The sequence below is a fragment of the Streptomyces rimosus genome, from assembly GCF_008704655.1.
Classification (GTDB): Bacteria; Actinomycetota; Actinomycetes; order Streptomycetales; family Streptomycetaceae; genus Streptomyces; species Streptomyces rimosus.
This window is the reverse complement of the sequence record NZ_CP023688.1, coordinates 914,930-1,030,272: the sequence shown is the minus strand read 5'-3', so window position 1 is coordinate 1,030,272 and position 115,343 is coordinate 914,930. Positions and strand designations below refer to the sequence as shown.

Below are 115,343 nucleotides of genomic sequence, written 5' to 3'. Positions count from 1 at the left end.
CGGGGGCACGACAGCATCTCGGTCCTCGCCATCGACCCGTCGGCGGAGGGGATCTCCCTGGTCACCACCGTCCCGTGCGGCGGCCACTGGCCCCGCGACCTGGCGCTGCACCCCGGAGGACGGCACCTGTACGCCGCCAACGAGCGCTCCGGGGACGTGACCTGGTTCGCCATCGACACCCGCACCGGCGTGCCGGAACGCCGCGGCTCGATCGAGGTGCCGGCCGCTTCCTGCGTGGTGTTCGTCTGAGGCGGATGGCGCGGCCCGGTAAGCCGGAGGGCCCTGGTAAGCCGAAGGACCTTGGTAAGCCGAAGGGCCGCTCCCCGCACCGGGAAGCGGCCCTGTGTCATACGGCGGTCACCGTACCGGCGTGCCCTGGCCCGCCGACTGCAGCTTGATGCCCAGCGCCGACGCGTAGTTCGACAGCACCAGGCGGCCGACCGTGCCGTACGCGCCCAGCGGCTCCGCCGCCGAGCAGCCCGCTTCCGCTGCCGCCGCCCCCACCAGGCCGTCGGCGATCTCGGGACCGATCAGATACGGGGCCAGGGCCAGCTGCTGCGAGCCCGAGGAGCGCAGTTCATCGGCCGTACGCGCGATGGCGCCCTCCTCGTCCAGCGCGGCGGCCAGCACCGGCACGGCCAGGCGCGCGGACAGCAGCATGCCGGTGATCCCGGCGGCCTGCACCGCCTCGTCGCCGCCGACGGTGGCGAGGACGATGCCGTCCGCGGCCGTCGCGACCGTGAACAGCCGCGCCCGGTCGGCACGGGCCAGACCGGCCTCGGAGAGGCGTACGTGCAGGGCCTCGGCGAGCAGCGGGTGCGGGCCGAGCACATCGGTCAGCTCGGCGGCCGAACCGCTGTTCATGATCGCCTGGCGTATGCGGCGGAGCAGCGCGCTGTCCGGCCCGGCAAGCAGCGGGACGACCACCGCGGGCGGGCCCTGCTGCTCGGGCTGCGCACCGTCGCCGGCACGGGCCTTGTGCTCGGCGGCGGCCTGCGCGAGCACGGCCTCCAGCGAGGGGTACTCCTCGTCGCCGCCGTCCACGTAGCCGATCCGGGCGTCGAGGCCGGGCAGCTCGGAACGCGCGATGCTGGTCACCTCGGCGGCCAGGCCGCGCGCGGCGGCCGAGGGGGTGCCGGGTACGGCGAGAACCAGGGCGGGCGCGCCCTCGGGCGCGACGACGGGCTCCGGCCGGCGGTGCCGACCGGACTGCCGGGGACGCGGCATTCGTACAGGCAGGCCGGGTGCGGCGCCCGAGCTCGGAGAAACTTCGTCAAAGCGGGACGAGCCGGGTGCGGGCCCAGTGGGGGAACTCATGGCGTCGCATGCTAACGCCTCATAGGTCCCCCGCGCGGCGGGAGGGTTCGGTCGGGAGGTATCCGTCCCGAATTGTCCCGCGCGGCGTATGGCCAGGTCAGAGCCCGGATCGGCGGACGGGCGGTGACAGGCCGGACGGCTCGGTACGGGGTGTTCGACAGCGCCCGCACGCCTGTCCGCGCGCCCGCGCCTTCCGTGGTGCTCCGCGCCCCTTGAATGCGCCTTGTGTGTGCCCGGGTAGGTGTGCTGCCGACGTTGCTGAGGAGTCGGAGAGGTGCGCCGAGGTATCAGGCGAACCGTGACGACTTCGGGATTTATGGGGCTCGCTGGGCGTGGCTACCGATATGCGTCGGGTGTCGCCGGCCTCGGGTTTCGCCGTGCTGGTCTCGCTGAGTGGTCGCTCTGTCCACGTACTGGACCGAGCTGGGTCCCGCGGGCGTCGGCCGTCCCAGACCGAGCGCCGTCCGGCACAGGGGCCGCGTCCGCACCTACCGCGTAACCCGCAGCAGCTTCTCATCCAGGGGCAGCCGCAACTCGTCCGTCGCCAGCGCCGCGGCGACGCGCAGCGCTCCGTCCAAGGGATCGCCCGCTGCCCGGACGCGCCGGGCGTGCGGCAGCAGCTCGGCGAACGCGGTACGAAGGGGCGCCAGCAGTGGTTCGCCCAGGTGCAGCAGGCCGCCGGTGAAGGCCACCGCGCTGTCCGCCGCCGGGGGACAGGCCGCCGCTGCCGCTTCCACGAGGTGGCGCGCCGCCTCGTTCATGATCGCCGACGCCACGGTGTCGTCCCCGGCGCAGGCGGCCACCTCGGGCGCGAAGGACGCCAGGACGGCGGGCCGGTCGGTGCGCGGATACAGCGCCCCGGGCAGTTCCGCCGCCGGACCGAACACCGCCTCCATACGGGCCAGCAGCGCGGCCGAGCCGCCGGCCCGCCCGTCGTGGGCGCGCAGCGCGGCCTCCAGCCCGGCCCGGCCGATCCAGGCGCCGCTGCCGCAGTCGCCCAGCAGATGACCCCAGCCGTCGGCACGGCGCCAGCCGCGCTCCGGCGTGAGGTCGGTGCCCATCGCTATGACGCCGGTGCCCGCGGCGACGACGGCGCCCGGTGTCTGGCCGAGCGCCCCGGCGTACGCGGTCACCGCGTCGGCGGCCAGCGCCACGCGCCGTACGCCGAACGTCTCGGCCAGCGCCGCGGGCAGCTCGGCGCGCAGGTCGTCGCCGAGCGTCGCCATGCCGGCCGCCCCGACGCACACCGCGTCCAGCTGCCGGGCGCCGGTGTCCCGCATCAGGTCCTGGGCCGCGGGCACCAGCTGTTTGAGCAGCTGGTGGGCGTCCATGCCCTTCGGCCCGGTGCCGATGGGCTCCTGGGAGGTGTACGAGGCGAGCGGCCGCGCGTCCCTCCCGTCCGCGCGGGCCACGGCGATCCGCAGGCCGGAGCCGCCGGAGTCCACGCCGAGGACATGGCCGGACTCCGGGCCTGCCGCACCGCCCCGGGGCTCAGCCAAGCCCGCGCGCGTCCTGTTTGAGGGCGGTGTCCACGGTCAGGGCCGTGGCGACGACCAGACTCCGCAGCGGTTCGGGGAGCTGCACGTGGATCTGCAGGACGTAGTTGTCCGCGGTGGTGAACATCGTCTTGGCCAGGCCCTCCCAGGTCTTGGTGATCCGGGCGACCTCGGTGTCGGTGTGGTCGACGATCGCGAAGTTCCAGGCGCGCCAGTTCTCCGCCCTGATGGCGCCGATCTGCTGCCCGCCCGCCATCATCGCGAAGTTGATCTTCCCGATGGCGTTCTGCTGCACGATCTCGCCGACCGGCTGCCCGTCGGGCCGCTCCACCAGCACCTTGGACTTGATGAACTTCGCGGGGCGGGTGAGCACCAGCTGCGGCTGCCCGTAGGCGTCCCGGATCTCCAGCCGGTGGGTCATGTACTGGTCGAGGCTGGAGACGATCCGCAGCACCTTCTTCGCGGTGCTCTGGCCGACCTGGACGACCGTGCCGAGAGTGTTGCCGTGCTGGTCGAAGACGCTGTACTCGTTCGTCACCTCGATCAGCTTGGCCTTCTGGTTCACCACCAGGACCGGTTCGGTGAACAGCGTCCCGCCGCCCTGCGCGGTGGGCGCGACACCGGCCTGCTGCTGGACCTGGTGCTGGACCCTGCCGGGGTCACCGCCCGGCTGCCCGTACCCGGGCTGCGCACCCGCCATCGGCTGCCCGCCGGGCATCTGCTGTCCCACTGCCACCGGCTGTGCCGCCTGCGGTGCGTACTGCTGCGGCATCGGCTGCCCGGGGCCCTGGCCGTATCCCTGCTGCCCGTACCGCTGCCCGCCCTGCTGCGGCGCGTGCTGGGCCTGAGCCGCGTGCGCCGGTACGGGGCCCTGGGCCGGGGTCTGGTGGGCGGCCTGCCCCTGGTGGTGAGCCTGGGCCTGCTGTCCCGGGTGGGTGTGCTCGGTCCACCGGGAGCCGTCCCACCAGCGCAGCTGGTCGGGCGTGCCCTGCGGGTCGGCGTACCAGCCCGCAGGGATGTTCGCGTTCGTCATGCGGGCACACTATCCCGCAGCCTCAGGGCAGTCTCCAGTCCACCGGCTGTGCCCCCTGCCGCACCAGCAGGTCGTTGGTCCGGCTGAACGGGCGCGAGCCGAAGAAGCCCCGGTCGGCCGACATGGGGGAGGGGTGCGAGGACTCCACCGCCGGCAGGTCGCCGAGCAGCGGGCGCAGGTTGCGCGCGTCGCGGCCCCACAGCACGGACACCATCGGGCGGCCGCGCGCGACCAGGGCCCGGATGGCCTGCTCCGTGACCTCCTCCCAGCCCTTGCCCCGGTGCGCCGCCGGCTTGCGCGGCGCCGTCGTCAGCGCTCTGTTGAGCAACAGCACCCCCTGCTGCGTCCACGGGGTGAGGTCGCCGTTGGACGGCCGCGGCAGCCCCAGGTCCGAGGCCATCTCGCGGTAGATGTTCTCCAGGCTTCCGGGCAGCGGGCGGACGTCCGGCGCGACGGAGAAGCTCAGCCCCACCGCGTGTCCGGGGGTCGGGTACGGGTCCTGCCCGACGATGAGCACCCGTACGTCGTCGAAGGGCTGTTGGAAGGCGCGCAGCACATTGCTGCCCGCCGGGAGGTAGGTACGTCCCGCGGCGATCTCCGCCCGCAGGAACTCGCCCATCTTGGCGATCTGCCCGGCGACCGGCTCAAGTGCCTTGGCCCAGCCGGGTTCGACGATTTCATGAAGAGGTCGTGCAGCCACGCTGTCACCCTACTGGCCGCAAGGTGATCCACTTCAACCGATGGCCCGATCCCGGCTCGGTGTTCGCGCCGCTCACCTCCCTTCGTACGGTCCGGTCCGTCAGCCCCCGAGCGGTCATCCGACGGCGGCTGCCCGTACGCACAGCACGTCCGGCAGATGCGAGGCGAGTTGCCGCCAGCTGTCGCCGTCGTCGGCGCTGGCGAAGACCTCTCCGTTGCGGTTGCCGAAATAGACGCCCGCGGGGTCGGAGCCGTCGACGCACAGCGCGTCCCTGAGCACCGTGCCGTAGTGATCCTCGCGGGGCAGGCCGTCGGTGAGGGGTTCCCAGGTCGCGCCGGCGTCCTCGGTGCGGAACACCCGGCACCGGTGTTCCGCCGGGACCCGGTCGATGTCGGCGGTGATGGGGAAGACGTACGCGACGTCCGCCCGGCACGGGTGGGCCGCCGTCGCGAACCCGAAGTCGGAGGGCAGTCCCCCGCCGATGTCCGTCCACTTCGCGCCCGCGTCGTCGCTTCGGTACACGCCCCAGTGGTTCTGGAGATAGAGCCGGTCACGGTTGACCGGATCCTGCGCGATCTTGTGGACGCACTGCCCGAACTCCGGGTGCGGGTCCGGCAGGAACACGGCCTTCACCCCGCTGTTCGACGGGGTCCAGCTCTCACCGCCGTCCGTCGTGCGGAACACCCCCGCGGCCGACACCGCGACGGTCACCGCGTCCGCGTCGCGCGGGTCGGTGATCACCGTGTGGACCGCGAGGCCGCCGCCCCCGGGCACCCACTGCTCGCGGGTCGGATGGTCCCAGAGGGACCGTACGAGCTCGAACGTCTCGCCCCCGTCGGCCGAGCGGAACAGCCCGCCGGGCTCCGTCCCGGCGTACACCACGTCGGGGGCGGCCGGGCCGGCCGGGTGGAGCTGCCACACCCGCTCCAGCGAAGTGCCCGTGTCCTGCGGGTATGTGACGGCCGGGCGGGAGGGTTCCTGCCAGGTCTCGCCGAGGTCGTCGGAATGGAAGACGGAAGGACCCCAGTGCGCGCTGTCCGCGCCGGCCAGCAGCCGGGGAGTCGGGCGCCGGGTGTCGATGCCGATCGAATAGACCGCTTGCGCGGCGAAGTGCGGTCCGCCCAGCTCCCAGCGGCCGTGCCGTCGCCGGCCGATGAAGAGCCCTTTGCGCGTGCCCACCGCGAGGAGCACGTCTGCGGTGTCGGATGCCATGTCGGAACACCTCCGGGACGCCGTTGTCTCCGATACCGCTCAGTCTGCACCCGACCACTGACAACGGCCCTCCGGTGCGCTGTCCGCGCAGGTCAGGGCCCCTTTCGGCGCGTATGGGAAAGGCGGAGGCCCCCTGCCGCCAGAGGGCCTCCGCCGTTGCCGCCGTTCCGGCTCAGCGCTGTTGGTTGCGCCCGATGGTCACCCGGTAGATCACCAGGACGATCACCGAGCCGATGATGGCCGCGATCCATGTGGAGAGGTGGAAGAAGCCGTTGATCGACTCCACCCCGAAGATCACCTTGCCGAGCCAGCCGCCCAGCAGACCACCGACGATGCCGATCAGCATGGTGACGAGGCACCCGCCCGGGTCCTTACCGGGCATCAGCGCCTTCGCAATCGCACCTGCCAGCAACCCGATCAGAATCCACGCGATGATTCCCATGGCAGCTCACCTCGTTCACAAATAAGATCAAAACGCTTCGACACTGGTGTTTCCCGGTTTTGCGGATCGAAACACCGCAACCGGTCGGAGTCGTCACCGGTGCCTGTGAACGGCTCGGTCCGGGCGGCCCGTGCCGCGCCCCGCCCGCCCCTTCTCCCGCAGCGTCAAAAATCGCTCGAACGGGCGGCGCCGGGCGCCCTATCGTGAGCCGATCGGCCCGGGGCGACGCCCGAGGGCCGGACTGTCGGCCGCGGCGGTACGGGGGTACGTCGCGGGCCGGACGGTACGACGTGCGGGGCCGGACCCATGGCGGACGCTGTTGGTTTATTCGGTCCCTCGCGTGACGTCGGTCTCCACGATCCGGTTGTGGTCGTGGAGACCGACGTTGTTGTGTGGGGTGGGTGTCGATGTCGATGCGTCCGAGTGGGCCGGGGGAGATTCCGGCGGAGACGGTGCGGGTGGCCCGGGCGGCGTTTGCGAAGGGAAGCCTGGCGATCCGGGTCCGGGACGAGCTGGGGCCGATGTTCCGGGACGAGGACTTCGCGGATCTGTTCGCCTCACGAGGCCGGCCTGCCTGGTCTCCGGCCGGTCTGGCGCTGGTGTCGGTGCTCCAGTTCGTGGACGGGCTGACCGACCGCCAGGCCGCGGAAGCGGTGCGGGCGCGGATCGACTTCAAGTACGCCCTCGGGCTGGAACTGGGCGATCCCGGCTTCGACTTCTCGGTGCTGTCGGAGTTCAGGGACCGGCTGGCCGGGGCCGATGGAGGGCGCCGGGTCATGGACGGTGTGCTGGTGGCAGCCCGCGAGAAGGGGCTGCTCAAGAGCGCGGGCCGGGCCCGCACCGACTCCACGCACATCTTGTCCTCGGCACGGCAGCTGAACTGGCTGGAGCTGGTCGCGGAGACGCTGCGATCGGCTCTGAACGCACTGGCCCAGGCTGCCCCCGGCTGGCTGGCCGAAGCCGCCGAGCCGGACTGGTTCCGGCACTACGCGACCCGGGCCGAGGAGTCCCGGTTCCCCAAGGGCCGTGCCAGGCGGGACGAGGTGGGCCTGCGGATCGGCAGGGACGGGATGCGGCTGCTGGAGGAGGTCTTCGCCACCGTTGCACCGCACCGGCTTCGCGCACTCGATGAGGTGGAGATCCTGCGGCAGGTCTGGGTCCAGCACTTCCACATGGTGGAGGGCGAGGTGGCCAGGCGGGACCCAAAAGACCGTCCGCCGGGCATGATGCGCCTGGTCACCCCGTATGACCGCGAGGCCCGTGGCAGCGTGAAGCGGGACATCATGTGGGACGGCTACAAGGTCCATCTCACCGAGATCTGCGAGGCGGACGCCCCGAACCTGATCACGAACGTGGCCACCACCGTCGCCACCGTCTCGGACAGCGTGATGAGCCAGTCGATCCACGCGGGCCTCGCCGACCGCGACTGCCTGCCCGGCGAACACTGGGTCGATGCCGGTTATCCCACCGCCACTCAAGTCCTGGCCGCCCGCACCGAGCATGGCGTCGCGCTGCACGGGCCCATGGCTGCCAACACGTCCGCCCAGTCCGCGGGCCCCTACGGCCTGGACGCATTCACCGTCGACTGGGACCAGCAGCAGGTGGCCTGCCCCGGCGGCGTCACCACGACCCAGTGGTATCCGCGCACGGACTCCAAGGGCCTCGCGGTCATCCGCGTGCGGTTCCGCCACAGCGAGTGTCGCCCCTGTCCCCACCGGCACGAGTGCGTGGGCTCGGCTACCGGCCAGCGCCGGGAGATCATGCTGCGTCACCGGGAGGAACACGAGATCATCCGACACAGCCGCGCCGAGCAGCAAACCGATGCCTGGAAGGACCGTTACAAGATCCGTGCCGGGGTCGAGGGCAGCATCTCCCAAGCAGTCGGGCGCTGCGGCCTGCGCAGATCCCGCTACCGGGGCCTGACAAAGACCAGCCTCCAGCACCAGCTCACCGGAGCCGCGATCAACCTTGCCCGCATCGACGCCCACCTCACCGGCACACCCCGAGCCCGCACCCGCACCAGCCACTTCGCAGCACTGTGCCCCGCCGAGATGACGCTCGACGGGGCACAAGCAGGGACCGAATAAACCAACAGCGTCCCATGGCGGGCCGGCCCCGTTTCCGTACCCGCAGGCGGCCGCCTCCGTTCCTCCCGCTTCCCCGCGCCGTGCGCGATCGCTCCGCCGTGCCCGGCCGCCGCCCGCCATGTACGAGATCCATCGTAGTTTGACAGCCTCCGTACTACGAGAGTTATCGTACGAGGCGTCAAGCTGAAGCAACCCCAAACGCGGGAGTCCGTCGTGAGCGCACTGTTCGAGCCCCTCACCCTCCGGTCGCTGACCATCCCCAACCGCATATGGATGGCTCCCATGTGCATGTACTCGGCGGCGCCGGACGGCCCGGAGCAGGGCGCGCCCAACGACTGGCACTTCCAGCACCTGGCCTCCCGGGCCGCCGGCGGTACGGGGCTGATCCTGACCGAGGCGACGGCGGTGAGCCCCGAGGGGCGGATCAGCCCGTACGACCTGGGGCTGTGGAACGACACGCAGACCGCCGCCTTCCGGCGCATCACCGACTTCCTGAAGGCCCACGGTTCCGTTCCGGGCATCCAGATCGCGCACGCGGGCCGCAAGGCGTCGACCGAGCGCACCTGGGTGGACCGCGGCGCCCCGATCGCCCCGGGCGAGGGCTACGGCTGGCAGCCGGTGGCCCCGAGCCCGCTGGCGTTCGACGACGCGTCCGTCGCGCCGGAGGAGCTGACGGCCGAACAGATCCAGGAGATCGTCGGACAGTTCGCGGCGACCGCGCGGCGGGCGCTGGAGGCGGGCTTCCAGGTGGCGGAGATCCACGGCGCGCACGGCTACCTGATCAACGAGTTCCTCTCGCCGCACACCAACCGGCGCACGGACGAGTACGGCGGCTCCTATGAGAACCGCACCCGCTTCGCGCTGGAGGTCGTGGACGCCGTACGGGCCGTGTGGCCCGAGGAGCTGCCGCTGCTCTTCCGTATCTCGGCGACCGACTGGCTGTCGGAGAACGCGGAGGACGAGCGCGAGGGCTGGACCGCCGACGACACCGTGCGCTTCGCCGCCGACCTGAAGGCCCACGGGGTGGATCTGCTGGACACCTCCACCGGCGGCAACGCTCCCGGCGCGAAGATCACCGTGGAGCCCGGCTACCAGGTGCCGTTCGCCGAGCGGGTCAAGAAGGAGACCGGGCTGCCGGTCGGCGCGGTCGGTCTGATCACCGAGGCGCAGCAGGCCGAGAAGATCGTCGCGGACGGTCAGGCGGATGTCACCCTCATCGGCCGCGAGCTGCTGCGCGACCCGTACTTCGCCCGTAACGCCGCCCGCGAGCTGGGCGCCGACATCCAGATCCCCAACCCGTACCACCGCTCCTGACCTGCGAGAACGCGCCGCGCCGGACCGCCCGGCGCGGCGCGTCCGTACGCCCCGCGCGGAACCGGCCGGTGATCAGCCCGCCGCCTTGCCGCCCTGCCTGCGCACCATCTCGCTGATCCAGGTGGGCGCGAACGGGGACGTGCAGCCCGGGGAAGTCGGGTAGTCCTTGAGCACTCCCAGGCGCTCGCCGATGCCGATCGCGCGGGCGCGGTGCTCCGGGTGCTCGATCCCGATCTGCGCCAGGCAGTGGTTCATCGCCCACTGGAGGCGGTCCGGGGCGTCCCGCATCTCCGCCTCGATGGTGTCGAGCAGCCCCGCGAGGTCCAGGCCCGCAGGCTTTTTGGCCACGCGCTCGGTGGTCAGCGCCCAGCCCGCACTGGCGACCACCGGGTCCGGGTCGGCGGACCAGGCCACGCGCAGCTCTTCCGCGTGCGGGTTCTTCTTCACCACGTAGTTCACGAGCCAGTCGTGCACCTTGGGTGTGCGCGCCTCGCGCAGCATGCCGTCCAGCTCGTCGCGCCCGAACGCCTTGGGGCGGCAGATCAGGAGCGCCAGCAGCCGCGCCGCGCTGTCGCCCGTCGCCCAGAGCCCGCGCGCGAGTTCCTGCTGCGTCTTCAGCCGCTTCGCGAGCGCGCGCAGCTTGCCGAGGTTCACACCGTGGTCGTCACCGTGCTTCTCGTTCACTTCGCGTGTCCTGGGGTCCGCCAGCCCGGCCAGCTCGGCCATCACCTCGGACACCGCCGTCTCGGCCACCGCAGCCTCCTGCCTCTCCTGTCCGGAATTCAGCCTACGACGGACGTCGGCCTCCTGGCGTGCGCGCCGGTTCGATGGCAGCTACCGGTCCGAAATCCCGCATATCGGGCCCGCATATCCGGCAAAGCGCCCCATCGACCCACCCCCTGAGCAACGAAAGAGCGGTGGGGTTAGCATCTGAGCACCGCCTAGCTCGAAAGATGGACCTGTGACTGTCAACGAGGACTCGTTCACAAACTGGAAGAACCGCGAGGAGATCGCGGAGTCGATGATCCCGATCATCGGGAAGCTGCACCGGGAGCGGGACGTCACGGTCCTCCTCCACAGCCGCTCCCTGGTGAACAAGTCGGTGGTCAGCATCCTGAAGGCGCACCGCTTCGCGCGGCAGATCGCCGGCGAGGAGCTCTCGGTCACCGAGACGCTGCCGTTCCTCCAGGCGCTCGCCGCGCTGGACCTCGGCCCCTCCCAGATCGACATCGGCATGCTCGCGGCGACGTACCGGAGCGACGACCGCGGGCTGTCGGTGGCGGAGTTCACCGCCGAGGCCGTCGCCGGCGCCACGGGCGAGAACAAGATCGAGTGCCGTGAGGGACGCGATGTCGTCCTCTACGGGTTCGGCCGCATCGGCCGCCTCGTGGCCCGTCTGCTCATCGAGAAGGCCGGTTCCGGCAATGGACTGCGGCTGCGCGCCATCGTCGTGCGGGGCGGCGGCGACCAGGACATCATCAAGCGTGCCTCGCTGCTGCGCCGGGACTCGATCCACGGCCAGTTCCAGGGCACGATCACCGTCGACGAGGCGAACAACAAGATCATCGCCAATGGCAACGAGATCCAGATGATCTACGCCGACGACCCGACGGCGGTGGACTACACGGCGTACGGCATCAAGGACGCCATCCTCATCGACAACACCGGCAAGTGGCGCGACCGCGAGGGCCTGTCGAAGCATCTGCGCCCCGGCATCGCCAAGGTGGTGCTGACCGCGCCGGGCAAGGGCGATGTGCCCAACGTCGTGCACGGCGTCAACCACGACATGATCAAGCCGGACGAAACGATTCTGTCCTGCGCGTCCTGCACCACCAACGCGATCGTGCCGCCGCTGAAGGCGATGGCGGACGAGTACGGCGTACGGCGCGGTCACGTGGAGACCGTCCACTCGTTCACCAACGACCAGAACCTGCTGGATAACTACCACAAGGCGGAGCGCCGCGGCCGTTCCGCGCCGCTCAACATGGTCATCACCGAGACCGGCGCCGCCTCCGCCGTCGCCAAGGCGCTGCCCGACCTCGACGCGAAGATCACCGGCAGCTCGATCCGCGTCCCGGTACCGGACGTCTCGATCGCGATCCTCAGCCTCCAGCTGGAGCGCGAGACCACCCGCGAGGAGGTCCTGGACTACCTCCGCAACGTGTCGCTGACCTCGCCGCTCAAGCGCCAGATCGACTTCATCAGCGCCCCCGACGCGGTGTCGAGCGACTTCATCGGCTCGCGCCACGCCTCGATCGTCGACGCCGGCGCCACCAAGGTCGACGGCGACAACGCCATCCTCTACCTCTGGTACGACAACGAGTTCGGCTACTCGTGCCAGGTCATCCGCGTCGTGCAGTACGTCTCCGGCGTGGAGTACCCGACCTACCCGGCCCCGGTGGCCTGACGGTCCGGCACCGTCCCCTGCCCGCCGTCCTCCGGCGGGCAGGGAGGCCGCCGGCGCCGGTCCGTCACCACCGTCCCTCCCCGTAGCGCCGGCGCAACTCGTCGACCTCCCGCTCGTCGCGGGCGGCCAGGGATCGCGTGCGCCGGACACCGGCCTCTATGAGGAACACCACCAGCCCGCCGATCAGTACGGAGGCGAGCAACAGCACCACCACATACTCCACCTCTGCGTTCTACCCGCTGCGCGGGAATCCAACGAAGAGCCGCGGTATGCGGTGGTACGCGCCCTCCGGTCCGTCAGGCCGAAGGGTGGAAGGAATACGCATGGCCGCAGGCGTCGCACGCGAAGCGGCCGTTGAGTCCGTCGTTGGCGGTCTGGCAGCGCGGGCACGGGGCTGTGGTGAAGTACTCCGGCCGCCGTACGGCCGGTTCCCCGATGCCCGCGCTGCCGGGCCTTGGTTCAGCCTCTGTCATCCAGACGCTCCACAGTTGCACGACCATCCGCCGTCCGGCCCTTGAATGACCTGGGCACCACACCGGTTGCAATACATAGCAGCTCCTCGAACCCACACCACCCCGCGTGCAGCCCGAGTACACCCATCACAACATCAGCACGCCGTTATTCAGAGAATGTCCGGAAAAGGCGCGCCGTTCCGGAGGACGGATGCCGCACGGTCATCCGATGTCCGTCATGACGCCAATTGCCCCACCAGTAGCCGCACGATAATCGACTTGGCCTGAACTGGGGATCACTTTCGGCCAGTACCTCCCGCGTCGTGCGTCCCGGACGGGTCTACAGCCAGACGATGCGCGTAGCCGGATCCGGTGCATACGAGCAATAGGCCCCGGTTCGTACGCTGCGCTGGAGGTGCAGTCCGAGCACCGGGTCGTGCACGGCGACGCGTTTCACCGCGGCCTTCAGGGCTTTGGTGACGCTCAGACGGGCCCGCTCGCTGTCGGAGTCCGCCCGGCGGTCGCGGCCACCGAGGCCGACCGCGCCGGCGAGCTGCTCGGTCACCGCGTCGAGTTCGACGCGGACCCGTTCGGCGCGTCCGGTGTCGTGGAAGCGCTCGGCCTCCTCCAGATCCTCGGCCAGCTCGCGCAGGCGCCTGCGGTAGGCCGCCTTCGCGCGGGCGTCGAGGGCCGGACCGGCGTCGCCGGGGCCGGGGGAGGCGGGCCATTCCCGTAGGACCGGGGCCCCGATGGTGGCCATGCCGCGCTCGGCCGCCGCCAGTTCGCGGGCCAGGAACTCCCGGTCGGGTTCGGCGAGCAGCCGGGCCAGATAGCCGAGGCCGACCGTGTGCTTGAGGTGCACGACCAGGCCGTCGTGGCTGAGGGTCCAGTAATCCCCTTTCCGGCGCAGCGCGGCCTGGTGGGGCACTGCCACCGCGCGGGTATCGGTGGCGGCCGCGCTCCTACGAGGCGCCTCCGTACGAGACGCCTCCCTACGGGCTGCTCCCGTACGCGGTGTCTCTCCACGGGCCGGCGGGAGCGGCGGCGGTGCCGTACCGAGTTCCGCGGCGGCGGCCAGCACGGCGGCTTCGAGCGGCCACCGCAGCCCGTGCTCCCGCGCCGTGCCGAAGCGCTGCTCGCCCAGTTCCGCCCGCACCTTGCGGATACCGGCCGCCCGCCACCCCTTGAGGAAGGCCGGGAGTGCGGCACCGGACTTCTTCCGCGCCGTGTCCGCGGCTCCGAACAGGGCGGCGGCCCGCTCCCAGTGCTGATGCGACATGGCCAGCATGGCCGCGACCTGGAAGACCTCGGCGAGGCCCCACGGGGCGTCGAGTTGGTGGAACAGGCGCAGCGCCTCTCCCGTACGGGCACGGGCGTCGCGGACGTCCCCCAGGCCCCACGAAGCGGTGGCGAGGGTGAGATGGGCCCACGCGATGCTCTTCGGCTCACCCGCCTCGTACAGCAGGTGGAACGCGGTCCTGCCGTGCTGGGAGGCCCGCGCGAAGTCGCTGCGCACGACCTCCACCATGGCCAGGAACAGGTAGGACCAGCCCGCCAGCCACGGTTCACCGGTCTTCAGGGCGGTCTCCAGCGACTGGTCCAGCATCTCCACCGCGTGGTCCGGATTGCCCACGAGCAGTGCGGCGAACCCGAGGCACTGGAGGGCGCACACGAGGCCGGGCAGGTCGCCGTTGCGGCGCGACAGCAGTTCGGCTTCGGAGCAGGACACCCGGGCGCGTTCCACGTCCCCCTGGATCACGGCGAGGAGGCCCAGTCCGTTCAGGGCCCGTACGCGGCCTTTGGCGGCGGCGTCGCGGTTCGCGCCCAGCGCCCGTTCGAGCCAGACGCGTCCCTCGGTGTAGTGGCCCTGCACGTCCCAGAACGAGGCGAGGGCGCCGGCCAGGCACACCGCGTTGTCGATGTCGTGGGAGGTCAGCAGGTATTCGAGGGCGACCCGGAGGTCGTCGTGCTCGGCCCGCAGGCGCTCCAGCCACAGTGCCTGGTGCGGCCCCCGGAACCGTTCCCACGCCTGTTCGGCGAGGTCGTGGAAGTACGCGGCGTGCTGCGCCGTCAGCGTCGCCAGGCCGCCGTGCTCCCGTAATCGCGCCAGCCCGTACGCGCGCAGGGTCTCCAGCATCCGGTAGCGGGCCGGCGTGTGCTGCGGCACGACCGTCACCAGCGACTTGTCGACCAGCCGCAGGAGCAGTTCCCCGAGGTCGGCGGTGTCGGCCCCCTCGGCGGTCACGGCCTCGGCGGCGTCCAGTGTGAAGGCGCCCGCGAACACCGCCAGCCGCTCGAACAGCGTCCGTTCGGGCTCGCTCAGCAGGTCGTAACTCCACTCCACGACGCTGTCCAGCGTCCGGTGACGGGGGGAGGACGCCCGGGTCTCCCACGCCAGGAACCGGAAGCGGCCGTCCAGCCACCCGCTGAGCTGCGCCGCGTCGAGCGCGTTCGTGCGCGCCGCGGCCAGTTCGATGGCCAGCGGCAGTCCGTCCAGCTTGCGGCAGATCTCCGCCACCGCCGCCGCGTTCGCGTCGGTGACCGCGAACCCCGGCTCGACCGCGGCGGCCCGGTCGGCGAACAGGCGTACCGCGTCGTACTCCAGGATCTCGGCCCCGCCGACGTGTGCCGGGGGAGTGGCGAGGCCCGTCACCGGCCAGAGGACTTCGCCGGGGACGCCCAGGCGCTCCCGGCTCGTGGCCAGGACGCGCAGGTCCGGGCAGGCGGACAGCAGGGTGAGGACGAACTGCGCGACGGCTTCCACGAGATGCTCGCAGCAGTCCAGGACGAGCAGCATGTCCGCGTCGCGCAGCCGCTCGGCCAGGACCTCCGGCAGCGTCCGGCCCGCCTGTTCCTGTATGCCGAGACCGGCCGCCACGGCGTGGGCCAGCAGGAGCGGATCGGCGAGGACCGCCAGTTCGACGAAGCGCACGCCGTCCCGGTGGCGGTGGGCGCGGCCGGTGGCCACCTCGATGGCGAGCCGGCTCTTTCCCGCGCCGCCGGCTCCGGTCAGGGTGACCAGGCGGCTGCGCTCCAGACGCGCTCCGACTCCAGCGGCTTCCTGCCGACGGCCCACGAAGGTCGTCAGTGAGGCGGGGAAGCCTGCGGGTCCTGCGGCTGACACCATCTTCGACGCTCCAACCGAGTGGCGCATCGTGGTGCACCCCCCGCCGCGAGAATAGGTTCGCATCCGGCGCCGGAACAACCGAAAGCAGGCTGATTCCCCGCAGCTCGCCCGTACCGACCAGGCGGTTGTATACGACAGTGACGCAGCTGCCGGTGGCGGGTGGGACATGCGGCGTCACTGGTGAAGGGGCGCCGGCGGCAGCCCGCCGCGGTGGTCGGCGAGCGGTGCCGGGGCGGGCACCCGGAGCGGGTGAACACGACGGTGCCGCGGCCGCCTTGGACGTACCGGCTCTACGGATTACGCACCCCTGCGCGCTGCCCGGCCGATCGTGGTCTTCCCAGTGTTACTTGAATTTTCACGGTGTTCCGTTGCGGTTCACGCCTATGGCGGCAAGAGACCCGAGCCGCCGGCGCACCGGGGACGGCTCCGCCGACATCAAGGACCGCCCCGTCGGCAGCCGGACGCCCGGTGCACCCCAACTCTTCCGTACCTCCGAAGGAGCTCACGTGGTGGGAAAATCCGTCGAGGCACCAGTAGCCGGCCCGGCCGGCGCGTCCCCCGCCCCGGCAGCCGCACCGCCGACCGGCCCGTCCACCGTCCCGCACGGCGATCCCGGTGAGCCGGCCGACACCGAAACCGTGCTCGCCGCGACATTGGCCGCCGTCCTGCGCGTCGAGCACGTGCGCACCGATGCCCACTTCTTCACCGACCTGGGCGCCGACTCGCTGCTCATGGCCCACTTCTGCGCCCGTGTCAGGAAGCGCGCCGACCTCCCGTCGGTGTCGATGAAGGACATCTACCGGTACCCGACGATCAGCGGCCTGGCGACGGCGCTCGCCGGGGAGGCGCCGGGAACGGCCGCCCGGACGCCGGTGCCGCCGCCGGACCCCGAGCCGTCCGAGGCGGCGCCTCCCGTCGGCACCCCCGCGTATCTGCTGTGCGGAACGCTCCAGCTCCTGACGCTCCTCGGCTGCTCCTTCCTTGTTGCGGTCGTCACCTCCTCCGGTTACGAATGGATGTCCGCCGCGCCGGGCCCGGGCGGCGTCTACCTGCGGGCGGTCCTCTTCGGCGCCGTGGTCTTCCTCGGCCTGTGCGGCCTCCCGGTGCTCGCCAAGTGGGTGCTCATCGGGCGCTGGAAGCCCCGGGAGATACGCGTCTGGAGCCTGACGTACTTCCGGTTCTGGGCCGTCCGGACGCTGATGCACGTCAGCCCGCTGGTCCTCTTCGTGGGATCACCGCTCTACATCGGCTACCTCAGGGCGCTGGGCGCCAAGATCGGACGGGACGTCACGATCCTGTCCAAGCACGTGCCGGTCTGCACCGACCTGCTGACCGTCGGAGCGGGCACGGTCATCCGCAAGGACGCGTACTTCACCTGCTACCGGGCCCGCGCCGGAGTGATCCGGACCGGACCGGTCACCCTCGGACAGAATGTGCTCGTCAGCGAGGCGACGGTGCTCGACATCGGAACCTCGCTCGGCGACGGAGCCCAACTGGGCCACGCGTCCTCCCTCCACCCGGGCCAGACTGTCCCCGCCGGCGAACACTGGCACGGCTCTCCCGCGCAACGTACGGAAGTGGACTACCAAAGGCTCGACGCGACCGGCCGCGTCGGCCCGCGCACCGCCTACGGGGCGCTGCAACTGCTCAGCGCGCTGCTCGTGTACCTGCCGCTGAGCATCGGCGGGGTGAGCATCCTGCTCGCCGAGGTCCCGCGGCTGGCCACGCTCCTGGACGAGGGCCCGCTCGCCTTCACGACCTGGTCCTTCTACGGCGATGCGCTGGTCACCTCGCTCGCCCTGTTCTTCGGCGGCACGCTCGCCGGTCTGATCGTGGTGGTCACGGTGCCCCGGCTGCTCAACCTGCTCATCGTGCCCGGCAAGGTCTATCCGCTCTACGGCCTGCACTATTCGCTGCACCGGACCATCGCCCGGATGACCAACATCAAGTTCTTCATGCGGCTCTTCGGCGACAGCTCCTACGTCGTCCCCTACCTCGGCCGCCTCGGCTACGGCCTGCTCCCCGTCGAGCAGACCGGCTCGAACTTCGGCACCGAGGTACGGCAGGAATCCCCGCACCTGAGCACGGTCGGCAGCGGCACGATGGTCGCCGACGGCCTGTCGATCATGAACGCGGAGTACTCCCGTACCTCCTTCCGCCTCTCGCGCGTCGCCATCGGACCGCACAACTTCCTCGGCAACGCCGTCCACTACCCGCCCGGCGGCCGGACGGGCGACAACTGCCTCCTCGCCACGAAGGTCGCGGTCCCCCTGGACGGGCCCGTACGGGAAGGCGTCGGCCTGCTGGGCTCGCCCTGCTTCGAGATCCCCCGGTCCGTCGAGCGCGACGCCGCCTTCGACCACCTGCGCAGCGGCGAGGCACTGCGGCGCCGGCTCGCCGCCAAGAACGCCTACAACCTGCGCACGATGGGACTGTTCCTGCTGGTCCGCTGGTCACAGGTGTTCGTGGTGACGCTGATCGTCTGGGCCGCCGCCGACCTCTACCCGGTGTGGGGCGCCCCGGCGGTCGCCCTGGGATCGGTCCTCGCGCTGCTCTTCTCCGTCGGCCATTCCGTGTGCGCCGAACGCGCCGTCAACGGCTTCCGGCGCCAGGTCCCGCGCTACTGCTCGATCTACACGCCGTACTTCTGGCGGCACGAACGGTTCTGGAAGCTCCACGCGATGCCCCTGCGCTTCCTGAACGGCACCCCGTTCAAGAGCTTGTTCTGGCGGGCGCTGGGCGCCCGGGTCGGGCGGCGGCTCTTCGACGACGGCTGCTTCCTGCCCGAACGTTCCCTCGTCACGTTCGGCGACCACTGCACGCTCAACGCGGGCAGCGTCATCCAGTGCCATTCCCAGGAGGACGGCACCTTCAAGTCCGACCGCACCACCCTCGGCGACGGCTGCACCCTCGGCACCGGAGCCTTCGTCCACTACGGCGCCACGGTGGGCGACGGCGCGGCGCTCGCGCCCGACACCTTCCTCATGAAGGGCGAGGACGTGCCCCGCCACGCGCGGTGGGGCGGCAACCCCGCCCGGGAGATGACCGACACCATGACCGAGAAGTGAGGACCCCACGATGGCCAGGTCAGCAGCAGAAGCCGGTCGCGAGTTCTGGCGCGGCGTGCTCGACGGCGGTGGCTTCACCGCCCTCCCGCGGTGGACCCGCGACCCCGTACCGGGCCTGGCCGCGCACGAAGCCGCGATTCCCGACGACCTCCTGGCGGCCCTGCGGCGCGTCGCGGCCGAACTGGCGGTACCGCTGCGCTCCGTACTGCTGGCCGCACACGTCAAGGTGCTCGCCGCACTGACCGGCGAACGCGAGGTCACCACCGGCTACGCCGCGACGGCGGGCGGCCGGCCGCTCCCGTGCCGCCTGACGGCCGTCCCCGGCACCTGGCGGGCGCTGGTGCTGCACACCCGCCGGGCCGAATCCCGGCTGCTGGCCCACCAGGACGCGCCGGTCGAGGACCTGGAACGGGACCTGGGCATCGAAGGCCCGCTCTACGAGACGGTCTTCGACCCGCACTGCCCGAATGGCGACCTCGTTCCGCCCACCGGCCTTGCTTCGCCCATCGACCTTGCTCCGTCCACCGGCCTCGCTCCGTCCACCGACCTCGCCCCATCCACCGACCTCGCTCCATCCACCGTTCTCGCGACGGGCGTCACCCTGCAAGATGGCCGCCTGGCCTTACGGCTGCGCCACCGCACCGACGCGCTCGACGCGGAGTGCGCCGCCCGGATCGCCGGATACCACCTGACCGCCCTCGTCCTCATCGCCGCCGATCCGTACGCCGAACACGACCGGCAGAGCCTGCTCTCCGCCGGCGAACTCGCCCTCCAGCTCGAAGGGCTCGCCGGGCCCCGCAGGGAACTCCCGGACCGCCGCGTGCACGAGATCTTCGAACAGCAGGTGGCGGCGCACCCCGACGCCGTCGCGGCCGTCCACGGCGACCGGCACTGGACGTACGCGGAGCTCAACGCCCGCGCCAACCAGCTCGGCCGGGCCCTGCTGGCGCGGGGCCTGCGCCGCGAGGGAGTCGTCGCGGTGGTCACCGAACGCACCCTGGACTGGATGGCCGCCGTCCTCGCCATCTTCAAGGCCGGCGGCGCCTACCTGCCCATCGAGCCGCACTTCCCCGCCGACCGCATCGCGACCACCCTCACCCGGGCGGGCTGCGGCCTCGTCCTCACCGAACGCGGCAGCACGGCCACCCTCGACGCGGCCGTGAAGACCCTGCCCGGGGTCCGGTGCCTGTCCGTGGAGACGGCCTACGCGGAAGACCACCCCGCCCACGACCTCGGCCTCCGCGTCACGCCCGGCCAACTCGCCTACATCTACTTCACCTCCGGCTCCACCGGCGAGCCCAAGGGCGCGATGTGCGAGCACGCGGGCCTGGTCAACCACCTCTACGCCAAGATCGACGATTTGGAGATCGGCCCGGGCCAGGTGGTCGCCCAGACCGCGCCCCAGTGCTTCGACATCTCGCTGTGGCAGCTGATCGCCGCGCTCCTCGTCGGCGGCTGCACCCTCTTGATCGAGCAGGAGGCCGTGCTGGACGTCCCGCGCTTCGTCGACCGGCTCGCCGACGGCCGGGTCCGCGTCCTCCAGGTCGTACCGTCGTACCTGGAAGCCGTCCTGTCCTACCTGGAGCAGCACCCCCGCGAGCTGCCCGACCTGGCGTACGTGTCCGCGACCGGCGAGGCGCTGAAACCCGAGCTGGCGCAGCGCTGGTTCGCCGCCCGGCCCGGCGTCGCCCTGGTCAACGCATACGGGCTGACCGAGACCTCGGACGACACCAACCACGAGGTCATGCGCCGCGCACCGGAGGGGCCGCGGGTCCCGCTCGGCCCGCCGGTCGGCAATGTGCGCCAGTACGTCGTCGACGAGCACCTGGCGCCGGTCCCGCTCGGCGCGCCCGGCGCGATCGTCTTCTCCGGCGTGTGCGTGGGCCGCGGCTACGTCAACGACCCCGAGCGCACCCGTGCCTGCTTCGGCGCCGACCCCTACAGGCCGGGCCAACGGCTCTACCAGGGCGGCGACTTCGGCCGCTGGCGGCCCGACGGGAAGCTGGAGTTCCTGGGCCGCCGCGACACCCAGGTCAAGGTCCGCGGCTTCCGCGTCGAGACCGGCGAGGTCGAGAACGCGCTGCTCCAGGCGCCCGGTGTCCGCGACGCCGCCGTGGTCGTCAGCGAACGGGCCGGGCAGGCCGCGCGCCTGGTGGCCTTCTACAGCGGCCGGCGGCCGGTCGGCGCCGACACTCTGCGCGGCCGCCTGGAGCGGTCACTGCCCGCGTACATGGTCCCGTCGGCCTTCCACTGGCGCGGCGACGGACTGCCGCTGACCGCCAACAGTAAGACCGACCGCAAGGCCCTGACCGCGCTCGCCGCCGAACTGGACGCCACGGACGACCACCGCGGCACCCTGCGTACCCCCACGGAACAGCGGCTCGCCGCCGCGTGGGCCACGGTGCTCGGCATGCCCCAGAACCGCGTCGGCCGCCGGGACCACTTCTTCGACCGGGGCGGCACCTCGCTCGCGGCGGTGAAACTGGCGATCCTCCTGGACCGCGCGGTCTCCCTCAAGGACGTCACCCGGCATCCGGTCCTCGCCGACCTGGCGGGACTGCTGGACAGCAGGTCAGGGGCGGCTACGACGACAGGCACGCAACTGCTGCGCCCACTGTCCGCACCGGACGCCGCCCACGGAGGCGCCCTGGTGTGCTTCCCCTGGACGGGGGGTGAGGCGGCGGCCTTCCAGCCGCTGGCCGAGGCGCTGCGGGAGAGCGGGCGGGCGGTGTACGCGGCCGAGCTGCCGGGGCGGGAGCCGTCCGCATCCGGACCGGCGGTCGGCATGGAACGCGTCGAGCATCTCGTCGCCGAGCTGGCCCGGCTCGCCCCGGCCGGGCTCCTGCTGTGGGGGCAGGGCTCGGGAGCCGCGTACGCCGTGGAAGCGGCCCGGAAACTGGAGGAGCGCGGCAAAAGCGCCCGACGGCTGTTCATCGGAGCGCACCTGCCCGATGACGTCCACGCACCTTCCGTACCGCCCGCGGCGCAGCTGACCACACCGGTCACCGTCGTCGTCGCGGCCGACGACCCGCGCACGGCCCGGTTCCGGCGCCACTACCGGGCCTGGGAGCTGCTGGCCGAGCAGGTCGAGCTGTACGAGCTGCCGGCGGGCGGCCACGGCTTCCCGCTCACCAGGCCGGACGACACGGCGCGGGCGGTGCTGCGCGCTGTCGAACTACGAGCGCCCTCCTGAGGACAACACCGAAGACACGGCCGAACCATCCGTAAGTACCGCCCCGCACGACCGAAAGGACCACCCCATGCCACCCTCACCCGCCACACCGCCCGTCGACGTCAACCTCGTCCCCGGCACGCCCCCGGTCCTCCTGGCCGAGCCCACCGGCGACGCGGCGAGCTGGGCCGCCGGCTACCGGGACACCCTGCGGGCCCTCGCCACCGAACACGGCTCCGTCCTGGTCCGCGGCCTCGGACTGCGGGACGCCGACCAGACCGCCGCCGTCTTCCGGCACCTGGGCACCGGCCTGCTGACCGAGCGGGAAGCCTTCGCGCCGCGCCGCGAGTACGCCGACGGCGTGTACTCCTCCGCCCAATGGCCGTCCTACCAGCCGATGTGCATGCACCACGAGCTGAGCTACACCCTCGCGGCCCCCGGTCTGCTGCTCTTCGCGTGCCTCGGCGCGCCGGACAGCGGCGGCGCGACCGCGGTCGCCGACGCGTCGGCCGTCCTGGACGCGCTGCCCGCCGAGCTGACCGCGCGCTTCGAGGCCGAGGGCTGGCTGCTCACCCGTACCTACAACGACGAGATCGGCGCCACCCTCACCGAGGCGTTCGGCACCGACGACCGCCGCGCCGTCGAACGCTACTGCCGCGGCCACGCCATCGACTACGCCTGGCAGCCGGACGGCGCCCTGCGCACCCGGCAGCGGCGCGGCGCCGTGCTGCGCCACCCGGTCACCGGCCGCCGCTGCTGGTTCAACCAGATCGCCTTCCTCAGCGAATGGACGATGGACCCCGAGGTGCGCGAGTACCTGATGGACGTGTACGGGGCCGACGCGCTCCCGTTCAACACCCGCTACGGCGGCGGCGACCCGATCGGCGAGGACGTCGTACAGCTGCTCAACTCCGTCTACGAGGCCCACACCACGCGCGAACCGTGGCAGGCGGGCGATCTGATGCTCGTCGACAACGTCCGTACGGCCCACAGCAGGGAGCCGTACGAGGGGCCGCGCGAGGTGCTCGTCGGCATGACCGACGCGGTGCACCTGACCGCCGGCGCGCCCACGGGGGAGGCGATGGCCTGATGACCGGCACACCTTCCACCGGGACGCGGAACGCTCCCGCCGCACCGGACGGGCCGCGCACGGTGCCGCCCTTCGCGGCCATCTCCGGGGCCCAGGTGCAGCGGGTCCTGCGGGGCCGCGAGCGGCAGCTCGTCCGCCTGGTCGAGGACACCTACCGGCTGCACAGCGATGGGCACACGCTCAACCCGCCGTCCTACTTCCTGCGCTTCCCCGACCGCCCGGACTCCCGGATCATCGCCCTGCCCGCCTCACTCGGCGGACCGCGCCCGGTGGACGGCCTGAAGTGGATCTCCAGCTTCCCGCGGAACGTGGCGGAAGGCATCCCGCGGGCCTCGGCCGTGCTGATCCTCAACGATCCTGCCACCGGCTATCCGTACGCCTGCCTGGAGAGTTCGATCATCAGCGCCACCAGGACGGCGGCCTCGGCGGCTTCGGCGGCCGACCGGCTCAGCAGCGGCCGGCCGCGCCCGCGGCGCGTCGGATTCCTCGGCACCGGCCTGATCGCCCGCTACATCCACACTTTCCTGGCCGCCACCGGCCAGCGGTTCGAGGCCACTGGGGTGTACGACGTGTCCGCCGACAGCGCGGCCGGCTTCCGCACCTACCTCGAACAGCACGCGGAAGCACACCCGGCGTCACCCGCCGGCCACATCACCCTCCACACCGACCCCGAGCGGCTGATCCGCACCAGCGACCTCGTCGTCTTCGCCACCGTCGCCGCCCGGCCGCACATCACCGACCCGGCCTGGTTCGCGCACCACCCGCTGGTGCTGCACATCTCGCTGCGCGACCTGACGCCCGAGATCGTGCTCGACTCGGCCAACTTCGTCGACGACGTGGACCACTGCCTGAAGGCCGACACGTCACCGCACCTGGCCGAACAGCGCAGGGGTAACCGGGACTTCATCGACGGGACACTCGCCGACGTGCTGGCCGGGCGGGTGCGCGTACCGGACGACCGTACGGTGATCTTCTCGCCCTTCGGGCTCGGCGTACTCGACCTCGCCGTCGGCGACTTCGTCCACGGCGAAGTGGCCCGCTCCGGCGAACTGCACGTCATCGACGACTTCTTCCACGAACTGCGCCGGCACGGATGACCACGCTGCCGGTGACGAAGGGGCCGACCGCGTCGGCCCCGGTGAACGACTGAGTGCACTGCGGAACCAGGGGGGAACACGTGCCGGTCATATCCATGCCGCTCGACTTCAACGAGGAGGACCTCTACGTCGACCTGCGGGCGACGTTCGGGCATCCGCTCTTCCTGAAATGCGAGGGCTTCAATTTCGCGGGCTCGATCAAACTGAAGGCGGCGACGGAAATGGTCGCGGCCGCGGAACGCGACGGGGTGCTCACGCCCGGAGCCACCCTGGTGGAATCCTCGTCCGGGAACCTGGGGGTGGCGCTGAGCATCATCGCGGCCAGCAAGGGCTACGGATTCCTGTGCGTCACGGACGCCCGCTGCAACCTGGCGGCCCGGCGGACGATGGAGGCGCTGGGCAGCCGGGTGCACGTGATCACCGAACCGGACGCCCAGGCCGGCTTCCTCGGCGCGCGCATCGACTACGTACGCAGCCTGACCGCCTCGGACAGCCGCTATGTCTGGCTCAACCAGTTCGCCAACCAGGACAACTGGAAGGCGCACTACCGCCGGACCGCGCCCGCCATCGCCCGGCAGTTCCCACACCTGGACGTGCTGTTCGTCGGCGCGGGCACCACCGGCACCCTCATGGGCTGCGCCCGGTACTTCCGTACCTGGCACCGGCCGGTGCGGGTCATCGCGGTGGACAGCGTCGGCTCCGTCTCCTTCGGCGGCGCCCCGGGCCGCCGGATGATCCCGGGCCTGGGCACCAGCGTCCCGCCCCAGCTGCTCGACGCGTCGTACGTGGACGAGGTGATCCGCGTGGAGGAGGCGGACACCATCCGCACCTGCCACCGCCTGGCCGGCCGCGGCTTCCTCTTCGGCGGCTCCACCGGCACCGTCGTCAGCGGCGCCGCGCACTGGCTCGACCGGCACCGCCCGCACCGCCTGACCGCCGTGGCGATCGCCCCCGACCTCGGTGAGCGCTACCTCGACACGATCTACCGGCCCACCTGGCTGCAGGACTGCTACGGCGACGACCTGCACGGCGAGGGCCTGCTCGCCCCCGACCGGCTGACCGGCATGCGCTCGGCGTGATCCGCGTACGCCGTGGCCGCCCACACCCCGGCCGGAGGCCCGTCCACCGGCCGGGCACTGCTGTCACGCGATGCACGCAAGCGGTCGAATGCAAGCGTGAGCCGCCCGGGCGGGGGTACGTGAGCCGTTCCGAAGGCCAGATGCCGAGAAAGGGTGGACGACGTGCGCAGTGTGGGTGTGGAGGAGGAACTGCTGCTGGTGGACGCCCGGACGGGACTACCGCGCGCCCTGTCGGCGGCGGTCCTCGCGGCGGCCTCGCGGGACCAGCAGGGCAACGAGGAGGTCTTCGAGAGCGAGCTGCACCGCCAGCAGCTGGAATTCGCCACCCGGCCCCGGACGGACATGGGCGACCTGGACAAGGAGATCCGGCGGTGGCGGGCGGAGGCGGCCCGCCACGCCGAAGGACTGGACGCGGCGGCCGTGGCCCTGGCCACCTCGCCGCTGGAGGTGAGCCCGTCCATCGGCACCGGCGAGCGCCACCAGTGGCTCGCGGAGCACTTCGGCCTCACCGCCCAGGAGCAGCTGACCTGCGGCTGCCACATCCACGTGGCCGTCGACTCGGACGAGGAGGGCGTCGCCGTACTCGACCGGATACGCCCTTGGCTGTCCGTACTCCTGGCGATGAGCGCCAACTCTCCCTTCTGGCAGGGCGGGGACACCACATACAGCAGCTACCGCAACCGGGTCTGGGGGCGGTGGCCGTCGGCCGGGCCGGTCGAGGTGTTCGGGTCGGCCGACCGGTACCACGAGCAGGTACGCGACATGACGGCCAGCGGCGTACTGAAGGACGCGGGCATGGTCTACTTCGACGCCCGCCTGTCCCGGACATACCCCACCGTGGAGGTACGGGTCGCCGACGTGTGCCTGGACCCGTCCACCACCGTGCTGCTGGCGACCCTGATCCGCGGCCTGGTGGAGACGGCGGTACGCCAGTGGCGCGACGGCGAACCGCCCGCCCGGCACACGGTGGCACTGCTGCGCCTGGCGACATGGCGAGCCGCCCGCTCCGGCCTCGACGGCGAACTGATCCACCCCGCCACAATGCGCCCCGCCCCGGCCGAAGCCGTAGTACGGGCCCTGTTCGACCACGTACGCGACGCCCTGGAAGACACCGGCGACATCCTGCCCGCCCAAGAATCCCTGACCACCCTCCTCAAGACAGGCAACGGCGCCCACATCCAACGACAACTGCTGCAGCGCACGGGCAGCCTCCAGGGGGTGGTGACGGAGTGTGTGCGGCGCACGCTCGACTGATCGGTGACGCCCCCGACCAAGCAAACGATGCGGGGCAGCCGTCAGGCCGCCCCGCACCGGGGATCACGCGTCGCGCCGTGGGGGGCGCGTCAGGAAGTCGGCGTCAGTCGTTGACGCAGGTGTTGCCGAACGTCGGGTTGAGCAGGCCGACGACGTTGATGCTGTTACCGCAGACGTTGACCGGTACGTGGACCGGGACCTGAACGACGTTGCCGGACACGACGCCCGGTGAGTTGAGCGCCGCGCCCTGGGCACCGGAGTCGGCAGCCGCGAGGCCCGCTCCGCCCAGGAGGATGGCGCAGGTTCCCACGGCGGCAGCGGCAGTCTTCTTGACACGCGACATGGATCGTTGCTCCTCGGAATTGAGATATCTGGACAGGCGGCCTGACAGGGGTCACGGGGTGCCCGCTGTCCCGGCTGGTGTGCCGCCGTGACCAATCAACCCGATGACGGTGTGATCTGTTGTGGGCAACGGAAGGTGTTCACTCTATTTAGGGTGTATCGAATCAGCGTATTAATTGCCCTGGGTTGGGGCGGCCGACTGGTGCCGGCCGCCCGCCCCGTGCTCAGCCGCAGCGTCCAGCGGGCCGCGTCCGTGTGACCAGGTCGGTGTAGCCGGTCGTGCCGTCCACCCACACCACCTGCCGGCCGCCGGGCATCGCGGGCCAGCCCTGCTGGCCGCGGTTGCAGGAGACCCGGCCGCGCTGTTTGCCGTCGGCCGAGAACTGCCAGAGCTTGAACAGTGACTCGTTGGTGTACACGACGGTCGGCGACCAGGTGGCGACGGTCACCGCCTCGTCCGTGGCCACGATGTCGTAGCCGTTGAGCGCGTCCGGACCCTCGGCGGGGCTGAGGTCGGTCACCCCCGTACCGTCCAGGTTGGCGCGGCGCAGCGCCGCGCGGTCCGATTCGCCGCCCGCGGGCACCAGCCAGAAGACGTGCTGCCCGGTGATCGCGGTCGCGCTGATGTCCGCGGGGGTTCCGAGCTGGCCCATCTGCGTGCGCTGCCCCGTCTTGAGGTCGAGGGTCTCGACGCCGTACGTACGGGAGTTGCCGATGCCGCGGACGGTGCTGTAGGCGATCCGGCCGTGGCTGATGGACGGGTTGCCGGTCCGTACGCCGCTCTCGTCGGTGACGTTCACCACCGTCGGGTCGCTCAGCCGCACGTACCGCACCTTCCGGGCGCTCGGCCGGGACTGCGCCTCGAACACCACCACGTCGCCCTCGACCCGTACGTTCACGGCGCCGCGCCGGCCCGACCACAGTTTCTTGATCGGCCCGCCCGCGATCGGCCGCGCGAGGATGTCCGTGCTCCTGCGGTTGTACGCCTGCCAGACCACCGTCTTGCCGTCGGTCGCCGGGTGCACGTGGTAGCGGCCGTCGTTGGGGCTCATCAGCTTGAGCGCGCCGGTGCCGTCCGCGCGCCCGGCCCAGATCGAGTACGGCTCGGTGCCGTCGTCGTTGGACTTGGCCGCGGCCCACCAGCCGCCGCCCGCGCCGGTGGCCGAGCCGTCCGTGTTGACCCGGCCCAGGAGGGGGTCGGAGTCGACGCCCATTGCCAGTTCCCAGCCGGGCACGATGCCGTGGGCGTTGAACGCCCGCTCGGCGGTGCGTATTTGGGTGTCGGTGGCGTGCAGGTCGCGGGCGGCGGCGAGGACGGCTGCGCGGCCCTCGGTGAAGCCGTCCAGCGGGGTCAGGTACTCGGTCAGTGCCTTGTACACGATCTTGTCGGCGAGCGTCTTGCCGAGGTCTTCGCGCAGATCCCACAGGGCGCCGGCGAAGATCGTGGAGTTGAGGTGGACGCCGCCGTTGTCCTCGGAGAACGACACGCCGAGGAAGGACTTGGCGGTGGTCCGCCCGTCGTTGAGGTCGCGGATCGCGCACTCGCGCGCGGGCTTGGTGCGGCACAGCGTCTCGCCCAGCAGCCCGGAGTCGGGGCTGTCCATGGGGATGCCGTAGGTGTCGTTCTCGATGGCGTTGCCGAAGTAGTCGGCGATGCCCTCGTTGAGGGCACCGGACTGGCCCGCGTAGACGAGGTTGGCGGAGTTCTCCACGACGCCGTGGGTCATCTCGTGCCCGACCACGTCCAGGCCGGCGGAGAGCGTGCGGTATTCCGCGTCGCCGGCGCCGTAGACCATCTTGGAGCCGTCCCAGAAGGCGTTGATGTACGGCTGCCCGAACTGGGTGACGCCCACGAGCGAGTTGACGGCCATGCCGCGGCCGTCCAGGCTGTCGCGGCCGTGCTGTTGGCGGTAGTAGTCGTAGACCTTGCCGGACGCCCAGTGCGCGTCGACCGCGCCCGCCTCGGTGGCCTCCGGGCCGAAGGCCGGGGTGGGCGAGCCGAACTCCTGGATGTCGTACGGCCAGGAGGGAGTGACCTCGCTGACGTCCTTGCCGCGCGCGTCCCATGTGGACAGGGTGTTCTTGCTGGTGTTCGCCATCCGGGTTTCGTCGCGCAGCACGTACGCCTTGCGCGACTCCTCGTACACCACGGGAAGTTCGACGGTCTTGCCGTCGTACTTGACGCCGGAGCCCTGGATGCCCTTCACCCCGGCCGCCGTACGGGCGGCCTTCGGTGCACCGGCCGCCGTAGCGCCTCCCGGGGCCCGGAACGTCTTGATCCCGCTGTACTGGAGCACCGGGTACCCGGCCTGCGCGTCCACGTAGACCTCGTGCAGCACCGGCTCGCCGGTGACCGGATGCGTGCCCCGGACGGTGATGTGACGGGTGAGTACGCCCGCGCCCCGCGGGATGACGACCAGCCCGCGCGCGGTGCCGGTCAGCGTCGGCGTGTCCGTGCGGGGGAGGCGCTTGTTCAGGAGCCGCTCGGTGGTCGCGTCGACCGCCCGCTCGACCGCGAGCGCCTCGTCCACCTCGGGTTCCACGTCGGTCTTCAGCCCGGTGAAGTACTTGCCGGAGGTGCCGGTGACGACCCGTTCGCCGCCCTTGTGCTCCATCCGCACCACGTACTGTCCGCCCAGGACGTCCACGCCCCGGTGTTTCTGCTGGAGCCGGACGACCTCGTGGGTGCCCGAGTCCACCGTCTGTACGGGCCGCAGATCGCGTGCCGGATCGGCGATGTGGTAGCGGCTCTCTTTCGCCGCGAGATGGCCGCGCGCCGCTTCCGCCGGGCTGCCCGTGGCCTTGGCCGGTTCCCGGATGCCTTCCACCAGGGCCGGGGTGGCGGTGCGCTGCCCCGGTACCACTTGGCCGGGCCCGGGCGGCGGGCCGGCGGGTGCCGCGCCGGCCGGTACCGCCGAAGCCAGCAGTGCGGCGACGCCCACCAGCGCCGCCGCACCCGTCAGACTTCCCCGCGCCCCGGCCGCCGCACGCGGCCCGAACAACCCGCCCGGCCCGCCGGGTCTTTCAACTCTCGCTCTCCCGCCCCGTGCTCTTCGCTCCCGCAAGGTGACCCCTTCCGCCTGCTGCCACATGCCTGGCAGCCGTCACTGACACGGACAGGCATATGCAAGCGGCACCGGTTCACCACCACAACGAATCCGGCAAGTCGATGGACGACTTCCGGACGGTGGCAGGTGACGGATGGTCAGCTGGAGAGGATGGTCTCCGTGACATGCCGGCCCAGGAGGTCGTGCAGCAGGGTGGTCGCGGGCAGGGCGGGGTGGAGGTAGACGAGTTCACGGCGGTGTTCGATGACGGCGAGCATCTTGCGGAGGGTGGCCGTGGCGTCGTCGCGGCGGCCGGCGTGGTGCTGGGCCTGGGCGAGCAGGCCCAGGTGGAGGGGCAGGCGCAAGTGGGAGCGGGAGGGCCGGAGTTCGGCGATCGAGGTGTGCATCAGGCCGAGGCCCGCCTCGTCCTGGCCCAGGTGGGTCAGGGACCAGCCCTCGGTCAGGCGCAGCATCGCCTTCCAGTACAGGAGCCCGTGTTCCTCCGCCACCCGCGCGCCCTCGGCGCCGGAGGCCCGCGCCGTGTCGGGGTCGCCTTCCCACGCCGCCAGCACCGCGTCCACGTACAGGGCGAAGCACCGGTCGGAGGGCCTGCTCTCGTACGCGGTCAGGGCCTGCAGCTGGCAGCGGCGTCCGAGGGCGGTGTCGCGGTCGCCCAGGATCCAGTGGGTGAAGGCGTCGTAGGAACGGCAGGAGACGCGCGGGTCGTGCTGGAAGGTACGGGCCAGGCTGCGGCCCTCCCGGGCGAAACGGTCCGCCAGCCCGACGCTGCGCTCCAGCTCCGCTAGCGCCTCCGGCAGCCGGCCGCGTACGTGCAGCGCGACGCCCTTGCCGTACGCCGCGCCGAGCTGGGCCACCGGGTGGCGGGTACGGGACCCGATGTCCCGCAGCAGCCGGGAGAACCGCCCGGACTCGTCGTACCGGCCGGTGACCAGGAACGCCGCGCACAGCGCCCACAGCACCGACGGGTCCTCGGGCGCGTGGGTGACCGCCCCGAGCGCGCGGCCCCGGCTGAGCGCCGCCTCCGCCTCCGCGTCCCCGTAGCCGCGCACGGTGGCCAGCAGCTGGCCGAGCTGGACGTACAGGCGCTGCTCCAGGGAGCGGGCCGACGCGTCGTCGCGCGGCAGCAGCCCGGCCAGATGGACGGCCCGGCGCAGCCACGTCTCGACCTTCTCGTACGCCAGCTGCTGTTCGGCCTGCTCGGCGGCGCGCAGCAGCCGGGGGAGGGCCCGCCGGGCCGGCAGCGCGTCCTGGGCGTGCCACGTGTGGTGGGCCAGCCGCTCGTACTCGTCGTCGCCCACCTGCCCGCCGCGCTCGCACAGGGCCCCGGCCACCCGCGCGTGCAACTGCTGGCGTTCGTTGCGCGCGAGGACGTCGACGAGCGTCTCGCGGACCAGGGCGTGTACGAAGTGCAGCCGCCCGGGATGGTGCGGGTCCTCGCCCAGCAGGCCCGCCCGGATCGCGGTCTCCAGGGCCGGGGCGACCGGTTCGTCCTCGGCGGCGGTGCGGTGCAGCAGGTCCGTGTCGATCTCGGTGCCGATGACCGCGCACAGCCGCAGCACCCGCAGGGCCGGTTCCGGCAGTCCGGCGAAGCGCTGGCGCAGCGCCTCGCGCACACCGGTCGGGATCTGCGCCAGCAGGACGTCGGTGGCGTCCGCGTCGTGCAGGCGCCGCACGTCGCCGAGGAGGGAGAGGAGCTGCATGACGAAGTACGGGTTGCCCTTGCTGCGCTCGTGCAGCACCTCGATCACGTCATCGCCCACCCCGTACCCGGCCCTGGCTTCCACGAGAGCGGCAACGGCGCTGCGGGGCAGGCCGCCCAGGCGCAGCGATTCGGTGCGGGGGCTGCGCAGGACCTCGGCCAGCATGCGGCGGATGCCGGCGTCGGAGTCGCCCTCGGGGTCCCGGGCGGTCAGCACGATGCTGATCCGCTGCCCCTGGCGGCGGGTGCCCAGCAGCCGCAGCAGGTCGAGAGAGGCGGCGTCGGCCCAGTGCAGGTCCTCCAGGAGCAGCACCAGCGGGCGCTCGGCGGCGAGGGTGAGCAGCACCTCGCAGACCGCGTCGTGGGTGAGGAACCGCGCCTGCGCCCAGTCGTCGTCGTGGTCCTGCCCTCCGGAGCCGGCCGACTGCTCCGGCATCAGCGGGGCGAGCAGTGCGCCGAAGGGTGCGGTCGCACTGCGGAACGCGTCCGGCCGGGTGGAGGACAGGCGGCGCAGCACCTGCGTCCACAGCCAGTACGGCGGTACGCCCTCGCCCGGGAAGCAGTGGCTCCAGACCACCTCGGGCGCGTCGCCGCCGCCCTCCAGAGCCGGGGCCAGCTCCATCAGCAGACGCGTCTTGCCGACCCCGGCGGGGCCCAGCACGCAGGCCACGTGGCCTTCACCGGTGGCGGCACTGGCCGCCGCGATGACCAGACGGTGCAGCTCCTGGTCGCGCCCGATGAACGGCCAGGGCGCCGACGTGTCCTCGGCGCCCTGGCCGTCGTCCGGGAGGGATGCCGCCCGGACCGGCGCGTCCCGGTCGGCCCCGCGTACCCGCCGCGAACCCGCCGCCCGGGTGCGCCGGGCCGGTCCCGTCACCGCCGTATCCCGGTCCGCGGGTTCCGCGCCGGTGACCTGGACCGGCGGTGCCACGACTTCCTGCACACGCGGGGGCTGACCGGCTTGGGCGGGAGCGGTTTGGGGAGTGGCAGGAGGAGCCGCTAAGGCGGCGCCGCTCACCGGGCCGCAGTCGTCCAACTCCTGGCGGAGAATGGCGGTGTGCACCCGCTGGAGTTCGGCGGCGGTGTCCACGCCGAACTCCTCCACCAGGTGGGACCGCGTCCGCTCGTACACCTCCAGCGCCTCGGCCTGCCGTCCGAGGCGGGACAGCGCCGTCATCAGGTGGCCGACCAGGCGTTCGCGGGTCGGGTGGTGGCGTACCTCCAGGCCCAGTTCGGCCGCCACCTCCTCGAAGGCGCCGAGCGTGAGCCGGGCCTCCGCGCCGGCTTCCAGCGCGGAGAGCCGGACCTGTTCCAGGCGGGCGGTCTCGTCGGAGAGCGGCGGCCGGGCGCCGAACTCCGTGTACGGCGAGCCCTGCCACAGCTCCAGCGCCTCGGTGAGCCGGTCGCGGGCGCCGCGCGGGTCACGCCGGTCCAGTGACTGCCGTCCCTCGGTGACCATCTGCTCGAAGCGGTACGCGTCGACCTGCTCCGGGGCGAGCTGGAGCACGTAACCGGGCGCCTGGTAGCGCAGGACGGACGAGGCGCCCTGGCCCGCCGCGGGGGCGAGCACCCGGCGCAGGTGGGACAGGTGGCTCTGCAAGGTGGCGACGGGGTGCCGCGGAGGGTCTTCCTGCCACAGCTCCTCGATGAGCAGTTCGGTGGGGACGACTCTGCCAAGTCGTATGAGCAGCAGGGCGAGCAGCGCCCGTCGTCTGGGCGGGCCGAGGGGCAGGTCCGCACCGTCGAGCCGTGCCGACATCGGGCCGAGGACGCGCAGTACGGGTCCGGGGGGACCGTCGTGCCGCGGCGGGGAGGCGGGGGGCGGGGTGTGGGGAGTGCGCATACGGGTCCCAATCGTTCTCACGCCGGCGGCTGTGACAGGGGGACGTGCCGGGCTGTAACGGGGTCCATCCGGAAAGTGATCATGGCATATGTGGCGAGTCGTTCAAAGATCGGCAACCAGCCATCGGCAAGCGATCGGCAAGCGGAACGACAAGGAAGCGGCAAGCCGCGGCCCGATGGCCGGCAAGCGTCCGCCAGCGTCCGGACAAGGGGGCCGCAAGGGGGCTGACGCACCATGGCCGCCGGCCGCCCGCCGGCCCGGCCGACCACCGTCGACGGGCCCGGGCGCCCACGTCGCACGACCGGCAACCACCTCGCGAACAAGGACGACATGCACAAGGAAAGCCACTCGAACGCGCCCGGCGGGAGGGCCGGAAGGCCGGCCGACGCCCCGGACGCGGCCTCGGCGAACCCACGGCCCCGGCGCCCCGCGGCGCCCTAGCGCGCCGCCGGACCGAGGACGATCCGCTTCGCGCCGTCGCCTCCCCGTACCGCTTTGTCCCACGCCGAACCAGGGAAGTTTTTACGGAATCCAGCCGCGCGGCCCCGGGCCCCGCGGCCGCCTCCGACACCCCCACGCCGAACGTGCGACCGGCCACCGCCCTGCCTTCTCCCCACGGAACCAGGACCCGAGACATGAACCGGACCCAGAAGATCCAGCAGTTCATCGAAGAGCGCTTCCTCGTCCAATTCGGCGGCGAGGTGACGGCCGACACCGACCTCTTCCAAGCCGGCGTCATCGACTCGTTCGGCTACATCCAGCTCATGTCCTTCATCGAGAACGACTTCGCGGTGCGCGACACGGACGACGAACTGCTCTCCAACATTTTCGTTTCCCTGACGGACATCGACGCGTTCGTCGCCGGGCTGGCCGAAAAGCGCGCCCCGGCGGGTGACGGGTGGTGAGGCCCGGTGGACGCACCGTGCTCTACGCGCGTTCCAGCGCGGCCAGCACCCCGTCCGCGGCGAAGAACGCGCCGGGCAGCGCCACCCGCCGTACGACCGAGCAGGACACGTCCCCCTCGTTCCACTGCTCGCCGGTTACCTCCGCCGCCATGGCCGTGTAGCCGCGCAGCAGTACCGCCAGTTGGCGGATTTCGCACCAGGGTCCGCCCCGTCGGTTCCATCCCGTCGTGGGCAGGTCCGTCAGGCCGGTCAGGGCCGTCAGTACCTCGTAGTCGAGGGAGCGCGGGTAGACCTGTCCGACACAGTCGAGGACCCGGGTGAAGCCGAGGTGGCGCGCGACGCGCCGCTCGACGCGGGCCAGCGCCGCCCGGTCGCCGCCGAACAGGCCCAGCAGATCCTGGGCGGTTCCGACCGGGCCCTTGAGGCCGCGCAGTGGGTACCGGGCGGCCACGGTGCGCAGCCGTGCGGCGGACCGGCGCAGGGACTCCGAGGCCCCGGCGGTGCGTTTTCGCCGGTCCAGCCGGTCCGCGACGCGGTCGGCCCGGCCGTACAGGTGCTCCAGCGAGCGCCGGACCCGCACCTGCGTGATGTTGTCGGTGATGTCGCAGGAGGTCAGGCCCTTGTGGATGTGCTGGTGGCCGGCGAGTGCGTTGAACTCCTCGATACGGGCCTTGAGATCGTGCCGTGTCCGGCGCTCCCGCGCGGCGATGGACGCCAGGTCCACGCGGTGCGCGGTCTCCTCGTACGCGGCTGTCGCGGCCGGCGGCACCGGCACCCCCTCCGCGGCCTGCGCCCGCAGCACCGCCAGCCACAGGTCCCGCTCCAGCAGCACCTTGCGCTCCGGGGACCAGAGGTCCGCCAGCACCGCCGACGCCCGCTCGCGGGCCAGGACGTCCTCAGGCGCCGTCGCGGGGGAGCGGCGGCGGCAGGAAGCCGCTGGAGCGGAAGAAGGCGAGGTAGCGGTCGAGGAGGGCGGCGTCGGTGGGCGGGCAGCGCAGTCCGCTGCCCGCGAGGCCCCGTTCGGTGTTGGCGCGCCCGAGCCGTGGGAAGACGTCATCGAGGTACATCTCCTTCACGCTGATGTCGGACTTGTTGCTGCGGTCCACGCACAGCGAGACGAACGGTGTCGTGGGGCTGCTGGGATGCCGCGCCACATGCCGTACCAGCTCCGCCACCCAGGCGTCGTAGGGCAGTTCGCGGATGCGGTAGCCCGCCGCCCGCATCCGGGCCAGCATGTCGGCGAGGCGCGCCGGCCGGGGGTTGGTGAGGTGGTAGGTGCGGCCGTCGGCCGGCTCGTGGGTCGCCAGGTGCACCACGGCGGCGGCCAGGTGGTCGACCGGCACGAAGTCCAGCGGCAGCGGCACATCGGGCGCGACACCGGTCTCCGCGATCACCCGGAACAGGGAGCTGATCGCCGTCTCGGTGTTGCAGATCCCGGTCCGCTCCTCGCCGGTGACCTCGTACGGACGGTGCACCGCCACCGGCAGCCCCGCCCGGGCCGCGTCCTTGAGCATCCGCTCGGCCACCCACTTGCTCTCCGCGTACCCCATGGTCAGATGGTCGGCATGGGCCAGCGGCGCGTCCTCGGCCACCCGCCGCACCCCCGCGGTGCCGAAGCCGGCCAGGACGGCGATGGTGGACAGGAAGTGCAGGGGTATACGCCGCCCGGCGGCGAGCCGCACCAGTTCCCGCGTGCCGTCGACATTGGCCGGGCGCAGCGCGGCGTACGGATAGAGGAAGTTGACGCGCGCCCCGGCGTGCAGGATCAGGTCGGCCGTCTCGCCCAGCCGCGCGAACCGCTCCTCGGACAGACCCAGGCGCGGGGCGGCCAGGTCGGCGGGGAAGCAGGTCAGGCGCTGTTCGTACGGTTCGGTGTCGAGGCCGTAGCGGGCCGCGTTGGAGCACACCCGGCGCCGCGCGTGCGCCGCGTCCCGCGCCCGTACCGGGCACAGCAGCTCGGCGCCGGTGGCGTGGGCGAGCCGGTCGATGAGGAAGGCGCCCACGAAGCCGGTGGCCCCGGTGACCAGGACGCGCGCCGGGTCGCGCCAGCGGGGGACGGGGCCGCCGACGGGCGGCAGCCGCAACCCCAGGCGCGCCTCGCGCAGGAAGTCCGCCTCCGAGGCGGGCGCGGAACCGGTCCGGCGCCCGGCGCGGTCGGCCCGCAGCGCCCGGACCACCGCCGCCGTGTACGCGCCGAGCGTCGGCTCCCGCAGCAGACTGCGGACGAGGAAGGTGCCGTGCGCCGCGTCCATGCCCAGCGCGGTCATCGTCCTGGTGGTCACCTCGGCGATGAGCAGCGAGTCGCCGCCGAGGTCGAAGAAGCTGTCGGCGGGCGTGGGGCGGACGCGCAGGATGTGCTCCCACACGTCGGCGAGCACGCCCAGCAGACCGGAACCGTCCCCCGTCGCACCGCCTCCGGCCCCCGAACGGGCCGCGCGTGCCCGGCGTTGCCCGTTTGCGTTCGCGTCGCCGTTCCCGGTTGCATCCGTTTGCCCGGTCGACCCGTCCGCGCCCGGCCCGGTGCCGGTCGGCCCGGAACCGGCGCGTACGGCGGCGTCCGGGCGGGCCCCGCCGCGGGCCGCCGGCACCGTCGTCCGCGCGAGCAGAGCGCGCCGGTCGACCTTGCCGGCGCTGGTGACGGGGAACCGGTCCAGGACGTGGATGCGCGCCGGTACGGCGGGCGCGGGCAGCCAGGACGCCACGTACGCGCGCACCTGGTCGACCTCGACCGCACCACCGGGGCGCGCCGGCGTCACGAAGGCCACCGGCCGGGCGGCGGCGCCCTCCCCGTCGATCTCCACGACCGCCTCCCCGACGGCCTCGTGCGAGCGCAGCCGCGTCTCGATCTCGTCCAGCTCCACCCGGAAGCCGCGCAGTTTGACCTGCCGGTCGCGGCGCCCCCGGTACTCCAGGGCGCCGTCCGGCCGCCACCGCGCCCGGTCGCCCGTGCGGTATAGGCGCCCGCCGGGGCGGGGGCCGAAAGGATCGTCGCGGAAGCGCTCGGCGGTCAGGGCCGGGTCGTTGAGGTAGCCGATGGCGATGCCGTCGCCCCCGACGAACAGATCACCCTCCTCGCCGGGCCCGGCGGGCGTGCCGTCGTCCCGAAGCACATAGCAGGCGGAGTTGGGGAAGGGGCGCCCGATGGGCACGGTGTCCGCGTCGGCGGGCAGGTCGCGGACGACATACGCGCTGGAGACGACGCTGTTCTCGGTGGGCCCGTAGAAGTTGACCAGGGTGGTCCCCGGGCAGGCCGCCAGCACGCGGCGGCACAGCCGGGCGTCGAGCGCCTCGCCGCCCGCCGAGACGAACCGCAGGCTGCGCAGTGCCTCGGGCCGGCTGCGGGCCACGTGGTGCAGTACCCCCGCGGTCAGGAAGGCGACCGCCACGTCCTCCGCGCGCAGCAGCCGCTCCAGCGCGTCCACCGACAGCAACTGCTCCCGCTCCGCGACGACGAGGCAGGCCCCGGACAGCAGCGCCGTCCAGATCTCGATCGTCGAGGCGTCGGAGGAGCAGCTGTACGCGTGCAGCACCCGCTCCCCGGGGGCGGGCGGCGAGAGCCAGGGGCCGGAGGAGGCCAGGCGCACCACACCGCGGTGCGGGATCGCGACGGGCTTCGGGCGGCCGGTGGAGCCGGAGGTGAACATGACGTACGCGCAGTCCTCCGGGGCGACAGCGACGGCCCGCGGCGCAGGGGGCCCGGGCGGGTCGCCCGCGCCCGCCTCCGGTGGCGGCGCGGTGAGATCGCCCTCGATACAGGCCCGCAGCCTGCGCACCCGGCGGGCGCTGCCCGGCAGTGCCACGGCGACCCGTACATCGGCCTCCTCGGCCATCGCGCGCAACCGGGCGGGCGGGTACGCGTCGTCCAACGGCACATACGACGCGCCGCACTTCAGGGCGGCCAGGAAGGCCACCAGCGCTTCGGGGCAGCGGCCGCCCATCACCCCCACGGCGCTGCCGGGGCGGACACCCGCGGTCAGCAGCCGCCCGGCGAGGGCGTCGGAGTACCGGCTGAGTTCGCCGTAGGTCAGGGTGCGGTCGCCGTGCCGGACGGCGGGCGCGCCGGGCGCGGCCTGCGCCCGTTTCTCGAACAGCTCGTGCAGGCAGTGGTCGCGTGGATATGGCGTCACCGTGTCGTTCCACGGCGCGGGCCGGCCCGGCCGGCCGGACGTCTGGGAGGGTCGCGGCATGATCAGTACCTCGGAACGGTCGATGGCCCGGGACTGCCGGGGCGGGAGGGGTGAAAGGGGGATCGGCGGAAGAGAAAACGGCGGGTCCTGGCGGCCCTGGTCAGCTGAACGCGGTGGCGAAGGAGGCGAAGTCGGCGGTGCGCCACCGCTCGGGGCGCATCCGTACGGTCACGTCGGTGGTGAGCTGGTCCGCCGTCGCGGCCAGGTAGGCGCGGGCGGTCTCCGGCGGCAGATAGCGGTGGGCCAGCGCCGCCCGCTCGGCCGCGTCCACCCGGTCCTCGAAGGCGGTCACCGGGCCCTCGACGCTGACGTACTTGTAGGGCGCGGTCTCCCGCTGTACGCAGAGGCCGAGCCGGCCCGCCGCGCGGATGCGCCGGGCCTTCACGGACTTCCGGCCGGTCAGGACGACGATCTCGCCGCCCGGCCGGTAGGCGTACCAGACGGGCACGAGCAGCGGTGGCCCGTCCGGGGCGCCGATGCCCAGCACGGCCACGTGGGCACCGGCGAGGAACGCCTCCCGGTCGGCCGTATTCATCGCAAGGGACATGTCAGACACACCTCTTCGTGTGCGGGGGGAACGGAGAGGGGAACGCGGGGAGGGCCGGGCGGGAAAAGCCGGCCGGCGCGTTCGGCGGGGTGGCCGGCCGGGCGCCGCCGCGTACCGCGTCCGGCGCGGCGGGGCCGGCCGGGCGTGTCGCCCTGACCTCCACATCACCCGGGAAAACGGGTGCACTAGGCAGTTACCCAGCTATGCGCTGTCGGTGTTCACTCATGCGGATGATGCGGAACGTTCCGATGAGCAAACACGAGCCTGCCGGGAGCGGTGTACCACCGTCCACGCCGCCGTGCGCCCCGCGGTGCGGGTGACGCTGCCCGGCAAGGGGTTTGCGGAGGGGCGCGGTTGCGCAGAAATCGTGGCGAACGTGTCCACACTGCGGAGGCGAAGCGGCACCGGGTCTCCCGGAGTTGCCCGGCGGCGCTCCGTGGCTGCCCGGCCGCCGGGCCGCACCCGCCGTCGGCCGATCACCTCAGGTTCTTCACGTCCGTGGCCGGCCCGGCGTCGGCACGGCACCCGCGACAGCACCGGCCCCGCGTACGGAATCGGCCCCCGCGTACGGAACCGGAGCCGCCGCGCTGCCCGCACCCGTGCGCCGGTCCTGGCTCCGGCCCCGGCCTCGGCCCCGGCTCCCGGCTTTCGGCCATGGACCTCCGGCCCCTGGTCCCCGTCCCCGGACCCCCGGCCCCGGTCCCCACCAGCCCCCGGGCCCTTGCCTTGGTCCCCAGCCCCCGGGCCACGGTCCCTGACCGCGTTCCCGGAACCGGCTCCGCCGGGCCCGGCGAACCCTTTCCCCCACACCCGCACCGCCCCGTGGAGGCTCGCATGCCCGACCCAGACCCCGCCCGCGCCCAGGAGACGACGGTCCCCGGCCCGTCGCCGGTCGTCCCCCCGGCCCGGCCGCCCGACGCCCCGCGCGACCGCGTGCCGCCCTGCGACCCGCGCGCCCTGTGGCCCGCACTCGGCGCGTCACGCCAGGCACGGCGCAGCGCGCTGCTGGCCCCGTTGACGCGGACGTCGGGCCCGCCGCCGGAGCAGCAGCACCTCACCTGGGTGGGAGACCTCCAGCAGGGCGATGGCGGCAAGGGCGCCATGACCGACCGGCTGGCGCCCGCGCACCAGATCGCCGCCCGGGTACAGGGCGGGGACAACGCCGGGCACACCACGGTCTTCCAGGGCGCGGAGGGCGGGGAACACACCCTCAAGAACCATCTGCTGCCGTCCGGTCTGCGCCACCCCGGCGTGCTCGGCGTCATCGCCAACGGGGTGCTGGTCAACCCGCAGACCCTCGCCGAGGAGATCGCGTCGTTCGCCCCGCACGTACCGGCGCTGCGCCGGCGGCTGGTGATCAGCGACCGGGCCCATCTCGTACTGCCGCTGCACCGGCTCGTCGACGGCCGCCAGGAGAGCGGCGGCGGACGCTGCTCGGACGTGATCGGCACCACCCGGCGCGGCATCGGCCCGGCCAACGTCAGCAAGGCCAACCGCATCGGCATCCGGGTGCGCGACCTGCGGGACCCCGATCTGCTGCGGCGCCGGATCGAGCAGAACGTCCGCTTCTTCGGCCTGCCGTCCGGCCACGCCGACAGCGATCTGAAGTGGCTGGAGACCTACCGCGACCTGCTGCTGTCCCTGGCGGCGGACACGGTCGCGCTGCTCGGCGCCGCGGTCGAGGCGGGGTATTCGGTCCTGCTGGAGGGCGCCCAGGGCCCGGTGCTCGACGTGGAGCACGGCACGTACCCGTACGTGACGACCTCGCCCACCGCCTTCTACTCCGTCACCAGCGGCACCGGCCTGGACGGCTCGCTGGTCGGCCACCGGGTCGGCGTGCTGAAGGCGTACCAGACCATGGTCGGCAACGGCCCCTTCGTCACCGAGGACGCCGGCGAACTCGGCGACCGCCTGCGCCGGTCAGGGGAGGAGTTCGGCACCACCACGGGCCGCTCCCGGCGCTGCGGCTGGCTGGACCTCGCGCACGCGCGGTGGGCCGCCGGCTTCAACCGCTACACGAGCGTGGTGGTGACCAAGCTCGACATCCTGGACGGGTTCGACCGTATCGGCGTGTGCGTCGGGTACCAGCTGCCGAACGGCGAGTACGGCGAATTCGTACCGGACCACGAGTACCTGGAACGCTGCCGCCCGCTGTACTGCTGGCTGCCCGGCTGGCGCCACCGCACCCGCGGCCTGACCCGCTACGACCAGCTCCCGCCCGAGGCGCGGTCCTTCCTGCGCTATATCGCCGACTTCCTGGGCGTCGAAGTGGCCGCGGCCGGCACGGGCCCGGCGGACCGGGATCTGCTCGTCGACCCCGCCGCACGCCTGGCCGGCCTGCTGCCCGCGCCCGCGGCGGCGGGACTGCTGCGGGCGGTCCGCAATGGACGAGAGAAGAGGACGATGCCATGAACCCGAACCGGCACACCGGCTTCACCGGGGACGCGGCCGACGGCACGCTCAAGAGCCTGTGTGTGTTCTGCGGCGCCAGTGCGGGCGTGCGGCCCACACACGTCCAACTCGCCGCACGGCTGGGGCAGACGTGCGCCCGGCGCGGCATCCGCGTCGTCTACGGTGCGGGCGGCGTCGGCGTGATGGGCGCCCTCTCCGACGCGGTGCTCGCCGAGGGCGGCAGCATCACCGGGGTGATCCCGCAGGCGCTGATGGACCGGGAGTACGGGCGGCGCGACCTGACCGAGCTGCGGATCGTCGGCTCGATGCACGAGCGCAAGGCCCTGATGCACTCTCTGAGCGACGCCTTCCTCGCCCTCCCCGGCGGCTACGGCACGCTGGAGGAACTCTTCGAGATCACCGCCTGGGCCCAACTGGGCCTGCACCACAAGCGCATCGTGCTCCTGGACGACGGCGGATTCTTCAGCCCCCTCGGCCGGATGCTGGACCACGCCCGCGACGAAGGGTTCCTGTCCGACGCCGACCGGCAGCTCGTCCAGCACGCCAAGTCCGTGGACGACGCCCTGCGCCTGGCCGCCCGGCCGCCCGCCCCGCCCACGGAGGCACCGATGATCGGCCCGTCGCAGACCTGACGCGCGGAAAGAGCGGTACGTGCCCAGGGGCACCGCCGCCCCTCGAAACAGCCCTGCCTTCCGCCCCTCCCTCCAGGCCGAGACAAGGAGCACCAGCCCATGCCGGACGCCGGACGTCTCCCTCGATACCCTTTCGCCTTCCGGGGCGACCAGCTCGCGCCCGAGCTGGCCGCATCGGTGGTCCACCGCCCGATCCAGCGCGTACGGACCAACACCGGTACCGACGCCTGGCTGGTGACCGGCCACGAGCTGGTGCGCTCGGTGCTCCGGGACCGCCGCTTCAGCCTCACCCTCACCTCCGACCCCTGGATGCCCCGGCAGGACCCCCTCATCCCACCGCTCTCGGTCACCGACATCCGCACCCAGTGCGAGAACGCGGGCCTCCTCCAGGACCTCTTCCAAGGCGTGGGACCGCACCAGCGGTACCTGACACCGGGCCGCGTCCGGGAGATCGCCGACGGGCTGCTGGACACCTTCCTGGCCGGAGAGCAACCCGGCGACCTGATGGACGGGTTCATCATGCCGCTCTCCCGCGCGCTCACCATGGAACTGCTGGGCCTGGACCCGGAAGGCTGCCCGGACAACGCCGAAATCTTCAACATCTTCCGTACCGGCCCGGAAAGCATGCAGGGCGTGCCGGAGAGCTGGAACCTGGCCCTTACGTGGATGCTCGGACGGCTTCCCGGGCTGCGCGCGTCCGGCGCAGGGCTGCTGGGCCGCCTCATCACCCTCAGCGACGCGTCCGGCGTACTGAGCGAGGAGGAGGTCGCCGACCTCTTCGTCTTCCTCCTCATCTCCCAGTTCGGCAACCCCGCCACCTTCCTCGGCGCGGCGACCGTGGGGCTGATGCAGCACCCGGAGGTGACGGCCCGGCTGCGGAAGGACCCCGGGCTGCTGCCACGGGCCGTCGACGAGCTGCTGCGCTGGACGGTCTTCCTGGGCGACGCACTGCCCCGCAACGCGCGCGAGGACGTGCTGCTGGACGGCGTTCTCGTACGGGAGGGCGACCTCGTGCTGGTGTCCACCGACGCGGCCAACCGCGACCCGCGGGTCTTCCCCGACCCGCACCGCCTCGACATCGACCGGGAGCCCGGCCCGCACCTGCGGTTCAGCGACGGGCGGCACCGCTGTCCGGGCGGCCCGGTCTCCCGCATGCAGGCCGCGGAGACGCTGCGCGTACTGCTGGGGCGGACCGCCGATCTGCGCCTGGCCGTGCCCGCCGACGAGATCGAATGGCACCGCTACTACGCGGTCACACTGCCGGTGGCGGTGCCGGTCAACTGGACGCTCCCCGGAGCGGCCACTCCCGGGACCGGCGACGGTAAGCCCCGCGGAGCGGCCGTTCCCAGGCCCGATGGCGGGACGCTCACTCCGTGAACCCCTGATCGCGCAGGATCGTGTCGATACGGGCCCGGTGGGCCGCCTCCCAGGCGTCGAGGGTCTCGTCCGCCTCCTTGGCCAGCTTCTTCCGGGCGTCGGCGAGCACCTGTTCCTGGCGGTCCCCGGGCCCGGGGGTGACCACGACGCCCTCTTCGTCGGCCACCACGATGTCACCGGCGCGTACGGTCACGCCGCCGCAGCGCACCGGGTCGTTGAGCGGGGCGACGGCCGCCTTCGACCCGGGGACGGGGATGACCCCGCGTGCGAACACGGGGAAACCGGCCTCGCGTACCTCGCCTAGGTCACGGATCAGCCCGTCCGCCACGATCGCCGCGACCCCGCGCCGCCGGGCGACGGCACACACGTTTCCTCCGGCCAGCGCGTAGTCCATGTCCCCCGACTCGACGACGATGACCGCACCCGGCTCCGCCCGGTGCACGGCCGCGTGCAGCATCAGGTTGTCACCCGGCGGACACCGCACGGTGAACGCGGGACCGGCCACGCGCGGGACGGGGGACCACAGGGGACGGATGCCGACGTCCATGACCTGCGTGCGGCCCAGGAGATCGGCGAGGGTGGTCGTCGGGATGCTTCGGAAGCCGGAGAAGTCGTTCATGAAACCCCCTTCTACCGGCTCGGGCGGACCACCGTCAGGGTTTCTTGATGGCCTTTACACTTTTTGACGTCGGGCCGCGGTACGGCCCTCGCCCCGCGCCCGTAGTGTGATCACCGTGCCGCGTGGCCCCGGCGGGCCGGGCACCCGACCACCCACCGCACCCACGGAGACACCCGCCATGCACCTGCGCTGCGCCGTGCTCGACGACTACCAGGACATCGCCACGACCGTCGCCGACTGGAGCTCCGTCCAGGACCGGGTGGAGGTCACCGGGTTCACCCGGCACTTCGCCACCGGGGACGAACTGGCCGAGGCGCTGGCCGGCTTCGACATCGTCGTCACGCTGCGCGAGCGGGTGCCGTTCCCGGCGGAGCTGTTCGCCCGGCTGCCCCGGCTCAAGCTCCTCGTCGCCTCGGGCATGCGCAACTCCGTGATCGACTTCGCGGCCGCGGCGGAGCACGGCGTGACCGTATGCGGTACGGCCAGCTCGTCCACCCCGCCCGTCGAACTCACCTGGGCCCTGCTCCTCGGCCTCGCCCGGGGTGTGGTCACCGAGCACAACGCGCTCCGCGCGGGCGGCCCCTGGCAGTCCACGGTCGGCGCCGACCTGCACGGCAAGCGGCTCGGCCTGCTCGGACTCGGCAAGATCGGCAGCCGGGTCGCCCAGGTCGGCGCGGCGTTCGGCATGGACGTGGTGGCATGGAGCCAAAACCTCACCGAGGAACGGACCGACGAGGTCGGCACCGGCCTCGCGGCGAACCTGGAGGAGTTGCTCCGTACCAGCGACTTCGTCTCGGTCCACCTGGCCCTGAGCGACCGCACCCGCGGCCTGCTCGGCGCCCCCGAACTGGCCCTGCTCAAACCGACCGCGTACCTGGTGAACACCTCACGCGCGGCCATCGTCGACCAGGACGCCCTGCTCGCCGCGCTGCACGAGGGCCGGATCGCCGGCGCGGGCATCGACGTCTTCGACACCGAGCCGCTGCCCGCCGGCCACCCGATGCGCACGGCACCGCGGCTGCTGGCCACGCCGCATCTCGGTTATGTGTCCCGGGACAACTACCGTACGTATTACGGCCAGGCTGTCGAGGACATCGAGGCGTTCCTTCAAGGGGCGCCGATACGTCGGCTGGGGTGACCCGGACCCGGCCGGAACCCGGGCGGTGGCCACCGGACCGGTCAGCACCGGGCTGCCCGGCGACGGCACCTTCGTAACACCGCCTCGTGCACCGGCGATCGGGCGGCACGCCGATGACAGCGCGCCGCCCGACGCGGTTCGCCGGTCAGTCGTCGGTCAGCCGCCGGTCAGCGACCGTGCGAGGACACGAGGTGCCGATGGGACATCGGGCGCCGCAGGGGCATCTGGTGTCGGCGGGATACTAGATGCCGTTGGCGAACCGCCTGAACGCGGCCTTGGTCCCCTTGCCGGCCTCACCGTCGATCTGGCCGGTGTAGCCCCAGCTGTGCTTCAGCAGACGCTGCAGCGTCTTGACGGTGCCGGACCCGACCTTCCCGTCGATCGCTCCGGTGTAGCCCCAGTTCGCCTTGAGGCAGCGCTGGAACGCCTTCCAGCTGCCCGTCCCAGCCGGCCGTCGATCGCTCCGGTGTACCCCCAGTACGTCTTGAGCCACCGCTGGACCTTCTTGGCCTCCGCGACGGACAGACCGAAGTTGTTCACCGCGAGCACGGTGACGGCCTCGGCGCTCATCACCGGCTGGGCCGTCGGCGCGGACGCCGCGAAGCTGGCGCCCGCCCCCGCCAGGCCCCCGGCGGCGATTCCGGCGGCGGCGGTGACACTGACGAGAATCCTCGTCACGGCATTCGGTCGCATTGCGTTCCCCCTTCGGGGCATGGGGCGCCACCGGTACGGCCGACGCGTACGTCATCGGCCGTACCGATACACCCACTGATGGCCGTACGGCGCTGCGGCGACTCTGGCGGTGACGCTCCCCGTTCGCCTCAGCGCGGCACGGGGGAGAAGCTATCCGTGCGGCGTGGTGCCCTTCGTCAACCCACGCATGGAGATCGGGGCAACCAGGAGTTGATGTCCGGGCTCCGCCAACGGCGGTAGCGGCAGAGGTTGTACAACTTCCGCGGTACCTGCCCCGGAAGGGGCCGGTGACGGCCTTCGGTGCCGACCGCGGTCAGCTGGGGGCCAACCGGGCCCGCCGATAGCCTGTCGATCGCCTGTCGGGGGTCAGCGATCCGCCGACCGCTGCGCCCGCCACTCCGGCGCCAGTACCGACCAGATCTCCATGTCGTGCCGCTTGCCCCGGTACGGATAGCTTTGGCGCGCGACCCCGTCCCGCGTCATCCCCAGCCGCCGGGCCACCGCGATGCTGGGCAGGTTCTCCGCCGCGGCCCACCACTCCACGCGGTGGATGCCCCGCACTTCCACGGCCCAGTCGATGAGCACCCGTACGGCCCGGGTCACCAGCCCCTTGCCCGCGGCCGCCGGCTCCAGCCAGCAGCCCACCTCGGCGGTGCCCTGCGCGATGTCCATCGTCCGGAAGAAGACCGCGCCGACCAGCGTGCCGTCGGTCCGGATGCCGTACAGGTGCCCGGTGTCGGAGGCGACCTTCTCCGCGTACGTACGGAGGAACGCGCGGCACGCGTCCAAGTCCCCCAGCACCTCCGGCAGACCGTTGTACTGCCCGATGAACTCCCGCCCCCGGTCGATATGGGCCAGCAACTCCTCGGCCTGCCAGGGTTCGAGGGGGCACAGCACCGCACCGTCGTCACCCAGGGATATCGCGAACATCGTCGTCCTCCGTCACCGAAACCGTGCGTGGGTAATGGCGTGATCTTTCCACGGGGATTCCGCCCGGTGACCCGGACACCTACTGACCCGCCCCGGGCGGCTGTGGCAGTGCCCGCAGCAGGACGGACACCGCGACGGCCAGTGCCAGACAGAAGGCCAGCGCGGCGGCCAGGGCGGGCCCGTACGCGGCCGGGTCGTGGTGTGTGGCGTCGCCCAGCGTGCCGTAGAAGATGACGCCGATGGCGGCGACGCCGACCGAGCCGCCCACCTGCTGGCTGGTGGAGAGGATGCCGGAGGCCATGCCGATCTCCGCGGGACGTACGCGGGCGAGTACGGCATTGAGCAGCGGCGTGACCAGCACGCCGGTGCCCGCGCCGATCACCAGCAGCGGTACGGCGAGATGCCAGGCGGTCAGCGCGGCCCCGGCCTGGAGGACGACGGCGATGGCGGCCGCGTGACCGAGGCCGAGGACGAGCGCCCCGGCCTGCAACAGGCGCCGCCCGTAACGGGCCAGGCGCCCGGCGGCGAGGCTGCCGGCGAAGAAGGCCGCCGCGAACGGCAGATAGAAGGCTCCGGCGGCGAGAGTGCCCAGGCCGAGGCCGTCCTGAAGGGTGACGGACAGGACCAGGAAGAAGGAGTTGATCCCGAAGTACGTGAGCAGGACCAGCACCATTCCGACCGCGAAGGCGCGCGACCGCAGCAGACGCAGCCGTACGAGAGGGGAACCGCCGCGTGCCTCCACCCGGCGTTCCACGCGCGCGAAGGCGACGAGGGCCAGTGCCCCCAGGGCCAGGCTGAGCCACGTCCACAGCGGCCAGCCGGCCTCCCGGCCCTCGACCAGCGGTACGACGAGGAGAAAGAGCGCGGGCGTCAGGACGGCCGCGCCCGCCAGGTCGAGGCGGCGCGCCTCCGGGGCCCGCGACTCGGGGACGAGGACGGCCGCCAGCGCCAGCGTGAGCAGGCCGACGGGTACGTTCACCCAGAAGATCGGGCGCCAGGACGTACCGAAGAGATCGGCGGAGACCAGCACGCCGCCGAGGAGCTGTCCGGCGACCCCGGCCGTACCGATGACCGCGCCGAGCACACCGAACGCCCGTGCGCGCCGCTCCGGCGGCAGCAGCACCTGGATCGTCGAGAAGACCTGCGGGGACATCACGGCGGCGCCGAGTCCCTGGACGAGGCGTGCGCCGATCAGTGCTCCGGCGCCGGGTGCGGCAGCACAGGCCACCGAAGCGAGCGTGAAGAGAGCCATACCGATCAGGAAGCACCGTTTGCGGCCGAACAGGTCGCCGAGACGGGCGCCGGTGATCAGGGCGACGGCGTAGGCGAGCTGATAGCCGGCGAGGACGAGCTGCACATCCGCGTCCGAGGCATGCAGGTCCCGCTGGATGGCCGGAGTGGCCACGAGGACGATGAAGGTGTCCAGTACGGCCACGAAGATGCCGATGAGGACGACGGAGAGGGCGCGCCAGGGGGATGGCGCGGCGTGGGCACGATCCGCGTCCGCCCTAAGGACGTCGTATCCGGAGTCGGCCGGTGGTCTGGTGTACGTCATGATCCCGACCCTCGTCCGGGCCCGGGCGAGGGAACAGAGGCCATTTATGCTGGTGGTGGCGGTACCCCCATGAGGTCGGAAGCACTGGGAGCGATGACGGGGGCACGCGTCCTGAACGGGTGAACGGGCGGGGGAAGAAGCGCGATGAGCAGGCGCGAAGCCGGGACGGACGGGCGGCGCGAGGCCGTGCCGAGCGGGGCGGGAACGGCATCCGGCCCCGAACGGCGCCGGGTGCTGGCCGCCTTCCTCCGCTCCCGCCGGGAACGCATCGCCCCCGGTGACGCGGGCCTCCCGGCGGGCCCGCGCCGCCGTACGCCCGGACTGCGCCGCGAGGAGGTCGCGACCCTGTCGGGTGTCAGCGTCACGTGGTACACGTGGCTCGAACAGGCCAGGGACATCACCGTGAGCCGTCAGGTACTGCACAGTCTGGCCCGGGTCCTGTACCTGTCCCCGGCCGAGACCCGCCACCTGTTCGCCCTGGCCGGACAGCCGTTGCCGGCGCCCGACGCGGTACGGGCCGGAGGCCGGCCGTTGCAGCGGCTCGTGGACGCGCTCGACCCGCACCCGGCGTACGTGGTCGCCGCCAACTGGGACCTGCTGGCCTGGAACCGCGCCGAAGCGGGCCTCATCGGGGACCCGGCCCACTGGGACGATCCCGAACGCAATCTGCTCCGCCTGGTATTCACCGACCCCCGCATCCGTACGCTCCTGGCCGACTGGCCCGACCAGGCCCGTACGCTGCTGGAGCAGTACCGAGCCAGCGCAGACCGGCACACCGGCGACCCGGCGTTCACCCGCCTGACCGCCGAACTCCGCGAACGCAGCGAGGAATTCCGCACCTGGTGGGACACCCACGACATCGCCGAATTCCGCCCCACCCGCCGCGTCTTCGACCACCCGCACCTGGGCCGCCTGACGTTCGACTACGTCAAACTCACACCGGTCGACACGCCAGGGGTCACGCTGGTCTCCTGCCTGCCGTCGGACGACGGGACGGCCGGGAAATTGGGGGCGCTGAGCGAATGCGCGGCGGGTGATCGGGGTGTGACTTCGGAGCCGGGCGCCGAGGGCGCGTTGAATCCCGAATAATCCCTTTCACCTGCGGATACCTCAACCGGATACTGCCGATATGGCTCTCACGCAACAACTCGCGCGCGTTTCCGAGGCGTACGAGGACGGACTGGGCCTCGACTGAGCCGTGTGGGGCCTGCGCCATCAGCCAGAGCTGGCGCGCGGCGTTCGTGAGGAGCGGCCAGGAGGCTCGTGGTGCGGGCTCCTGTGGGGAGGAGTCCGGTCGCGTGCCGGAGGAGTGTGAAGGCGTCGTTCATGTGCGGCATTTCCCCCGGGGCGCACCGTTGTCCGCGGCTCGCCCCCGTAACCCGCACCCCGCCCCCCTCAGGCCGCGGTACGCCGCACGCACTCCCCGACGACCGACCGCAGGTCCCCCGTACGCGCCAGCAGTTCCCGCTGTACCTGGGCCCCGTTGCCGCGGCCCATCAGGGTGTCGAGGCCCTCCTTGGCGAGGGCGAGGTCGCCGATGTCCTCCAGGGCCTCGCTGACGTGGTCGAGGAGGGCGCGGACCACGGCTTCGGCGGGGGCCGGGGTCCAGGTGAGCGGGTGGACGAGCCGGCCGGAGAGGCCCGACCGGCCGGCCCGCCAGGTGGCGAGCCGCAGCAGGCCGATGCCGGCGGAGTCCGGCGGCTCGCCCGCGCGCCACGCGCGGGCGGCGGTCTCGACCAGTCCGCGGGTCAGCGCGGCGAGCAGCACCGTGTCGTCGGACTGCAAGCACACGTCGGCGACTCTGATCTCGACGGTGGGGTAGTGGCGCGACAGCCGGGCGTCGAAGTAGATCATGCCCTCGTCGAGCAGGGTGCCGGTCGCCAGCATCTCCTGTACCCGCCGGTGATAGTTCTCCGCGCTCCCGAACGGCTCCATCGGTCCGGAGGACGGCCAACGGCCCCATACCCGGCTCCGGTAGCTGCTGTACCGGGTGTCCTTGCCCTGCCAGAAGGGCGAGTTGGCGCTCAGGGCCAGGAGAGTCGGGAGCCAGGGGCGGATGCGGTCCAGTACGGCCACGCCCTCGTCGTCGGACTCCACGGCCACGTGGATGTGGCAGCCGCAGGCCAGCTGCTCCTGTGCGGTACGGCCGAACTCCTCCTCCAGCCGCTGGTAGCGCTCGTCCACACTGAGGGACGGCGTCACGGGCAGGGGAGAGGTGGCCAGGGCCGCCAGCTCCGTACCGGCCCGGCGCGCCCGGTGCGCCGCCTCGCCGCGCCAGCGTCCGACCTCCTCGGCCAGGTCCTCGATCAGCGTCCTGGGGCGGGTGGCGATCTCCAGCTGCTCGCGGTGCAGTTCCTTGTCCAACGTGGAATCGTGCGGAGTCGAGGCCAGCACGGTCCCGGCGACGGCTCGCGGCTCTCCCGAGTACGGATCCACCAGGAGCAGTTCTTCTTCCACACCCACGCTCCGCATACGACAGCCTCTCTCGACCGGCGACGGCCGGCAGGACGGGTTTTCGGGCCTGCTGTCATAGGAAACGCTCGCGCGGCACGGCACAAGGGGTCGGGCGGCCACCGAGTGGCGTGATGAGAGCGGGGGCTGCCGCATCGCCCCGGGCTGTTTCCGTTCCGCCGGGAACTCGCCGTGGTCCGCACCGCCTCCGCGGGAGATCGGTCGGTTGGACACCGGTGCGCGGACGGTCGGATCTGCTGTGATGGTGTGCATGTCCGGGTTGTTCCGTGGGCGGGGGAGGGAACGGGCCGATGCCGGTGCTGAGGACGAACGGAATGCGTCTCGCGTACCAGGAGTACGGGTCCGGGGAACCGGTCGTGATGGTCACCGGGACCGGCGCGCCCGGACGGGTGTGGCGCGCGCACCAGGTGCCCGCCCTGACCGCGGCCGGATACCGGGTGATCACCTTCGACCACCGGGGCGTCGCGCCGAACGGTCACCCCGAGCGTCCTTTCACGCTCGACGACATGGCGGCCGACCTCGCCGCTCTCATCGCCCATGTGAGCCCGGGGCCATGCCGCGTCGTGGGTTTCTCGCTGGGGTCGATCGTCGTACAGGAATTGCTCGTCGCCCGGCCCGGACTCGTCGGCCAGGCCGTGCTGATGGCGACCATCGGCCGGGCGGACACGCTGGTCGGTGTGATGGCGTCGGCCGAGATCGCCCTGTGCGACAGCGGGGCCGTGCTCCCGCCCCGGTACGCCGCCTACGTCCAGGCCCTGCAGTACCTGTCGGGGGAGACGCTCGCCGACGAGGAGCGGCTGCGGGGCTGGTTGGACATCTTCGAGATGACGGCGGCGACGGATTTCACCGGTGTCCGCGGCCAGTTGGGCCTTCAGGTGATCCGGGACCGGCGGCCCGCGTACCGGGCCATTCGCTGCCCGTGTCTGGTCATCGGGTTCGGGGACGACCGGATCGTCCGTCCGCAGTTGGTGCGCGAGGTCGCCGAGTGCATTCCCGGCGCCGCGTACACCGAGCTGGCCGGGTGCGGTCATTACGGGTATCTGGAAAAGCCGGAGCTGGTGAATTCCGCCATCGTGGAATTCTTCGCGGGGTGGCGGAAAGTCTGATTCACCGCTCCTGGCCCCGATCCTCCTTCACTCATCCAGCATCTCCCGAATCCGCTTCTTGTCGGGCTTGCCCACCGGCGTCAGCGGGATCTCCGTGACCAGGTGCATTCCGGAGGGCGCGTACATCGCGCCTTTGTGCCGGGTGACGTACTCCCGTACCTGGTCCAGGTCGAGCGGGCGCTCCGGTACGGGGACGACCGCGATGTGCACCTCCTCGCCGGCATCCGGGCCGCGCACGCCGAACGCCGCGCAGTGGGCGATGTCCGGGTGGGTGAGCAGCAGGTCCTCCAGCTCGCTGGTGTAGACGTGGCCGCCCACCACGATGATCATGTCCTTGAGCCGGTCGACGATGTAGAGGTAGCCCTCGTGGTCGAGGTGGCCGAGGTCACCGGTGTGCATCCATCCGTCGCGCAGCACCTGTGCGGTCAGTTCGGGCTGCTTCCAGTAGCCGGTCATGGCCTGGCCGGAGCGGACCCGGATCTCGCCCACCGCGCCGACGGGTACGGGGGCGCCGTGCTCGTCGTGGATCGCGACCTCGACGCCGGGGATCACGCGGCCGACCGTGGCCTGCCCGTCCGCGGGCATCTTCGCGTGCTCGTCAGGGCCGATGACGGTGACATGGCCCGCCTCGGACTGGCCGTAACCGCCGAACAGGACCGCGCCGAAGGTCTCGTGGGCCTGCCGCAGCCGTGTCGGCGACGCGGCGCAGCCGCCGTAGGAGATCCGCCGGACGCTGGACAGATCGGTGCCGACCAGGGCGGGGTGGTCGAGCAGGCGGTAGATCAGCGGGGGCAGCAGCCACAGGTGGCTGATCCGCTCGCGTTCGACCGCGGCGAGCACCCGGCCGGGGTCGAAGGACTCCTGGAGGACCACGGAGCCGCCGGCCAGGAGGGTGGCGTCGGCGATGTTGCCGGCCACGTGGGCGAGGGTGGTGCAGGCCAGGAAGCGGGGCGGTTCGCCGGCGCCGAGGGAGCCGAAGGCGAGCATGGCCTCGTAGGGGCCGTGCGGCATCCGGACGCCCTTGGGGACGCCGGTGGTGCCGCCGGTGTGGCGGATGCACCAGTCGTCCTCGGCGCGTGCCGCGCTCCGTACGGGGCGGGGCTCGTGCCGCGCGGCGCGCGCCAGCAGGTCCTGGCCGTGCGCACCGGGGCCGAAGGACAGGACGTACGGGGGCCGCGCGTGGGCCAGCAGGCTTTCGGTGGCCTCCGGCAGCTCCGGGTCGACGAGCAGCAGCGCGGTGTCCACGCTCCGGGCGATGTGCGCCAGCGTCTCGGGGGCCATGCCCTGGTACAGGAAGACGGCGCGGGCGCCGAGCAGATTGGCCGCGTACCGGGCGGTGAGGGCTTCGGGCCGGTTACCGGAGAGCAGGGACACGGTGCTGCCGCGCCCGATACCCCAGCCGCGCAATTCGCGCGCGATGCGGTAGACGTCGTCGCGGAATTCACCGGCGGTGACCTGGCGGCCGTCCGCCGTGGTGACGACGGGGCGGTCCGGTGCGGCGGACAGCACGTGGAGAATCGATTCGACATAGGTGCGGAATGCGGTCGTGGGGGAATTCACCTTTACGGCGGCGATGTCGGCCTCGGTGGTCATGAAGTATTTCTCCCTACGGATGTAGGCGATTACTACTTCTCGGTAAGCTAACAACCGGTTGCCGTATGAAGGTGTCGCGCCGATGAACAGCGCGTGATGTCTGAAAAGTGGCTGGCGCGTCGCGCTCGCCCGTGCTGTACGGGGCCGCCCGGAGCGTGGGACGGGGCGGCCCCGCCCCTTACGGCCGTTCCGGGCCGCCCCTCAGCCGTATGTCGACCTCGACCACCCCTTCGACCGCGCGGGCCAGCCGCGCGGCCACCGGTATGAGCGAGGTGTCGGCCAGGGTGCCGGAGAGCGTGACGATGCCCTCGGACACCTCGACGGTCAGGTCGTGCACACGGTGGGTGAAGAGCTGGCCGACGACCGTGCGGCGGACCTCCTCGGCGATGTCCTCGTCCTCGCGGAGGAAGACCTTGAGCAGGTCACTGCGGCTGACCACCCCTTCGAGCCGCCCCACGGCGTCCACCACCGGCATCCGCTTGATGCGGTACCAGGCCATGGTGCGCGCCGCCTGGGCCAGGGTGGCGTCCGCGTGCACGGTCACGGCGGGCGCGGTCATCAGCTCGTCGGCGGTCACCCCACCGGACTTGATCAGGGCGTCCAGGACCCGCAGCTGCTCGATGCGGGAGGGCGTGTGGTCGCGGAACTCCTCCTTGGGCAGCAGATCCGCCTCGGACACCACGCCGACCACCCGCCCCTCGCCCTCGACGACGGGCAGGGCGCTGACCTTCCACTGTTCCATCGTGCGGACGATTTCCTTGAACGGGGCGGCGCGGCCGATGCTGATCACGGTGCGGGTCATCACGTCGCCGACAGTGCGGAGGCTGTTCCCTTGCGTCTCGGGCTCCTGCATCACGGACTCCTTCAGCGCGGGCTCTTCCCCCAGGGTTGTGCCTCGCGGGCCCGTGCACCACACACCGTCCCGGCCGGGGGCCGGCGGTGGGAACCTGTGCCCGGGCCCCGGGCGCCCGGCCGGGGCCCGGACACAGGTGGTCGTCAGCGCACTCCGCTGCCGTACGGTCCGTACAGGTCCAGCAGCCGGGTACGCGCGCACCGCAGCCGGTCGCCGATCACCTCGGCGTACATGAGCACGAGCGCGTGGCCGAGCACCGGGTCCTCCTGGCACAGCGCCCGGACCTCCTGCGCGTCGAACTCCCAGGCCCGTACCGGGCTCAGCGTCTCCGCGCCCAGCTGCCAGCTGTACGGCGGGAAGAGCCAGGACCAGCCCAGCGGGTCGCCCGGGTGCAGCGTCTCGACCACCGCGGCGCGGCGGCCCGGCACCCGGATGTCGAGCTGGACCGCTCCGGTCCGGACGATCCAGAAGCGGTCGGCCCTACGGTCCTCCTCGAAGATGCGCACGCCGGCCGGGAAGGAGACCTCCCGCGCCCGTGCCATCAGCCGCTCGCGGTGTTCCGCCGGCAGCGCACCGAGCCGTCCGGTCATCGTCCTCACCGCTCCACCTCCGCTTCCTCCGCGGCGCCGGCGCCCGCGGCCCTCGGGGGCGGGCCGTCGGGCACCGGCGGTTCCCATACCATCAGCGTCCGCCGCCTGCGGATGCCCGGGCAGGGGCCGATCAGCCCTGCGGCCCGGCCGAACAGCCCTCACGGGCCGACAGAATTGGCCACGGGCTCGGATTCCGCGACTGCGCTATGCCGACGCGGCGTCCTCACACGGCGCCGCGGGCCGGACTACGCGCCCGCCCCGCAGCAGATGCACGGTGTCCGTGTAACCGCCGATCAGGTCGGTCTCGTGGCTGACGAGGACGAGGGTCAACTGCCGCGTGGCGCGCAGGTGGGCGAGGAGGTCCAGGACCGCGGTGGCGGTGGCCGGGTCGAGGGCGGAGGTGACCTCGTCGCACAGGAGGAGGTCCGGTTCGGTGGCCAGGGCGCGGGCGATGGAGGCGCGTTGACGCTGTCCGCCGGAGAGTTCGTGGGGATAGCGGTGGGCGAAGTCGCCGGGCAGGCCGACGGCGTCGAGGAGGCCGCCGACCCTGGCGGGCATCTCCCGTACGCCGACGATGCGGTGGAGCCGGAGCGGGCGGGCGAGGGTGGCGCCGATCGTGCGGGCCGGGTTGAGGGCGCCGAGTGGGTTCTGTGGGACGAACTGGATGCGCCGCTGCATGTCGCGGCTGCGTTTGCGTACGGGCGCGGGCAGGGGCCGGCCGTCCCAGGTGAGGGTGCCGGACTGCGGTGCCTGGAGGCCCGCGAGGGTCCGCAGAAGGGTGGTCTTGCCGCAGCCGGAAGGGCCGGTGATGCCGGTGGCTGAGCCGGTGGGGGCGTGGAAGTCGGCGCCCGCCAGGGCCTGGTGGGTGTGGCCCCGGTGGGAGAAGGCCACATGCAGGTTCTCGGCGCGCAGACCTTCGGGGAGCGTGATGGGGGCGTTGGGCGGGCGGCTCCGGGGAGCGGACGGTGCGCCAGGTACGTACGGAGCTCCCGGTACGTACGGTGCGTAAGGCGCGTCTCCGGTGGCGAGGGCGACCACCATATCGGCACACTTCTCCACCACGTCCGGATCATGGCTCGCCATCACCACGGCGAGGCCATGCTCGGTGGCGAGCCGCCGCAGGAGGGCGGTGATCTCGTCGCGCAGGGCGGCGTCCAGTCCCGCGGTGGGCTCGTCCAGCAGCAGTACCTCCGGGCGCCGGGCCAGCGCGCGGGCCAGCGCGAGGCGGCGCTGCTGGCCGCCGGACAGGGCACCGGGCCGGTGATGGGCGAGGGAAGCGGGCAAGTGGCAGTCGGCCATGAGCCGTTCGACCGCCTTCGTGGGAGTGGCCACCACGCTCGTGTACCTCCTCTCCTTCCTGGCGCTGTACGCCTCCGCCAAGCGGGACACCGTACTGGCGCCGCTGCTCAGCCTGAACATCGCCCGGACCGACCGCGCCACGGTGCGCCGCCTCGTCCGGCTCGGCGTGCCCATCGCCGCGACATACGGCTCCGAGGCGGGCTTCTTCTCCGTCACCGCCCTGATGGCGGGCTCGTTCGGGAGCGCGGCGCTGGCCGCGCACACCGCCGTCAACCAGCTCGTCTACATCGTCTTCCAGGTCGCCGTCGGCCTTTCGCACGCCGCGTCCATCAACGTCAGCCGCGAACTCGCCCTCGGCCGCACCGGCACCGCCCTGCGCATCAGGAACACCGCCCTGGCCTGCGCGGGCGCCGTCATGGCCGTCGTCGCCGTCGTCTACGCCACGCTGCCCGGCCTGGTCCTCAGCCCGTTCTTCGACACCGCAGCACCCCGCGACGCCGAAGCCGTCTCCATCGCCACCCGCCTGCTGCTGGTCGTCATGGTCCTCCAGTTCTTCGACTGCGCCCAGAACATCGGCGTCGGCCTCCTGCGCGGCCTCGACGACACCTCGGGCGGCTTCCGCATCACCCTCGTCGGCTACTGGGCCGTGGGCCTGCCCGCCGCCTGGCTCCTGGGCTACGCCGCCGGGCTGCACACCCTCGGCATCTGGCTCGGCCTGCTCACCGGCCTCGCCACCACGGCCGTCCTGCTCCTGCGCCGCTACGGGGCGAGCCTGCGCGCCCGTACGCCCGCGCCGCAGACCGTATGAGGAGAGGCCGGGCGATATTCCCGTGCCGTGCCGTCGGCAGCGGTGCACACTCGCTCCATGGCGGACATGCGGGCTTTCCGGGAAGCGGTCGGCGACTGGGCGGCCGGAGGCTCCGGCGGGCCGGCGGGCGAGCTGGCGGCGCGGCTGGGGGTGCGGACGGCGGTGCTGCTCGAAGGGCCGAGCGACCTCGCGGCCGTGGAGGCGCTGGCCGTACGGCGGGGCCGGGACCTGACCGCCGAAGGGGTGTGCGTCCTGCCGATGGGCGGGGCGATGAGCGTGGGCCGCTACGCCGGGCTCCTCGGACCGCCCGGCCTCGGCCTGCGCCTGGCGGGACTGTGCGACGAGAACGAGCAGCGCTACTACGAACGCGCCCTGGAGCGCGCGCAAGCGCCGCGCCAGGGCTTCTCCGTGTGTGTGCGGGACCTGGAGGAGGAGCTGATCCGCGCGCTGGGCACGCCACGGATCGAGGAGATCGTACGGTCCGAGGGCGATCTGCGTGCCTGGCAGACCTTCCTGCACCAGCCCGCGCAGCTCGGCCGGTCCCGGCAGCAGCAGTTGCGGCGCTTCCTCGGCACGAAGAAGCTCCGCAAGATCCGCTACGGCCGCCTCCTGGTCGAAGCCCTCGACACCGGACAGGTACCGGCCCCGCTCGACGACCTCCTCACGTGCCTGTGAGGTGACCGCCCGTCACGGCCACACCACCTGCCGGAAGGTGTACGAGCCATTCGGCTTCAGCTCGACCAGCGCCAGCGGCTTGCCCTCCGGGTCGCCCTGCTCGTCGAACCGGATCGGCCCGCTGACCCCGTACACCGGCTTGCTGCCGCCGATCAGGAACAGCATCTGGCGGGTGCTGCTGGTGGTCACCGGGCCGCTGCCCTGCCGGTCGGCACCGGCGCGGATGGCCACGCCGAGGGTGAGCAGGGCGTCGTGGCCCATGATGGCCTGTCCGTCGGACAGTTCGCCGACCGTGCGGTGGATGTCCTTGCGGTAGGCGTCGCGGAACTCCGGCAGCGGGTTCCCGTCGCCCGGATAGGTGGTGAGCCACTGGTCGGGATGGGCCAGTACGGTGTGGTGCACGGTCAGCCGGCTGCGCTCCCAGACCTTCCGGAACGCCTGGCGCGCCTCGTAGCTCTCCGGTACGTCGAAGACGCCCACCACGTCGTCGCCGGTGTACACCGAGGTGGGGCAGCGCCGCCCGGCGGCGGCCATCGCCTCGATGAAGCCGCGCAGCGCCCGCCCGCGGCCCGCAAAGTACACCGCGTCCGGCGGATCGGTGCACACCCGGTCGGCGAGCGCGGAGAAGGCGTTGGCGGTGGCGCGGTCGGCCGAACTGTAGGCCAGTCCCATGTCGGTCAGCTTCAGGCCCTGGCGCGCGGCGGCCGCAGCGAAGCCCCGGTTCAGGGACGCGCTGTAGGTGTCCTGCTCGCTGCGGTCCTTGATGGTCGTCACCCGGTAGGGCCGCTGACCGGCCCGCTCCTGCAGCGTCCGCAGATGGCGCACCACCGCCGACGCCTGGTCGGCGTTGGGCGGCGCCACCCGCCAGAACCCGGTCTGCCCCGGCCGGTTGATGGCGTCGGCGGTCACGGTCGAGCCCATCATGGGAATCCCGGCGGCCCGCAGGGCGTCGATCGCGTCCTGGGTCGTCTGCCGGCTCTGCCCGAGCCCGGCCACCGCGACCAGGTGCCGGTCGCCGTCCTTCATCTCCTTGAGCTGGTCGACCAGCGGCCGCCACTGCTCCGACCCGGCACCGCTGTTCGCCAGCAGCAGCTTGATCTGTGGCGAGTCGCCGCGCCCGCCGCGCCGCGGGTCGTTCAGTTCGCGCTGGGCCAGGTACGCGCCCTCCAGCTCCCGCCGGATGATGTCGCGCCCTTTGTCGTCGGGGCCCGGTGTCATCGGCTGGAGGTAGGCCACCGACACCCAGGGCTTGCCGGACTTCTCCACCCGCCGGTTCTCGGCCAGGATCTGCCCCGAGATGTCCCGCAGCGCCGCGTCGAACACGTACGAGCCGTCGGTCACGCCCACGCACTCGCCGCGCGGCCCCTGCTCGCGCACGCCGTCGGCACACCGTACGAACACCGAGTCGTAGAGCCAGTACCCGCCCACGGCCAGCGCGACCGCGGTGATCAGGGCGACGGCGGCCCGCAGCCACCAGCGGGGCCGCGGCCGCGGGACCGCGAGGTGTTCGTCGTCACTCATCCCACGCTCACCAGGGCTTCCTCTCGTAGGCCGCCGCCCGCTGCCACAGCACGTCGTGGTCCGTCTCGTCGCTCAGCCGACCGCTCAGGGTCTGGAGCGCATCGACAATCTTCGGGTGCAGTTCGGCCGCCGGATCGCCCAGCGGGTCGGACCACAGCGCCGCGTACGGGTCGGTCGCCGGATGGGCGGTGATCCACCCGGCGACCAGCAGGCGGGTGACCATCACCAGGTCGGGCGGGCCCGGCGCCCGCGCGATCCGGTGCTGGAACTCCGCGCCCGCCGAACGGCCCTGCGCCTCCGGCTCCCAGCGGCGCGGCGCGCGCTGGATCCAGGACAGCTCCTCGCACCACGCCTGTGCCGAGCCGCCACCCCCGCACACGGCGAGGAACCGGTCGTGCAGATAGGCCGCGGCGCCCTGGACGTCGCCGCCCGCGAGTTGGTGGTACGCGCTCACGCGTCCCGACTCGGCGGTGGCGCCCAGGATGGCGTGGGTCGCGTCCCACGGCGAGATGCCGTCCGGCGGCGCCGGAGCCAGCGACAGCCTGCCGAGCAGGAGCCTGCGGGCGATGTCCGGGAGGGCGCTGTGCTGCTGGCCGTCGAAAGTGATCCGCTCGGCGTGCTGGTCGTCGTGGGCCAGGCGGCGCAGTAGCCGCGGCGGGGCGTCGCCCTGCCGCCAGAGGCCACCGGCGCTCGCTGCCTGCCCGAGGGTGACGGCCGCGGCAGCGCGCGGCAGGGCGTCGCGCAGCTCCTGCGGCACGTCCTGGAGCAGCAGGTCCAGCAGCGCGTCCGCTACGGAGTGGGGACCTTCCGGCGCCATCACCATGCGCAGCCGCCGCCCGCACGGCACCTCCGGCGCGAAATCCTCCAGCGCCTCCAGCACGGTGCGGGTGGCCGCCGGGTGGCCCCGCGTCAGCTCGTGGACCGTACGGCCGAGCCACGCCACCGGATGCGTGAGGCCCGCCAGCGCCGCCGGCGGCATCCGCTTCACATACGGACCGGCCTGCTCCTGCACCTCGGCCCGGTCCAGCGGGCGCAGCTGCGCCACCTCCAGCCGGGCGCCGCCGCCGGGCCGGGTCACCACCCGCGGCACGAACAGCTCCGGCCCGTCCTCCCGCTCCGGCGGCTGCCAGCACTCCAGATAGCCGCCGAGCGGCCGGGGCCCCAGCTCCAACTGCCGCAGCACTTCCGGTGGACGGCGCGCGCACGCCACGACCACCAGCGGGTCCGGTTGTCCGGGAGCGGCGGCCCGCGCCTCGATCAGCGCCTGGAGGAACGCGTCCCCCAGCTCACTGTCGGCGTTGTCCAGCAGCACCAGGCAGCGCAGTGTGCGGGCGCGGTCGCCGCCGTGCTTCGTGTACGCGCCCTGGAGGTCGGCGAGGAACGCCTGCAACAGCACCGACTCGGCCCGTTCACGCTGGGCCGCCGTGCCGTGCCGGAAGTGCTGGTTGAGTTCGACGAGCACGTCAGCGGGCAGCTGGGCGCGTGAGCCGCCGCGCGGGACCCGGCCCAGCCGCCGGTGCAGCCTCCACCACACCCGGGCCCGCTGCCAGCCCTGTATCAGCGGCACGATCGCCGCCGACCAGCCGGGCAGCCCCACCGGCACGCCGACCGACGTCACCAGGTCCCGCAGCACCTCCAGCGAATGGTCCTCCGCGCGGCCGGCGCGCAGGGCCTCGCGCATCTGCCCCAGGGCGGCGTCCCGGCTCTCCGGGTCGGCCTCGGCCGACAGCGCCATCAGCAGGACGGCGAAGGACGGCAGGGCCAGTGGCGGGAAGTCGGGGCGGCGCGCGTTGAGCTGGAAGGCGATGCGGGCCAGGACGTCCACCGGGTGGTGCGCGCCGTCGTCGAGCGCCGCCAGGTCCAGGGCGGCCATCGGCGCGCTGCGTCCCCAGTTCTCCAGGTGGCCCGCCAGCGCGGTCTTGCCGCTGCCGCGGGGCCCGAGCAGGAGCAGAACGGGATGCCGGGCGTGCCCGCCGCGGGCCCGGACGAGCCGCTGCCCGACAAACGTGCGGATCATCAGATCACGTCGGGACTGCACCCGTGTCCCCCCTGTGGTCACCGTCGTGAAGGACCAGGATGCAGCAATTCCCGGGGCGCGCAAGGGTTTCAGGAGCGGGGGGTACGGGGGAGGGGCGTGGGGCCATTGAGGTGCACCGCGTACCGCCTACCCGCCTTCTTCCTCCTCGTCCGGCACCCAGCGCAGCACGTCCCCGGGCTGGCAGCCGAGCGTGCGGCAGATCGCGTCGAGCGTCGTGAAACGCACCGCCTTCGCGCGGCCGTTCTTCAGTACGGCGATGTTGGCGGGCGTGATGCCGACGGCCTCCGCGAACTCGCCGACCGACATGCGGCTTCTGGCGAGCTGGACGTCGAGGTCGACGACGATCGCCATCAGATGACCTCGGCCATCTCGGTCCGCAGCTGTGTCGCCTTGCGCAGCAGGCCCCGCATGACGACGACGAGCATCGCGAACGCGGCGCCGACGACGGCGACCGCGCCCGTGGCGGCCAGCGCGCCGACGACGTCCATGCCGTCCTCGGGGGAGGGGATCTCGGCCACGGCGAGGTGCCCGGTGACGCCGAGCGCCAGCAGTGTCGCCACCGCCGAGGCCCCGATGATGACATCGACCCACCGGAAGGCCCGCTGTGTGAAGATCGCGTCGCGCTCGACCATGGTGAGCAGCATCCACAGGGCGACGAGCGCGACCTGGACGCAGGCGACGACGGCGATCGCCACCGCCGAGTAGGGCACCGCGTACGGGGCGTACGGCGGGAACCCGGCCACCTCGTCGGCCGCCGTCGCCGGGATGACCACGCACTGGCCGAAGAGGCCGATCAGGAACGCCACGCCGATGCCGACCTGGAGTGTGGCAATAAGGAAACGATGCATGCATCGATTCTCGATCGGTTTCTATCGAAAATCAATCGATTCGGTCGGCTTGGTCGAGGGGTAGGGCCGAAGGGGGCAGTGTCTCCTCAACAGGGCCCTCCTCAGTAGCGGCTCCCGGGAATTCCGGCGTCGCGCGGGCCGTACGGCGCGGAGTCCAGCCGGCGCCCCGCGCGGTCCGAACGGGGCGCAGCGGCGGCGGCCGGCCGCTGGGCGGCGCGGTGCCAGGGCGTGGGGGCGGTGAGGTGGGCCAGGGCCCGTCCGGCGGCGCGGCGGTTGAGGAGCGCGGCCCGGTGGCCGGCGTGCGCGTATTCGGACACATCGCCGGTGGACAGCGCGGCCGTGGCCGCCGCCGCGTCGGCGATGCCCGAGTTCAGGCCGCGCGCGCCGAACGGGGCGAAGAGGTGCCCGGCCTCCCCGGCGATCAGCACCCGGCCGTACGCGTCGGTGAGCCGGTCGGCGACCACCTGCTGGAAGCGGTAGTGCGAGGACCAAGTCACAGAGCAGGCGTGCCCCTCCGGCAGCAGTCCGGTCAGCCAGTCCGCCGCGGCCTCGCCGAGCGCGTCGGGATCGTCGTCGGGCCGGCACTGCACATCGCCCCGCAGCCCGCCGCGGAATGGCACGGTCAGCACGTTCCGCCCGGCCGTGCGTGGATCCAGGTAGTGGTAGGCGCGCTCCTGCGGCAGCGGGTGCCCGGGGTCGTCCGCGAGGTCGAGCACGAGGAACGCGTGCGGGGAACGCGGCCCGTTCAGCCGTACGCCGATGGCCTGCCGTACGGCCGAGGCTGCCCACCGAGTAGTGGGTGTCGAAGAAGGTGCCGATCTCGGTTGTCGCCGTGTCCGCGCCGGGCCGGGGCGCGCAGACCCACGTGATCGGCGTGCCGGTGCAGGCCACCGCCTCGATCAGCGCGGGCAGTTCGGCCGGCAACCGGTCCGGGGCGAGCCGTACGGCCAGTACGAGCCGTCCCGGCACGCGGCCGGGGTTGAGCGCCGCACAGCGCGCGGCGACCTCGCGGGGATGGCAGCCGGGCCGCGGGCGCAGCCCGGCCACGGCGCCGGGGCGCGGTACGCGCTCGCCGTCGGCCATCCAGTGGGCCGGGCCCGCCAGGGGGGCGTGCAGGCGTCGAGGAACGTCATCAGCTGCGGGAAGTCGCCCAGCCAGGCGGGGGAGCTGGCCGACGTGCGGTGCTCCTCGGCGATCCGCCGCGCCTCACGCGGCGGCACGCCCGGCGGTGGATGCCCGCCGGTGACGAGGGTGACGGGCACACCAGCCGCGTAGTGGACCAGCCCGGCCGCCGCCGTCGTCAGCGCCCCGGTCGCATGGCGTCCGAGGCGCAGGAGGAGGGCCTCGCCGTCCGCCGTCGGGGCCAGCGCGCGGTGCGGCTCGGCGGCGGGCCCGGTGGTCTGGATTTCCTCGGTGAGCGGACGCGGGCAGCCCAGCAGCCGCTGCCGCGGCGGCGGTGCCGGGACGACGACCGGCTGCGGCCGTACGGGTGCGGGTTCGCCCCCCGGCGCCGGACCGCCCCGTCGGCTGTTCGACCGCGCATCGTCCGCGAGCCCGGCGTCCGCGAGCCCGGCGGGTACCAGCCGCGGATTGAACAGCTCCCGGCGCCCGGACGGCCGCCGGGCGGCTTTCCGTTAACGCGTGCATGTATGCGCACGCATTGGCTATCGTGGATGCGACCGCACCCCCAGACGCTCCAGCCGCCTCGGATGCCTCGCGCTCGGGAGGACGCATGCTGCCCGTGCTCCGTCACCGCACCTACCGCCGGCTGTTCACCGCGCAGGTGATCGCGCTGGTCGGCACCGGACTGACGACGGTGGCCCTGAGCCTGCTCGCCTACGACATCGCCGGCCGGGACGCCGGTTCGGTGCTGGGGACGGCACTGGCGATCAAGATGGTGGCGTACGTGGGGCTCGCTCCCGTCATCAGCGCGCTCGCGCACCGGCTGCCGCCGCGCCCGGTGCTGGTGGGCGCCGATCTCGTCCGCGCGACGGTGGCGTGCGGCCTGCCGTTCGTCACCGAGGTCTGGCAGGTCTACGTCCTGATCTTCGCGCTGCAAGTGGCCTCGGCCACCTTCACCCCCGCCTTCCAGTCCCTGATCCCCCAGGTGCTGCCCGCCGAGGAGGACTACACCCGCGCCCTGTCCCTCTCCCGCCTCGCGTACGACCTGGAGATGCTGTTCTCCCCGGCGCTGGCCGCCGCGCTGCTCACCTGGATCACCTACAACTGGCTGTTCACGGGCACCGCGGCCGGCTTCCTCGGCTCCGCCGCCCTGGTCCTGTCCGCCGCCCTGCCCGCCGTCACCCGCGCCCCCGCACCCGCCCGCCACGGCCCCGGCCTCCTGTCCCGCGCCACCCGGGGAACCCGGCTCTTCCTCGCCACCCCGCGCCTGCGCGCCCTGCTGGCGCTGACCCTGGCGGTGGCCGCGGGCGGCGCGACGGTGATGGTCAACACGATCGTCTACGTACGCGACCACCTGGGCCGCGCCACCTCGGACGTACCGCTCGCCCTGGGCGCCTACGGCGCGGGCTCCATCCTCACCGCCCTCCTGCTGCCCCGCCTCCTCGCCCGCACCGGCGACCGCGCGCTGATGCTGCCCGCCGCCTTCACCTCCGCGGGCCTGCTCCTCGCGCTGGCCGCCGCCACCCGGGCCGCGCCCGGCGCCTGGGCCTGGCCGGCGCTGCTGGCCACCTGGGCCGCCTTCGGCGCCACGGAGTCACTGATCACGACCCCCACCGGCCGCCTGGTGCGCCGCTCGGCCGCCCCCGGCGACCTCAACACCGCCTTCGCCGCGCAGTTCTCCCTCTCGCACGGCTGCTGGCTGCTGACCTACTCCCTCGCCGGCTGGCTGGGCGCCCGGGCCGGCCTGCCGGCCGCCGCCCTCGCCCTGGGCGCGGTGGCCCTGGTGGCGGCCCTGGCCGCCCGGCGCCTGTGGCCCGCCCCGGACCCCGACCGCCTCACCCATGTCCACACCGCCCTGACCCACGGTCACCCCCATCTGGCCGGCGCGCTCCGTACGGGCGACGGCTGGCGGCACGCCCACGCCTACGTCATCGACGACCTCCACCACCGCTGGCCCGCGCGAACCGCCGCCGACTGACGGCCCCGTACGCCTACGATGTGCGCATGAGCGCACGCGTGCACACCGCACCTGCACATACCCCGCAACAACGGGACGACAGCGAACGGCTGGCCACCGCCGCCGCGATCCTGGCCCTCCTCGCCGACCGCACCCGCCTGGCCCTGCTCCACCACCTCACCGAAGGCGAGGCGGACGTGGCCACCCTGACCACCGCAACCGGCGCCGCCCGCCCCTCGGTGAGCCAGCACCTGGCCAAACTCCGCCTGGCCGGGCTGGTCACCACCCGCAAGGACGGCCGCAGAGTCGTCTACCGCCTCCAGCACGGCCACCTCAAACGCCTGGTCGCCGAGGCGCTGAACGTCGCCGATCACAAGATCGGGCAGTTGCCGCCGCACGATTAGGAACGGTCCGCCGGCGATCCTGCAGTGCCGGCGGAGCCGCCGATACCGTGCATGAAGGCCAAGGATGCCGGTGCCGTCATGAGCACCGCCTCACCGCATCCGGTCGATGTCCCCCAATGACTCCAGCAGCCCCCGCAGATCCTTCGCCATCCGGTCGCGCTGGGTGCGGGTGAGGCCGGCGAGCAGGCGGTTCTGGGTGGCGACGTTGTCGAGCAGGGCCTTGTCGACGAGTTCGAGGCCCGCTTCGGTCAGGGTGACGTCGAAGCTGCGGGCGTCGTGGGTGCGGCGGGTGCGGGTGATCAGGCCGCGTTCCTCCAGGCGATCCAGGCGCTGGGAGATGGCGCCCGAGGTGACCATCGAGGAGTGCATCAGCGCGGCCGGGGTCAGGCGGTGCGGCGGGGGGCTGCGGCGGAGGGTGGCGAGGACGTCGAAGGCCGCGGCGTCCAGGTCGTGGCTCTTGTAGGCGGCGCGCAGTTCCGTCTCGATGATGTGTGCGAGCCGCTTGACGCGGCCGACGACGGCCATGGGGGACGCGTCCAAATCCGGGGCCTGTTCGGCCCACTGCGCCAGGACGCGATCTACGTGGTCGGTCATCTGCCCAGCTTAACGGTTGCCTTAGCGCTGAGATAGCTATTGCCTTAGCGCTAAGCTAGTGGTTAGGTTTCTGGGGTGATCGAAGAGACCGTGGCCGAAGAGCCCGAATCCGCTTCCTTTTCCCGTTCCGCTTCCCCTTCCGCCCCGCTCTCCGTGCCGGAGGCCGTACGGACGCGCCGCAGCATCCGCCACTACCTGCCCGACCCCCTGCCGCCCGAGCAGCTGACCGAGCTGCTCTCCCTGACGCTGGAGGCTCCCTCCAGCTGGAACGTGCAGGCCCGTTCCGTCGTGGTCGTCGCCGACCAGGAGGGCCGCGACGGCCTCGTCCGGGCCACCGGCGGCCAGCCGCACCCGGGAGAGGCGCCGGTGACGCTGGTCTTCGTGGCCGCGAGCCGGGCCTGGCGCGAGGACTTGGGCGACATCTACGAGCGGGCGCGCGACAACGGTGCCTGGAACGAGCAGTTCGCCGCCGGGTTCTCGCAGGCGAGTCTGGACTTCCACAAGGACCTGGAGGCGCGGGGCCTGCTGCGCGAGTACGCGGTCAAGGACGCGGTCATCGCGGCCACGTACGCGATGCTCGCCGCCGCCTCCATGGGGCTGGCCAGTTCGCCGATGAACGGCTGGGACGAGGCCGAGGTCAAGAAGGTCATCGGCATCGAGGACCGCGACGACCTGCACATCGCGCTGCTGCTCCCGGTCGGCAGGGCCGCCGAGGAGCGCCGGCACCCCGGCCGCAGGCCCCTCGCACGCCACGCCTTCGACGGCCGGTACGGACGCGCCTATCCGTCCCCGCCCGGCGGTCTTCCGGACCGTGCGGGTCACGCGTCCGGAACCGTCGAGACGGCCCCGTCCCGATGAAACGCGACCGGGTCGTCCTCGACTCCCTCCTGACCGTCCTCGCCCCCTCCGTATGGGGCTCCACCTATCTGGTCACCACCGAACTCCTGCCCCCGGACCGGCCGCTGCTCGCCTCGACGGTCCGGGCCCTGCCCGCCGGGCTGATCCTGCTGGCGCTCGGCCGGACCCTGCCGCGCGGCGTGTGGTGGTGGCGCGCCCTGGTCCTCGGCGTGCTGAACATCGGCGCCTTCTTCTTCCTGCTGTTCGTCGCCGCGTACCACCTGCCCGGCGGAGTCGCGGCCCTGGTGATGGCCGTCCAGCCGATGGTGGTGCTGGCCCTCTCGGCGCTGGTGCTGAAGACGCGAGTGGCCCCGGCCCACCTGGTCGCCTGCGTACTGGGCGTGTCCGGCGTGGGCCTGCTGGTCCTCCAGCCGCACGCCGGGCTGGACGCGATCGGTGTCGGCGCGGGGCTGCTGGGCGCGGTGAGCATGGCGGGCGGCATCGTGCTCACCAAGCGCTGGGGGCGCCCGGCGGACACCGGGCTGCTGACCTTCACCGGCTGGCAGCTGACGGTCGGCGGCCTCGTCCTCGCGCCGGTCACCCTGCTCGGCGAGGGTCTGCCCACGACCGTCACCGGGGAAAACGTCCTGGGGTTCGCATATCTCGGGCTCATCGGGGCGCTGTTCGCCTACGCGGTGTGGTTCCGCGGTGTGGAGCGGCTGCCCGCCCTCACCGTCTCGTTCCTCGGCTTCGCCTCTCCGCTGACCGCCACGGTCCTCGGCTACCTCGTCCTGGACCAGGCCCTGTCGCCCCTTCAGCTCATCGGCGCGCTGGCTGTGGTGGCATCGGTCGTGCTGGTGCAGTACGCGGGAAGCCGTGGCGCGCCGCCCCCGGAAGGGCCTACCGCCCCGGCCCGTACGCGTCCCACAGCTCCCCGGCGAAAAACCGCCCGAACCTGATCAGCCCGTTGAGTGGCGCGGCTCCCGTCGCGCGCATGGTGGTGAGCTGCCGCACGAAGTCCAGGCGTCCCACGCGCACCACGCCGGTGCGGAGGGACGCCGGCCCCGGCTCCTCGTTCGGTTCGTAGCGCCCCCGGTGGATCTCGACCGCCGGCGTGGTGGTGTCCGCCCACAGGTCGGGGCCCGGGTCGTCGCCCACCTCCTTGCGGCCGGTGAGGGTCAGCGGCCGGCCCTGCGGCCCGTCCAGGAGGAGGCGGTAGAGCATGCGGCGGCGCCCCGGCAGCCCGATCGGCACGAACAGGCTGAACCACCCGTCCCGTAGGGGCAGTTGTCCGCCCAGCGGCTCGCAGTCCACCGTCCCGTGCGCGGCGGCCCGGTGGTCCGGCGCGTCGATGAAGGCGTCCACGTCGTCGACGGTGATGGTCAGACGCAGCGTCAGCGCCGGGCCGTCCGCCAGCGCCCCGCGCATGACCTCGGCGAACGTCAGGGCCGTGGCGGGCGCCGGAGCCGGCCGGTGCGCCCGCCGGGGCGGCCGGTTCTCCAGCAGGCGGGTGCACATCCGGTCCGCCGGCGCCGCGATCGTCAGCGACGGATTGACGCCGACCGGGCCGGGCAGCGCGGCCGCGTCCGCCACGTACAGACGGGGATGCCCGTACACCTCGCCGTACGGGTCGCAGACGGCCTCCTCCGGGCGGTCGCCGAGGGGCGCCCCGTCCCGTCGCCTCGGCCATGCTCCGTCCTCCCGGCCCGACGGCGACCGCGCGAAGCCGCGCCGCCGACTCTCTCAGGAGAGCAACGGTCCGCCGTGGCCGCATCCGGAGCGGGCCGAGGCCGCCCCGGCGGCATCCGGCGCAATCCGGTGGACCGGACGTTAGGGCCCGGAACAGCAGGGAACCCGTGTGCCGACGACCGGAGCACGGGCCTCCGCGGCGCCCGCCGGTGGCTTCCGGCTGTGGTCGGCCGACCAGTACGTCCCCTGTACATCGCACGGAGAAAGGTGGAACCCATGCCCACTGCACGCGAGATCATGACCCCCGGAGCCGAGTGCGTCGGTGCCGAGGACAGCGTCCTCGACGCGGCCCGCAAGCTCACCGACCTCGGTGTCGGCGCGGTGCCCATCTGCGGTACGGACGACAAGCTCAAGGGCGTCCTGACCGACCGCGACATCGTGGTCAAGGTCCTGGGCCGGGGCAAGGACCCCGCGCAGACCAAGGCCGGCGAGCTGGCGCAGGGCGAGGCGGTCACCATCGGGGCCGACGACGGTACCGAGGAGATCCTCGCGACCATGACGCAGCACAAGGTCCGGCGCCTGCCGGTGATCGACGGGCACCGCCTCGTCGGCATGGTCGCGCTGGCCGACGTGGCCCGCTCGCTGCCCGACGCCAAGGCCGGGGACCTCCTCGAAGCGCTCTCGACCGACTGAGGGCGCCGCCCGCACCGGGCGTTCCCCGGGCCACGGAAGTGCGGCCGCGCCGGACCGTAGGCACGATGGTGTACGCGGCGCGAGCGCACCTCCGTAAATCACCGTGAAGTCCGGTTCGAACACCGGTCCGGTTATGGCGCGGCCCCCGCCGTACGGGTATACACGGGCCCAGACGACGGGAGGCACACCATGACCATCGACGGTTTCACGACCTGCCTGTGGTTCGACGGCCAGGCCGAAGAGGCGGCGCACCACTACCTCTCCATCTTCAAGAACTCCCAGCTCGGTGACATCGCCCGCTACAACGAGGCGGGTCCCGGGACGCCCGGTGAGGTGATGGCGGTCGAGTTCGTCCTCAACGGCCAGAAGTTCATGGGGCTCAACGGCGGACCTGAGTTCAAGTTCAACGAAGCCGTGTCGTTCCAGGTCCGCTGTGCCGACCAGGAGGAAGTGGACTACTACTGGGAGCGGCTCACCGACGGCGGTGAGGAAGGGCCCTGCGGCTGGCTGAAGGACAGGTACGGCGTGTCCTGGCAGGTGTTCCCCGCCGAACTCCTCGGCCTGGTCGGCGACTCCGACCCGGCGAAGGCCAAGCGGGCCACCGAGGCGATGTTCCGCATGAAGAAGATCGACCTCGCCGCCATCCGCAGGGCGCACGCCGGGGAGGAATAGGACCTCGGCGGGCCTTGCGGGCGTTCCTCCGAAAAGGCCCGCACGGCAGGGCCCGTACGGCCGGGGCATGGGCGGACCGAGCGACGCGCCCATGCCCCGCCGTACGCTCCGGTCCCGGTCACCCACCCGATTGGCGGCCCCGGTGATGACGAACCGGACACATCGGGTAGTCAGCACCCATGTTCCTCGCTGCGCCCCTGACGGCCGCGCCCCGGCCGGTCGAACCGCCGACCGCCGCCTCCCACCTCGCCATCGGCATCGGCCCCCTCATCGCGGGCATCGCCATCGTCTTCCTGCTGATCGGTGCCGTGGTGTACGGCTACCGGCGCCGCGCGCGCAGGCAGGACCGCCCACCGCGCGCCCACGCCCGGCCCCGCGGCAGGGCTGCCCGCAAGGCCACCTCGGCGCGGGCGACCGACGGGGTGTCCCGGGAGAGCCACGAGGGGACGCCGCCCGGCGTGCGGGACATGGGCGAGTACGGGACCCGCCCGGGGGACTCCGGCGAACCCCCGCCGTGGGACGAGGGGAAAAGCGGCTCGTTCGGCAACGGCTGAGGTCCGCCGATGGTCTTCCGCAGACGGGCGGCACGGGCAAAGGCCCGGGCCGGGCAACCGGCGCGTACCGGATTCGAGGCGCTGGACCGGCGGCTGCCGATGGCCGAAGGAGCCAGGGCGCTGCTGCGCAAGGCATTCCCCGACCACTGGTCGTTCCTGCTCGGCGAACTCGCGCTCTACGCCTTCCTCGTGCTCGTCCTCACCGGCACGTATCTGACCCTGTTCTTCGACCCGGTGACCGCGCAGACCGTCTACCACGGACGGCACACCCCGCTGTCCGGCCTGCCGATGTCCCACGCCTACGCCTCGGCCCTGCACATCAGCTTCGACATCCGGGGCGGGCTGCTGATCCGGCAGATCCACCACTGGGCGGCCCTGATCTTCGTTGCCGCCCTCTGCGTCCATCTGCTCCGTATCTTCTTCACCGGCGCGTTCCGCAAGCCGCGGGAAGTCAACTGGATCATCGGGGTGACGCTCTTCATGCTGGCGATGCTGGAGGGCTTCGCCGGTTATTCGCTGCCCGACGACTCACTGTCCGGGACGGGTCTGCGCACCGCGAACACCATCGTGATGTCCATCCCGGTCGCCGGCACCTACCTGAGCTTCTTCCTGTGGGGCGGTGAATTTCCCGGCACGGACCTCATCAACCGCCTGTACGGGCTGCACATCCTGCTCGTTCCGGGAATCATGGTCGCGCTGATCACCGTGCATCTGATCCTCGTGGTGTACCTCAAGCACACCCAGTGGAGCCGGCGCGGCAGCACCAACCGCAATGTCGTCGGCCGGCCGATGTACCCGCACTTCACCGCGAAATCCGCCGGCCTGTTCTTCATGACCGGCGGTGTGCTGACGCTGTTCGGCGCACTGGCCCAGGTCAATCCCGTATGGGAATACGGACCGTACCGGTCGGACCAGGTCGCCACCGGCGCCCAGCCCGACTGGTACGTCGGATTCCTGGAAGGCGCCCTGCGCCTCATGCCCCCGTGGGAAACCAACCTGTGGGGTCACACCGTCCTGTGGAGCGTCCTCATTCCGGCGGTGATCCTGCCCGGACTGTTCTTCCTCGTCCTGTACCTCTATCCGTTCTGCGAGAAGTGGGTGACACGGGACGGCACCGAACACCACCTGTGCGACCGGCCGCGGAACCGGCCCACCCGTACGGGACTGGGCGCCGCGGGAATCGTCTTCTACGCCGTGCTCCTCGCCGCCGGCGGCAACGATGTGACCGCTTTCGGTTTCGGCGTCTCGGTGAACGCCCTGACCTGGTTCTTCCGCGTCGCCCTGGTGGCCGGGCCGGTACTCGCGTTCCTGCTCACCAAACGGCTCTGCCTCGCCCTGCAGAGCGAGGACCGCGACGCGCTGCTGAAGGGGGAGGAGACGGGCGAGGTGGCACAGGACCCGAGCGGCGGGCTCGACGAGGGGCGGCGCGGCCTCTCGGCGGACCGCCGCTACCGGCTGCTCGTCCGCGACGTCCCCGAGCCGCTACGGCCCCCCGAGGGCAGCACGCGCCTGGCCCGGCGGCAGCGAGTGCGCCTGGCGCTGAGCAACTGGTACTACCGCGACCGGGTCGACCTGCCCGTAACTCCCGAGCAGCGGGCCCACGTCGCCGAGCTGACGGCCGGTCCGGAGCGTGGCCCGGACGACTGACCCGCCTACGCGTGCCCGGAGGATTCCAGCACCATGCCGACGACGCACGCCACCAGCAGACCGGCCCCGATGACGAACAGCCACAGGCCGAAGACCACGCCCAGCGCGGTCAGCGCCACCGCCAGACCGGTCAGCGGGGGATAGGCGCTGCGGGGCGGAAAGAATCCGAGGCTGCCGTACCGCTCGCGTACCTCGGCCTCCTTGTGGTCCTCCGGCCGCTTTCCCCGTTTGTGGTGATTGAGCGCGCAGAAGCCGCTCACCAGCGAGGACATCAGGAACGAGACGGCCAGCGCCGCCGTACCGGCCGGTTCCTCCGACCAGAAGGCGTAGCCGAGGCCCGCCACGAAGAAGAAGGCCGCCACTCCGGCGAAGAGAATTGCCTCGGTCTTCACATGTGCCGCTCTCTGTGCGGATCGGGCGTCGGTTCGGCACTGCCGCGCTGCGGCGCGGGCAGCCGCAGCGCTTCGGGGTGGTGCAGGTCGAACGCGGGGGAGTCGGACCGTACGCGGGGCAGCGCGTGGAAATTGTGCCGGGGCGGCGGGCAGGACGTCGCCCACTCCAGCGACCGGCCGTAACCCCACGGATCATCCACCGCCACCTTCGGCGCGTAGCGCGCCGTACGCCACACGTTGTAAAGAAAAGGCAGCGTGGAAAGCCCCAGCAGGAACGCGCCGACCGAGGAAAGCGAGTTCAGTACGGTGAATCCGTCGGCCGCCAGATAGTCCGCGTAGCGCCGGGGCATTCCGCTGGAGCCCAGCCAGTGCTGCACGAGGAACGTCAGCTGGAATCCGATGAAGAGCGACCAGAAGTGCATCCGGCCCAGCCGCTCGTCGAGCAGGCGCCCCGTCAGCTTCGGCCACCAGAAGTAGAAACCGCCGAACATCGCGAAGACCACCGTGCCGAAGAGGACGTAGTGCAGATGCGCGACGATGAAATACGAGTCGGTGACGTGGAAGTCCAGCGGCGGCGACGCGATCAGCACCCCGCTCAGCCCGCCGAGCAGAAAGGTCACCAGGAATCCGCCCGCCCACAGCATCGGCGTCTCGAAGGACACGCTGCCGCGCCACATCGTGCCGATCCAGTTGAAGAACTTCACTCCCGTGGGCGCCGCGATCAGAAAGGACATCAGGGAGAAGAACGGCAGCAGCACCGCGCCCGTGGCGAACATGTGGTGCGCCCATACGGTCGCCGAGAGCATGGTGATGGCGATGGTCGCGCCCACCATGCCGATGTACCCGAACACCGGCTTGCGGCTGAACACCGGGACGATCTCCGTGATCACGCCGAAGAACGGCAGGGCGACGATATAGACCTCCGGATGCCCGAAGAACCAGAACAGGTGCTGCCACAGGACCGCCCCGCCGTTCGCCGGGTCGTAGATGTGCGCGCCGAAGGTGCGGTCCGCCTCCAGGGCGAGCAGCGCGGCGGTCAGCACCGGGAACGCCAGCAGCGCCAGGATCGAGGTGAACAGCACGTTCCAGGTGAAGATCGGCATCCGGAACATGGTCATGCCCGGGGCGCGCAGGCACATGATGGTGGCGATGAAATTGACCGCGCCCAGGGTGGTGCTCAGGCCCGACACGACGAGTCCCATGGTCCACAGATCGCCGCCCGCACCCGGCGTGCGCAGCGCGCTGTTGAGCGGCGCGTAGGCGAACCAGCCGAACGACGCGGCGCCCTGCGGGGTGAGGAACCCCGACACCACGATCAGACCGCCGAACAGGAACAGCCAGTACGTCAGGGCGTTCAGCCGGGGGAAGGCCACATCGGGGGCGCCGATCTGCAGCGGCATGACCGCGTTCGAGAACCCGGCGAACATGGGCGTCGCGAACAGCAGCATCATGATCGTGCCGTGGATGGTGAACAGCTGGTTGTACTGCTCGGCGCTGACGATCTGCAGACCGGGCCGGGCCAGTTCGGCGCGCATCAGCATCGCCAGCGCGCCCGCGAACAGGAAGAAGCCGAACGCGGTGACGAGGTAGAGGTTCCCGATCACCTTGTGGTCGGTGGTGGTCAGCCAGCGGCGTACGGACCGGCCCACCGTGTTGCGGGGCGCCGCGGCGGCCTCCGTACGCGTGCACTGCTCGACCTGGACCACCGGCAACCTCCGCCCGGCCCGCGCCGGAACCGGCACGGGGACGCCGACACGTACCGCGACGCACGCGTGCGCCGGACCGGCGCGTGACCGACGCCCGACACAGCCTGGCATCAGCGCGGCGGGATTCCTGGCGACCACGGGGCGGCGCGGGCCGCCGTCACCCGGAAGGGCGCACCGGCGCCCCCGGGGGAGGGACACCGGTGCGGGAGCGCGCGGCAGAGGGACACCGGCGTACCGGGGTCGGATACTCGGCTCAGGCCCGGCGCGTCCGCTCGGCTGCCGCCGGGCCACGGCGCAGGGAGAGCAGCCTGTGCAGAAGCCCGCTTGGGGGTGCGGCGGGTGTTGCCTGCTCCGGAACGGTGGCGGGAGCCCGGGAGGCTTCGGGAACGGACTCGTCCCGGGCTGCTTCGGAAACGGGAGCCGTGTCCCGGGCGGCCGCGGGCTCGGAACCGGCCCCGGCGGTGGTCGCGGGGCGGCCCGGCCCGGAGGCCGGTCGGAAGTCGTCCGAGTCGTCCGAGTCGTCCGAGTCGTACGCGAGGGCGCGCAGGTAGCCTTCCAGCGCGCGTTGGGGATCGATGGGCATGACGCACCTCTCCTGCTGGTCGCTGCTGCGGTGTGCGGGAGCGTTCGCGCCTTTTCCGGTGTACGTCGTCAGGGGACGCCGCGCCGGCCGGTTCCGTACGGACCGGCGGCTTCGGAGTGTGGCGGGAACGCGGTGCGGTCAGCAGCGCAACACGGTGTGGTGCGCGCGGGCGTTGGCGTCGTTGCGTACGCCCGGCGGCGGAACGGCCCGGCGGGCGGGGGAGTTGACCCGCCCGGGGCGGTGCGGCGGCGAGGGGGCGAGGGTCTGCGCCGTGGGGCAGCGGTCCGTACGCCCCGCCCTGGCCACCCGGGAAGCGGCCGCCTGGGGAACGCTGTCGTCGGCGGCGAGTTCGGCCGACGCGACGGTGACCTCGGACTGCCCCCCAGCCGGTTCGGAAGCCACGGGAGCCGCACCGCACAGCGAGATCAGCACGGCGACCAGCATCAGGACAACGGCCCGCACCGGGGACCGGCGCGTCGGGCGGCCCCTGTGGTCCAAGCGGTGTCCCCCACGGCTCATGCGCAAAGGGTAGTCATTCGATTACTGTCCGCGCATGTCGTCGAATGGGTGAGTTTCCCGCCGCGAAGTCGTTTTCCTGGGAGTGGGGCCTCCATGCGGTGTACTCGCAGGACCGAACGCGTCCTCCGAAGGAGGTGAGGTGTGGCTTAGCGGGTGTCGGTGACATGCCTCCGGGGGAAAGCATCCAGGCGTCGGCCCGCGCGCGCCGTGCTTCGGGCAGGGACCGGCGGCAGGCAGGTTCCCGCCGGCTCCGCCGCCGAGGAGTCGCCGGGTGTGCCCGCCTCGCGCGCTGGAGGAACCGTGCCCGTGGAGACTGCCCCGCTCCGCCCCGTACCCGGCCCGCGCGGCCTGCCGTGGCTCGGAAACCTGCCCGCCTTCGGCAAGGACCCGCTGGCGTTCCTGACCCGGCTGCGGGACGCCGGCGACGCCGTGACGTGGTCCCTCGGCCCGCGGCGCAGCCTGTTCCTCTCCCACCCGCAGCACATCGCCGAATTCCTCGGCTCCCGGGGCGGCGCCTACGACGTCCTGCGAATCGGCTGGGCCATGCACCAGCTCGTCGGCGAGAGCGTCCTGCTCACCGCGGGGGCCGAGTGGCGCCGCAAGCGCGGCATGGTCCAGCCGACCGTCCGCCCGCGCCAGGTCCGCCGCTTCGCCCGGACCATGGTCGACAGCGCCCTCGCGGCGGTCGGCGGCTGGCGCGACGGCGACCGCTTCGACCTGCGGCGGGAGATGACGCTCATCACTCAGCGCATCGTGCTCCGTACGCTGTTCGGCAACGACCTCGGGGACCGGACCCAGGCCCTCGGCGAGGCGATGGCGACGGCCGAACGCGCGGTCGCCACCGAGATCCGCGGCCTGCCTCTGATCCTCCCGCCATGGGTGCCGCTGCCCTACCGCCGGCGTCATCTCGGCGCCGTCGCCACCATCGACGCCGAGATGCGGCGGCTGATCGACGCCCGGCGGGCCGGGGCGGACGGCGGGGACGGTGCCGGTGCGGACGGCGGCCAGGGCGGCGATCTGCTGACCCGGCTGCTCGCGGCGCGGGACGAGGAAGGGCGCCCGCTGTCCGCCAAAGAGGTCCAGGACGAGGCGGTGACGCTCTGGGCGGCCGGTCACGAGACGACCTCCACCGCGTTGACGTGGACCTGGTACCTGCTGTCCCGGTCGCCCGAGGCGCGGGCCCGGCTGGACGACGAGGTCGACCGCGTCCTGGGCGGCCGCCCACCCACCGAGGAGGACTACGAACGGCTGGTCTGGACCCGGCAGATCGTCAAGGAGAGCCTGCGGATGTATCCGCCGGTCTGGCTCGTCCCCGCCGTGGCCAAGGAGGGCGTCGTCCTGGGCGGCCGCGCCATTCCCGCCGGTACGACGGTGTGGTGCAGCCAGTGGACGGTCCACCGGGACCCGCGCTGGTTCCGCGACCCCCAGGTGTTCCGCCCTGAACGCTGGGACGCCGACGCTCCCGACGTCATCCCCGAACACGCTTGGTTCCCGTTCGGCGGCGGCTCCCGCGGCTGTATCGGCGCCCGGTTCGCCCAGATGGAGGCGGCTTTGCTCATCGCCGCCGTGGCGCAGCGCTTCCACCTGGACGTGACGCCGAAGGAGGCGACGCCGCGCATGGGCATGGTCATTCAGCCGGCCGTGCCGCTGATCGCCACGGTGCGCGCTCGTTCGCGTCCGTAACGGCGTAACGGCGTAACGGCGTGACGGCCGAAGCCGACCGCGAACGGTGGTCCCGCCCCTGGCCCGGCCCCCTGCCCGTCAGCCCAGAATTCCCAACTCCGTATCCGGACGGCAGCCGTAACACGCCTCCACGCCCTGCCCGAGGGCGTCCACCGCCTGTTCGCGGCTGATCGCCCGGCCGCGCGCTTGGCCGCACCCGCCCACATGGACCCGGACGGGGCGCCCGCTGCGGCCGCCGAGCCGTTCGGTCTCCAGCAGCCAGTCGGGCCGCGGCGGCCGGACCGGTGCGGGACGGTTCCGCTCCTGCTGTTCGAGGAACTGGATACGGGCCCGGACCGCGGTGAGCTGCAGGCGCAGCCATGTCTCCAGGGTGCGGAGACGCGGCAGGTCAGGGGGCAGTTCGCTCACGTGTTCGAGTCTAGCCTTCCGGGGCGCCTCTGTCCGTACGGGCCCGGGGCAGGCCGTCAGGCGTCACGCCCGCTCGGCGCGGCCGCGGAGGAGGGGGCCGCCGCGGACGGGGCGGAGGCCGCGCGGACCGGAGTACGGCAGGTGACCGCGGCGCACAGAAGGGCGGCGACGATGCCGCCCAGGTGGGCGCGGCTGGAGAGGGTGGAGGTCAGGACGCATTCCAGGGAGAAGGTCAGCGCCGTGCCGTAGATCAGCAGAGGAGCCCGGCAGGCCCAGCCGACGCAGATCAGCAGCCCCACGACGGCGGCGGACGGCCCCGTGTCGGCCAGGACCGCCTCGCTCGCGGGGACCGCCAGCGGATGGCCGGGGCCGAGGGTGAGCACAAAGCGGGCGAACAGCGTCGCCGCCGCCGTGACGACGAGGGAGACGGTCGCCGTGCGCACCGTACCGAGGACGCACTCGGCCACCCCGAAGATCACGATCACCTGGGCGAGGGCGCCCCACCAGGGCAGTCCCGGCGCGGGCGCGAACAGCGACAGCGGCAGCCGCAGCGGCACCAGCCAGAGCGGGACATCGGCCCGCACCCCGCCGAGCGCCCAGACCAGCCGGGAACCGGTGTCCGTCAGGGCGAGGGCATGGCAGGTGATCACGAGGAGTACGGAGGCCGTGGTGAGCGGTACGGCGGCCAGGCGGCGACGGCACAGGGCGGCCCATGTGGGGCCGGCGACGCGGTGCCACTGACCGAGGAGAGCCCGCCCGATGCGTGCGGCCGGGCCCGGTGCGGGGGTGTGCGCCGCGCGGTCGCCCGGTGCGGCGGCCGGGTGGCCGGGGACCGGCGGACGCGGTACCGGGCGGTGCGGCGGTCGCCGCTGGGGGTGGGAGTGCGTACGGGGGCGCTGCGTGCGGGAGGGTTCCGTACGAGAAAGCTCCGTACGAGAAAGCTCCGTACGGGACAGCCGCCGGCGGGCGGGCTGCTGACGGGCGGGCTGCCGGTGGGAGAGGCGCCGTTCGGCTCCCGGCAGGGTCCGTTCCCGGCGCGGAAGGGGCCACCACGCGCCGGTCACGGGCGGGTCCTGCACGGGTGAATTCCGCACGGGCGGGTCCTGCGCGGGCGGGTCCTGTGGGTCATCGAGCCTCCGACGGGAACCGGCGACGGCGTCGCGGTCCGGCGATCGTGATCGGTCGTTCTCGTTCGCTGCTCACTCGTTCCCCCGAACGGCTCCCGGGGTCCGTCGGTGGCGGGCAGTTCACCCCTTCGCCACGGGTGCCCCGCCCGGCCGCGTACATGTCAGCCGTACGGCGGCGGCTGACCGCGCGTCAGCCCGCCGCCCCGGCGGATCCGTCCGGCCACGGGCCGGTCCACCGCCTCCGTCCTGGGAAGATGTCAAATTACGACGTTCCTCGTACAATAAAGATCCCCGCCCGACCACCCACACCGATCCCCGGCTGCACACCGACCGTCCGGAGCCGACTTCCAGGAGCCGCCATGCCGACCACCACGCCGCCCTCAGCCGACCGGCCCGGTGCCCGTGTCCTGGACCACCCGGACGTCACGGCGATCCGCCTCGAAGACGTGCTGCACGCGCTGGCCGACCCGATGCGGCTGCGCATCGTCCGCTGTCTCGCCGAGGCCCAGGGCGAACTGTCCTGCGCCGGCATTGAGCTGCCGGTCAGCAAGTCCACCTGTACGCACCACTACCGGGTGCTGCGCGAACACGGCGTCATCACGCAGATCTACCGCGGTACGGCCAAGATGAACGGGCTGCGCCGCGCCGACCTCGACGCGCTCTTCCCCGGCCTGCTCGAACGGGTCCTGGAGGCGGCGGAACTCCAGGACGCACGACTGGCCGGCTGAGCGGCCGCACCCGCCCCGTCCGGCACCCGCCGGCCCGCCGTCCACCCCCGGTTCGTACGGTCCTATCTCCCGCGCCCCGGTTCGTACGGTCGCCCCCGCGCCCGTCCGGACCCGCTCAGCGCTCCCCGTCCGCGGCCGCCACCAGCAGCCCCGGCCAGTCGGCGATCTTCACGGTCGCCCGCCCCAGCTCGCGGCCGAGCGCCGCCTCCGCCGCCTCGATGCCCAGCCAGCCGGGCCAGCGCACCGGCCGCTGCCCCGCCCGCCGCAGCTCGGCCACCGGATCGTCCGGCAGCGGCACCCGCGCCAGCGCCTCCGCGTCCGCCAGCAGCGCCGTCGCGGTCTGCTTCGCGCACGGCCGGTTGGTGCCGATCACCCCGGTCGGACCGCGCTTGATCCACCCCGCCACGTACTCACCGGGGGAGGGCGCGCCGTCGCGCAGCACCCGCCCCTCCACGTGCGGCACCGTCCCGGTCGCCGCGTCGAACGGCAGGCCCGGTTGCGGCGTCCCCTTGTACCCGACCGAGCGCAGCACCAGCTGCGCCGCGATCTCCTCGTACTGCCCCGTGCCGGTCACCCCGCCCGACCCGTCCGGCACGGTCCGCTCGAACCGCACCCCGCGTACCCCCGCATCCGGGTCACCGATGATCTCGACGGGCCGGAGGAAGAACCGCAGGTGAATCCGGCGGTGCTTGGCGTGCGCCGCTCCCGGCGCCCCGTCCGCCGCGCCTCCCGTTCCTGCCGGCCCTTCCGCACCGCCCGTCTGCCCGGCCCAGCCGCGCAGCACCTCCACATTGCGCCGGTTCACCGCGGGCAGCCCCGCGGAGTCGCCGTACGCCGGATCCAGCTCCAGTTCCCCGGGCCGTACGACCACCTCAGCACCCGGCAGCGTGCCCAGTTCCCGCAGCTCCTTGGTGGTGAACTTGGCCTGCGACGGCCCCCGCCGCCCCACCATCCACACGTCCTCGACCCGGCTCTCCGCGAGCGCGCCGAGCGCGCCCTGCGGAACGTCCGTACGCGCCAGCTCGTCCGCCCCGCGAGCGAGAATCCGCGCCACGTCCACCGCGACGTTGCCCACGCCGATCACCACCGCCGAGCGCGCGGCCAGCGGGAAGCGGCCGCCCGCCGCGTCCGGGTGCGCGCTGTACCAGGAGACGAAGTTGGTGGCGGAGTGGCTGCCGGGCAGGTCCTCGCCCGGAACGCCCAAGTGCCGGTCGGTGGCGGCCCCCACGCAGTACACCACCGCGTGGAACAGCCGCCGCAACTGCCGCGGGTCCAGCCCGCCGGCGCCCACGTCGACATTGCCCAAAAAGTGCACGCGTGGATGCTCCAGCACCGTACGGAGGTTGTGCTGCAGCGACTTGATCTTCTCGTGGTCGGGCGCGACACCGTAGCGGACCAGCCCGTACGGGCACGGCAGCCGGTCGAGCACATACACCTCGACGTCCGGCACGGCTTCCTGCCCGACCAGCGCCTGAGCGGTGTAGACGCCACTGGGTCCCGACCCGATCACTGCGACGCGAAGCACGAAAGGCCCCTTCCCGCGGAGTACTCCCAGAATCCCACCGGTGTGAGGTGCGCGGGAGGTGTGCTGCCGAGGTTGGCGGACGGGGCATGCATGGGGGCGGGCATGCACGGGGCTCTTGCCGGGGGCGTCGGGCGGGTGAAGCCCGGCGGGGGAGCGGCACGGGCTCCCCGCCTCTTACGGACCTAGCCTTCCGCCACGGCAGGCGAATCGGCCGGTGAGGGGCCGGGCTGCGTGGAAGGACCGGCCGATGCCGGGCCGGGCAGCGGCGTGGGCCCCGCCGGGCTCGTGTTCAACAGCGGGGGCGGGCCCTCCAGCGGCGGTTCCGGGCCCTCGCTCGGCGGCACGCCCAGCTCCCAGTCGAGGCCGTACCGCTGGAACAGCTCGGCCCGCAACCGCGCGGCCGGCATGGGCGCCCCGGGCAGCAGCACCGCCACCACCGACCCCATCAGCAACGCCCGCAGCAGCCGGTAGTCCGTGTCCGCGTCCTTCGAGCCGTACCGCTCGACCGTGTCACGCAGCAGGAACGCCAGCCGCTGCTGCTCGGGGCACTGGATGAAACCTTCCGCCGTCAAAATCCCGGCCATGTGCGTACGCATCAGCAGCGGACGCTCCTGCGCCAGCCCCAGGATCGCGTCGATCGCCCGCGCCAGCCGCTCCCGGCCCGCGTCCTCACCCGTCGGTACGGGCTCGCGCTCCAGCGCCGCCTGCAGCGAGTGGTGCATCAGCCGGTGCACGGCGGACTGCAGCAGCTGCCGCTTGCCCGGGAAGTAGTACGAGATCAGCCCGCGCGCCGAACCGGCACGGCAGGCGATGTCCCCGAGCGTCGTCGCCTCATACCCGCGCTCGTCCACCAGCTCGACGGTCGCCTGCAACAAGCGCTCCCGGGAACGCCGCCGCAACTCTTCATTGACCGAGGGGCTGCGGGGGGACATGCTGATAACTCCTGCGTTGACTGGCTGAGAGCCAATATACTCAGCAGGTCTCCGGATGTCCGCCCCGACGCGGCCAGGACTCCGGCCGAGCTGCCCGGGTCGGGCGACGCGGGGGATCGCCCGACCCAGGCGGGGGTGATGTCGGTCACACCCCCTGTGACCTGCGTTTCTGCAGGTCACAGGGGGTGTGGCGGGTCGGGGTGGATGTGCAAGTTCGATCATCTCAGGCCGCCTGTGGTCGTACTGATGCTGACTCGATGCTGACTTTCCTGATGGGGTGTCAGGTGTAAACCGGTTACGCTCCGTGTCGGCCGCGAGGGGGCTCGATCACGGTCTGGGGGCGTCGGTGAGGCGAAAGCGGCTCCCGGCAGGAAGATGACTCCCTCAGTCGCGAGATGATGGGAGTGACTGTCGACCGCTCACGGGTTCCTTGCACCCGCTTGCCGGCCATCACGCGTCGGTAAGCGGGCGCATGCTCGGCTGCGGAACCGTAATGTCGTGGGCTCTACATGAATGAGGGTCGCTTCCGAAAATCGGCAAGGCAGACGATCTCGGTACGTACGTCATGAAGTCGTCTACCGCACTGGGCTGACCTGCGCTTATGCGCTTTCGCGTGTCTGTGACCTGCAGCGATGCCTCTTTCTGCGTCTTTCAGGGCCGTGCCGCGTTATGCGGCCGATTCTCCCCAGGCGCTCCCCACCGGCGGCCATACTCCCCAAATTCTCCCCAGGGATCACTCGCCGCAGACGTCGGCAACGTGCGCAATCAGCCCCTCCACTGAGCTCCGGCCGCGCACGCTGCGTGACGCAGTCGAGCCTTCCGGTGGCGCGTGGGCCTGGTTTGGTCACGTAGGAGCTACGCCCGGGAGCCGGATCGGGTTGTGTGCTGTTCTTTCTATCGGCGGGTCTGCGGTCGGTGCTGCGGACCCGCGCGTGTGCTGCATGGGTGCCCGCAGGTCTAGAGGCGGTTCAGGTGATGTGCTCCTCCATTGGTTTCGCGTCGGCTGCAGCTCGTCCTTCTCCTGGCGGATGATGTCGATGTCGGAGTGGGGGAGGCTGCTGTCCCTTTGCGGGACGGCGGCCTTGCTGCATGCCTGAGAGGTTCACTTCGATCCCAGGGCGGTACCGCTCAGGACGCTACGGGCCTTCGATCCCGCCAGAGCGAAGAGGATGCGGGGCTGACTTCGGCATGGTGACCTTGGCGATCCCCGCAGAGATGTCCGTCCCACTGGTCGCCACGTCGGTGAAGGTCACATTCCACCTGCGATTCTGCAGCGGCTGCTGTTCGCGGCGGAGCGCGTCATGCAATGTCCGCATGCTCGGGTCGAGAATCCAGGTCCCGTCCCGGAAGGGACCAGGCAGCTCCGTCACCTGCTGAGATGGCTAGCTGTGAGGCGCTGACCTGCACGGACGACCTTTCGACTGTTTCCCGGTCATGCCCACTGACACAGCCGGAAATCCCAGAGAAGTCCCAGAGAACTCCCACCACCGGCGTCCGCTCTTTCGGGTCTATGCAGGGTGCGGGGGCGCGGTGTGGTGTGAAGCTCGCGCACCTGTGGTTCGCCTTGGCTGAACGGCATCACACGCTCATTCAGCGGCTCGCGGCCCGGCGAGGGGCCTGGAGTCTGCGGCCGGAGGGAACGGCGCTTGCTTCTATGCCCTACGCGTCCAGGGGCGGTCGAGGGCCATCAGGAGTGTCGGAACTGCCCACGTGCGGCGTTCACTGAGACCGACTACGTTTCGACGTGCGACAAGGTCACCTCCCGACAGTCCGGCGTTCATGGCTGGTGTCCAGGTAGCGTCAGCCGGAACCCTGGCGTTCAAGGAGAGCGGAGCGCGGCGCGAAGTGACCGCTCGAAAACGCAGTCCGATGCCATACAGTGAGCGGCCCGTCGCGCGTGCTCGACGGGCGAAGGCGCTGGAGTTGGTCGAGCGCCTGGTCGCGGAGGGGCGCGTCTGTCTCGACGACCTCGGTGACGACGAGATCGTGGAGTGGCGGCGTGTGGTCGATTTCGCCAAGCGGCACGGGCTGGAACCGCAGGGCAAACGTATCGAGAAGGTCCGGAACGGTGCGCGCGGGCTGGAGATGTTTCTCGCCGAGGGCACGCATCCCAACGCGCGGACTCGCCGGCCGACAGTTGATGCATCGGTGGTACCGGTCTGCACCCGGCTGAGTTCTCTGCACCCGGCTGTAGCCGCACTCAAGGACGATGACGAACAGCTGGTCATTCCCGCTGAGCTCCGCCGCCGGTCGCTCTTGCTGCTGCAGGCGCTGGCTGCCGAGGCAGTGCGGCGAGGGTACGAGGTCAGGCAGAGTCGGTCGTGCTATTCGCGGCGCGAGGGCGGAGTCGACGTGGTGGTCGACGGTTTCGCGCGCGCGGTCACTGTCAGACAGGAGTTTCCGCAGTCGACGAATCCAGAACGCTCCGCGCGCATTGTCGTCGAGATTGGCCATGGCCGGTCCGGCCGGCCAGGGCGTTGGCGAGACCGGAAGAGCAGGATGCTCGAGGACGCCCTGGGGATGATCCTTGGGGAAGTCGAGGAGCGAGCGCTGGAGGACGTTCAACGCCGGGAGCGTGAGCAGTGGGCTATGGCGGAGTGTGAGGTTCGTTGGCGGGCGGCCATGGAGGAGGCGAGGAAGCAGGCCGTCCGGGACCAACTCGCCAAGGTGCTGCGCGAGGAAGCCGGACGCTGGCAGGAGGCCGCCGTACTTGTTGCCTACTGTGATGCGCTGGAACGTCGCCTCGCCCAGCAGGGCGACGCTGTGGATGAGCCCACGCTGAAGTCGACCAGACGCTGGTTGGAGTGGGCACGTGAGTTCGTGCAGGGGATCGATCCGTTGAGCGGGCTTCCGGAGATGCCTACTCCGAGGGAACCCTCGACGGAGGAGCTCAAGGCATACCTGAAGGGGTGGAAGCCCCATGGCCCCCAACCTCGGGGCGAGGGATAACGCGTACGGCGGTCGGTTCGTTGAGTCGTTTCATGTGTTTCCGGTTACGTGTCATGCGGAGTGTGTTGTCATCCATGAGAGGGCGGCAAAGGGCTTCTGAACTGCGGCTTTGTGTGCGCCCATTATGTGCGGTGTGGGCGTTACGGGCGATCGAGCTTGTAGTTCCTGCGTCGCTGGTCATCGTGGACATCCAGCGCGGCGGCCCGTCCACCGGCCTGCCCACCAAGACCGAGCAGGCCGATCTGCTGCAGGCGATGTACGGGCGCAACGGCGAGGCGCCGGTGCCGATCGTGGCTCCGAAGACGCCGGCCGACTGCTTCGACGCGGCGCGCATCGCGCTGACGTACCGTACGCCGGTCTTCCTGCTGTCCGACGGCTACCTGGCCAACGGCTCCGAGCCGTGGCGCCTCCCGGAGGGCGACGAACTGCCCTACCTGCGGGTGCAGTTCGCCCACGGCGCGAACACTGGGCTGGGGCTCGACGTACGGGCCAATCACCGCGGCCGTCCGGCGTGTACGCCGCGACGGTGACCGTATCGCGCAGGCGCATCTGCGCTGCCGGTGCCTGTACCGCCATTCTCGCCAAGCCTGGCCAGGCTATGGCTGAGGAGGCAAGTGCCACAGCATCACGGTGCCGCGCGGTCCTACGGCTTTCCCCGGGAACGACCATTGTCGTGGCAATATGCGACCGGCTCTGTCCGTGAGCCACCGGGTTGCTCGGAGCACCGTCCACGCGGGTGATGCGTGCCGCTCGGGTGTCAGGAGCCGGAGCCCTTCTTGCAGAAGCGGTGCCCAGCCCAGCTGGCACCCAGCGCCAAGGCCGGCAAGCTGATGGTGGGAGCTGCGCCTCTGTGCCGTCGTCCGGCTTGTATGGGGTCTCCGAGGTTGTTGCGGGCCTGGAAGGTGAGTTGCCGGGTGGAGAGGTCGGTCAGTGAGGACTGAAGCTGTGCGGGTCCGTGGATCAGGGTGCCGAGCAGGTGGAGAGCTGTCTGGGAGGCTTGTTCTTCGGAAAGAGTTTCGAGGATGAGGTCCCGCATGACGTTTCTGAGGGTGCCGTGCAGGGCGGTCGAAAGTTTCAGTTTGGGGTAGAGACAGCGCACCGATCCTTCGATGTTCGCGACGGATTTGCCGACGACGGAGGTCAGCGGGGTGATCTGGATGCCGCGCTGGGAGGAGTAGCGCAGCAGGGTCATCAGGGCGACGCCGAAGTTGAGTTCGTCCAGGGAGGCGTCGGTCCAGTGGGGGACGATCCGGCTGATGTCTTGCAGGAAGGCTGAGGGGTTGCTCCATGGGGTGGCGGTGCCCAGGCTTACCCAGTGCCGAGCCATGGCCGCTCCGTCGTTCTGGGCCAGGGCGAGGAAGACCCCGAGGGTGGCGAGGCTGGTGCCGCGGTCGATGCGTCCGACCATGCCCCAGTCGATCAGATGGGCTTTGCCGTCGGTGCTGACGATGATGTTTCCGGGGTGAGGGTCGGCGTGGAAACGGCGGTCGATGAAGTAGCCGCGGAACATGAACTCCATGAGCTGGTAGGCGATGGCCTTGCGCTGCTTCTTGCTGAGTTCGTCCGGCTTGACCCGGTTGACGGGAGAGCCTTCCGCGAAGGTTTGCACCAGCACCCTGGGCGTGGCGGTCAGGGCTTTGGGGACGCAGACCCGTTTGAAGTCCTTGGCGGCTTTGCGGGCGTCCTTCATGTTGCGGGCTTCCCTGGTGAAGTCCAGCTCGTCGTGCATGACGGTGAACAAGACCTCCAGCATGGCGCCAATGTCGACGACTTCGTTGAAGTGCGGGGCGGCCTTGGCGAACAGGCGCACGGCCGTCTTCAGGACCGACATGTCGCCGAGTACGGCTTCGTGTGCCTCCGGCCGTTGTATCTTCACGACACACGCGCGGCCGGAGGCGTCCACTGCCTTGTAGACCTGGGCCAGTGAAGCCGACCCGAGGGGCTCTTCCGTCCGGATACTCTGAAAGCCCGCGCGCCAGCGGGGGCCGAGGTCCTGTTCCAGTACGGGCTCGAAGCGCGCGAACGGCTCAACGCGGGCCTTGTCGTTGAGGTTTTCCAGCTCATCCCGGATGTACTGCGGGACGAAGTCGGGGCGAGTGGCCAGGATCTGGCCGACCTTGACGTACAGTGGCCCCAGTTCCTCCAGGGTGCGCCGGATGTGCCGGGCCCTTTCCGCTTTGCCGGCGTCCGGTGACGGCTGCGCCTCGGGCCGCCTGCCCCGCGAACGCGCCGCCCGGGCGGCCTCGGCGCCGGCGAGCCGGGACACGATGCGGGCGGTACGGCGGGTACGCCCTTTGGGCATGCTGCCTCCCTGCGGGCGTATGCCGCCACTTCCGAGCCGGTGCTACCTGCTGGCTGCGCTGTCCTTGCGGTGGTCGGAAACGGTCGAGGTGAGCGCGGAGACCTGCTGGGTGAGCTGCTCCATCTGCTCGGTTAGGGCGCCGATGTGGCGTCGGTTCTGCTTCGCCTGCGCCTTGGCTCCCTTCTTCCTCTTCTTTTTCCTTGTGCCGAGGGCTGTATCGATGCCTTTTCGGGTGTCCTTGTTCATGCGCCTGACGCCCTTCGACATCCTGTCGAGGGCGTTCTTTTTCCTTGCCATGATGGACCTTTCTCGTCGTGTATTCGGATGCGCGAAAACCCGCGCGCATCGATCGCTGCACCGTCTTGATGTCAGCTTATTGCTGCTGTCTTGGGTTCACCCGACGTACCGTCGTCCGCGAAATCATCGAATCCTGCTGTGGGTGGCGCAAGATCTCTAATTCCGACGCCGTCGACGGAAACGCCTGCGGCGAACAGGGCACGGCACTTCTTCTTCGGGGTTCGGCGCTCTTCGACGTTAACGCGGCCGGATACCGTAACGTCAACGGCGCCTCTCGTGAACGGCGGAAAAGCGCTCCCGCTTCGCTTCTGGCAGCTCGTATCACCAGGCACTGTACGAGACGTGCGCATCTGCCGTTTCGCAATGACCAGGATGGGAGTAGGTGTCAGGTTGTGACTGAGCGAGGTGAGGCGCAGAGCCCATGTTTGACGCCTGAGCGGCATGAGTGTTCGCGTGAGGCGCTTCGTGGCCGTCTATGGTCACTGTGATGCTCCTTTCTGGCCACTTGAGGGGCGCGTTTGAGGCGCGGCGAGAAATCCGCAGTGCGCCGAGCATTCTTGGCGCCCCTCGATCGCGCTGCCGTGCGCCGTCTGCGCGCCTTCGCTGCTTTTCGCCGGAATATATCCAGCGTGACGTCCGGATTTCGGGGTAGAGCGGATGGAGGCTTGGTCCTCCGACTTCGAAGGGCGAATGGCATATGCCTGAAATGGAAACCGTCTCCGGAAACGCGAACGCCTTTTTTGTGAGGCGATCCGCCGACTCTGCCGCAGATGATCTCCATCGTCGACGCGGCGATCGCAGACAGCGACCGACTGGTGATCGTTCACTGCGGGCGCAACGAGCACTTCACCTTCACCGGCCGGCTCCGGGATCTGGGAGGCGCGGCGGTGCCGGTCGCCGAGTGGGCTTACAGCACCGCCATCGCCGAGTGAGAAAACCCTCCTAGCCAGACGCTTCGCTGCGGTTTCGGTGTTCCTCTCCATCATTCAGGGACCCGCTGCGGCTGACGGCGCCCTTGGGTGGCCCGTTGTGTGAAGGCTCGCCGGAAATTCAGCGATGTGCAGTTTTTCGTGACCGAGAAAGGAAGTCCCGCAGATGACGGATAACAGGACGGTTGAGCCCATCGCGGTGGTGGGGGCAGGGTGCCGCTATCCAGGGGGAGCTCATTCTCTGGAGGCACTGGAGGAGTTGCTGTTCGCCGGGCGCGAGACGGTCGGTGAGGTTCCTGCTGCCCGGTGGTCCCAGGCGGAGCTGGCGGTTCTTCCGCCGGCGGTGGCCGACCGGATGCGGTGGGGCTGCTTCCTCGACGGCGACGTGTACGCGTACGAGCCGGAGTTCTTCGGCATCAACGCCCAGGAAGCCGCCTGGGTGGACCCCCAGCAGCGCTTGCTGTGGGAGGTGACGTGGGAGGCGCTGGAGCACGCGGGCATTCCTCCGCTGTCCCTGGCCGGCTCGCGGACGGGGCTGTATTTCGGGCTCATGAGCCGGGACTACCTGCTGCGCAGTCAGCAGCCGTTGGCAGCCAGCGACCCTTATGCTCTGTATGCGGGCATCGACAGCATGGGGCTGGGCCGACTGGCGTTCTTACTGGATGTGCGAGGGCCTCAACTGCCCTTCGAGATGGCCTGCGCCTCCAGCCTGGCCGGGGTGCACCTGGCGTGCCAGGGACTGCGGGCCGGAGAAGCGGACCTGGCGCTCGCGGGCGGAGTGATCTTGCATCTGCTGCCGGAGACCACGGCCACCATGGCGCACTGGCTGGCGTTCTCGCCGACCGGCCGGTGCAGTGCCTTCGACGCCGCCGCCAACGGCTACGTGCGCGGCGAAGGCTGCGGCGTGGTGGTCCTCAAGCGATACCGGGACGCTGTCCGCGACGGTGACCGGATACTGGCGGTCCTGCGCGGCTCGGCGATCAACCAAAACGGCCGGGACACCCGCCTGACGGCGCCGTCGCTGCGGGCGCAGCAAGCGGTCTACCAGCAGGCTCTGCGGCGCGCCGGTGTCGCCGGGCACGAGGTCGGTCTGGTCGAGGCCCACGGAACGGGAACGGCGGTCGGAGACCCGATCGAGTTCGCCGCGCTGGCCTCGGTCTACGGCACGGGGAAGGACGGCTGTGCCCTGGGAGCGGTGAAGACCAACCTCGGGCACGCGGAGCCGGCAGCCGGGCTCGCCGGGCTGCTCAAAGTGATCACCAGCCTGCGTCGCGGGATCATTCCCGCGACGCTGAACTTCTCCCGGTGGAACCCGCAGATCAACGCAGGCGACACTCGGCTGTTCGTCCCCACAAAGGCCGCGTCCTGGCCGGTGCAGGGGACCGCCCCGCGGCTGGCCGCCGTATCAGCGTTCGGGATCAGCGGCTGCAACGCGCACATGCTCGTCGAGCAGGCCCCCGCCGCCCGGTCCGTCACGCGTTCGCGCTGCGCGCTGCCCCGCAGCCCACAGGTGCTCTCCGAAGGCTCAGGGGATCCCGACAACCATCTGTTCCTGCTCTCCGGCGGTACCCCTGGTGCGGTGCGCAGCGGCGCGGCTCGCCTGGCGGACTGGCTGGAGCAGCCCGGTATACAGCCTGCTTTGGAGGACATCGCCTACACGCTGGCCGCAGGCCGCTCGCACAACCGCTGCCGCGCGGGTGTCGTGGCCGACTCACACCAGCAACTCGTGGCCACCTTGCGGGCGTGCTCGCGCGGCGAAGCGGCCCCAGGGCTCGTGGAAGGAACGTCACTGTCGCAAACCGGTCCGGGCCCGGTGTGGGTGTTCTCAGGACACGGCTCACAGTGGGCCGCGATGGGCCGCAACCTGCTCGACCAGGACCGCGGCTTCACGGCCGCCGTCGACGAGCTGGAACCTTTGATCGCCGCCGAGTCCGGCTTTTCCGTACGTCAGGCGTTGCTGGCGCCACAGGTGGTGACCGGGGCGGACACGGTACAGCCCGTGATCTTCGCCGTGCAGCTGGGCATCGCCGCCATGTGGCGCGAGCGCGGCGTGCGCCCGGCTGCCGTCATCGGCCACTCCATGGGGGAAACAGCTGCTGCCGTCGTCGCCGGCGCCTTGAGCACCCGGGACGGGGTCAAGGTCATCTGCCGCCGCTCCCGGGTGATCACACGCCAGCTGGTCGCCCGTACGCCGAACGCGGGCACCATGGCCTCGGTCCTGCTGCCGAGCGAACGCGTGGCCTCGGACATTGCGGCCAGCGGCATCAGCGGGGTCGAGACAGCCGTGCTGGCATCCCCGTCCACCACGGTGGTGGGCGGGGACGCCGCCCAGGTGCGCAAGCTGGTCGCCTACTGGGAGCAGCGAAACGTCTCCGTCCGCCTGGTCAACGTCGACTATGCCTCGCACACCCGCCACATGGACCCGGTCCTCGGCGAGATGACCAACGCTCTGCGCGATGTCGTGCCACGGACGCCGACCGTCCCGTTCTACTCGACGGTGCTCAGCGATCCGCGCGCCGAGGCGCTGATGGACGCCGACTACTGGGTGGCCAACCTGCGCCAGGTCGTCCAATTCGAGCCCGCCGTGCGGGCTCTGGCCGAGGACGGTCACCGCCTGTTCGTCGAGGTGTCCCCACACCCGCTGCTGACGTCCGCCCTCCAGGAAACCCTGACCGACTTGGCGCTCAGCGATGCTGTCGTGCTTGCCTCGATGAGCAAAACCGCCAACTCGCCGCAGGCGTTCACCGCGCAGATGGCCGCGCTGCACTGCTCGGGCCACCCCCTGCCCGTGGAACGTCTCGCGCCGCACGGCACATTCATCGACCTGCCCGCCACCTCCTGGGAGCGGCGCCACTTCGAGATCACCCCCGGTGACCGGCCCGGCACGTCCGCGCCGAGGGCTTCCTCGGCACACCCTCTGCTCGGCGTCCACCTGGCCGACCCGGCACGGGACGGCACGCACTACTGGCAGTCCCGGATCGACGTCGAAGACCTGCCCTGGCTCCAGGACCACAAGGTGGACGGCACCTGCGTACTGCCCGCCACAGCCATGATCGAGATGGCGCTGGGCACCGCCGTCGATCTGTTCTCCACCGAACCGGCCGGCGTGCGCCTGGAAGACATCGACCTACGGCACCTGATACCGCTGACCGAAGCGACCGAGGTCACCTGCAACGCACGCAAGGACCGCGACGACAGTGCCCGGTGGGAGATGGGCGTATCGAGCGGCCAGGGGACGAACACCGTCCATGCCACTGCCCGGCTGCGCCGACAGGCGACACCGCCCCGCCGACAGGACATCGACCAACTGACGGCCAGGCACCCTCACGACATCGCAGTGGAATGGGTGTATGCACGCCTGCGGGACGACTTCCGTCTGCAGCACGGCACGGCCTTCGCCGGGCTGGTCACGGTCCGGCACAGCGACGCCCGCGAGCCCATGAGCCTGCTCGCCGAGATCTGCCTGCCCGACGCGGCGCGCGGGCAGGCGCGCCAGATGCACTCGCACCCGGTGACGATGGACATCTGCGGCCAGGCGGGCGTAGCAGCCTGGATGACCGGACGCGGCCTCGGCGAAGGGATGCTGCTCCCCGTGCGGCTGGCCCACGTCGCCGTCCACGGTGACACGGTGCAGGGACGCTACTGCCACGTACGCCTGGAACAGGCCGAAGAGCAGGCGTGCACGGCCCACATCGACCTCCTGGACGCGGACGGCAACGTCCTGGCTGAACTGGGCGGCCTCCAGTACGTGCGGCGCCCTGCCCAGTCGGCCCAAGACACCTTTAACAGCCGCCTGCTCCAGCCACGGTGGGCTCCCACGCCCCTGCCGGCGGCCACCCCCCTCGCCTGCGGCAACTGGTTGCTCCTGGACGCCGCGGGGACCGGCACCGCCGCACGCGACCTGGCCGCAGCCCTGGGCACCGAGGACGGGCCTTGCGCCGTCGCAGTGCTGAGCACACCGGACGGCCAAGGGCCGAGGGAGCCCGCACTGTCCGACTTGCTGCACCGCAGCTGCCCGTCCGAAGTGGTGGTGATCTTCCCCAGCACTGAAGACACCGGCGCGAGCTCGGCACCTGACCGCGCCCGGCAGGCTGTCGGCAGTCTCCTGGCCGAGATCGTCCAGCCGCTGCTGGCCGCCGGGCACCCCAGCCCGCCCCGCCTGCGGGCCGTCACTCACCGTGCGCAGCGCGTGCGCCCCGGCGACATCCCGGACCTGGGGCAGGCGGGAGTGCGCGGGCTGATGCGCACCCTCAGCTACGAGCATCCCCAGTTGCACCCGGCCACCGTGGACATCGATGCGTCCACCACCACCGACGTGCTGGCCCGTGAGCTGCTGACCTGCCCCGACAGTCAGGACGACGTCGCCTACCGAGACGGGCGGCGGTACACCGCACGCCTGGGCAGCGAGCCCCTGGGCGAAGCCGACCTGCACCAGGTCCGGGCCGACCACGCCCACGACGCTCTGGCCCTGCGGCCGCAGTATCCCGGCGACCCCGACTCTCTGCGACTGACCGCGGAGCCCCGCAGGGCCCCGGCCGCCGGAGAAGTGGAGATAAGGATCCAGGCGACCGGCCTGAGCTTCATCAACATGCTCAAGGCGTTCGGCCTCTACGATCAGTTTCGCGTCCCGGGCGGCGATCTGCCCCCCGACACCTTTGAGTGCGCCGGCACCATCACGGCAGTGGGCGAAGGCGTCTGCGACCGCCGCATCGGCGACCGGGTCGCGGCCTGGACCACCGGCAGGCCCATCACCTCATTCGTCTCCACCCCCGCCGGAGTGACCCTGCCTCTGCCCGACGAGGTGACGCTGAACGACGGCGCCGCCCTGCCGCACGCCTACACCACCGCGCAGTACGCCGTCCACCATCTGGCCCGCCTGCGCCGCGGAGAGACGATCCTCGTTCACAGCGCCAGCGGCGGAACCGGCCTCGCCGTCATCCACCTCGCCCAGGCCCTGGGCGCCACGGTCCTGGCCACCGCCGGCTCCGAGCACAAACGCGAGAGCCTACGGCACCTGGGCATCGAGCACGTCATGGACTCTCGCACCCTGGACTTCGCCGACCGCGTACGCGAACTCACCCACGAACGTGGCGTGGACGTCGTCGTCAACTCCCTGACCGGTCCGGCCCAGAGCGCGAGCCTGGACCTGCTCGCCCCGCACGGCCGCTTCATCGAACTCGGCAAACAAGACATCTACGCCAACACCCGCCTCGGCCTGCTGCCCTTCCACCGCGGCATCACCTTCACCAGCATCGACATGCTGGCCGTGGGCGCCCACAACGCCCCGCTTGCCCAGACCCTGTGCGCCGAAGTAGCCGACCTGCTGCGAAACGGTGCCCTTGCGATGCTCCCAGTCACCACCTACCCCGTACAGGACGCCGCGCGTGCCTTCCGGGCCATGGCCACCGCACAGCACACCGGCAAACTCGTCCTCACCTGGCCCGAACGGGGCAGCATCACCGTCCCCGTCCGACCGCACGATGCGACCGTCGTCCGCGACGACGGCAGCTACATCATCACCGGCGGCCTGGGCGGCCTGGGGCTGCTCGCCGCCCGCTGGCTCGCCCACAACGGCGCGCCGCACCTCGTGCTGTCCGGCCGCTCCCGCCCGAGCCGCAACGCCCAGCAGATCATCGGGGACCTGCGGACTGCAGGCACCCGCGTCGACGTCGTCAACGGGGACATCGCCGAGCCGGCCACCGCACCCCGGCTCGTGGCCGCCGCAGCCGTCGACGGGTACCCGCTGCGCGGCGTTCTGCACTGCGCAGCCGTCGTCGAGGACGCCACCGCCGCACGCATCACCAAGGACCTGCTCGACCGCGTCTGGCGGCCCAAGGTGAACGGCGCCTGGCACCTGCACCACGCCACCTTGGACGCGGACCTCGACTGGTGGGTCGGCTTCTCGTCCATCGCCTCCGTCCTGGGCAGCCCCGGGCAGGGCGCCTACACCGCCGCCAACGCCTGGCTGGACGAGTTCATCACCTGGCGCCGCGCCCAGGGCCGGCCCGCCACCGGCATCAACTGGGGCCCCTGGGCCCGTTACGGCCGCGGCAGCGGCATGGAGGAACGCGGCCACATCATGATCGAACCCGACGATGGCATCGCCGCCCTGGAACAGATCCTGCGCCACGACCGCCCCCGGACCGGCTACAGCCCGCTCGACATCGCCCACTGGCTCGCCTCCTACCCGGACACCGCGACACTGGAGTACTTCGCCGACCTGACCACCACGGCCCACGGCTCGGGCAGCGCCCCCCCAGCCGATGCCGATGGTCTGCTGGCCGCCCTGCACGAAGCACCACCGGACGACCGCCGCGCCCTGCTACGGGACCGGACCGCCCAGCACATCGCCGACGTGCTGCGCCTGGACGCCTGCGATCCCAACGCCTCGCTGACCCTGCTGGGCCTGGACTCCCTGCGGGCCGTGGAGATACGCAACCGGCTCCAGCGCGAACTGCGCCTCACCTTCCCGCAGACCGCGCTGTGGACCCACCCCACCGTCACAGCGCTGACCGACTACCTCCTGGGCCAGCTCACCGAGCAGCACAACCTGCCCACCACTTCTGCCGCCTGAAAACCGCAAGCAGCGGACAGCGTGCCCGAAGGAGTACGACGGATGACCGAAGCGAACCAACCAGGCCACCCGGAACCCACCGCCAACCAGGTACGCCTGAAGAAAACTTGGCGCCCACCGCGATCGGCTGGCACCAAACACGACGGGCCGCTCACCGAGCCGCCCGATGTCCAAAAGCCACCCGTACGGCACTGGCCCCCAGCAGTGCAACACGGCCGCACCCCCGCATCGTGCCGAACAGCACACATGCCGGCACCTGGCTACTGATCACCACCGCGGACTCTGCACCCGAAGACCCCCTGGCGCACCGCATAGGCCAGGCACTGGAGGATCGCGGCGGACACTGCACCATCATCGGGCGGAAAGGCGGTCATCGGACAGCTCACCGGGGCCACCGGCATCATCGCCATCGCCCCGTTTGGCCCGGCAGCGGACCGGACGGGCAGCGGGGCCGACCACGGGCTCACTCGCTGGCTGACCCGACTGATCTGCCACCTGCCCGACCTTTCAGGCACACCGCCACGCCTCTGCGTCGTGACCCGCACCACCTCCGGCGGCCCCCCCCACAACCAGCCGCTGATCAGCAGCTCTCGGAGACGCTGCACACGATCAGGGCCCGCTATCCCCGCCTACCGACCACACACATCGACATCAACGACACCACGGCTGCCCAAGACGTCGCTGCAGCCGTCCTGGCGGGCACCGCAACCGAGGAACAGAACACGCAGTGGCACGGACACCGCTGTACCGCCAGGCCGCGGCAGCAGAGCACCGAAGCATGAGCTGAGACGAGAACGCTCCTCTCCCGGCCTGGGGCATGTTGGCCGCTTAGGAAGAGCGAACGGGCGGGCACAGGGCCGCAGGCTCCCGAAAACGCGTCAGCTCCGCTTCCGGCCCCCGCCCCACCCCGGCGCACCGGCCTGGAAACAAGGCGCCGGCCGCTCCATTCAACAGCTGGGCACCGGCCGCGGCCCGGTCATCGGGAAGGAAGAGATCACCGTGCTGAGTACGCCTCGCGGGCTGCTGTTCTGGCTCGTCCTGATCATCTTGCTGTTCCTCATCGCCATCGCCCCCGTCCAGACCGCTCACACCCTCATCGACCTCGCCCACGGCATCGGCAAGTTCTTCACCGGTCTGAAGAAGTTCATCGAAACTCTCAGCGCCTAGCAACTCCTTTGAGCACGTACCGAATCAGAGAGGAACGGCCATGCGCATCCTGCTGTTCGTGCTCGTCTGCTGCGCGGTCCTGGCTGCCGCGAGCTGCACTGCCTTCCCCGCCACGGAGTCCGACACGCGCCCTCTTCCCGCCTGGTCCTCACCTCTTCCCACACAGCCCGCCGCCGAGCCCACACCGCCCTCACACCCCGCGACCATCACGGTGACTCCGACCTACGTCGTGCGTCCTCACCTCACGGTTGTCGCGCCCGGACCGGCCACTCCCACCGTCACCGAGACGCACCGGCGCAGTGACCCTCCTTCCCCTTTGCCCACCCCGTCCGCCTCTCTGCCCACCTGCCCGGCCACATCGGCGACCGCTTCGCCGACATCGCCCGTCTCGCCCTGCCCCTCGAAGCCTTCACAGACCTCCACGCCGGACCCCACCCCTTCGGGTGGGGAGCCGACAACGGCAGCGGCTTCGGAGGAGACGCCTTCCGGCGCGCCCTCGTGCCCTGAAACAGCTCCTTGACCCTCCAGACCTGCGGCGGTGCCGGTAGGAATACCCGATCAGGTGGATTATGCGAGGGTGTCACCGGTATCCCGTGACCTGCAGCCGCTCGCCGGAGTAGGAATGTGTTGTCGCCGTGGGGAATGGGGGCGTGATGGAGGTCAGGAATGTGCGGCACGCCTATGGGCACCGTGACGTGCTGTGCGGGGTCAGCCTGGACTTGGGCCCGGGCATACTGGTTGGAATCGTCGGTGAGAACGGGGCGGGCAAGACGACCCTGTTGAAGATTCTCTCCGGCGAGCTCATAGCCGATGCCGGTACGGTGCGTCACCGGGGCAGGTTCGGCTACTGCCCGCAGGCCACCGTCCTCAATGACGCCCTCACCGTTCGCCAGCATCTGGAGTACTTCAAGGTGGCCTACGGCTTGCGCGACCTGCGGCATGCCGAAGGGCTCATGGAGGAGCTTCACTACGGTGAGTACGTCGACGAGCGGGCTGGTGTTCTCAGCGGTGGAACCCGGCAGAAGCTGAACCTCACGCTGGCGCTGATGCACGAGCCGCAGTTCCTCCTGCTGGACGAGCCCTACCAGGGGTTCGACTGGGAGACGTACCAGCGGTTCTGGGACCTGGCCACCCGTCTGCGTGCAGACGGCCGTTCCGTCCTCGTGGTCTCGCACCTCGCCTACGACACCGTGCGTCTCGACAGGATGTGGCGTCTGGACAGCGGCCTCCTTCAGGAAGAGACCATGGAGCCTCCTGCATGACCCGGCTGCCTGGCGACCGCCGTCACCGCACGTTCTTCTTGACCGCGGTCCGCCACACATTGATCGAGCACCTGCGCAACAAGTTCGCCATGATGCTCATCGCGGCGTTCGTCCCGCTGTGGACCGCGCTCGCCTTCTGGTCCGTCCCCGGCACTCCGACCCGCTTCCGGCTGCGCGCGACCGGCGGCCTGCTGGCTCCGCACGGCAACGAGCTCACCGAGATCACCGGCGCCCTCAACGCGGTCACGCTGATCCTGGGGTTCATGATGTTCTCGGCCTCCTTCACCAGCGGTCACTTCGACCGACGGTTGGTCCTGGCCGGCTACCCCCGCGTCCACCTCGTCCTTGCCAAACTCACCGCGCTGACCCTGGCCTCCGCCGTCGTGGCCGCCTACGCAACCCTCCTCACCTGTACCTTCTGGTCACCCCGCCAGCCTCTCCTCCTCGCCGCCGCCCTTTTCGGCGCCGGCGTCACCTACGGGGCCCTCGGCGTGGCCTTCGGCTCACTGCTGCACCGGGAAGTGGAAGGCATGTTCGCCATCTCGATGACCAGTGTCATCGACCTGGCCCTGCAAAACCCCCTCTACAGCTCCAGCTCCGACGGCAGCATCGTCGCTCTCCTGCCCTCCTACGGCGCCATGCAGGCCGCTACCGCCGCCGGGTTCTCCACCACCGCGCTGCCCTCCTACCTCGCCATCCAGACCGGATGGTTCACCGCAGCAGCACTCGTCGGTCTCTTCGCCTTCCACCACCGCACCCGAACCACCCTCAACCACAGCCGGCGGTGCACTACCGTTCCGCCACCGCGCTCCGAAACCGCACCGCAATCCGACAAGTGTGAGGGCAGCGACTACAAGAGTTGATCCAACAGGCGGGAATACGGTGATGACGTGGCGGGGCGCCGAGGCTGACCGGCTTGGCACCACGCCGGTGACGGCAGCAAGCCGCCCCCGCATTCAGCTCGGCGAGCTGAACACCAAGGAACGCAGCTGATCCTCCGCTCGTTGAGCAGCGCTCACCTCCACCACAACCCGCCCGAGTACCCGTCAGTCCGCACCTGACTATCGAAAAACTGCCACGGCCGTACCCCCGGACGCCGCCCCGTCAACTTCAGGCAAAGCACGTGTGAGTGATTTCCCGGGTCACGACGGGCTTGTGGCAGCGCACTGTCCGAGGTGGACAAGAGGAAGACTTTCTTCTCATGATTGCGTTTGATGTGTGAGTCACAACAATCCGCAGTGGGTGCCCGCACCGTCGTCCGCTCCTGACGACGCTCCGTTTCGCCGCAGCCTGCGTCGCCCCGCGGCGGCCCTGGAACAGTGGAGCATTCATGCACAACTGCACGACGAGATGGGCGACGAGTACGCGCTGACGCTGATGGTTCTCCGCCATGGGACGGCCGGGGATTCCGCTGCCTCCGACGGCTACGGCGTGTTGTACGTCCTGACCGAGCTCGGCACCGGCCGGCGCCTGATGCGTTCCTGGGTGCAGCCTCAGCTGTGGCGCCGGGTGCGCTCTGCCGTCGAGAACGACCGGGCGCTCGACGCCCGCGTGCGTGATGCGTTCCTCGCCACCTCCACCGGGGAGGTGCCCATGCACCCGCACCGACTGCTGCGGCACCCGGTGACTACCGCGGAGGACCGGCTGCACCTGGCCGTGGACAGCTTGATGGAACTGCAGGACCTGGATACGTCATACCGGCTGGCCATTCGGGACGACATCGAAGTCGCCCTTGCCCTCGAACCGATCAAGCCTGCCGTCCGCTGCCCCACGCTGTACTGCGGGGCGTCCGAGGGCCGGGGTGAAGCCGCGGAGCAGAACAGCATGTACCTCCCCCGGCTGAACACCACCGGCACGCTGCGTCTTCCGGGTGCTGCGTCGGTGCGCGTCAGCGGCCTGGCTTCGTTCGAACACAAGTGGGGCAGCTCCTGGCACCGCAGCACGCGAAGCACCCGTGCCCTCGACTTCACCGCTCTGCGCGTCGCGCTGCACCTCGACGACGGCTATGACGTTCTCGGGATGCCGTCGGCCTGCTGCGGACCGGCCACCGACGGCCAGCTCGGTGCCGACTCCAGGGCCGTTATCGTCGCCCCCGACGGAACAGTTTCCACCCACCCCTGCACCTGGCGCACGGAAACCTCCACGATCTCCCTGGTCTCCCTGCGCGACTACCCCACCTGCGGTGAACTGAGCATCGCGGAGGCAGACCTCACCCTCACCATCCGCACCGTCACCGACCGACAGGAAATCATGGTGCCCTCGCCCGGCTGGGTGGCCTGGACAGGCCCCGCCCGCGCCCAGGGCACCCTGGGCGAACACGCGGTCACCGGCGTCGGACACCTCGAAGCACTGCCCAGCAACACCCTCACCGACTTCGCGCACCACATGCGCCGCATCTCCGTCCTGGTGCGCACCGAGGCCGCCCTCGTCTACCCCGGCACGGAAGACGATGCTCCGGGCGCGCTCGCCCGGCTGACCGGGATCGGCGAAGACGGAGGCCCCGCTCTGGACGCCGGCAGCCAGCAAAGGCTGCGGACGGTACTGGAAGCCCCGGTCCGGCACCTGCTCGACAACGCCGGGCACACCTGGCGCTCCTACGCGCTCGTGGCCGCCATGTGCATGCTCAACTGTGACCCGGAACCCCACCGCACGCTGTGCGCCGTCCCCGAGATCCTGCACACGGCCTCTTTGATCATCGACGACATCGAGGACGCCGCACCACTGCGCCGCGGCCGGCCCGCCGCCCACCGGCGCTTCGGCCTGCCACTGACCCTCAACGCCGCGAACGCCGCCTACTTCACCTTCGACCCCCTCCTGCAACGGCTCCCGGACCTGCCGGACCACACCAGACTGCGCCTGTACCAACTGTGCCTGTCGGCCCTGCGCGCGGGCCACGCCGGGCAGGCCCTGGACATCGCCGGCCACCACGACGCGCTCGCTGACGCCGTCGGCACCGGCGACTGCGAGCCGCTGCTCCAGCGCGTCCGCACTGTCCACCGCTTGAAGTCCGGGATGCCGCTTCGGCGCCTGGTGGAAGCGGCGGCCGTGCTCACCGGGGCCGACGAGCGCCTGGTCCGCGCCGTGGGCGAGTACTTCGAAGCAGTCGGTACGAGTTACCAGATCAGTGACGACATCGCCGATCTGCGCGGGGTGGCCCCCGCCGACCGCAGTGCGACGGCACCGGCCAAGGTCCCGGCCGAAGACCTCATCAACGGCAAGATCACTCTGCCCGTCGCACACGCCCTGGCCCGGCTGTCCCCGTCCGACCGCGACACACTGGCCAGCGCCCTGCGCACGGGGACATCACCCGCCATCGCGCAGGAACTCGCCGGGCGGATCGTTGCCTCCGGCGCCGTGACGGCGTGCCTCGGCGAAAGCAGGAACCTGGTCGAAAGGTCCTGGCAACCACTCGACGATCTGCTGCCGCCCACCCTCCACAAGGCCCTGTGCCGAGCACTTGGCTGGTACGCCTCGCAGCACGAATCCGAGCGTGCGGCTGCCACTTGACCCGGCTCAGCCGGGGGCCGCTGCTCTCCGGGCCTGGCACTGGGCGGTCGGACCATGCGGGGCCCTCATGAGAGCTCACGGCGAAAGGAGGTGCTCGGCAGCCCGGACAACCACCGCGGTGGCGCACACCTGGCTTCGAGATCGCAAGAAGCGGCCCCCGGACCATGGCTCGAACGAGGACTGCGGCCTCTGGCGGGGCCGGCCCACGAAGCCAGGGGCGCGGGACCAGTCGCTCCGGGCGCCGAAAACCGGTCTCAGGACAGGCTCCGGCGAAGTACGGACACGAGCCGCATGAGGCAGAACGCCGGGGCCAGGCCGCGTCGGTAACAACTTATTCAGGCATGCTCGCGCAGGTTCTCCAGCGCGGCCTGCCACAGACGGGGAAACGCCGCTCCGCAGGACAGCGCCTCGTCGTAGACGACCGAGAGCTCGCACTGGTCTCCGAACCTGGTAAGGGTCACGTGGCATAGCTGAGTTGGAACGGGCGCCCCCCAGATGGAGAAGCCGGTTGTCTTGCCTTCCTGTGCCGCGGTGTGGCCGCCGGAGACGGAAAGGTAGGTGGCAGTCAGCGGAGTGAGGCGGCCCCTCATGCAGCGGCGGATCATCCATCGTGCGGTCCCAGGGGGCGCATGGCGCAGGAGACGGCGAGAGGCCGCCACACGCTGTTCGATCGCCTCGGGAACCAGCTGAGCGGCGATACGCTCAGCGCTGCTCGCCGGACTGCCGTCATCGCAGGGAAGCCAAATACGCGCCATGCTGATGAAGTTGCCAGCGGCTTCTTGCTCCGTGGCCTGCCGGGTGCTGAGAGGCCAGAAGACCGCGAGCGGCGTGGGCGCAGTCCCGTCCGACAGTGCGACACCACGCACCGTTGCCGCGAGCGCAGTCAGGAAGGCTTTGCTGATGCTCGTGTCGAGTGCTCCGGCCAGCTCCCTCATGTGCTGCGTCGAAACGGAGGCTGAGGCGTACGAGCGCCGCCCTGTGGGGAGCTGGTGAAAGGGCGGAGCGGGGCGTCCGGGGCGCAGACTCGCGGCGACGTCACGGGTGAGTCGGCACGCTTCCCGAGTGTCACGGAGGAGACCCAGTGCCTGGGGCGGCTGTGGTCGCGTGGTCCCTTGCCATGGGGGCAGTGCGAGCAGGACGTGCGCCACGTGCAAAATGCCTGCACCGTCCGCCAAGGCGTGGTGGATACGCAACAGCAGCACGTATTCATGATTGACGTCGTAACGGGTTATCAGCCACAGGTCCCAGCGCGGGTGGTGTTCGGGCGGCAGCGGCAATGCCTGCGCCTGAGACGGGGCGTCTTGCCAAGCAGCCGGGTTGGCCACACGCAGGGCGTGAACGTGCTTGCGGAGGTCCGGGGGAGAAGCCGGTTCCCAATGCGGGGCTCGGGAGCCGGGAGTGAGCCGGTGCGTCAGTGCGGGCAACGTGGACAGTCGTTCGTGTACGTGAGAGCGCAGCGCCGCCAGCGTGGGCGGCTGGCCGGAGAGCCGGCCGGTCCATCCCACTATCAACTGGTCGGGTGTACCCAGCTGGTGAAACACTTGGCTGATCCGGTCTGCCCTCTTCCGCCCGGCAGACGGCACACGCTGCAGCGGATCGTTTGCCGACGTGCTCCCGAAGCGATCACTGTCACGAATGCCACTCGCCGGAACACCCTTGTCGAGCCCCATGCCATTCTCTCTGCTCTGCTCGGTCTCCTGGCGTGCCGGAACCCGGACGGGCGATACGTACTTGAGTCCGGCTTCGGGGGCCTAGCGGCCCTGCAGGCGACCGCCTGCCGCCTGGAAAAGCGTAACGAACTTCCGGTGGCGCCGCGTCCCCCTGAAGAGTGCCCTTCCGCGCCCGGGCACGTAATCATGAGCCACCACAGTCAAGAGCGTGGCTTCCCCTCGGAGCGCATTGTGGACGGACTGCCCACAGGGCGGGGCAGCGACATAGCGCCGGGGCCGACGGCCGGGGCGAAGAACTGGGCACTGGTTGCCCGCGGGTTGACGGATAAGGCACCTCGCCCCGCCCGGCCGCCGTGGCGATCACCCTCTCCAGCAGGGCCTCGAACACCCCGTTATCCCGCCACTGCCGGAACCGGTTGTGCACGGTGGACCAGGCGCCGAACCCGTCCGATATCTCGCGCCATTGGGCTCCCGAGCAATATTTTCAGCTCACTCCCTCGAAATGCGTGCGCAGCCGGGCGGGATGCGGGCCGTATTCACCGACCGGCAGATACGGCTCGATGAAACCCCACCCTCGTCCGTCAGTTGCACACGTGTCATGTGCACTGGAATACCGCATCCGCCTTCGGAGCGAGGGCGGATCCAGCAAACTGATCACGACTCGATACACGTCCCCGGTCGAAGTCGTCGTCATCGCGACGGTGGAATCCATTCCGGGCCAAGATACGGTGCAAACGGTGTGGCGGCTCATCGGCTGTCCACTACGGGGCGCAGGTGGAAGACGCGGATGGCACGGTGGCCGGCGCGCGTGGCGTAGTCATCGTAGAAGGGGAGAATCGTCAGGATCTGCGGGCGGAAGGCGCTGACTTGGTGAGGGGAGAGGTGGAGGGCGGTGACCTGGTGCTGTCGGCCGCGCCAGGTGAGGACGGCGTGCGGGTGGTGCAAAAGGTTGGTGGACCAGGCGGGGTGGTGGTCGCGGCCGAAGTTGGTGGCGGCCACCAACCAGCTGCCGTGGGCGAAGGCGTAGGCGCACAGGGGGACGGTGTGGCACCGTCCGGTGCGGTGGCCGGTGGTCGTCAGCAACCCGGCGGGCAGCACGAGCCGACTGGGCAGCCACCGGCCGCGGGTGAGGCGGTGTGCAGCCAGGTCGAGGACGGGGAGCAGTCGGGGGGCCAGGAACAGGCAGAGGCGGGAGACGCCGATGCGGGCCACCAGCGGGTGAACGGTCTGTCGGCCGGGCGGTGTCGGGGCGCGGGAGGCGCCGAAGGAGGGCATCAGCCGACACTCCGCCGGTAGACGGTATCAGTGCACACTTGCCGAAGACGCGCGGTGGCGAGGGAGTCGGGCAGCAGACCGTGGACACCGGCCCAGGCGTCGTCCAGCAGGGTTTCGGCGTCCGCTCGGCACCGCGCCAGTGCTCCGCAGTCGTGGATACGGGCGGCGACACGGTGGCTGCCGTCCGTGTCGAGCCCACCGACCAGGCTCTGCCACAGCGCGGTGGCGTCCTGGCGGGGCAGCAGCGCCACGGTGCGTGCCAGGGGGAAGGTGACCTTGGCACGGAGGAGATTCTCACCGGCCTGTTGCGTGCCCGCACCGTCGCGGCGCACGCCTTCGAGATCAGCAACGTCGTCGGTGATCTGGCAAGCGGTGCCGACCGCCTCGCCCAGCCTGGCCAGCGCCGAGCACTGGGCGGGGGCGGCTTCGGCGAGCAGAGCCGCCGTGTGACACAGAGCCCCGAACAGGGCTCCGGGCTTGAGCTGATGAGTAAGGCTCAGCAGCCGGAACAAGGGCTCGTAATGGCCCGTGGAGAGCGCGGTGTTCATCTCCTCGTGATGGCCCTGCAGGTCAAGGGCCCGGCCGGCGTGAGTGGCCCGGAGCGCGGCGAGGTAGACCTCGTACACCTGCATCCGCCGGAACGAGTCGGATGGCAGGGCCGCGCCCAGTGCGCGGTCCATGGTGAAGTAGGCGGCCGTGCCGGCGTTGACCGCGAAGGCGGTGTCGTGCGGCACATGACCGGACGACCGGCCCGGGCGTAACGGTGAGTCGTGCTGGCAGTCGTCGATGATCGAAGTCCCCGCGTACATCAGTTCAAACGCCGCCATCAGCGGGCCGAAGGAGCGACTCCGACTCCCCAAGGCTTCCAGGACGGCGGTCATCAGTCGGGACGGCCACCGTTGCCCTCCGCTGTCCAGCAAGTTCTGCACCGGCTGCACCAGGGATTCACAGAGCCGCTGGTGCACACGTTCGGCGGCGTCAGAACCTAACAGGGCAGGCACTGCGAGCAGTTCCTGCGTCATCTCGGCAGTAGGGCGGGCCGGGTGGAGCCGGTCGATATTCTCCGCCATGGCCCCTGCGCTGTTCTGGTCCGTGCCGTGGCACGGCGCATGCCCGGCGCGGTCGCGTGATGGATCGCGGGAGCGACCGGCTGCATCGTCTCGGCCCCTCCGGCTGTCGAGGACAGCAGCCGGTTCGCCGGAAACCGGAATCGGTGCGGCAGCAAGGCTGTGAGAGGTGAGCGCCTCCCAGTAAGCGGTGCGTTGGCCCCGGTCAGCGTTCAAAGCGATCGTGTCCAGCCCCATGACGTCGTCAAGGAGGTCCCGCAGCCGTTGCGGAAGCAGCCGACCCAGGGACAGGACCGGCCCGAGAGACCGTGGTACGACCACGCAACCGCGTGGCCGGTGCAGAACGCCGACGACGGCCCGTGCCACCTCCGTGGGACACAGGGGCCGCAGCAGCCGCTGCCGCAGCCCGGCCGCCGCCGGTGTGCTCACCATGTACGGAGCCACGACGGACGTGTGGATGCCCACCGGGCGTCCCTCCCGGCGCAACGCCTCGGACAGCGCCGCCACAGCCGCCTTGGTCGCACTGTAGACGGCCAGACCTGCCAGCGGTTTCACGGCGCAAACGCTGGCCACGTTCACGATGTGTCCTCCGCCCTGGGCGCGCATGACCGGCCACACGGCACGGCACCCAGCCAGCACGGCACCCAGGTTCACCTCCACCATGCGGGCCGCGTGGGCCGGTACCTGCTCCTCGAAGGGGCCGTCGCCGATGACGCCGGCATTGTTGATCCATACGTCCAGCCGGCCGAAACCCTGCAATGCGGCCTGGACGAGAGCTGCAGCCGTCCGCGGATCTCGCATGTCCCCGGCCACCGGCACGGCCCGAGCGCCCACAGCCATGGCCGTCGCCTGCACGGCTGCCTTGTCGATGTCGCCCAGAACCACTCGGAAGCCGTGTTGAGTGAGCTCACGCGCGAGGGACTCACCGATGCCGCGACCTGCCCCGGTGATCACCGCGACGCGGTCATCACCGCGGAAATGCCTCGGCGCCACCTGCCCACCTCTCGCCCGCCACCAGACAGCTGCTGGTGAGCAATCTGGTGGATGAGGGGAGCCCAGGGAATGCCTCTCGCTCCGATATCACCCGAAGGTGGTCGCGAGCGTCCCGACATGCTCTTCCGGGCAACAGCAGCGTCTAGTGCTGTGACCGGGAAGGTTTGCCGGGTTGTCGGTTGTGCTAGTCGGGTGTGAGGACGCCGACTGGCATGGGAGGCGGGTATGGCGTTACCGGTCAAGGTCCGCAGGCTGACTGAGCAGGAAGGACAGAAGCTCCAACACATCGTTCGGCGGGGCAGCACGAACTCTGTGCGATTTCGCCGGGCGATGATGCTCCTGGCCTCAGCCGGCGGCAGCACGGTCCCAGTGATCGCGCACCTGGTCCAGGCGGACGAGGACACCGTCCGTGACGTGATCCACCGCTTCAACGAGATCGGGCTCGCATGCCTGGACCCTCAGTGGACGGGAGGCCGTCCCCGCCTGCTGAGCGGTGACGACGAGGACTTCGTCGTCCAGACGGCCGCCACCCGCCCCACTGTGCTGGGCAAGCCCTTCACCCGCTGGTCGATCCGCAAACTCGCCGATCACCTGCGCCGCGACGTCGCCAGGCCCGTCCGGATCGGCCGGGAGGCACTGCGCTGCCTGCTGGCCCGCCGGGGGATCTCCTTCCAGCGCACCAAGACCTGGAAGGAGGCCCCGGACCCGACGTTCGACGCCAAGCTGGAACACATCGAGTACGCGCTCAATGAGCGCGCGGACCGCACGTTCGCGTCCGACGAGTTCGGACCGCTGGGCATCCGCCCCACTGCCGGCTGCTGCTGGGCCGGACGCGGCAGGCCCGAGCGGCTGCCGGCCACGTTCCGCCGCACCCACGGCATCACCTACTTCCACGGCTGCTACTCGGTCGGCGACGACAAACTGTGGGGCGTCAACCGCAAGCGCAAAGGCATCGACCACACCTGGGCCGCCCTGCGGTCGATCCGCGCGGCCCGCCCCGACGGCGCCCCGGTCTACGTGATCCTCGACAACCTCTCCGCCCACCTGAACTGGCGCATCCGCAGGTGGGCAGTCCGCAAGAACGTCGAGCTGTGCTTCACCCCGGCCTATGCGTCGTGGGCCAACCCCATCGAGGCCCACTTCGGGCCCCTGCGGCAGTTCACCCTCGCCAACTCCGACCATCCAAACCACACTGTCCAGACCAGAGCCCTGCACGCCTACCTGCGCTGGCGCAACCAGCACACCCGTCACCCCGACATCCTCGCCGCCCAACGACGCGAACGCGCCCGCATCCGCAGCGAAAAAGGCGTCCGCTGGGGCGGCAGACCATTGCCCGCCGCGGCCTGACCACCAACCCGGCAAACCTTCCCGGTCACAGCACTAGCAGGACGTGATCGGGATCCGCCTCCCGCAGGACCCGCAGCAGCCCGGGCGCCCGGCGGGACAGGTGGCTGACGACGGCGGCGACGTAGGCGTGGGCAGTGCCGACGGATATGCCGGAACCCGCGGCGATCTGCGCGAGCGTGTCATGCCGGCGAAGGTAGACCAAGCCGACGAGAGCACGCTGGTGCGGCGGGAGCTTGCAGCCGCGGTCACCCTCACGGGTGACGATGAGCATGGTTACCCACTCGACCAGGGCGTGCGGGAGGTCGAGTGCGGCAGATTAGGGAACCAACGGGGCTCCTGCGCTGATGAGTTGATACGTCGAACATCTCTCTCAACGGCACAGGAGCCTCGTGCGTTGCGGGAGGCCGCCCCGTCACCCGACCGGTGGCCACTCTGAAAACGCTCACTGATATGTCGAGCTGCTGCTTGTCGACGGCGTCTCCGGACACCCAGAACTTGGCCTGCCAGCCGTGCTCCGTGCCGTCCGGCAGAACCCAGAAGCACTCGACCCCACCGTCCCCGCCGGCGCCGTGCAGACTGACGAAGCGGGCCCCATCGGCAGGACAGTCCTCCGCTGCGAGCTCGCAGACGAACTGCTCGAAGCCGGACCGCTATCCCTCGGCCCCCGAGCGGCCGGAGCCGGGAAAATTCCATCTCAGGCAGCGTCATCGCTCCCCCTACTGTGAACGCTTCCTTGCGTACGTCATTATCCCCAGCAGCCACTCGTTGATCGCCTTCCTGTTCTTGCTCGCTCCGAGCCAGTGGCGTTCGGTAAGAGCTTGGGGCTGCCCCACACTTCGGCTGCGCCGCGGTGGGGGCGGCACGCTGGTTCTTCGAGCCGAGGGGCCGCCCGAGTCATGGCCGGGAGGTGCGTGTGCAGGCGTCGCGGTAGGGCTACGGAGACGAGGGAGGCGGTGAAGTCACGTGGGGGGCGGACGCGACAGCAGTTCCGTGGTCATCGCGGGCCCTCTTTCGAGCGCGTTCGGCAGCGCCGAGGATGTGGTTGGGCGGCCAGGGAGGCTACGCGGCTGCCGGGCGCTTCACGCCAGTTGTGTGATGGTGGGTCCGGATTCGGCGATGCGGAGCGGGTGTCGCCGCAGCGCGGCAGCCGCTATGCAGCGCCAGCCGGAAGGTGGCCTCCTCAGCGCGTTGGCCGCGGCGTGTGTTCGATGTACCGGCTCGGACATGTTCGAAGAAGCGCAGGTGACCGCCCGGTTATAGGACTCTCGGGGGGCCGCCCGTTGGTCGGTCACGGAGTGCAGGCTCAGGCGGACGGGCGCCGCATCCGCGAAGACCAGCAGATTCTTCGTCTGCTGGTGGTACGGCGCTCACGGGGGTGCTGACCTGCGGCCTTGGCGGACGCCGCGGATGCTGAGGGGACGTTGGTCCGCGTATGGTCCGGATCTTGGTACCAGTCACCAGGAGGTGGGATGTGGGGAGTGGTGAGGCCGGGGAGGCCCGGCGATGCGGGATTGGTGGAGTCGTGCTGATCGGGCAGTCGCTGAACAGAGGGGCTCGGAGAACTTCCGCCTTGCCACTCACGGCCTGCCGGGCGATGGGCTGACGGAGCAGGCGCGAGCGCATCCGAGGAGCTCGGCACCACCCCGACAGGCGGCCACCGATACCACATGGCATATGTAGTAGAAGCCGTCCAAGGGCGTCCAGTAGGTTCAGGGGGAGAGCGTAAGTCCAGGTCAGAGCGTTGTGGCGTGATGGTGTCCGTGGAGTTGGTGACTCGGCTGTGATCGCTCGTGACATGTGAGGGCCCTACCGACTTGCTTCGACAGGGGGCTTGCGTAGACGGGACCTGATACGAGGACGCCCCGCCGGCTTGCTCCGACCCTGTTGGGAAAGTCCTGCGGACGGCCTCGTCGGCCCCCGAGACTTGGTCTCGGGGGCCGACGTCGTGCGTGTGGAGGTCGGCGGTGTTACGAGGGCCGGGGTTGGGAGAGGTACCGGGCGAGACGTCCCGGCTGGCGCGGGCGGTGTTTCCCGGGGGCTGTCCGGTCATGCGGGTGAGAGATGACCTCGGGCCGGTGATTTATGACGCCGACTTCGCCGATCTGTACTCCGATCACGGCCGTCCGGCGGTCTCTCCAGCACGTTTGGCGGGTGGTGTCGCTGCTGCAGTTCGTCGAGGGGCTGACAGATCGGCAGGCGGCCCACGCGGTCAAGGCCCGCCTGGACTGGAAGTATGCGCTCGGCCTGGAGCTGGCTTATACCGGGTTCGACTTCACACTGCTCAGCGCCTTCCGTGCCCGCTTGGCCCAGGACGATCACGGGCAGGTGGTCTTCGACTCGCTCCTGCTCGCAGCCCGCCGCAGGGGACTGCTCGGCGGCGGACACCAGCGTTCGGACTCCACCCATGTCCTGGCCCGACCGCAGTGGTTCGACCGGTATGCGGTCCGGCCCGAGGAGTCCCGCTACCCCAAGCGGCACACTGCCCGAGTCGCCATGGCCGACCAAGTCGGTGCGCACGGCACGGAACTGCTGAGTGCGGTGCTGTCCGAGCAGGCAACACCGCAGGTAAGAGACCTCAGGGCAGTGGAAGTCCTGCGGCAGGTATGGGTCCAGCAGTTCCAGGTCCGCGACGGCACGGTGCGTTGGTGGGACATGAATAAACGTGCCGCCCGGCAGCCTCCGCCTGCCTTGCCCTACGACCTTGAAGCGCGTCCCGGGTCGAAGCAGGATCTTTCCTGGGGCGGCTACAAGGCCCACTTGACCGAGATCTGCGACGCCGGCGCACCACACTTGATCACCAATGTGATCACCACGCCTGCTCCTGTCCCCGACGTCGCCGTGACCGAGCAGATCCACGCCGCGCTGGCCGAGCGGGACCGGCTGCCTGCGGTGCACATCGTCGACGCCGGCTACATCGACGCCGAACAGGTCGCCCTGGCCCAGCAGGGTCACGGCCTGGAGCTACTCGGCCCCCTGGCCCGCGACACCAGCTGGAACACCAGCGAGCACACAGGCTTCGACAACACCCACTTCACGATCGACTGGGACGGAAAGCGGGCCACCTGCCCCAGCGGCCGTACCAGCACGAGTTGGTACGAGGGGTTCAGCCACCGGGGCACCCCTGTGGCTCGTCTCAAGTTCGCACCCGTGACTGCCGGCCATGCTTTCTGCGCCAGCAGTGCACCACATCGGCCACCGGCCGCAACCTCACCCTGAGACCCCGGGCCGAGCACGAGCTTCTCCAACGGCTCCCTTCGGAGCAGAACACCCCGGAATGGGAACAGCGCTATCACCGTCGGGCTGGGGTGGAGGGGACCATTGGGCAGGCGGTCCACGCCTTCGGGATACGACGGCCGCGCTATCGGGGCCTTGCCAAGACGCACCTGCACCATCTCTTCACGGGCGCCGCCATCAATCTGGTCCGCATCGACGCCTGGCTCTGCGGCAAACCGCTCGCCCCCACCCGTAGCTCCCCCTTCGCAGCGCTGCGTCCTGCCGGATGAATCCGGCAGGACGCAGGACTTTCCCAACAGGGTCGGCTTGCTCCGGCGGGGCGTCCTCGTGCAGTTGGTCAAGACGGCTTGGTGCTTGCGCTGGAGGCTGTGTTGTACTCCGGCTCGCCGCTTTCGAGTACCCGGAGGAGCGAGGCGGTGACGACGCGGGTGGTACGGCCTATCGGCAGTGCGGCATGGGAATTCCCCGCGGCGAACAAGGTCGTAGCTCTTCGACCTCGACAAGCCGAACGCCTGGGCGGCGTCCTCGACGCTCGCGGTCCCGCTCCAAGTGGCGCGGATGTGCTCAGGGCTGAACGGGTCACGATGCGTTGTGCTGCTCTGGCCGGGCATTCCTGTCCGCAGTGCCTTTCGGGTCTGGTTGCTTCCATGACTGGGGAAGCAGGGAGAAGCGGTGGGCTTCCAATAATCCGAGGAATCGCGGGTTGGGAGCCCGGTCGTTTGCCGATACCCTGCGTTGCTCAGTGTTAGGGATGAGTTGGAACGGGCCCAATCGGTGCCAGCATTGCCGGTTGGGGCCGTCGGCATTGTCTCCACGTGTTTCTGGTTGCGCATCATGTGGAGTGTGTGGTGATCCTTGAGAAGGCCGTGAAGGGCTCCTGAATTGGGTTTTTGTGCGTGCGCATGATGGGAGGTGTGGGCGTTACGGACGATGTCTTGACGCTGAAATGACGCTTGTGACGCTCATCCTGATGGGGCATCAGGTGCGCTGCCGGGCTGGTCAGGTCACGTGAACAGCGGCGTTGGTTGGCGAGGAGATCTTCTTGGAGTCGTCTACCGGACCCGGCTGACCTGCGATTATGCGGGCTCCTGCGACTCTGACCTGCACGGAACGGTCTTTCAGTGCCTTTCAGTTCTATGCCGTTTTACGCAGGCGGTTCTCCCCAGCGGTCTCCAAACTCCCCAGATTCTCCCCAGGGGCTTCCTCTCTCGCGCAGGTGGTAGAGCGCGATGGCGCAGCCCTTCCGGTAGGGGCCGGCGCACACGCTAGGTGACTGGGTGGCGGCCGTCGAGCTCTACCCAGAAGTGGTCCGTGACGGCGTCCGACCGGGCGGTGGCAGGGGTGGTGAGCGGGCAGCGGGCTGGGTCATATGTCCCGCTCGGCCGGTGGTCGGTGGTGGGGGCGCGTATGCGGTGGTCTCGCGCGGGGTCGTCAGCCGATGCGGAGTTGGGTTAGGCCCAGAGCTCCCGGAGAGCGGCGTTGACGGTGGCGGGCTCCTGGGTGTGCGGGTAGTACCCAGGCACCCGCAGGAGGCGGCCCCCGAGGGAGTCGGTGAGGGACTCGGCCACGGCCATGAGGGGGAGCCCTACGTGCTCGCGGTACGCGACCGGCGCGTGCTCCCAGGTTCCGCAGATCACCAGAATCGGCACGGCGGTGCCCCGGATCACCTCCAGTGGGATCTCCGCCTCCCAGATGGGGCGCTCCCTCATCGAGGTGGCAACGGCACGGAGCCGGCGCGGCGTGGGCTCGGGCATGGCCATTCCCAGCCCTTCGGTGGACGCCCGCAGATACTGCTCCGGCGTGACGCCGTCCGGGATGCCCGGGGCGCCGTCGCGCACCCGGTCGAGGAGGCCGGCTACGACCGGATGGTGCGCGGCGGCGGTGAAGGCGGAGGGCTGGATGAGGGCGAGGGAGCGAACGAGGTCGGGCCGGCGTGCGGTGGCGAGGAGCGCGGCGACGGCGCCGTTCCCGTGTCCCACGAGGTGGGCGCCGCCGGGCCCCACCGCGCGGGCTCCATCGCCCAGAACCTCCACGGCGTCCTCGGTGTCGATGTCGAAGTCGCTGCGCGCGGTGTCCGGGCTGTCGCCGTAACCCCGGCGATCCATCAGGAGGAGTTGCCGGCTGTCCGCGAGGGGCCGCTGTGCGGCGAACCCGTAGGTCGAGTCGCTGCCCCAGGTGAAGATGTTGTGGATGAAGAGGGCAGGGGCAGCAGCGGCCGCCGGGGCCACCGGAGCCCTCGAAGCTGTCGGGGCCCGGCCCCCTCCGGCCTGTTCGCGGTCATCCCACACGGTCACGTGCACGGCAGCCATAGGTCAACCTCCCGGAGGTGAGGAACATCAACTCCCTTGAGAGTAAGCGTTGATGCACCAGCGCTATGCCTGGCTATGTGTGGCGGGGCGTAAGAGGCACGCTGTGCACGAGCCTCTTCTTAGAGGAGCTAACAAAATGCTTGGACCTGCCGGTAGGTGATCAGGCAGCAGGCCAGTTTCAGGAAGGCTTCGTGGATGTCGTCGCGGGCCTCCCAGCGAATCCGCAGGCGTCGAAAGCCGTGGATCCAGGCGTTTGTGCGCTCGACCACCCAGCGGACCGTGCCCAGCCCGGAGCCGTGCAGCGTCCCGCGTCGGACGATGATCGGCTTGATCCTGCGCTGCCACAGCAGGCGGCGGTACTTGTCGAAGTCGTAGCCGCGGTCGGCGAAGATCTGCCGCGGTCGATGGCGGGGCCTGCCGGTACGGCCCTTGAGGTGGGGGATCGCATCGAGCAGGGGCAGCAACTGGGTGACATCGTGCCGGTTGCCGCCGGTGAGCGTGATGGCCAGCAAAATGCCGCGCGCATCGGTGATCACGTGGTGTTTCGAGCCCGGTCTGGCGCGGTCGACCGGGCTCGGCCCCGTTTTGGGCCGCCGCGACGCGCCTGCCAATGTGAACCGTCGATCACCGCCCGGGACCAGTCGAGCTGCCCTGCCTGGTGCAACTCGGTCAGCAGCATCCGGTGGAGCTGGTCCCACACCCCGGCCTCGTGCCAGTCCCGCAGCCGGCGCCAGCAGGTCATCCCCGATCCGAAGCCGAGTTCCTGCGGCAGCCACTCCCACTGGATGCCGGTATGCAGAACAAACAAAACACCCTGTAGGCACTTGCGCTCATCCAGCGGCAGTCGGCCTGGATGCACCCTGCGCCGGGGCCGGACCGGAAGCAGCGGCTCACCCCTCAGCCACAAGTCATCCGACACCAGCCACGGCGGTCCCTTACCCAAGACACATGCAACGAGCATCCACAGCCAACGACATGGCCACACGAACGCTTTCTGTTAGCTGCTCTGAGGCGTGACCTAGCAGCGCGCGCGTGCCTCGGCCCCACTCCACGTCGGGAACCGTCTGGTTGTAGCGGCGCACGAAGCGCTCGCGCAGCCCGGCGGGAGCCGCCAGTACGTCGAAGTTGTTGTTGATGCCGTGCCCGGTCAGATATCCGGCGTCGTTCAACTCCTTGGGGGCGATGAGGGCGATGAGGGCGATGAGGGTGGGGCTGGGTCGGGCTTGGAAGCAGGCTCGGTACATTTGCAGGCTGTTCGAAACCCTGGAGCAGTGACGAGCGGCGTGCTCGATGAGCCGTCGGTCGGTGCTCCCGCATGCTGAGGGGTGTCTATTTCGTTAGCTGGGTCTGTCGCACGGCGTGTCGCTCATGCCCACTCAACTTGACGGGCGTCCGGCCGGAGTGTGTATATTCATCGCGTTCTCCAATCCATTGGATGGAGGTGTGGGTGAAGGCTGGTAGCGGCTAGTTTGTTGGAGGCCTAGTTGTCTGGTGGCTCCTCGGTCTGGCAGTCGTCCGGACTTCTCATTGCCCAGGAAGGGCGTATGGAGGGCGCCGCCGTGAGGTAACCAACTGCCCCGCTCGATGCACGTTGCCCGAGCGAAGGGTGAAGCCCGGGCAGCGGTCAGAACGAAGCCATCGATCATCGAGAACGGATTCCAGCCGATGACTGCATTTTCGGTCCTCATGCCCTTCCAGCCTCGTCGACCGGAGCAGGTGCTGCCGTACGCGGGCCTTGTTCACTGGACCCAGGCAGAGCGACTGTGGCAAGGCCAGGCACTGCTGGTGGAGCCTTGCCAAGGTTTTGCGTATGCGGCGGGCTCGGGTTTCAGGGTGCCCGCGGGACTAGGGGTGACGCTTATGCCGTTACGCCATCCCTTCGAAGCCGCCTTGCAGGCTCGGTCGCTGGCGATGACCACTGGCCAGCCTGTGACAGCGGGGTTCGGCCCCGGCGCGAAATCCCTTCAGGAGAGCTTGCTCGGCGCGCCTTACGCGAGCCCGCTCACCGCAGCCCGGGAATATCTCACCATTGTACGCGGGCTGTTGGCGAATGAAATCGTCGATATCAAGGGCCAGTATGTCTCCTGCCACGGCTCCCTACCGCCTTTTCCGGCTCCACCGGTGGAAATCGGGCTCGGGGTTCTGCGACCGGGCATGGCCAGACTCGCCGGAGAGATCGCCGATGTTGCCATCACCTGGCTGACGCCCGCTGTCTACCTTCGGGACGTTGTGCTCCCGGCGATGCGCACCGGGGCGGAAGCCGCGGGGCGGGCGCTGCCGCGGCTGACCGCGATGGTGCCGGTTGCGCTCGAGCATCCTGGTCACGAGCCGGCGGATCTGGCGCTGGCCAGTAACGCCGCCCACTTGGAGGGACCGCACTACATCGACATGCTGCGCCGGGCCGGTGTGGAGGTCAAGGGCGGGGACCCGGCGGCCGACGCCAGGGCTCTGGTGGACGGCGAGGCCTTCCTCAGCGGTGATACCGCCCAACTGCTCGAAAAGCTCGAGGCGTATGAGGCAGCGGGTGTGGATGAGGTCGTCCTGAATCTGACTGGCGTGTACAACCTGGTCGGTGCGCAGGCGGCGATGGCC

Annotated in this window: 82 protein-coding genes and 9 pseudogenes (2 of these 91 running past the window's edge); 40 read left to right on the top strand and 51 right to left on the bottom strand. The window is 71.1% G+C overall.

Annotation, left to right across the window (positions count from 1 at the left end; genetic code table 11):
- Nucleotides 1-249, top strand: the final stretch of a protein-coding gene (locus CP984_RS04170; protein WP_004571790.1) for a lactonase family protein. Its footprint begins 819 nt before the window's first position; the window shows 249 of its 1,068 coding nt (coding positions 820-1,068); the start codon falls outside the window, past its left edge; it ends in the stop codon at nt 247-249.
- A 108-nt stretch (nt 250-357) separates the two neighbouring features.
- Here CP984_RS04170 and CP984_RS04165 read toward each other — a convergent pair whose 3' ends face one another.
- From CP984_RS04165 to CP984_RS04140, 6 genes are all read right to left on the bottom strand, one after another.
- Complete coding sequence (locus CP984_RS04165) at nt 358-1,227, bottom strand: sirohydrochlorin chelatase (RefSeq protein WP_004571791.1); 870 nt, start codon at nt 1,225-1,227, stop codon at nt 358-360.
- Nucleotides 1,228-1,805: 578 nt separating this feature from the next.
- A complete protein-coding gene (locus tag CP984_RS04160) occupies nt 1,806-2,816 on the bottom strand; it encodes an N-acetylglucosamine kinase (RefSeq protein ID WP_030179615.1) in 1,011 nt (336 codons plus the stop codon).
- Nucleotides 2,809-3,846: a phospholipid scramblase-related protein gene (locus CP984_RS04155; protein WP_003987329.1), complete on the bottom strand. Its 1,038-nt coding sequence runs from the start codon at nt 3,844-3,846 to the stop codon at nt 2,809-2,811. The genes CP984_RS04160 and CP984_RS04155 overlap by 8 nt, the downstream gene beginning before the upstream one ends.
- A gap of 22 nt (nt 3,847-3,868) precedes the next feature.
- A complete protein-coding gene (locus CP984_RS04150; protein ID WP_003987330.1) occupies nt 3,869-4,546 on the bottom strand; it encodes a uracil-DNA glycosylase in 678 nt (225 codons plus the stop codon).
- 114 nt (nt 4,547-4,660) lie between these two features.
- The gene (locus CP984_RS04145) at nt 4,661-5,758 is read right to left on the bottom strand and encodes a WD40/YVTN/BNR-like repeat-containing protein (RefSeq protein WP_003987331.1); all 1,098 of its coding nucleotides are present in this window, start codon (nt 5,756-5,758) and stop codon (nt 4,661-4,663) included.
- 172 nt (nt 5,759-5,930) lie between these two features.
- Nucleotides 5,931-6,200 carry a GlsB/YeaQ/YmgE family stress response membrane protein gene (locus tag CP984_RS04140; protein ID WP_003987332.1) on the bottom strand — a complete coding sequence of 90 codons (270 nt, stop codon included), beginning with the start codon at nt 6,198-6,200 and terminating at the stop codon, nt 5,931-5,933.
- 407 nt (nt 6,201-6,607) lie between these two features.
- On the opposite strand from CP984_RS04140, the gene CP984_RS04135 reads away from it, so the two are divergent.
- Together CP984_RS04135 and CP984_RS04130 are read left to right on the top strand one after the other, a co-directional pair.
- Nucleotides 6,608-8,287: an IS1182-like element ISSdi1 family transposase gene (locus tag CP984_RS04135; protein WP_076611972.1), complete on the top strand. Its 1,680-nt coding sequence runs from the start codon at nt 6,608-6,610 to the stop codon at nt 8,285-8,287.
- A 213-nt stretch (nt 8,288-8,500) separates the two neighbouring features.
- Nucleotides 8,501-9,601: an NADH:flavin oxidoreductase/NADH oxidase gene (locus CP984_RS04130; protein WP_003984290.1), complete on the top strand. Its 1,101-nt coding sequence runs from the start codon at nt 8,501-8,503 to the stop codon at nt 9,599-9,601.
- Between the two features lie 72 nt (nt 9,602-9,673).
- On the opposite strand, the gene CP984_RS04125 is transcribed toward CP984_RS04130, so the two are convergent.
- Nucleotides 9,674-10,354 carry a DNA alkylation repair protein gene (locus tag CP984_RS04125; protein WP_003984291.1) on the bottom strand — a complete coding sequence of 227 codons (681 nt, stop codon included), beginning with the start codon at nt 10,352-10,354 and terminating at the stop codon, nt 9,674-9,676.
- 208 nt (nt 10,355-10,562) lie between these two features.
- Here CP984_RS04125 and CP984_RS04120 point away from each other — a divergent pair, with 208 nt between their 5' ends.
- Entirely contained in the window at nt 10,563-12,008 is a 1,446-nt protein-coding gene (locus CP984_RS04120; protein ID WP_003984292.1) for a glyceraldehyde-3-phosphate dehydrogenase, read from the top strand.
- 64 nt (nt 12,009-12,072) lie between these two features.
- Here the strand turns inward: CP984_RS04120 and CP984_RS41155 are convergent, their stop codons facing one another.
- The 3 genes from CP984_RS41155 to CP984_RS04115 all read right to left on the bottom strand — a co-directional run bounded on the left by CP984_RS41155 (nt 12,073) and on the right by CP984_RS04115 (nt 15,587).
- Nucleotides 12,073-12,231 carry a hypothetical protein gene (locus tag CP984_RS41155; RefSeq protein WP_156100286.1) on the bottom strand — a complete coding sequence of 53 codons (159 nt, stop codon included), beginning with the start codon at nt 12,229-12,231 and terminating at the stop codon, nt 12,073-12,075.
- Between the two features lie 73 nt (nt 12,232-12,304).
- Nucleotides 12,305-12,481 carry a hypothetical protein gene (locus tag CP984_RS41150; RefSeq protein ID WP_156100287.1) on the bottom strand — a complete coding sequence of 59 codons (177 nt, stop codon included), beginning with the start codon at nt 12,479-12,481 and terminating at the stop codon, nt 12,305-12,307.
- A gap of 319 nt (nt 12,482-12,800) precedes the next feature.
- On the bottom strand, nt 12,801-15,587 hold the full coding sequence (locus CP984_RS04115) for an ATP-binding protein (RefSeq protein ID WP_003984293.1): 2,787 nt from the start codon (nt 15,585-15,587) through the stop codon (nt 12,801-12,803).
- A 509-nt stretch (nt 15,588-16,096) separates the two neighbouring features.
- Here CP984_RS04115 and CP984_RS04110 point away from each other — a divergent pair.
- The 6 genes from CP984_RS04110 to CP984_RS04085 all read left to right on the top strand — a co-directional run bounded on the left by CP984_RS04110 (nt 16,097) and on the right by CP984_RS04085 (nt 26,347).
- On the top strand, nt 16,097-18,655 hold the full coding sequence (locus tag CP984_RS04110; RefSeq protein WP_003984295.1) for a Pls/PosA family non-ribosomal peptide synthetase: 2,559 nt from the start codon (nt 16,097-16,099) through the stop codon (nt 18,653-18,655).
- A 10-nt stretch (nt 18,656-18,665) separates the two neighbouring features.
- Nucleotides 18,666-21,848 carry a non-ribosomal peptide synthetase gene (locus tag CP984_RS04105; RefSeq protein WP_030182001.1) on the top strand — a complete coding sequence of 1,061 codons (3,183 nt, stop codon included), beginning with the start codon at nt 18,666-18,668 and terminating at the stop codon, nt 21,846-21,848.
- A 67-nt stretch (nt 21,849-21,915) separates the two neighbouring features.
- Nucleotides 21,916-22,917: a TauD/TfdA family dioxygenase gene (locus tag CP984_RS04100; protein WP_003984298.1), complete on the top strand. Its 1,002-nt coding sequence runs from the start codon at nt 21,916-21,918 to the stop codon at nt 22,915-22,917.
- A complete protein-coding gene (gene sbnB / locus CP984_RS04095) occupies nt 22,917-24,014 on the top strand; it encodes a 2,3-diaminopropionate biosynthesis protein SbnB (RefSeq protein ID WP_003984299.1) in 1,098 nt (365 codons plus the stop codon). The genes CP984_RS04100 and sbnB overlap by 1 nt, the downstream gene beginning before the upstream one ends.
- Before the next feature lie 80 nt (nt 24,015-24,094).
- Nucleotides 24,095-25,093 carry a 2,3-diaminopropionate biosynthesis protein SbnA gene (gene sbnA, locus CP984_RS04090; protein WP_003984301.1) on the top strand — a complete coding sequence of 333 codons (999 nt, stop codon included), beginning with the start codon at nt 24,095-24,097 and terminating at the stop codon, nt 25,091-25,093.
- Between the two features lie 162 nt (nt 25,094-25,255).
- Nucleotides 25,256-26,347: a glutamate--cysteine ligase gene (locus CP984_RS04085; RefSeq protein ID WP_030182004.1), complete on the top strand. Its 1,092-nt coding sequence runs from the start codon at nt 25,256-25,258 to the stop codon at nt 26,345-26,347.
- 103 nt (nt 26,348-26,450) lie between these two features.
- Here CP984_RS04085 and CP984_RS04080 read toward each other — a convergent pair whose 3' ends face one another.
- From CP984_RS04080 to CP984_RS04070, 3 genes are all read right to left on the bottom strand, one after another.
- Nucleotides 26,451-26,690: a chaplin gene (locus CP984_RS04080; RefSeq protein WP_003984304.1), complete on the bottom strand. Its 240-nt coding sequence runs from the start codon at nt 26,688-26,690 to the stop codon at nt 26,451-26,453.
- Nucleotides 26,691-26,913: 223 nt separating this feature from the next.
- Nucleotides 26,914-29,631, bottom strand: coding sequence for a M4 family metallopeptidase (locus CP984_RS04075; protein WP_003984305.1), 2,718 nt, complete (start codon nt 29,629-29,631; stop codon nt 26,914-26,916).
- Nucleotides 29,632-29,894: 263 nt separating this feature from the next.
- Entirely contained in the window at nt 29,895-33,299 is a 3,405-nt protein-coding gene (locus CP984_RS04070; RefSeq protein ID WP_003984306.1) for an ATP-binding protein, read from the bottom strand.
- Nucleotides 33,300-33,934: 635 nt separating this feature from the next.
- Here CP984_RS04070 and CP984_RS04065 point away from each other — a divergent pair.
- Entirely contained in the window at nt 33,935-34,204 is a 270-nt protein-coding gene (locus CP984_RS04065) for an acyl carrier protein (RefSeq protein ID WP_003984309.1), read from the top strand.
- A gap of 22 nt (nt 34,205-34,226) precedes the next feature.
- Here the strand turns inward: CP984_RS04065 and CP984_RS04060 are convergent, their stop codons facing one another.
- The 3 genes from CP984_RS04060 to CP984_RS04050 form a co-directional block, all read right to left on the bottom strand.
- Complete coding sequence (locus CP984_RS04060; RefSeq protein ID WP_003984310.1) at nt 34,227-35,069, bottom strand: lyase family protein; 843 nt, start codon at nt 35,067-35,069, stop codon at nt 34,227-34,229.
- Between the two features lie 31 nt (nt 35,070-35,100).
- Complete coding sequence (locus CP984_RS41905) at nt 35,101-38,391, bottom strand: amino acid adenylation domain-containing protein (protein ID WP_030182008.1); 3,291 nt, start codon at nt 38,389-38,391, stop codon at nt 35,101-35,103.
- A 100-nt stretch (nt 38,392-38,491) separates the two neighbouring features.
- Nucleotides 38,492-38,938, bottom strand: a complete 447-nt coding sequence (locus tag CP984_RS04050; protein ID WP_030182010.1) for a pyridoxamine 5'-phosphate oxidase family protein — start codon at nt 38,936-38,938, stop codon at nt 38,492-38,494.
- 834 nt (nt 38,939-39,772) lie between these two features.
- Between CP984_RS04050 and CP984_RS04045 the strand changes: the two genes are divergently transcribed.
- The 3 genes from CP984_RS04045 to CP984_RS04035 all read left to right on the top strand — a co-directional run bounded on the left by CP984_RS04045 (nt 39,773) and on the right by CP984_RS04035 (nt 43,359).
- Nucleotides 39,773-41,350 carry an adenylosuccinate synthetase gene (locus CP984_RS04045; protein ID WP_050504593.1) on the top strand — a complete coding sequence of 526 codons (1,578 nt, stop codon included), beginning with the start codon at nt 39,773-39,775 and terminating at the stop codon, nt 41,348-41,350.
- Nucleotides 41,347-41,982 carry an LOG family protein gene (locus CP984_RS04040; RefSeq protein WP_003984592.1) on the top strand — a complete coding sequence of 212 codons (636 nt, stop codon included), beginning with the start codon at nt 41,347-41,349 and terminating at the stop codon, nt 41,980-41,982. The genes CP984_RS04045 and CP984_RS04040 overlap by 4 nt, the downstream gene beginning before the upstream one ends.
- Before the next feature lie 99 nt (nt 41,983-42,081).
- Entirely contained in the window at nt 42,082-43,359 is a 1,278-nt protein-coding gene (locus tag CP984_RS04035) for a cytochrome P450 (protein ID WP_003984593.1), read from the top strand.
- On the opposite strand, the gene CP984_RS04030 is transcribed toward CP984_RS04035, so the two are convergent.
- Complete coding sequence (locus tag CP984_RS04030; RefSeq protein ID WP_003984594.1) at nt 43,349-43,978, bottom strand: RraA family protein; 630 nt, start codon at nt 43,976-43,978, stop codon at nt 43,349-43,351. The genes CP984_RS04035 and CP984_RS04030 overlap by 11 nt on opposite strands.
- A 178-nt stretch (nt 43,979-44,156) precedes the next feature.
- Between CP984_RS04030 and CP984_RS04025 the strand changes: the two genes are divergently transcribed.
- Nucleotides 44,157-45,116, top strand: a complete 960-nt coding sequence (locus CP984_RS04025; protein ID WP_003984595.1) for a D-2-hydroxyacid dehydrogenase family protein — start codon at nt 44,157-44,159, stop codon at nt 45,114-45,116.
- A gap of 241 nt (nt 45,117-45,357) precedes the next feature.
- Here CP984_RS04025 and CP984_RS42960 read toward each other — a convergent pair whose 3' ends face one another.
- The 3 genes from CP984_RS42960 to CP984_RS04010 form a co-directional block, all read right to left on the bottom strand.
- Nucleotides 45,358-45,609 (bottom strand): peptidoglycan-binding domain-containing protein, encoded by a 252-nt coding sequence (locus tag CP984_RS42960; protein ID WP_003984596.1) that lies wholly within the window; start codon nt 45,607-45,609, stop codon nt 45,358-45,360.
- A gap of 566 nt (nt 45,610-46,175) precedes the next feature.
- On the bottom strand, nt 46,176-46,739 hold the full coding sequence (locus CP984_RS04015; RefSeq protein WP_003984598.1) for a GNAT family N-acetyltransferase: 564 nt from the start codon (nt 46,737-46,739) through the stop codon (nt 46,176-46,178).
- Nucleotides 46,740-46,818: 79 nt separating this feature from the next.
- Nucleotides 46,819-48,294 carry an MFS transporter gene (locus CP984_RS04010; RefSeq protein WP_003984599.1) on the bottom strand — a complete coding sequence of 492 codons (1,476 nt, stop codon included), beginning with the start codon at nt 48,292-48,294 and terminating at the stop codon, nt 46,819-46,821.
- Nucleotides 48,295-48,438: 144 nt separating this feature from the next.
- Between CP984_RS04010 and CP984_RS04005 the strand changes: the two genes are divergently transcribed.
- A complete protein-coding gene (locus CP984_RS04005; protein ID WP_003984600.1) occupies nt 48,439-49,383 on the top strand; it encodes a helix-turn-helix transcriptional regulator in 945 nt (314 codons plus the stop codon).
- A 306-nt stretch (nt 49,384-49,689) separates the two neighbouring features.
- Here the strand turns inward: CP984_RS04005 and CP984_RS04000 are convergent, their stop codons facing one another.
- Nucleotides 49,690-50,766: a glutamate--cysteine ligase 2 gene (locus CP984_RS04000; RefSeq protein WP_030182015.1), complete on the bottom strand. Its 1,077-nt coding sequence runs from the start codon at nt 50,764-50,766 to the stop codon at nt 49,690-49,692.
- 290 nt (nt 50,767-51,056) lie between these two features.
- Here CP984_RS04000 and CP984_RS03995 point away from each other — a divergent pair, with 290 nt between their 5' ends.
- Nucleotides 51,057-51,872 (top strand): alpha/beta fold hydrolase, encoded by an 816-nt coding sequence (locus CP984_RS03995; protein ID WP_030182016.1) that lies wholly within the window; start codon nt 51,057-51,059, stop codon nt 51,870-51,872.
- A 27-nt stretch (nt 51,873-51,899) separates the two neighbouring features.
- On the opposite strand, the gene CP984_RS03990 is transcribed toward CP984_RS03995, so the two are convergent.
- The 4 genes from CP984_RS03990 to CP984_RS03975 all read right to left on the bottom strand — a co-directional run bounded on the left by CP984_RS03990 (nt 51,900) and on the right by CP984_RS03975 (nt 56,207).
- On the bottom strand, nt 51,900-53,465 hold the full coding sequence (locus CP984_RS03990) for an AMP-binding protein (protein ID WP_003984603.1): 1,566 nt from the start codon (nt 53,463-53,465) through the stop codon (nt 51,900-51,902).
- Between the two features lie 178 nt (nt 53,466-53,643).
- Nucleotides 53,644-54,318 carry a CBS domain-containing protein gene (locus tag CP984_RS03985; protein ID WP_003984604.1) on the bottom strand — a complete coding sequence of 225 codons (675 nt, stop codon included), beginning with the start codon at nt 54,316-54,318 and terminating at the stop codon, nt 53,644-53,646.
- Between the two features lie 143 nt (nt 54,319-54,461).
- Nucleotides 54,462-54,908 carry a cyclic nucleotide-binding domain-containing protein gene (locus CP984_RS03980; RefSeq protein WP_003984605.1) on the bottom strand — a complete coding sequence of 149 codons (447 nt, stop codon included), beginning with the start codon at nt 54,906-54,908 and terminating at the stop codon, nt 54,462-54,464.
- Between the two features lie 204 nt (nt 54,909-55,112).
- On the bottom strand, nt 55,113-56,207 hold the full coding sequence (locus tag CP984_RS03975; RefSeq protein ID WP_053667590.1) for an ABC transporter ATP-binding protein: 1,095 nt from the start codon (nt 56,205-56,207) through the stop codon (nt 55,113-55,115).
- A gap of 19 nt (nt 56,208-56,226) precedes the next feature.
- On the opposite strand from CP984_RS03975, the pseudogene CP984_RS03970 reads away from it, so the two are divergent.
- Together CP984_RS03970 and CP984_RS03965 are read left to right on the top strand one after the other, a co-directional pair.
- Nucleotides 56,227-57,015: pseudogene (locus CP984_RS03970) on the top strand (MATE family efflux transporter); the annotation flags it as partial.
- A 57-nt stretch (nt 57,016-57,072) separates the two neighbouring features.
- Nucleotides 57,073-57,690, top strand: a complete 618-nt coding sequence (locus tag CP984_RS03965) for a TOPRIM nucleotidyl transferase/hydrolase domain-containing protein (protein ID WP_003984609.1) — start codon at nt 57,073-57,075, stop codon at nt 57,688-57,690.
- Nucleotides 57,691-57,702: 12 nt separating this feature from the next.
- Here the strand turns inward: CP984_RS03965 and CP984_RS03960 are convergent, their stop codons facing one another.
- The 6 genes and pseudogenes from CP984_RS03960 to CP984_RS42955 form a co-directional block, all read right to left on the bottom strand.
- Nucleotides 57,703-59,211 (bottom strand): ABC transporter substrate-binding protein, encoded by a 1,509-nt coding sequence (locus CP984_RS03960; RefSeq protein WP_003984610.1) that lies wholly within the window; start codon nt 59,209-59,211, stop codon nt 57,703-57,705.
- Between the two features lie 7 nt (nt 59,212-59,218).
- Nucleotides 59,219-61,228, bottom strand: a complete 2,010-nt coding sequence (locus CP984_RS03955; RefSeq protein WP_050504594.1) for a hypothetical protein — start codon at nt 61,226-61,228, stop codon at nt 59,219-59,221.
- 147 nt (nt 61,229-61,375) lie between these two features.
- Nucleotides 61,376-61,600: a helix-turn-helix domain-containing protein gene (locus CP984_RS03950; protein WP_003984612.1), complete on the bottom strand. Its 225-nt coding sequence runs from the start codon at nt 61,598-61,600 to the stop codon at nt 61,376-61,378.
- On the bottom strand, nt 61,600-62,097 hold the full coding sequence (locus CP984_RS03945; RefSeq protein ID WP_030182032.1) for a DUF2975 domain-containing protein: 498 nt from the start codon (nt 62,095-62,097) through the stop codon (nt 61,600-61,602). The genes CP984_RS03950 and CP984_RS03945 overlap by 1 nt, the downstream gene beginning before the upstream one ends.
- Before the next feature lie 101 nt (nt 62,098-62,198).
- Nucleotides 62,199-62,867: pseudogene (locus tag CP984_RS41145) on the bottom strand (FAD-dependent monooxygenase); the annotation flags it as partial.
- 121 nt (nt 62,868-62,988) lie between these two features.
- Nucleotides 62,989-63,180 (bottom strand): annotated as a pseudogene (locus CP984_RS42955) (phospho-2-dehydro-3-deoxyheptonate aldolase); the annotation flags it as partial.
- A gap of 649 nt (nt 63,181-63,829) precedes the next feature.
- On the opposite strand from CP984_RS42955, the gene CP984_RS03930 reads away from it, so the two are divergent.
- Nucleotides 63,830-65,197, top strand: coding sequence for an MFS transporter (locus tag CP984_RS03930; protein WP_030182036.1), 1,368 nt, complete (start codon nt 63,830-63,832; stop codon nt 65,195-65,197).
- 26 nt (nt 65,198-65,223) lie between these two features.
- Nucleotides 65,224-65,580 carry an ArsR/SmtB family transcription factor gene (locus tag CP984_RS03925; protein WP_003986181.1) on the top strand — a complete coding sequence of 119 codons (357 nt, stop codon included), beginning with the start codon at nt 65,224-65,226 and terminating at the stop codon, nt 65,578-65,580.
- 90 nt (nt 65,581-65,670) lie between these two features.
- Here CP984_RS03925 and CP984_RS03920 read toward each other — a convergent pair whose 3' ends face one another.
- Nucleotides 65,671-66,174, bottom strand: a complete 504-nt coding sequence (locus CP984_RS03920) for a MarR family winged helix-turn-helix transcriptional regulator (protein ID WP_003986180.1) — start codon at nt 66,172-66,174, stop codon at nt 65,671-65,673.
- A gap of 75 nt (nt 66,175-66,249) precedes the next feature.
- On the opposite strand from CP984_RS03920, the gene CP984_RS03915 reads away from it, so the two are divergent.
- On the top strand, nt 66,250-67,032 hold the full coding sequence (locus CP984_RS03915) for a nitroreductase family protein (protein WP_003986179.1): 783 nt from the start codon (nt 66,250-66,252) through the stop codon (nt 67,030-67,032).
- Nucleotides 67,029-67,970, top strand: a complete 942-nt coding sequence (locus CP984_RS03910; protein ID WP_003986178.1) for an EamA family transporter — start codon at nt 67,029-67,031, stop codon at nt 67,968-67,970. Before CP984_RS03915 ends, CP984_RS03910 begins: the two co-directional genes overlap by 4 nt.
- Here the strand turns inward: CP984_RS03910 and CP984_RS03905 are convergent.
- A pseudogene (locus tag CP984_RS03905) lies at nt 67,912-68,670 on the bottom strand (GMC oxidoreductase); the annotation flags it as partial. The gene CP984_RS03910 and the pseudogene CP984_RS03905 sit on opposite strands and share 59 nt — an antisense overlap.
- Before the next feature lie 306 nt (nt 68,671-68,976).
- On the opposite strand from CP984_RS03905, the gene CP984_RS03900 reads away from it, so the two are divergent.
- The 4 genes from CP984_RS03900 (at nt 68,977) to qcrB (ending at nt 72,266) form a co-directional block, all read left to right on the top strand.
- A complete protein-coding gene (locus CP984_RS03900) occupies nt 68,977-69,393 on the top strand; it encodes a CBS domain-containing protein (RefSeq protein WP_003986176.1) in 417 nt (138 codons plus the stop codon).
- 189 nt (nt 69,394-69,582) lie between these two features.
- Nucleotides 69,583-70,065, top strand: coding sequence for a VOC family protein (locus CP984_RS03895; RefSeq protein WP_003986175.1), 483 nt, complete (start codon nt 69,583-69,585; stop codon nt 70,063-70,065).
- A gap of 179 nt (nt 70,066-70,244) precedes the next feature.
- Nucleotides 70,245-70,619 (top strand): DUF6479 family protein, encoded by a 375-nt coding sequence (locus CP984_RS03890; protein ID WP_003986174.1) that lies wholly within the window; start codon nt 70,245-70,247, stop codon nt 70,617-70,619.
- Nucleotides 70,620-70,628: 9 nt separating this feature from the next.
- Nucleotides 70,629-72,266, top strand: coding sequence for a cytochrome bc1 complex cytochrome b subunit (gene qcrB / locus CP984_RS03885; protein WP_003986173.1), 1,638 nt, complete (start codon nt 70,629-70,631; stop codon nt 72,264-72,266).
- A 5-nt stretch (nt 72,267-72,271) separates the two neighbouring features.
- Here the strand turns inward: qcrB and ctaF are convergent, their stop codons facing one another.
- From ctaF to CP984_RS03865, 4 genes are all read right to left on the bottom strand, one after another.
- The gene (gene ctaF, locus CP984_RS03880; protein ID WP_003986172.1) at nt 72,272-72,658 is read right to left on the bottom strand and encodes an aa3-type cytochrome oxidase subunit IV; all 387 of its coding nucleotides are present in this window, start codon (nt 72,656-72,658) and stop codon (nt 72,272-72,274) included.
- Entirely contained in the window at nt 72,655-74,364 is a 1,710-nt protein-coding gene (ctaD, locus tag CP984_RS03875) for an aa3-type cytochrome oxidase subunit I (RefSeq protein WP_003986171.1), read from the bottom strand. The genes ctaF and ctaD overlap by 4 nt, the downstream gene beginning before the upstream one ends.
- Nucleotides 74,365-74,617: 253 nt before the next feature.
- Complete coding sequence (locus CP984_RS03870) at nt 74,618-74,947, bottom strand: hypothetical protein (RefSeq protein WP_003986170.1); 330 nt, start codon at nt 74,945-74,947, stop codon at nt 74,618-74,620.
- A 138-nt stretch (nt 74,948-75,085) separates the two neighbouring features.
- Entirely contained in the window at nt 75,086-75,466 is a 381-nt protein-coding gene (locus tag CP984_RS03865; protein ID WP_129821016.1) for a hypothetical protein, read from the bottom strand.
- A 306-nt stretch (nt 75,467-75,772) separates the two neighbouring features.
- Here CP984_RS03865 and CP984_RS03860 point away from each other — a divergent pair, with 306 nt between their 5' ends.
- Nucleotides 75,773-77,149, top strand: coding sequence for a cytochrome P450 (locus CP984_RS03860; protein WP_003986169.1), 1,377 nt, complete (start codon nt 75,773-75,775; stop codon nt 77,147-77,149).
- A 78-nt stretch (nt 77,150-77,227) separates the two neighbouring features.
- On the opposite strand, the gene CP984_RS03855 is transcribed toward CP984_RS03860, so the two are convergent.
- Both CP984_RS03855 and CP984_RS41140 read right to left on the bottom strand, forming a co-directional pair.
- Nucleotides 77,228-77,557, bottom strand: a complete 330-nt coding sequence (locus CP984_RS03855) for a DUF6233 domain-containing protein (protein WP_003986168.1) — start codon at nt 77,555-77,557, stop codon at nt 77,228-77,230.
- Between the two features lie 56 nt (nt 77,558-77,613).
- Entirely contained in the window at nt 77,614-78,636 is a 1,023-nt protein-coding gene (locus tag CP984_RS41140; protein ID WP_050504595.1) for a hypothetical protein, read from the bottom strand.
- A gap of 407 nt (nt 78,637-79,043) precedes the next feature.
- Here CP984_RS41140 and CP984_RS03845 point away from each other — a divergent pair, with 407 nt between their 5' ends.
- Entirely contained in the window at nt 79,044-79,412 is a 369-nt protein-coding gene (locus tag CP984_RS03845; protein ID WP_003980827.1) for an ArsR/SmtB family transcription factor, read from the top strand.
- A 115-nt stretch (nt 79,413-79,527) separates the two neighbouring features.
- On the opposite strand, the gene CP984_RS03840 is transcribed toward CP984_RS03845, so the two are convergent.
- Both CP984_RS03840 and CP984_RS03835 read right to left on the bottom strand, forming a co-directional pair.
- Nucleotides 79,528-80,937, bottom strand: coding sequence for an FAD-dependent oxidoreductase (locus CP984_RS03840; protein WP_030182052.1), 1,410 nt, complete (start codon nt 80,935-80,937; stop codon nt 79,528-79,530).
- 182 nt (nt 80,938-81,119) lie between these two features.
- Nucleotides 81,120-81,869 (bottom strand): TetR/AcrR family transcriptional regulator, encoded by a 750-nt coding sequence (locus tag CP984_RS03835; protein ID WP_050504596.1) that lies wholly within the window; start codon nt 81,867-81,869, stop codon nt 81,120-81,122.
- A 1,779-nt stretch (nt 81,870-83,648) separates the two neighbouring features.
- On the opposite strand from CP984_RS03835, the gene CP984_RS03830 reads away from it, so the two are divergent.
- Together CP984_RS03830 and CP984_RS03825 are read left to right on the top strand one after the other, a co-directional pair.
- Complete coding sequence (locus tag CP984_RS03830) at nt 83,649-84,818, top strand: hypothetical protein (RefSeq protein WP_226048608.1); 1,170 nt, start codon at nt 83,649-83,651, stop codon at nt 84,816-84,818.
- A 146-nt stretch (nt 84,819-84,964) separates the two neighbouring features.
- Nucleotides 84,965-85,373 (top strand): annotated as a pseudogene (locus CP984_RS03825) (hypothetical protein); the annotation flags it as partial.
- Nucleotides 85,374-85,575: 202 nt separating this feature from the next.
- Here the strand turns inward: CP984_RS03825 and CP984_RS03820 are convergent.
- Nucleotides 85,576-87,084 (bottom strand): ABC1 kinase family protein, encoded by a 1,509-nt coding sequence (locus CP984_RS03820; RefSeq protein WP_226048607.1) that lies wholly within the window; start codon nt 87,082-87,084, stop codon nt 85,576-85,578.
- Between the two features lie 78 nt (nt 87,085-87,162).
- Nucleotides 87,163-87,366, bottom strand: a complete 204-nt coding sequence (locus CP984_RS03815; RefSeq protein WP_129821015.1) for a hypothetical protein — start codon at nt 87,364-87,366, stop codon at nt 87,163-87,165.
- Nucleotides 87,367-88,175: 809 nt separating this feature from the next.
- On the opposite strand from CP984_RS03815, the pseudogene CP984_RS41135 reads away from it, so the two are divergent.
- The 6 genes and pseudogenes from CP984_RS41135 to CP984_RS03795 all read left to right on the top strand — a co-directional run.
- Nucleotides 88,176-88,349 (top strand): annotated as a pseudogene (locus CP984_RS41135) (DUF5988 family protein); the annotation flags it as partial.
- Between the two features lie 163 nt (nt 88,350-88,512).
- Nucleotides 88,513-94,920 carry a type I polyketide synthase gene (locus tag CP984_RS03810; protein WP_032920506.1) on the top strand — a complete coding sequence of 2,136 codons (6,408 nt, stop codon included), beginning with the start codon at nt 88,513-88,515 and terminating at the stop codon, nt 94,918-94,920.
- A 999-nt stretch (nt 94,921-95,919) separates the two neighbouring features.
- A complete protein-coding gene (locus CP984_RS41130; RefSeq protein WP_003980819.1) occupies nt 95,920-96,087 on the top strand; it encodes a hypothetical protein in 168 nt (55 codons plus the stop codon).
- A 653-nt stretch (nt 96,088-96,740) separates the two neighbouring features.
- Entirely contained in the window at nt 96,741-97,349 is a 609-nt protein-coding gene (locus CP984_RS03805; protein WP_030182064.1) for an ATP-binding cassette domain-containing protein, read from the top strand.
- On the top strand, nt 97,346-98,212 hold the full coding sequence (locus CP984_RS03800) for a hypothetical protein (protein WP_003980817.1): 867 nt from the start codon (nt 97,346-97,348) through the stop codon (nt 98,210-98,212). Before CP984_RS03805 ends, CP984_RS03800 begins: the two co-directional genes overlap by 4 nt.
- Before the next feature lie 355 nt (nt 98,213-98,567).
- Complete coding sequence (locus CP984_RS03795) at nt 98,568-100,856, top strand: polyprenyl synthetase family protein (protein ID WP_129821014.1); 2,289 nt, start codon at nt 98,568-98,570, stop codon at nt 100,854-100,856.
- Nucleotides 100,857-101,191: 335 nt separating this feature from the next.
- Here the strand turns inward: CP984_RS03795 and CP984_RS03790 are convergent, their stop codons facing one another.
- The 4 genes and pseudogenes from CP984_RS03790 to CP984_RS03775 form a co-directional block, all read right to left on the bottom strand.
- Complete coding sequence (locus CP984_RS03790) at nt 101,192-102,526, bottom strand: wax ester/triacylglycerol synthase domain-containing protein (RefSeq protein WP_078586982.1); 1,335 nt, start codon at nt 102,524-102,526, stop codon at nt 101,192-101,194.
- Nucleotides 102,527-102,710: 184 nt separating this feature from the next.
- A pseudogene (locus tag CP984_RS42950) lies at nt 102,711-102,992 on the bottom strand (transposase); the annotation flags it as partial.
- Nucleotides 102,993-103,273: 281 nt separating this feature from the next.
- A complete protein-coding gene (locus CP984_RS03780; RefSeq protein WP_003980814.1) occupies nt 103,274-103,801 on the bottom strand; it encodes a nitroreductase family deazaflavin-dependent oxidoreductase in 528 nt (175 codons plus the stop codon).
- The gene (locus CP984_RS03775) at nt 103,801-105,861 is read right to left on the bottom strand and encodes an SDR family NAD(P)-dependent oxidoreductase (RefSeq protein WP_003980813.1); all 2,061 of its coding nucleotides are present in this window, start codon (nt 105,859-105,861) and stop codon (nt 103,801-103,803) included. The genes CP984_RS03780 and CP984_RS03775 overlap by 1 nt, the downstream gene beginning before the upstream one ends.
- 225 nt (nt 105,862-106,086) lie before the next feature.
- On the opposite strand from CP984_RS03775, the gene CP984_RS03770 reads away from it, so the two are divergent.
- The gene (locus CP984_RS03770; protein WP_030182071.1) at nt 106,087-107,208 is read left to right on the top strand and encodes an IS630 family transposase; all 1,122 of its coding nucleotides are present in this window, start codon (nt 106,087-106,089) and stop codon (nt 107,206-107,208) included.
- 34 nt (nt 107,209-107,242) lie between these two features.
- Here CP984_RS03770 and CP984_RS03765 read toward each other — a convergent pair.
- Nucleotides 107,243-107,479 (bottom strand): annotated as a pseudogene (locus CP984_RS03765) (helix-turn-helix domain-containing protein); the annotation flags it as partial.
- Between the two features lie 1,693 nt (nt 107,480-109,172).
- Here CP984_RS03765 and CP984_RS03760 point away from each other — a divergent pair.
- Nucleotides 109,173-110,711: pseudogene (locus tag CP984_RS03760) on the top strand (IS1182 family transposase).
- Nucleotides 110,712-111,893: 1,182 nt separating this feature from the next.
- Here CP984_RS03760 and CP984_RS03755 read toward each other — a convergent pair.
- The 3 genes from CP984_RS03755 to CP984_RS03745 all read right to left on the bottom strand — a co-directional run bounded on the left by CP984_RS03755 (nt 111,894) and on the right by CP984_RS03745 (nt 113,920).
- The gene (locus CP984_RS03755; RefSeq protein WP_003980808.1) at nt 111,894-112,751 is read right to left on the bottom strand and encodes an alpha/beta fold hydrolase; all 858 of its coding nucleotides are present in this window, start codon (nt 112,749-112,751) and stop codon (nt 111,894-111,896) included.
- A gap of 128 nt (nt 112,752-112,879) precedes the next feature.
- Nucleotides 112,880-113,712, bottom strand: a protein-coding gene (locus CP984_RS03750) for an IS5 family transposase (RefSeq protein WP_086026206.1) whose coding sequence is annotated in 2 segments (ribosomal slippage) — nt 112,880-113,337 and nt 113,337-113,712 — 834 coding nt in all. Because the reading frame shifts where the segments join, the coding sequence is not laid out codon by codon here.
- The gene (locus CP984_RS03745; protein WP_129821013.1) at nt 113,687-113,920 is read right to left on the bottom strand and encodes a hypothetical protein; all 234 of its coding nucleotides are present in this window, start codon (nt 113,918-113,920) and stop codon (nt 113,687-113,689) included. Before CP984_RS03745 ends, CP984_RS03750 begins: the two co-directional genes overlap by 26 nt.
- A gap of 496 nt (nt 113,921-114,416) precedes the next feature.
- Here CP984_RS03745 and CP984_RS03740 point away from each other — a divergent pair, with 496 nt between their 5' ends.
- A protein-coding gene (locus CP984_RS03740; RefSeq protein WP_003980804.1) for an LLM class flavin-dependent oxidoreductase crosses the window boundary here: on the top strand, nt 114,417-115,343 show its 5' portion. Its footprint extends 36 nt past the window's final position; only the first 927 of its 963 coding nucleotides appear in the window; it begins with the start codon at nt 114,417-114,419; the stop codon falls past the right edge of the window.

Excerpts from the sequence above, each read along its gene's own strand:
- CP984_RS03975 (WP_053667590.1), bottom strand. The coding sequence starts at position 56,207 with ATGGCCGACTGCCACTTGCCCGCTTCCCTCGCCCATCACCGGCCCGGT.
- CP984_RS04030 (WP_003984594.1), bottom strand. The coding sequence starts at position 43,978 with ATGAACGACTTCTCCGGCTTCCGAAGCATCCCGACGACCACCCTCGCC.
- CP984_RS41905 (WP_030182008.1), bottom strand. The coding sequence starts at position 38,391 with ATGCCGCGACCCTCCCAGACGTCCGGCCGGCCGGGCCGGCCCGCGCCG.
- CP984_RS04105 (WP_030182001.1), top strand. The coding sequence starts at position 18,666 with ATGGCCAGGTCAGCAGCAGAAGCCGGTCGCGAGTTCTGGCGCGGCGTG.
- CP984_RS04100 (WP_003984298.1), top strand. The coding sequence starts at position 21,916 with ATGCCACCCTCACCCGCCACACCGCCCGTCGACGTCAACCTCGTCCCC.
- sbnB (WP_003984299.1), top strand. The coding sequence starts at position 22,917 with ATGACCGGCACACCTTCCACCGGGACGCGGAACGCTCCCGCCGCACCG.
- CP984_RS03810 (WP_032920506.1), top strand. The coding sequence starts at position 88,513 with ATGACGGATAACAGGACGGTTGAGCCCATCGCGGTGGTGGGGGCAGGG.
- CP984_RS03955 (WP_050504594.1), bottom strand. The coding sequence starts at position 61,228 with ATGATCCGCACGTTTGTCGGGCAGCGGCTCGTCCGGGCCCGCGGCGGG.
- CP984_RS03800 (WP_003980817.1), top strand. The coding sequence starts at position 97,346 with ATGACCCGGCTGCCTGGCGACCGCCGTCACCGCACGTTCTTCTTGACC.
- CP984_RS03985 (WP_003984604.1), bottom strand. The coding sequence starts at position 54,318 with ATGCAGGAGCCCGAGACGCAAGGGAACAGCCTCCGCACTGTCGGCGAC.
- CP984_RS03910 (WP_003986178.1), top strand. The coding sequence starts at position 67,029 with ATGAAACGCGACCGGGTCGTCCTCGACTCCCTCCTGACCGTCCTCGCC.
- CP984_RS04115 (WP_003984293.1), bottom strand. The coding sequence starts at position 15,587 with ATGGTGTCAGCCGCAGGACCCGCAGGCTTCCCCGCCTCACTGACGACC.
- CP984_RS04000 (WP_030182015.1), bottom strand. The coding sequence starts at position 50,766 with ATGCGGAGCGTGGGTGTGGAAGAAGAACTGCTCCTGGTGGATCCGTAC.
- CP984_RS03890 (WP_003986174.1), top strand. The coding sequence starts at position 70,245 with ATGTTCCTCGCTGCGCCCCTGACGGCCGCGCCCCGGCCGGTCGAACCG.
- CP984_RS03990 (WP_003984603.1), bottom strand. The coding sequence starts at position 53,465 with ATGACCACCGAGGCCGACATCGCCGCCGTAAAGGTGAATTCCCCCACG.
- CP984_RS03930 (WP_030182036.1), top strand. The coding sequence starts at position 63,830 with ATGCTGCCCGTGCTCCGTCACCGCACCTACCGCCGGCTGTTCACCGCG.
- CP984_RS04045 (WP_050504593.1), top strand. The coding sequence starts at position 39,773 with ATGCCCGACCCAGACCCCGCCCGCGCCCAGGAGACGACGGTCCCCGGC.
- CP984_RS03945 (WP_030182032.1), bottom strand. The coding sequence starts at position 62,097 with ATGCATCGTTTCCTTATTGCCACACTCCAGGTCGGCATCGGCGTGGCG.
- CP984_RS04135 (WP_076611972.1), top strand. The coding sequence starts at position 6,608 with ATGTCGATGCGTCCGAGTGGGCCGGGGGAGATTCCGGCGGAGACGGTG.
- CP984_RS04145 (WP_003987331.1), bottom strand. The coding sequence starts at position 5,758 with ATGGCATCCGACACCGCAGACGTGCTCCTCGCGGTGGGCACGCGCAAA.
- CP984_RS04040 (WP_003984592.1), top strand. The coding sequence starts at position 41,347 with ATGAACCCGAACCGGCACACCGGCTTCACCGGGGACGCGGCCGACGGC.
- CP984_RS04050 (WP_030182010.1), bottom strand. The coding sequence starts at position 38,938 with ATGTCCCTTGCGATGAATACGGCCGACCGGGAGGCGTTCCTCGCCGGT.
- CP984_RS04015 (WP_003984598.1), bottom strand. The coding sequence starts at position 46,739 with ATGTTCGCGATATCCCTGGGTGACGACGGTGCGGTGCTGTGCCCCCTC.
- CP984_RS04025 (WP_003984595.1), top strand. The coding sequence starts at position 44,157 with ATGCACCTGCGCTGCGCCGTGCTCGACGACTACCAGGACATCGCCACG.
- qcrB (WP_003986173.1), top strand. The coding sequence starts at position 70,629 with ATGGTCTTCCGCAGACGGGCGGCACGGGCAAAGGCCCGGGCCGGGCAA.
- CP984_RS04070 (WP_003984306.1), bottom strand. The coding sequence starts at position 33,299 with ATGCGCACTCCCCACACCCCGCCCCCCGCCTCCCCGCCGCGGCACGAC.
- CP984_RS04165 (WP_004571791.1), bottom strand. The coding sequence starts at position 1,227 with ATGCCGCGTCCCCGGCAGTCCGGTCGGCACCGCCGGCCGGAGCCCGTC.
- CP984_RS03790 (WP_078586982.1), bottom strand. The coding sequence starts at position 102,526 with ATGGGGCTCGACAAGGGTGTTCCGGCGAGTGGCATTCGTGACAGTGAT.
- CP984_RS04080 (WP_003984304.1), bottom strand. The coding sequence starts at position 26,690 with ATGTCGCGTGTCAAGAAGACTGCCGCTGCCGCCGTGGGAACCTGCGCC.
- CP984_RS03845 (WP_003980827.1), top strand. The coding sequence starts at position 79,044 with ATGCCGACCACCACGCCGCCCTCAGCCGACCGGCCCGGTGCCCGTGTC.
- CP984_RS03960 (WP_003984610.1), bottom strand. The coding sequence starts at position 59,211 with ATGAGTGACGACGAACACCTCGCGGTCCCGCGGCCGCGGCCCCGCTGG.
- CP984_RS03950 (WP_003984612.1), bottom strand. The coding sequence starts at position 61,600 with ATGGCGATCGTCGTCGACCTCGACGTCCAGCTCGCCAGAAGCCGCATG.
- CP984_RS03805 (WP_030182064.1), top strand. The coding sequence starts at position 96,741 with ATGGAGGTCAGGAATGTGCGGCACGCCTATGGGCACCGTGACGTGCTG.
- CP984_RS03870 (WP_003986170.1), bottom strand. The coding sequence starts at position 74,947 with ATGCCCATCGATCCCCAACGCGCGCTGGAAGGCTACCTGCGCGCCCTC.
- CP984_RS03895 (WP_003986175.1), top strand. The coding sequence starts at position 69,583 with ATGACCATCGACGGTTTCACGACCTGCCTGTGGTTCGACGGCCAGGCC.
- CP984_RS04010 (WP_003984599.1), bottom strand. The coding sequence starts at position 48,294 with ATGACGTACACCAGACCACCGGCCGACTCCGGATACGACGTCCTTAGG.
- CP984_RS03770 (WP_030182071.1), top strand. The coding sequence starts at position 106,087 with ATGGCGTTACCGGTCAAGGTCCGCAGGCTGACTGAGCAGGAAGGACAG.
- CP984_RS03780 (WP_003980814.1), bottom strand. The coding sequence starts at position 103,801 with ATGCCCTCCTTCGGCGCCTCCCGCGCCCCGACACCGCCCGGCCGACAG.
- CP984_RS03865 (WP_129821016.1), bottom strand. The coding sequence starts at position 75,466 with ATGAGCCGTGGGGGACACCGCTTGGACCACAGGGGCCGCCCGACGCGC.
- CP984_RS03830 (WP_226048608.1), top strand. The coding sequence starts at position 83,649 with ATGGCTGGTGTCCAGGTAGCGTCAGCCGGAACCCTGGCGTTCAAGGAG.
- CP984_RS04155 (WP_003987329.1), bottom strand. The coding sequence starts at position 3,846 with ATGACGAACGCGAACATCCCTGCGGGCTGGTACGCCGACCCGCAGGGC.
- CP984_RS03925 (WP_003986181.1), top strand. The coding sequence starts at position 65,224 with ATGAGCGCACGCGTGCACACCGCACCTGCACATACCCCGCAACAACGG.
- CP984_RS41150 (WP_156100287.1), bottom strand. The coding sequence starts at position 12,481 with ATGACAGAGGCTGAACCAAGGCCCGGCAGCGCGGGCATCGGGGAACCG.
- CP984_RS03920 (WP_003986180.1), bottom strand. The coding sequence starts at position 66,174 with ATGACCGACCACGTAGATCGCGTCCTGGCGCAGTGGGCCGAACAGGCC.
- CP984_RS03835 (WP_050504596.1), bottom strand. The coding sequence starts at position 81,869 with ATGTCCCCCCGCAGCCCCTCGGTCAATGAAGAGTTGCGGCGGCGTTCC.
- CP984_RS03900 (WP_003986176.1), top strand. The coding sequence starts at position 68,977 with ATGCCCACTGCACGCGAGATCATGACCCCCGGAGCCGAGTGCGTCGGT.
- CP984_RS03995 (WP_030182016.1), top strand. The coding sequence starts at position 51,057 with ATGCCGGTGCTGAGGACGAACGGAATGCGTCTCGCGTACCAGGAGTAC.
- CP984_RS04065 (WP_003984309.1), top strand. The coding sequence starts at position 33,935 with ATGAACCGGACCCAGAAGATCCAGCAGTTCATCGAAGAGCGCTTCCTC.
- CP984_RS04005 (WP_003984600.1), top strand. The coding sequence starts at position 48,439 with ATGAGCAGGCGCGAAGCCGGGACGGACGGGCGGCGCGAGGCCGTGCCG.
- CP984_RS03815 (WP_129821015.1), bottom strand. The coding sequence starts at position 87,366 with ATGAACAAGGACACCCGAAAAGGCATCGATACAGCCCTCGGCACAAGG.
- CP984_RS04140 (WP_003987332.1), bottom strand. The coding sequence starts at position 6,200 with ATGGGAATCATCGCGTGGATTCTGATCGGGTTGCTGGCAGGTGCGATT.
- CP984_RS03980 (WP_003984605.1), bottom strand. The coding sequence starts at position 54,908 with ATGACCGGACGGCTCGGTGCGCTGCCGGCGGAACACCGCGAGCGGCTG.
- CP984_RS04035 (WP_003984593.1), top strand. The coding sequence starts at position 42,082 with ATGCCGGACGCCGGACGTCTCCCTCGATACCCTTTCGCCTTCCGGGGC.
- CP984_RS03755 (WP_003980808.1), bottom strand. The coding sequence starts at position 112,751 with ATGGCTGCCGTGCACGTGACCGTGTGGGATGACCGCGAACAGGCCGGA.
- CP984_RS03965 (WP_003984609.1), top strand. The coding sequence starts at position 57,073 with ATGGCGGACATGCGGGCTTTCCGGGAAGCGGTCGGCGACTGGGCGGCC.